This is a genomic window from Micromonospora sp. NPDC048898 (assembly GCF_043198035.1).
In the GTDB taxonomy this organism is placed as follows: domain Bacteria; phylum Actinomycetota; class Actinomycetes; order Mycobacteriales; family Micromonosporaceae; genus Micromonospora.
Map to the genome: position 1 here is coordinate 1,279,579 of NZ_JBICUF010000001.1, position 114,481 is coordinate 1,394,059.

The 114,481-nt window shown below is 71.2% G+C and carries 97 protein-coding genes, 1 tRNA gene and 2 pseudogenes (1 of these 100 cut by a window edge); 40 read left to right on the plus strand and 60 right to left on the minus strand.

Going from position 1 to position 114,481, the window contains the following annotated elements; all coding sequences use genetic code 11:
* Positions 1–12: 12 nt before the first annotated feature.
* Both ACGFIQ_RS06055 and ACGFIQ_RS06060 read right to left on the minus strand, forming a co-directional pair.
* Positions 13–1,485 (minus strand): leucyl aminopeptidase family protein, encoded by a 1,473-nt coding sequence (locus tag ACGFIQ_RS06055; RefSeq protein WP_393239778.1) that lies wholly within the window; start codon positions 1,483–1,485, stop codon positions 13–15.
* A 147-nt stretch (positions 1,486–1,632) separates the two neighbouring features.
* Positions 1,633–1,800: a DUF3117 domain-containing protein gene (locus tag ACGFIQ_RS06060; protein ID WP_007455245.1), complete on the minus strand. Its 168-nt coding sequence runs from the start codon at positions 1,798–1,800 to the stop codon at positions 1,633–1,635.
* Between the two features lie 190 nt (positions 1,801–1,990).
* On the opposite strand from ACGFIQ_RS06060, the gene ACGFIQ_RS06065 reads away from it, so the two are divergent.
* The 4 genes from ACGFIQ_RS06065 to ACGFIQ_RS06080 are packed head-to-tail and all read left to right on the plus strand — an operon-like array spanning position 1,991 to position 6,219.
* Positions 1,991–2,809: a PaaX family transcriptional regulator C-terminal domain-containing protein gene (locus ACGFIQ_RS06065; protein ID WP_357075855.1), complete on the plus strand. Its 819-nt coding sequence runs from the start codon at positions 1,991–1,993 to the stop codon at positions 2,807–2,809.
* Positions 2,810–2,813: 4 nt separating this feature from the next.
* Complete coding sequence (locus ACGFIQ_RS06070; protein WP_393239782.1) at positions 2,814–3,605, plus strand: enoyl-CoA hydratase-related protein; 792 nt, start codon at positions 2,814–2,816, stop codon at positions 3,603–3,605.
* 59 nt (positions 3,606–3,664) lie between these two features.
* Positions 3,665–4,963: a DUF1800 family protein gene (locus ACGFIQ_RS06075; protein ID WP_393239785.1), complete on the plus strand. Its 1,299-nt coding sequence runs from the start codon at positions 3,665–3,667 to the stop codon at positions 4,961–4,963.
* A 14-nt stretch (positions 4,964–4,977) separates the two neighbouring features.
* Positions 4,978–6,219, plus strand: a complete 1,242-nt coding sequence (locus tag ACGFIQ_RS06080) for a DUF1501 domain-containing protein (RefSeq protein WP_393239788.1) — start codon at positions 4,978–4,980, stop codon at positions 6,217–6,219.
* On the opposite strand, the gene ACGFIQ_RS06085 is transcribed toward ACGFIQ_RS06080, so the two are convergent.
* Genes ACGFIQ_RS06085 through ACGFIQ_RS06100 form a run of 4 tightly spaced genes read right to left on the minus strand, consistent with a single transcriptional unit; the run spans position 6,216 to position 8,598 of the window.
* A complete protein-coding gene (locus tag ACGFIQ_RS06085; protein WP_393239791.1) occupies positions 6,216–6,839 on the minus strand; it encodes a hypothetical protein in 624 nt (207 codons plus the stop codon). The two genes, ACGFIQ_RS06080 and ACGFIQ_RS06085, sit on opposite strands and share 4 nt — an antisense overlap.
* Before the next feature lie 25 nt (positions 6,840–6,864).
* Complete coding sequence (locus tag ACGFIQ_RS06090) at positions 6,865–7,434, minus strand: DNA-3-methyladenine glycosylase I (protein WP_357075870.1); 570 nt, start codon at positions 7,432–7,434, stop codon at positions 6,865–6,867.
* Between the two features lie 40 nt (positions 7,435–7,474).
* The gene (locus ACGFIQ_RS06095; protein WP_393239795.1) at positions 7,475–7,972 is read right to left on the minus strand and encodes an SRPBCC family protein; all 498 of its coding nucleotides are present in this window, start codon (positions 7,970–7,972) and stop codon (positions 7,475–7,477) included.
* Complete coding sequence (locus ACGFIQ_RS06100; protein WP_393239798.1) at positions 7,969–8,598, minus strand: DivIVA domain-containing protein; 630 nt, start codon at positions 8,596–8,598, stop codon at positions 7,969–7,971. The genes ACGFIQ_RS06095 and ACGFIQ_RS06100 overlap by 4 nt, the downstream gene beginning before the upstream one ends.
* 153 nt (positions 8,599–8,751) lie before the next feature.
* Here ACGFIQ_RS06100 and folP point away from each other — a divergent pair, with 153 nt between their 5' ends.
* Positions 8,752–9,621, plus strand: a complete 870-nt coding sequence (gene folP, locus ACGFIQ_RS06105; protein ID WP_393239801.1) for a dihydropteroate synthase — start codon at positions 8,752–8,754, stop codon at positions 9,619–9,621.
* A gap of 66 nt (positions 9,622–9,687) precedes the next feature.
* On the opposite strand, the gene ndhC is transcribed toward folP, so the two are convergent.
* Positions 9,688–10,065 carry an NADH-quinone oxidoreductase subunit A gene (gene ndhC / locus ACGFIQ_RS06110; RefSeq protein ID WP_088986508.1) on the minus strand — a complete coding sequence of 126 codons (378 nt, stop codon included), beginning with the start codon at positions 10,063–10,065 and terminating at the stop codon, positions 9,688–9,690.
* A 128-nt stretch (positions 10,066–10,193) separates the two neighbouring features.
* On the opposite strand from ndhC, the gene ACGFIQ_RS06115 reads away from it, so the two are divergent.
* The 3 genes from ACGFIQ_RS06115 (at position 10,194) to ACGFIQ_RS06125 (ending at position 14,876) form a co-directional block, all read left to right on the plus strand.
* Positions 10,194–11,639, plus strand: a complete 1,446-nt coding sequence (locus ACGFIQ_RS06115) for a hypothetical protein (protein ID WP_393239804.1) — start codon at positions 10,194–10,196, stop codon at positions 11,637–11,639.
* Between the two features lie 362 nt (positions 11,640–12,001).
* Positions 12,002–13,849 (plus strand): 2-oxoacid:acceptor oxidoreductase subunit alpha, encoded by a 1,848-nt coding sequence (locus ACGFIQ_RS06120; protein WP_393239807.1) that lies wholly within the window; start codon positions 12,002–12,004, stop codon positions 13,847–13,849.
* Positions 13,842–14,876 (plus strand): 2-oxoacid:ferredoxin oxidoreductase subunit beta, encoded by a 1,035-nt coding sequence (locus ACGFIQ_RS06125; RefSeq protein ID WP_393239810.1) that lies wholly within the window; start codon positions 13,842–13,844, stop codon positions 14,874–14,876. The genes ACGFIQ_RS06120 and ACGFIQ_RS06125 overlap by 8 nt, the downstream gene beginning before the upstream one ends.
* A gap of 69 nt (positions 14,877–14,945) precedes the next feature.
* Here ACGFIQ_RS06125 and ACGFIQ_RS06130 read toward each other — a convergent pair whose 3' ends face one another.
* Positions 14,946–15,590: an FMN-dependent NADH-azoreductase gene (locus ACGFIQ_RS06130; protein WP_393239813.1), complete on the minus strand. Its 645-nt coding sequence runs from the start codon at positions 15,588–15,590 to the stop codon at positions 14,946–14,948.
* An 82-nt stretch (positions 15,591–15,672) separates the two neighbouring features.
* On the opposite strand from ACGFIQ_RS06130, the gene ACGFIQ_RS06135 reads away from it, so the two are divergent.
* Positions 15,673–16,152, plus strand: a complete 480-nt coding sequence (locus ACGFIQ_RS06135) for a MarR family winged helix-turn-helix transcriptional regulator (RefSeq protein WP_393239816.1) — start codon at positions 15,673–15,675, stop codon at positions 16,150–16,152.
* Positions 16,153–16,179: 27 nt separating this feature from the next.
* Here ACGFIQ_RS06135 and ACGFIQ_RS06140 read toward each other — a convergent pair whose 3' ends face one another.
* On the minus strand, positions 16,180–17,193 hold the full coding sequence (locus ACGFIQ_RS06140) for a potassium channel family protein (RefSeq protein WP_357075897.1): 1,014 nt from the start codon (positions 17,191–17,193) through the stop codon (positions 16,180–16,182).
* Positions 17,194–17,380: 187 nt separating this feature from the next.
* On the opposite strand from ACGFIQ_RS06140, the gene ACGFIQ_RS06145 reads away from it, so the two are divergent.
* From ACGFIQ_RS06145 to ACGFIQ_RS06155, 3 genes are all read left to right on the plus strand, one after another.
* Positions 17,381–17,866 (plus strand): helix-turn-helix domain-containing protein, encoded by a 486-nt coding sequence (locus ACGFIQ_RS06145; protein WP_393239821.1) that lies wholly within the window; start codon positions 17,381–17,383, stop codon positions 17,864–17,866.
* Positions 17,867–18,001: 135 nt separating this feature from the next.
* The gene (locus ACGFIQ_RS06150) at positions 18,002–18,601 is read left to right on the plus strand and encodes a ClpP family protease (RefSeq protein ID WP_393239824.1); all 600 of its coding nucleotides are present in this window, start codon (positions 18,002–18,004) and stop codon (positions 18,599–18,601) included.
* A gap of 83 nt (positions 18,602–18,684) precedes the next feature.
* Positions 18,685–19,452 carry a hypothetical protein gene (locus ACGFIQ_RS06155; protein ID WP_393239827.1) on the plus strand — a complete coding sequence of 256 codons (768 nt, stop codon included), beginning with the start codon at positions 18,685–18,687 and terminating at the stop codon, positions 19,450–19,452.
* A 396-nt stretch (positions 19,453–19,848) separates the two neighbouring features.
* Here the strand turns inward: ACGFIQ_RS06155 and ACGFIQ_RS06160 are convergent, their stop codons facing one another.
* A complete protein-coding gene (locus tag ACGFIQ_RS06160; protein ID WP_393239830.1) occupies positions 19,849–20,220 on the minus strand; it encodes a winged helix-turn-helix transcriptional regulator in 372 nt (123 codons plus the stop codon).
* A gap of 35 nt (positions 20,221–20,255) precedes the next feature.
* On the opposite strand from ACGFIQ_RS06160, the gene ACGFIQ_RS06165 reads away from it, so the two are divergent.
* Positions 20,256–21,140 carry an NAD(P)-dependent oxidoreductase gene (locus tag ACGFIQ_RS06165; protein ID WP_393239833.1) on the plus strand — a complete coding sequence of 295 codons (885 nt, stop codon included), beginning with the start codon at positions 20,256–20,258 and terminating at the stop codon, positions 21,138–21,140.
* 300 nt (positions 21,141–21,440) lie between these two features.
* Here the strand turns inward: ACGFIQ_RS06165 and ACGFIQ_RS06170 are convergent, their stop codons facing one another.
* The 9 genes and pseudogenes from ACGFIQ_RS06170 to ACGFIQ_RS06210 all read right to left on the minus strand — a co-directional run bounded on the left by ACGFIQ_RS06170 (position 21,441) and on the right by ACGFIQ_RS06210 (position 27,943).
* A complete protein-coding gene (locus ACGFIQ_RS06170; RefSeq protein ID WP_393239836.1) occupies positions 21,441–22,043 on the minus strand; it encodes a TetR family transcriptional regulator in 603 nt (200 codons plus the stop codon).
* Positions 22,027–23,592, minus strand: a complete 1,566-nt coding sequence (locus ACGFIQ_RS06175) for a DHA2 family efflux MFS transporter permease subunit (protein ID WP_393239839.1) — start codon at positions 23,590–23,592, stop codon at positions 22,027–22,029. The genes ACGFIQ_RS06170 and ACGFIQ_RS06175 overlap by 17 nt, the downstream gene beginning before the upstream one ends.
* Before the next feature lie 158 nt (positions 23,593–23,750).
* Positions 23,751–24,164: a hypothetical protein gene (locus ACGFIQ_RS06180; protein WP_393239842.1), complete on the minus strand. Its 414-nt coding sequence runs from the start codon at positions 24,162–24,164 to the stop codon at positions 23,751–23,753.
* A 202-nt stretch (positions 24,165–24,366) separates the two neighbouring features.
* Positions 24,367–24,442: transfer RNA gene (locus ACGFIQ_RS06185), tRNA-Arg, on the minus strand.
* A gap of 249 nt (positions 24,443–24,691) precedes the next feature.
* Positions 24,692–25,147, minus strand: coding sequence for a SitI3 family protein (locus ACGFIQ_RS06190; protein WP_393239845.1), 456 nt, complete (start codon positions 25,145–25,147; stop codon positions 24,692–24,694).
* A 14-nt stretch (positions 25,148–25,161) separates the two neighbouring features.
* Positions 25,162–25,571, minus strand: a pseudogene (locus ACGFIQ_RS06195) (hypothetical protein).
* A 191-nt stretch (positions 25,572–25,762) separates the two neighbouring features.
* Complete coding sequence (locus tag ACGFIQ_RS06200) at positions 25,763–26,290, minus strand: DUF6244 family protein (protein ID WP_393239848.1); 528 nt, start codon at positions 26,288–26,290, stop codon at positions 25,763–25,765.
* Positions 26,291–26,474: 184 nt separating this feature from the next.
* Positions 26,475–27,626, minus strand: a complete 1,152-nt coding sequence (locus tag ACGFIQ_RS06205; RefSeq protein ID WP_393239851.1) for a hypothetical protein — start codon at positions 27,624–27,626, stop codon at positions 26,475–26,477.
* A gap of 6 nt (positions 27,627–27,632) precedes the next feature.
* Positions 27,633–27,943 (minus strand): annotated as a pseudogene (locus ACGFIQ_RS06210) (hypothetical protein).
* A gap of 61 nt (positions 27,944–28,004) precedes the next feature.
* Here ACGFIQ_RS06210 and ACGFIQ_RS06215 point away from each other — a divergent pair.
* From ACGFIQ_RS06215 to ACGFIQ_RS06235, 5 genes are all read left to right on the plus strand, one after another.
* Positions 28,005–28,514 (plus strand): hypothetical protein, encoded by a 510-nt coding sequence (locus tag ACGFIQ_RS06215; RefSeq protein WP_393239854.1) that lies wholly within the window; start codon positions 28,005–28,007, stop codon positions 28,512–28,514.
* A gap of 387 nt (positions 28,515–28,901) precedes the next feature.
* Entirely contained in the window at positions 28,902–31,787 is a 2,886-nt protein-coding gene (locus ACGFIQ_RS06220; RefSeq protein WP_393239857.1) for an RICIN domain-containing protein, read from the plus strand.
* A 474-nt stretch (positions 31,788–32,261) separates the two neighbouring features.
* Complete coding sequence (locus ACGFIQ_RS06225) at positions 32,262–35,120, plus strand: glycoside hydrolase N-terminal domain-containing protein (RefSeq protein WP_393239860.1); 2,859 nt, start codon at positions 32,262–32,264, stop codon at positions 35,118–35,120.
* 110 nt (positions 35,121–35,230) lie between these two features.
* The gene (locus ACGFIQ_RS06230; protein WP_393239863.1) at positions 35,231–36,256 is read left to right on the plus strand and encodes a helix-turn-helix domain-containing protein; all 1,026 of its coding nucleotides are present in this window, start codon (positions 35,231–35,233) and stop codon (positions 36,254–36,256) included.
* Between the two features lie 83 nt (positions 36,257–36,339).
* Positions 36,340–36,879: a hypothetical protein gene (locus tag ACGFIQ_RS06235; protein ID WP_393239866.1), complete on the plus strand. Its 540-nt coding sequence runs from the start codon at positions 36,340–36,342 to the stop codon at positions 36,877–36,879.
* 44 nt (positions 36,880–36,923) lie between these two features.
* On the opposite strand, the gene ACGFIQ_RS06240 is transcribed toward ACGFIQ_RS06235, so the two are convergent.
* The 6 genes from ACGFIQ_RS06240 to ACGFIQ_RS06265 form a co-directional block, all read right to left on the minus strand.
* Positions 36,924–41,279 (minus strand): hypothetical protein, encoded by a 4,356-nt coding sequence (locus ACGFIQ_RS06240; RefSeq protein WP_393239869.1) that lies wholly within the window; start codon positions 41,277–41,279, stop codon positions 36,924–36,926.
* 29 nt (positions 41,280–41,308) lie between these two features.
* A complete protein-coding gene (locus tag ACGFIQ_RS06245) occupies positions 41,309–42,241 on the minus strand; it encodes a hypothetical protein (RefSeq protein ID WP_393239872.1) in 933 nt (310 codons plus the stop codon).
* A 311-nt stretch (positions 42,242–42,552) separates the two neighbouring features.
* Positions 42,553–45,387 (minus strand): tetratricopeptide repeat protein, encoded by a 2,835-nt coding sequence (locus ACGFIQ_RS06250; protein WP_393239875.1) that lies wholly within the window; start codon positions 45,385–45,387, stop codon positions 42,553–42,555.
* A gap of 257 nt (positions 45,388–45,644) precedes the next feature.
* Positions 45,645–46,142, minus strand: coding sequence for a hypothetical protein (locus ACGFIQ_RS06255; RefSeq protein WP_393239878.1), 498 nt, complete (start codon positions 46,140–46,142; stop codon positions 45,645–45,647).
* Positions 46,142–46,660, minus strand: a complete 519-nt coding sequence (locus ACGFIQ_RS06260) for a SigE family RNA polymerase sigma factor (protein ID WP_393239881.1) — start codon at positions 46,658–46,660, stop codon at positions 46,142–46,144. The genes ACGFIQ_RS06255 and ACGFIQ_RS06260 overlap by 1 nt, the downstream gene beginning before the upstream one ends.
* Before the next feature lie 52 nt (positions 46,661–46,712).
* Positions 46,713–47,408 carry a hypothetical protein gene (locus ACGFIQ_RS06265; RefSeq protein ID WP_393239884.1) on the minus strand — a complete coding sequence of 232 codons (696 nt, stop codon included), beginning with the start codon at positions 47,406–47,408 and terminating at the stop codon, positions 46,713–46,715.
* Between the two features lie 671 nt (positions 47,409–48,079).
* Here ACGFIQ_RS06265 and ACGFIQ_RS06270 point away from each other — a divergent pair.
* Positions 48,080–49,516 (plus strand): hypothetical protein, encoded by a 1,437-nt coding sequence (locus tag ACGFIQ_RS06270; protein ID WP_393239887.1) that lies wholly within the window; start codon positions 48,080–48,082, stop codon positions 49,514–49,516.
* 247 nt (positions 49,517–49,763) lie between these two features.
* Here the strand turns inward: ACGFIQ_RS06270 and ACGFIQ_RS06275 are convergent, their stop codons facing one another.
* Positions 49,764–50,720, minus strand: a complete 957-nt coding sequence (locus tag ACGFIQ_RS06275) for an aldo/keto reductase family oxidoreductase (RefSeq protein ID WP_393239890.1) — start codon at positions 50,718–50,720, stop codon at positions 49,764–49,766.
* Between the two features lie 155 nt (positions 50,721–50,875).
* Between ACGFIQ_RS06275 and ACGFIQ_RS06280 the strand changes: the two genes are divergently transcribed.
* The gene (locus ACGFIQ_RS06280; RefSeq protein WP_393239893.1) at positions 50,876–51,580 is read left to right on the plus strand and encodes an HAD family hydrolase; all 705 of its coding nucleotides are present in this window, start codon (positions 50,876–50,878) and stop codon (positions 51,578–51,580) included.
* A gap of 52 nt (positions 51,581–51,632) precedes the next feature.
* Here ACGFIQ_RS06280 and ACGFIQ_RS06285 read toward each other — a convergent pair whose 3' ends face one another.
* The 8 genes from ACGFIQ_RS06285 to ACGFIQ_RS06320 all read right to left on the minus strand — a co-directional run bounded on the left by ACGFIQ_RS06285 (position 51,633) and on the right by ACGFIQ_RS06320 (position 61,506).
* Positions 51,633–53,078: a trehalose-6-phosphate synthase gene (locus ACGFIQ_RS06285; RefSeq protein ID WP_393239896.1), complete on the minus strand. Its 1,446-nt coding sequence runs from the start codon at positions 53,076–53,078 to the stop codon at positions 51,633–51,635.
* Positions 53,079–53,138: 60 nt separating this feature from the next.
* The gene (locus ACGFIQ_RS06290; RefSeq protein WP_393239899.1) at positions 53,139–54,344 is read right to left on the minus strand and encodes an MFS transporter; all 1,206 of its coding nucleotides are present in this window, start codon (positions 54,342–54,344) and stop codon (positions 53,139–53,141) included.
* Between the two features lie 108 nt (positions 54,345–54,452).
* Positions 54,453–55,919, minus strand: a complete 1,467-nt coding sequence (locus ACGFIQ_RS06295) for a GMC family oxidoreductase (protein WP_393239902.1) — start codon at positions 55,917–55,919, stop codon at positions 54,453–54,455.
* A gap of 73 nt (positions 55,920–55,992) precedes the next feature.
* Positions 55,993–57,102, minus strand: a complete 1,110-nt coding sequence (locus ACGFIQ_RS06300) for a VOC family protein (RefSeq protein WP_393239905.1) — start codon at positions 57,100–57,102, stop codon at positions 55,993–55,995.
* Positions 57,099–58,013, minus strand: coding sequence for an SDR family oxidoreductase (locus tag ACGFIQ_RS06305; protein ID WP_393239908.1), 915 nt, complete (start codon positions 58,011–58,013; stop codon positions 57,099–57,101). The genes ACGFIQ_RS06300 and ACGFIQ_RS06305 overlap by 4 nt, the downstream gene beginning before the upstream one ends.
* Before the next feature lie 8 nt (positions 58,014–58,021).
* Positions 58,022–59,074 (minus strand): ROK family protein, encoded by a 1,053-nt coding sequence (locus ACGFIQ_RS06310; RefSeq protein WP_393239910.1) that lies wholly within the window; start codon positions 59,072–59,074, stop codon positions 58,022–58,024.
* Entirely contained in the window at positions 59,074–60,213 is a 1,140-nt protein-coding gene (locus ACGFIQ_RS06315; protein WP_393239913.1) for a sugar phosphate nucleotidyltransferase, read from the minus strand. The genes ACGFIQ_RS06310 and ACGFIQ_RS06315 overlap by 1 nt, the downstream gene beginning before the upstream one ends.
* Before the next feature lie 9 nt (positions 60,214–60,222).
* Positions 60,223–61,506, minus strand: a complete 1,284-nt coding sequence (locus ACGFIQ_RS06320; protein ID WP_393239916.1) for a sedoheptulose 7-phosphate cyclase — start codon at positions 61,504–61,506, stop codon at positions 60,223–60,225.
* Positions 61,507–61,913: 407 nt separating this feature from the next.
* On the opposite strand from ACGFIQ_RS06320, the gene ACGFIQ_RS06325 reads away from it, so the two are divergent.
* The 3 genes from ACGFIQ_RS06325 (at position 61,914) to ACGFIQ_RS06335 (ending at position 64,266) form a co-directional block, all read left to right on the plus strand.
* Complete coding sequence (locus ACGFIQ_RS06325) at positions 61,914–62,900, plus strand: sensor histidine kinase (RefSeq protein WP_393239919.1); 987 nt, start codon at positions 61,914–61,916, stop codon at positions 62,898–62,900.
* Between the two features lie 89 nt (positions 62,901–62,989).
* A complete protein-coding gene (locus tag ACGFIQ_RS06330) occupies positions 62,990–63,694 on the plus strand; it encodes a response regulator (RefSeq protein ID WP_393239922.1) in 705 nt (234 codons plus the stop codon).
* 35 nt (positions 63,695–63,729) lie between these two features.
* Positions 63,730–64,266, plus strand: a complete 537-nt coding sequence (locus tag ACGFIQ_RS06335) for an NUDIX domain-containing protein (RefSeq protein WP_393239925.1) — start codon at positions 63,730–63,732, stop codon at positions 64,264–64,266.
* Between the two features lie 181 nt (positions 64,267–64,447).
* Here the strand turns inward: ACGFIQ_RS06335 and ACGFIQ_RS06340 are convergent, their stop codons facing one another.
* Positions 64,448–65,806 (minus strand): glycoside hydrolase family 6 protein, encoded by a 1,359-nt coding sequence (locus tag ACGFIQ_RS06340; RefSeq protein ID WP_393239928.1) that lies wholly within the window; start codon positions 65,804–65,806, stop codon positions 64,448–64,450.
* Between the two features lie 303 nt (positions 65,807–66,109).
* On the opposite strand from ACGFIQ_RS06340, the gene ACGFIQ_RS06345 reads away from it, so the two are divergent.
* The 4 genes from ACGFIQ_RS06345 (at position 66,110) to ACGFIQ_RS06360 (ending at position 70,666) form a co-directional block, all read left to right on the plus strand.
* The gene (locus ACGFIQ_RS06345) at positions 66,110–67,696 is read left to right on the plus strand and encodes a hypothetical protein (RefSeq protein ID WP_393239931.1); all 1,587 of its coding nucleotides are present in this window, start codon (positions 66,110–66,112) and stop codon (positions 67,694–67,696) included.
* A 151-nt stretch (positions 67,697–67,847) separates the two neighbouring features.
* The gene (locus ACGFIQ_RS06350) at positions 67,848–68,405 is read left to right on the plus strand and encodes a hypothetical protein (protein ID WP_393239933.1); all 558 of its coding nucleotides are present in this window, start codon (positions 67,848–67,850) and stop codon (positions 68,403–68,405) included.
* 313 nt (positions 68,406–68,718) lie between these two features.
* Complete coding sequence (locus ACGFIQ_RS06355; protein ID WP_393239936.1) at positions 68,719–70,101, plus strand: lectin; 1,383 nt, start codon at positions 68,719–68,721, stop codon at positions 70,099–70,101.
* Positions 70,102–70,255: 154 nt separating this feature from the next.
* Positions 70,256–70,666 (plus strand): hypothetical protein, encoded by a 411-nt coding sequence (locus ACGFIQ_RS06360; protein ID WP_393239939.1) that lies wholly within the window; start codon positions 70,256–70,258, stop codon positions 70,664–70,666.
* Here ACGFIQ_RS06360 and ACGFIQ_RS06365 read toward each other — a convergent pair.
* From ACGFIQ_RS06365 to ACGFIQ_RS06400, 8 genes are all read right to left on the minus strand, one after another.
* Positions 70,584–71,240, minus strand: a complete 657-nt coding sequence (locus ACGFIQ_RS06365) for a hypothetical protein (RefSeq protein ID WP_393239942.1) — start codon at positions 71,238–71,240, stop codon at positions 70,584–70,586. The two genes, ACGFIQ_RS06360 and ACGFIQ_RS06365, sit on opposite strands and share 83 nt — an antisense overlap.
* Positions 71,237–72,496, minus strand: coding sequence for an alanine racemase (locus ACGFIQ_RS06370; protein ID WP_393239945.1), 1,260 nt, complete (start codon positions 72,494–72,496; stop codon positions 71,237–71,239). The genes ACGFIQ_RS06365 and ACGFIQ_RS06370 overlap by 4 nt, the downstream gene beginning before the upstream one ends.
* On the minus strand, positions 72,493–74,091 hold the full coding sequence (locus tag ACGFIQ_RS06375) for an IucA/IucC family protein (protein ID WP_393239948.1): 1,599 nt from the start codon (positions 74,089–74,091) through the stop codon (positions 72,493–72,495). The genes ACGFIQ_RS06370 and ACGFIQ_RS06375 overlap by 4 nt, the downstream gene beginning before the upstream one ends.
* A complete protein-coding gene (locus tag ACGFIQ_RS06380; protein WP_393239951.1) occupies positions 74,088–75,713 on the minus strand; it encodes an IucA/IucC family protein in 1,626 nt (541 codons plus the stop codon). The genes ACGFIQ_RS06375 and ACGFIQ_RS06380 overlap by 4 nt, the downstream gene beginning before the upstream one ends.
* Entirely contained in the window at positions 75,710–76,882 is a 1,173-nt protein-coding gene (locus ACGFIQ_RS06385; protein ID WP_393239954.1) for an acetyl-CoA carboxylase biotin carboxylase subunit family protein, read from the minus strand. The genes ACGFIQ_RS06380 and ACGFIQ_RS06385 overlap by 4 nt, the downstream gene beginning before the upstream one ends.
* Before the next feature lie 85 nt (positions 76,883–76,967).
* Entirely contained in the window at positions 76,968–77,666 is a 699-nt protein-coding gene (locus ACGFIQ_RS06390; protein WP_393239957.1) for a hypothetical protein, read from the minus strand.
* 24 nt (positions 77,667–77,690) lie between these two features.
* Positions 77,691–78,365 (minus strand): DUF305 domain-containing protein, encoded by a 675-nt coding sequence (locus ACGFIQ_RS06395; protein WP_393239960.1) that lies wholly within the window; start codon positions 78,363–78,365, stop codon positions 77,691–77,693.
* Positions 78,362–80,245: a sigma-70 family RNA polymerase sigma factor gene (locus ACGFIQ_RS06400; RefSeq protein WP_393239963.1), complete on the minus strand. Its 1,884-nt coding sequence runs from the start codon at positions 80,243–80,245 to the stop codon at positions 78,362–78,364. The genes ACGFIQ_RS06395 and ACGFIQ_RS06400 overlap by 4 nt, the downstream gene beginning before the upstream one ends.
* 316 nt (positions 80,246–80,561) lie before the next feature.
* Between ACGFIQ_RS06400 and ACGFIQ_RS06405 the strand changes: the two genes are divergently transcribed.
* Together ACGFIQ_RS06405 and ACGFIQ_RS06410 are read left to right on the plus strand one after the other, a co-directional pair.
* Positions 80,562–80,747, plus strand: a complete 186-nt coding sequence (locus ACGFIQ_RS06405; RefSeq protein WP_393239966.1) for a hypothetical protein — start codon at positions 80,562–80,564, stop codon at positions 80,745–80,747.
* A 218-nt stretch (positions 80,748–80,965) separates the two neighbouring features.
* Positions 80,966–81,778, plus strand: coding sequence for an RNA polymerase sigma factor SigF (locus ACGFIQ_RS06410; RefSeq protein ID WP_393239969.1), 813 nt, complete (start codon positions 80,966–80,968; stop codon positions 81,776–81,778).
* Positions 81,779–81,801: 23 nt separating this feature from the next.
* Here the strand turns inward: ACGFIQ_RS06410 and ACGFIQ_RS06415 are convergent, their stop codons facing one another.
* Both ACGFIQ_RS06415 and ACGFIQ_RS06420 read right to left on the minus strand, forming a co-directional pair.
* On the minus strand, positions 81,802–82,869 hold the full coding sequence (locus tag ACGFIQ_RS06415) for a DUF2855 family protein (protein ID WP_393239971.1): 1,068 nt from the start codon (positions 82,867–82,869) through the stop codon (positions 81,802–81,804).
* A 69-nt stretch (positions 82,870–82,938) separates the two neighbouring features.
* On the minus strand, positions 82,939–84,150 hold the full coding sequence (locus tag ACGFIQ_RS06420; RefSeq protein WP_393239974.1) for a PP2C family protein-serine/threonine phosphatase: 1,212 nt from the start codon (positions 84,148–84,150) through the stop codon (positions 82,939–82,941).
* A 271-nt stretch (positions 84,151–84,421) separates the two neighbouring features.
* Between ACGFIQ_RS06420 and ACGFIQ_RS06425 the strand changes: the two genes are divergently transcribed.
* A complete protein-coding gene (locus ACGFIQ_RS06425) occupies positions 84,422–85,486 on the plus strand; it encodes an ice-binding family protein (RefSeq protein WP_393239977.1) in 1,065 nt (354 codons plus the stop codon).
* A 55-nt stretch (positions 85,487–85,541) separates the two neighbouring features.
* Here the strand turns inward: ACGFIQ_RS06425 and ACGFIQ_RS06430 are convergent, their stop codons facing one another.
* From ACGFIQ_RS06430 to ACGFIQ_RS06465, 8 genes are all read right to left on the minus strand, one after another.
* Positions 85,542–87,032 carry a glycoside hydrolase family 130 protein gene (locus tag ACGFIQ_RS06430; protein ID WP_393239979.1) on the minus strand — a complete coding sequence of 497 codons (1,491 nt, stop codon included), beginning with the start codon at positions 87,030–87,032 and terminating at the stop codon, positions 85,542–85,544.
* Positions 87,029–88,081 (minus strand): glycosyltransferase, encoded by a 1,053-nt coding sequence (locus ACGFIQ_RS06435; RefSeq protein ID WP_393239981.1) that lies wholly within the window; start codon positions 88,079–88,081, stop codon positions 87,029–87,031. Before ACGFIQ_RS06435 ends, ACGFIQ_RS06430 begins: the two co-directional genes overlap by 4 nt.
* Complete coding sequence (locus tag ACGFIQ_RS06440) at positions 88,078–89,214, minus strand: glycosyltransferase (RefSeq protein ID WP_393239983.1); 1,137 nt, start codon at positions 89,212–89,214, stop codon at positions 88,078–88,080. The genes ACGFIQ_RS06435 and ACGFIQ_RS06440 overlap by 4 nt, the downstream gene beginning before the upstream one ends.
* A gap of 106 nt (positions 89,215–89,320) precedes the next feature.
* Complete coding sequence (locus tag ACGFIQ_RS06445; RefSeq protein ID WP_393239986.1) at positions 89,321–90,325, minus strand: glycosyltransferase family 4 protein; 1,005 nt, start codon at positions 90,323–90,325, stop codon at positions 89,321–89,323.
* Positions 90,322–90,495, minus strand: coding sequence for a hypothetical protein (locus ACGFIQ_RS06450; protein ID WP_393239989.1), 174 nt, complete (start codon positions 90,493–90,495; stop codon positions 90,322–90,324). The genes ACGFIQ_RS06445 and ACGFIQ_RS06450 overlap by 4 nt, the downstream gene beginning before the upstream one ends.
* Before the next feature lie 317 nt (positions 90,496–90,812).
* On the minus strand, positions 90,813–91,844 hold the full coding sequence (locus tag ACGFIQ_RS06455) for a medium chain dehydrogenase/reductase family protein (protein WP_393239992.1): 1,032 nt from the start codon (positions 91,842–91,844) through the stop codon (positions 90,813–90,815).
* Positions 91,845–91,934: 90 nt separating this feature from the next.
* Complete coding sequence (locus ACGFIQ_RS06460) at positions 91,935–92,477, minus strand: TetR family transcriptional regulator (protein WP_357072352.1); 543 nt, start codon at positions 92,475–92,477, stop codon at positions 91,935–91,937.
* Between the two features lie 96 nt (positions 92,478–92,573).
* Positions 92,574–93,458 carry a helix-turn-helix domain-containing protein gene (locus ACGFIQ_RS06465; RefSeq protein ID WP_393239994.1) on the minus strand — a complete coding sequence of 295 codons (885 nt, stop codon included), beginning with the start codon at positions 93,456–93,458 and terminating at the stop codon, positions 92,574–92,576.
* A 132-nt stretch (positions 93,459–93,590) separates the two neighbouring features.
* Here ACGFIQ_RS06465 and ACGFIQ_RS06470 point away from each other — a divergent pair, with 132 nt between their 5' ends.
* Positions 93,591–94,457, plus strand: a complete 867-nt coding sequence (locus tag ACGFIQ_RS06470) for an oxidoreductase (RefSeq protein WP_393239996.1) — start codon at positions 93,591–93,593, stop codon at positions 94,455–94,457.
* Between the two features lie 34 nt (positions 94,458–94,491).
* Here ACGFIQ_RS06470 and ACGFIQ_RS06475 read toward each other — a convergent pair whose 3' ends face one another.
* Entirely contained in the window at positions 94,492–95,397 is a 906-nt protein-coding gene (locus tag ACGFIQ_RS06475) for a LysR family transcriptional regulator (RefSeq protein WP_393239998.1), read from the minus strand.
* Between the two features lie 28 nt (positions 95,398–95,425).
* Between ACGFIQ_RS06475 and ACGFIQ_RS06480 the strand changes: the two genes are divergently transcribed.
* On the plus strand, positions 95,426–96,328 hold the full coding sequence (locus tag ACGFIQ_RS06480; RefSeq protein ID WP_393240001.1) for an NAD(P)-dependent oxidoreductase: 903 nt from the start codon (positions 95,426–95,428) through the stop codon (positions 96,326–96,328).
* On the plus strand, positions 96,328–96,735 hold the full coding sequence (locus ACGFIQ_RS06485; protein WP_393240003.1) for a RidA family protein: 408 nt from the start codon (positions 96,328–96,330) through the stop codon (positions 96,733–96,735). Before ACGFIQ_RS06480 ends, ACGFIQ_RS06485 begins: the two co-directional genes overlap by 1 nt.
* Before the next feature lie 118 nt (positions 96,736–96,853).
* On the opposite strand, the gene ACGFIQ_RS06490 is transcribed toward ACGFIQ_RS06485, so the two are convergent.
* The gene (locus ACGFIQ_RS06490) at positions 96,854–98,395 is read right to left on the minus strand and encodes an MFS transporter (RefSeq protein ID WP_393240006.1); all 1,542 of its coding nucleotides are present in this window, start codon (positions 98,393–98,395) and stop codon (positions 96,854–96,856) included.
* Between the two features lie 105 nt (positions 98,396–98,500).
* Here ACGFIQ_RS06490 and ACGFIQ_RS06495 point away from each other — a divergent pair, with 105 nt between their 5' ends.
* Positions 98,501–98,980, plus strand: a complete 480-nt coding sequence (locus ACGFIQ_RS06495; protein ID WP_393240008.1) for a winged helix-turn-helix transcriptional regulator — start codon at positions 98,501–98,503, stop codon at positions 98,978–98,980.
* A 463-nt stretch (positions 98,981–99,443) separates the two neighbouring features.
* Positions 99,444–100,694 (plus strand): DUF222 domain-containing protein, encoded by a 1,251-nt coding sequence (locus ACGFIQ_RS06500; protein WP_393240011.1) that lies wholly within the window; start codon positions 99,444–99,446, stop codon positions 100,692–100,694.
* Between the two features lie 17 nt (positions 100,695–100,711).
* On the opposite strand, the gene ACGFIQ_RS06505 is transcribed toward ACGFIQ_RS06500, so the two are convergent.
* The gene (locus ACGFIQ_RS06505; RefSeq protein ID WP_393240014.1) at positions 100,712–101,716 is read right to left on the minus strand and encodes a hypothetical protein; all 1,005 of its coding nucleotides are present in this window, start codon (positions 101,714–101,716) and stop codon (positions 100,712–100,714) included.
* 255 nt (positions 101,717–101,971) lie between these two features.
* On the opposite strand from ACGFIQ_RS06505, the gene ACGFIQ_RS06510 reads away from it, so the two are divergent.
* Both ACGFIQ_RS06510 and ACGFIQ_RS06515 read left to right on the plus strand, forming a co-directional pair.
* Entirely contained in the window at positions 101,972–104,989 is a 3,018-nt protein-coding gene (locus ACGFIQ_RS06510; protein ID WP_393240016.1) for a S8 family serine peptidase, read from the plus strand.
* A gap of 185 nt (positions 104,990–105,174) precedes the next feature.
* Positions 105,175–107,520, plus strand: a complete 2,346-nt coding sequence (locus tag ACGFIQ_RS06515; protein WP_393240019.1) for an ATP-binding protein — start codon at positions 105,175–105,177, stop codon at positions 107,518–107,520.
* A gap of 88 nt (positions 107,521–107,608) precedes the next feature.
* On the opposite strand, the gene ACGFIQ_RS06520 is transcribed toward ACGFIQ_RS06515, so the two are convergent.
* Genes ACGFIQ_RS06520 through ACGFIQ_RS06535 form a run of 4 tightly spaced genes read right to left on the minus strand, consistent with a single transcriptional unit; the run spans position 107,609 to position 112,728 of the window.
* Positions 107,609–109,696: an alpha-galactosidase gene (locus ACGFIQ_RS06520; protein WP_393240022.1), complete on the minus strand. Its 2,088-nt coding sequence runs from the start codon at positions 109,694–109,696 to the stop codon at positions 107,609–107,611.
* Positions 109,693–110,514 (minus strand): carbohydrate ABC transporter permease, encoded by an 822-nt coding sequence (locus ACGFIQ_RS06525; protein ID WP_357072391.1) that lies wholly within the window; start codon positions 110,512–110,514, stop codon positions 109,693–109,695. The genes ACGFIQ_RS06520 and ACGFIQ_RS06525 overlap by 4 nt, the downstream gene beginning before the upstream one ends.
* On the minus strand, positions 110,514–111,431 hold the full coding sequence (locus ACGFIQ_RS06530; RefSeq protein ID WP_393240025.1) for a carbohydrate ABC transporter permease: 918 nt from the start codon (positions 111,429–111,431) through the stop codon (positions 110,514–110,516). The genes ACGFIQ_RS06525 and ACGFIQ_RS06530 overlap by 1 nt, the downstream gene beginning before the upstream one ends.
* A 1-nt stretch (position 111,432) precedes the next feature.
* Positions 111,433–112,728, minus strand: a complete 1,296-nt coding sequence (locus ACGFIQ_RS06535; RefSeq protein WP_393240028.1) for an ABC transporter substrate-binding protein — start codon at positions 112,726–112,728, stop codon at positions 111,433–111,435.
* A gap of 159 nt (positions 112,729–112,887) precedes the next feature.
* Between ACGFIQ_RS06535 and ACGFIQ_RS06540 the strand changes: the two genes are divergently transcribed.
* The 3 genes in view from ACGFIQ_RS06540 to dgoD are tightly spaced (at most 35 nt apart) and all read left to right on the plus strand, a layout consistent with a single transcriptional unit that may run on beyond the window.
* Complete coding sequence (locus tag ACGFIQ_RS06540) at positions 112,888–113,634, plus strand: SDR family NAD(P)-dependent oxidoreductase (protein WP_393240031.1); 747 nt, start codon at positions 112,888–112,890, stop codon at positions 113,632–113,634.
* A 35-nt stretch (positions 113,635–113,669) separates the two neighbouring features.
* Positions 113,670–114,380 carry a FadR/GntR family transcriptional regulator gene (locus tag ACGFIQ_RS06545; protein ID WP_393240034.1) on the plus strand — a complete coding sequence of 237 codons (711 nt, stop codon included), beginning with the start codon at positions 113,670–113,672 and terminating at the stop codon, positions 114,378–114,380.
* Positions 114,377–114,481: the 5' portion of a galactonate dehydratase gene (gene dgoD / locus ACGFIQ_RS06550; protein ID WP_393240037.1), read on the plus strand. Its footprint extends 1,041 nt past the window's final position; 105 of the gene's 1,146 nt are visible here — the first part of the coding sequence; the start codon lies at positions 114,377–114,379; its stop codon lies off the right edge, out of view. The genes ACGFIQ_RS06545 and dgoD overlap by 4 nt, the downstream gene beginning before the upstream one ends.

Here is a 114,481-nt window from a genome sequence, read left to right on the forward strand (position 1 = left end):
CGCGGGAGGGGGCTAGACGGTGGTTAGCCAGCGCAGCAGCCACCGCACGCCCCAGCCGGTGGCGCCGCGGCTGACCTCGGCGTCGTCGCCGTCCGCCCAGGACGGGGCCGACATGTCCAGGTGCAGCCAGCGGTCCCGTAGTTCGCCGGTGAACTCGCGCAGGTAGAGGGCGGCCAGCACCGAGCCGGCGCCCTGTGCCGGCGCGCTGTAGAGATCGGCGATGTCGCTGCCCAGGTATTCGGCGTAGTCGTTGTGCAGCGGCATCCGCCAGGCGGACTCGCCGGCCGCCTCGGTCGCGGCCAGCACGTCGGCGGCCAGTTGGTCGTTCTCGCTGTAGAGGGCGGCGGTGCGTTTGCCCAGGGCGACGGCATTGGCACCGGTGAGGGTGGCCAGGTCGATCAGCAGGTCCGGTTTGAGCTGCTGCACCGCGTACGCCAGGGCGTCGGCGAGGACCAGACGGCCCTCGGCGTCGGAGTTCGTCGTCTCGCTTGTCGTGCCGCCGTAGTGCCGGATGACGTCGCCGGGGCGGAACGCCGAGCCGCTGACCATGTTCTCGGCGAGCGGGGCCAGCGTGGTGATCCGGACCGGCAGCCGCAGCGCGGCGGCGCCGAGGGTGGCGGCGACGACCGCGGCCGCGCCGGCCATGTCCTTGCGCATCAGCTTCATCGCCGGTACCGGTTTGATCGAGATGCCGCCGGTGTCGAAGGTGATGCCCTTGCCGACAAGCACCACGTGCGTACGCGCACCGTCGGGGTGCCAGTCCAGCTCGACCAGTCGGGGGCCGCTGGCCGAGCCACCGCCCACCGCGAGGATCCCGCCGAAGCCCTCGGCGGCCAGCTCGGCCGGGCCGCGGACCCGCAGTCGCAGGTCCGGCAGGTCAGCGGCGGCGGACGTCACCTGGTCGGCGAACCACTGCGGGGTCTTCACCGACGAGGGGGTGTTGGTCAGGTCACGGGCGAGATGGGTCATCGCCGCGGTGGTCCGGGCGGTGGCGACGGTGGCCTCGAAGGTGGCCGGATCGGCGAGCAGCAGGTCGACGCCGCTGAGCGTCGGTGGGTCGCCCGCCTCGGTCAGCCGGTACCGGTACGGGGCGAGCAGCAGCCCCTCGGTCAGCCCGCGCACCGCGGCCGGAGTGACCTCGGTCGGCAGCGCGATAGTGATATGCGTCTCATCTGTGGCGGAGCGGGCCAGGGCCGCGCCTGCCGTCCGCCAGGCCGCCTCGCCACCGTCGCCGATGCCGAGCAGCAGGAGCCGGCCCGGGGTACGGCCGGGGCGAAGCTGGGTGTGGATCTCGCCGGCTCGGCCGGTCAGTCGGGCCGCCGGCACCAGCGCGGCTGCCTCGCCGGCCGTGCCGTCCGGGGGCGTCGTGGCGGTCGACACGGGCTCGACCGAGACGCCACCGTCCGCTGCCGGATCGACGGGACGGACAGGCAGGACGAGGACGTCGAGCCGGTCGGGCTCGGCGGTCAGACGGATGGCGAGCACGCGGAACCGTACCTCCAGGGAAGTGTCGCGGAGCGGGACCGAGCCCGCCTGCCCGCGCAGATGAAGACCCTGAGCCACCGGCGATACCGGTGGCTCAGGGTCCGAAGAACGCTCCGGGCGGCGGAAGCCGCCCGGACCACTCCTTACTCAGCCGGCCGCCGCCTTCAACGCGTCACCGAGCGCGTTGGCCTCGTCGGGAGTCATCTCGACGACGAGCCGGCCACCACCCTCCAGCGGGACCCGCATGACGATGCCCCGCCCCTCCTTGGTGACTTCCAGCGGACCGTCGCCCGTCCGCGGCTTCATCGCCGCCATGTTGTCTCCCCTCAGACCTACACCAGGGTCGGTGGGTTGCCCCACAGCCACTTCGTCACGACCACCCGCAACGGTCGCGGGGGTGTCGACAGACGATTTTCCCTGATGAACACCGCCGGACCCAAACCGGAGCAGCATTGATGTAACAGCATCTAGCTTATCTTGAGAAGGCCTGTCACAATGTGCGGTCATGCAGGCACGGTCGGCACTCTTCGACCTGTACGGCGACCACCTCCGACCCAGGGGTGGCCGCGCACCGGTTGCTGCCCTGGTCAAGCTGCTGGCGCCGCTGGGAATCGCACCGCCAGCCGTTCGCACCGCCGTGTCCCGGATGGTGCGCCAGGGCTGGCTCGAACCGCTGCGGTTGATCTCCGGGCCGGGTTATTCGATCACACCGAAAGCCGCCCGGCGACTCGACGAGGCAGCGTCGCGGATCTACCGGACCGGCCGGGTCACCTGGGACGGCCGGTTCGATCTGCTGGTGTTGGAGGCCCCCGGCTCCCGACGGGACCGGCAGCGGCTCGCCGCCAACCTGAGTTTCCTCGGCTACGGCACGCTCGACGAGCAGACCTGGGTCGCGACCCGCCCCGCGGACGACGTCGACCTGATCCTCGCCGAGGCCGGCATCCGGTTCGAGCGGTTCACCGCCTCGCACTTCTCGGGCACCCCCGGCGCCATGGGTGTGGTCCGGCGCGCATGGAACCTGACCGAGATCGGCCGCGCCTACGAGCGGTTCGTCGCGGACCAGCGCCCACTCCTCTCGGCCGTCACCGTGCGCAGCAGCGACGAGGAGGCGTACGCGACCCGGTTCCGGCTCGTGCACGCGTGGCGTACGTTCCTCTTCCGGGACCCGCAGCTGCCCCCGGCGCTGCTGCCCGAACGCTGGCCCGGCACCGCAGCGGCCAGTTTCTTCGACCGGCACGCGGCCCGCCTGCGTCCGGCCGCCGACCGGTACGTCGAACAGTGCCTCGACGCCGGCAACCGCCTCGTCCGACAGAAGGGTCGTTAGACACGTGACCGAGCCGCTGCTGGTCGACCGGACCGACGCCGTCGTCACCCTCACGCTGAACCGGCCGAACGCGATGAACGCGCTCGACGTGGCGCTGAAGGAGGCGCTGCGGGACGCCCTGGCGGAGTTGGAGACCGACCGGTCCTGCCGGGCGGTCGTGCTGGCCGGGGCCGGCAGCTCGTTCAGTGCCGGTCAGGATCTGCGGGAGCACGTGTCGACCCTGGAAAACTCCGCGAGTGATCCGCTGGGCACCGTGCGGGCGCACTACAACCCGATCGCCGCCCGGCTCGCCAACCTGCCCAAGCCGGTGATCGCCGCGGTTCGTGGCATGGCCGCCGGAGCGGGCGCGTCGCTGGCGTTTCTCGCCGACATCCGCATCGGTGGCCCGACCACCAGCTTCCTGATGGCCTTCGCCAAGGTGGGCCTCGCCGCCGACACCGGCGCCTCCTGGACCCTGCCCCGGCTGGTCGGCCACGCCAAGGCGGTGGAGCTGCTGCTGCTGGCCGAGCCCGTCCGCGCCGAGGAGGCGTGCCGGCTGGGCCTGCTCAACCGCCTGGTGGATGACGACGAGAAGGTGTTGCCGACCGCCCAGGAGTTGGCCGCTCGCCTCGCCGCCGGCCCGACCATCGCCTACGGGGCGATCAAGCGGCAGCTCTCCATCGCCGACGCCGGCACCCTCGCCGACGCCCTCGCGGCCGAGGCGCAGGCCCAGTCGATCTGCGGTGCCACCGCGGACCACCGGGCGGCCACGTTCGCCTTCGTCGGCAAGCAGAAACCGGTCTTCGAGGGACGCTGAACGCAACTCGCACGCCGCCCTTACCGTCCTCGAACACCGGCCGCCTAGCGTCGGCGTCCATGAGCGATCGTGAAGCGGTGGCGCACCTGCTGCGCCGGGCCACCTTCGGGCCGACCGCAGACGAGGTGGACGCCGCCGAGCGGGCCGGTCCGGCGGCCACCCTGGACAGCCTGCTCACCCCGACCCGCGCCGATCGTGGCGCGGCGGCCACTCCGCCGCCGGTGCTGGCCACCGACCCGTACGCCCAGCTGAGCGCCAATTCCACACGCGAGCAGCGGCAGCAGGCCAACGCGGAACGTCGCAAGCAGCTCCAGCAGGTCACCGGATGGTGGCTGGACCGGATGGTGGCCGCCGAGGACGGGCTGACCGAGAAGCTGCTCTTCTTCTGGCACGGGCACTGGGCGACGAGCGCGCAGAAGGTCAAGTCGGCCCGGGTGATGCAGGGCCAACTGGACACGCTGCGCCGGCACGGACGGGGGCCGCTGGCCCCACTCGTCGCCGCGATGGTGCGCGACCCCGCCCTGATCATCTGGCTGGACGGACAGAAGAACACCCGCAAGGCACCGAACGAGAACCTGGCCCGCGAGCTGATGGAGTTGTTCACCCTCGGCATCGGCACCTACTCCGAGGCGGACGTGAAGGCCGGCGCGCGTGCCCTGACGGGCTGGGTGGTCGACAGGCGTACCGGGGTGGCCCGCTTCGAGGCCAAACGACACGACCCCGGCGAGAAGAGCATCCTCGGGCAGAGCGGCAGGTTCGACGCCGAGTCGTACGCCGGGCTGCTGGCCGCCCAACCCGCGGCGGCGACCTTCGTGGCCGGACGGCTGTGGTTCCGCTACGCCGGCAGCGACGTCCCGGCACCGGAGGGCCTGGCCGGCACGGACACCATCGCGACCCTGCGGGCGATCCTCTCGTCGCCGGCCTTCGCACAGACCCGCGGCACGCTCGTCAAGCAGCCGGTGGAGTGGCTGGTCGGAGCGCTGCGGCAGTTGGGCATCCGACCCTCCGCCCTACCCGAACAGCAACACAAACAACTACTGGCCGGCCTGAGCGCGCTGGACCAGGTGCCGCTGCGACCGCCGAGCGTGGGCGGCTGGCCGGCCGGGGCCGCCTGGCTGACCACCTCGTCGTTGCAGGCCCGGCTGCGCACGGCCGGGATGCTCGCCACCGCGGTGGCACCTGCGGTGCTGGCCCGGCTGACCGCCGCGCCCACCGCCGGTCGGCCGGACGCGCTGGCCCGGCTGTTGGTGGTCGACGGCTGGAGCGCGCGCACCCGCGCCGCCCTCACCCCGCTGGCCGGCGAGCCCCGCAAGCTGTTGGCCGCCGGCCTGGTCAGCCCCGAATACACAGTCAGCTGAGCGGAGGAGTCGACATGGACACCCAGACCCGACGCAGGTTCCTGCTGACCAGCGGGGTGGTCGGCGCGAGCGCGCTGGCCGCCGGCGCCGGCGCGTACCGCCTGCGGGACCTGCTGGACACCAGCGGGGACCGTGATCCGCAGGCCCGCACGCTGGTGCTGGTGACCCTCTACGGCGGCAACGACGGGCTCAACACGGTCATCCCGTACGCCGATCCGGCCTACCGGGCGGCCCGCCCCGAGCTGGCGTACCCGGATGCGGAGGTGCTGCGGTTGGACGACGGTTTCGGCCTCAACCCGGCACTGGCCGGCCTGCACCGGCGCTGGTCCGGCGGCGGGCTGGCGATCGTGCGCGGAGTCGGCTACCCGAAGCCGGACCGCAGCCACTTCCGGTCGATGGACATCTGGCACACCGCGCAGCCGGACCGGCCGGGCAACACCGGTTGGCTGGGCCGTTGGCTGGACTCCGCCGGTGGCGACCCCCGGCTGGCGGTCTCCTTCGAGCCGGCGCTGCCGCCACTGTTGGCCGGGGAGCGGAGCGCGGGCGCGGCCGTGCCGGTGGCCGACCGGAAGGCCGCCAAGGGGCTGCCCGCCGAGACGCTGGCCGCGCTCGCCGCCGCCGAGGCGGGTGAGTCGGCGGCCCGGGGGCGGGCCGCAGCCTGCTTCGCCGACCTGCGGTCGGTGGACGAGATGATCCGCCAGGTACGCGACTCCGCCGACCCGGACGCGGCGGACCCGGACGGCGAGCAGGCGCCCGCGACGGCGACCGGCGGGGCACGCACCCCACTGGACGCGCAGCTCGACCTGGTCGCGCAGTGCATCGAGGCGGGAGTGTCCACCCGGGCCTTCTCGGTGTCGCTCGGCGGCTTCGACACGCACGCCGACGAGAAGCAGTTGCAGGCCGTCCTCCTGGGTCAGGTGGACCGGGCGTTGACCGGGTTCGCCGACCGGATGAGTCGCACCGAGGCGGGTCGGAAGGTGGTGGTGGCGGTCTACTCCGAGTTCGGCCGTCGCGTCCGGGCCAACGCCTCGGACGGCACCGACCACGGCACCGCCTCCGACGTGCTGCTGCTCGGCGCGGGTGTCCGGGGTGGCTGGCACGGTGCGCCGCCGAGCCTCACCGATCTCGATGACGGCGACCTGAAATACACCACCGACTTCCGGGATGTCTACGCCACGCTGCTGGAACGGGTGCTGGACACCGACCCGGGCCCGATCCTCGCCGACTGGCGGGGACGAGTGGACAAACTCTTCTAGTCGTCCTCTTCCGGGTCCTGGTTGGCCTGCTCGCCCAGCACGAACGCCTGCATGGCCAGCTCGTCACCGGACGGCGAGACGAAGGTGGGCAGCTCACGCGGGCCCAGCTCCTGCACGTACGACCAGAACAGCCGGACCGCCTCGGCCCGCGTGGCGGCCTCGATCGGCAGGTCGAGGCTGACCAGCCAGGTGCGCCGGGCCGGGGGCGGCCCGAGCTGGTCGGCCAGCGCCCGGAAGGCCGCCGGGTCCAGGGCGGTGACCGGCCCGTCGAGCGTCAGCAGGTCGGCCGGCACCGGCTCGTCGAAGGCCCGCCGGGTGTACGCCACGACGACGGTCTCCGGCTCGACCGGCGACTGTGGGTCGTCCGGGTCGTCCCGGTGGCGCTGACCCGGCGTGCTGACCCGACCGAGCGCGACCAGCCGTGGCGGCGCGTCGACGAGCACCGCCACCTGGTCTCCCGGCCCCGGCCGGGCGAGGCCGGCCAGGCCGGTCAGCTCCAACGTGTCGTGGTGCACGAGCCGCTCGGCCTCGTACCGCTCGGCGGGCAGCAGCACCGCCCAGGTGCCCACGCCGTCGGCACGGCCGGATCCACCGGCCCGGTACGCGGTCTCGGTCGTCATGCCTGCCATCCCATCATGTCTCCGGTCAGCGGGTGACGTGACAGCCGACGATGTGATCGTCGACCATGCCGGTGGCCTGCATCAGCGCGTACGCGGTGGTCGGGCCGACGAACCGGAAGCCGCGCTTCTTGAGTGCCTTGGCCATCGCCGTCGACTCCGCGGTGATCGGCGCCAGCTCGGCGAACGAGGTGAGGCGGGCGGGCCGGGGCGCCGGGGCGAAGGACCAGAGCAGCGCGGACAGCCCTTCCGGGACCTCCAGGGCGGCGCGGGCGTTGGCGATCGCCGCCTCGATCTTGGCCCGGTTACGGACGATGCCGGCGTCGGCGAGCAGCCGGGTCACGTCGGCGTCGGAGTAGCCGGCGACCGTCGGGATGTGGAACTCGTCGAAGGCCAGCCGGAACGCCGGGCGCTTGCGCAGGATCGTCAGCCAGGACAACCCGGACTGGAACGCCTCAAGCGTCATCCGCTCGTACAGTGCGTCGTCGCCGTGCAGCGGCCGCCCCCACTCGGTGTCGTGGTAGACGGCGTAGTCGGGGGTGCTCGACCCCCAGGCGCAACGGGGCAGCCCGTCGGCACCGATCACCAGGTCAGTCACGTCGTACACGCTAGGGCATCGCTCCGACACCCCATCGCGGTCAGGGCAGCCGGCCCTGCTCGACCAGACGGGCGAACCTCTTCAGCGCCTGGGTGAGGCCGAGCTTGGAGCCCGGCCAGAGCACCGGCCACGCCAGTCGGCCGGCCCGGCCGCCCGGCAGGTGGAACCACTCGTGCCAGACGACCTGGGTGCGGTTCCGGTCCAACTGCGTGCAGCGCAGCACACCTGGGCCGCGCAGCAACTGGCCGTAGTGCACCACGCCGATCTCGTACGGCTCGTCGACGCGGACCACCCGCATCTCGTCGCGCAGCACGGCCCGGCCGAGCGCGGTGACGGCCTCGATCCGGCTGCCCTCGCGCCCGTCGCCCTCGACCACGCGGACGCGGGTGAACGGGATCCAGTCGGACTGACGCTCCCAGGCGAGCAGGGCGGCGAAGACCCGCTCGGCGGGAGCGTCGACGATCACGGTGGCGGTTACCTCACCAGCGCCGGGGTGGGCGGCCTCACGAAGATCGTCCGCCCCGCCCGGCCCGGTCACGCCGACTCCGACCGAACCGTCGCGCCGTGTTGCCCGGTGCCGGCGGCGGGCGCGCCGTCGGTCTGCTCACGATCGGCCGGCTCGTCGCCCGGGGGAACGACGGCCACGCCGTCGGAATCCGCGGGGGACGAGGTGGCGGTGGGCAGCGGACCCGTGCCGGTCGCGCCGACCGGCGCAGCCCCGGAGCCCGCCTCGGCGGTCGACGAGGCCGCCGCGACGTCGGACTCCGCGACATCGGGCTGGGCCGCGTCCGCGGACGCCGCCTTGCTGGCGGACTGCTCGCGGGCGTCACGCAGCACGTCCGCGTCGTCGGTGCGGCCCTCACGCAACGCGGCGACCTCCGCCTCCAGTACGCCGATCAGCTCCGACTTGTAGCCGATGTCGTAGGCGGCACGGCGCATCGCCTGATCGACCTGGGACATCCGGTACCCGCGCAGAGCGGTGTCGAAACGGACCGCGCCCACGTCGGACTCACGCAGTGGTCGGGTGCCGGGCAACGCCACGGCCTGCGAATCCGGCTCGGCGGGCGCCAGACCGGGATCACGGCCACTGACCAGCACCGTCACGCCGAATATCACCGCCGCGACCGTCAACGCCACGACCAGGAGGAGCAGAAGCTGACCCATGTACTGATCGTGGCACGGCAGCCGTCCGGTAGCGACCCCGCCACCCGTCCCGATCACGATCCGTACCGACGCCGCCCACGGTCGCGGCCCGGCTACCAGCTAGCGTCGGGGTCGGCCGACGCGGCGGCGACGGCAGACTCTCGGGAGGCGGGCATGGCCGGGGCGCTTCGGCTGGGCGGGCGCACGTTCGCCCCCGACGAGTTGGTGGTGATGGCGATCATCAACCGCACACCGGACTCGTTCTTCGACCGGGGCGCGACCTTCGCCGCCGACAGCGCTCTGCGCGCGGTGGAGCGGGCCGTGGCCGAGGGCGCGGCGATCATCGACATCGGCGGGGTCAAGGCGGGCCCCGGCGTGGAGGTGGACGTCGTCGAGGAGATCCGTCGCACGGTGGACACCATCGCCGCCGTCCGGGCCGCGTTCCCCGAGGTGGTGATCTCGATCGACACCTGGCGCGCCGAGGTGGCGACGGAGGCCGTGGCGGCCGGCGCCGACCTGCTCAACGACACCTGGTCGGGTGCCGATCCAGCCCTGGCCCGGGTGGCCGCGCGGACCGGCGCGGGCCTGGTCTGCGCGCACGCCGGCGGCCTGGTCCCCCGGACCAGGCCGCACCGCGCCGCCTTCACCGACGTGGTCGCCGACGTCGCCGCGACGGTGACCGGGCTCGCCGAGCGCGCGGTGGCGGCCGGGGTACGCCCCGACGGCATCCTCATCGACCCGGCGCACGACTTCGGCAAGAACACCCGGCACTCCCTGGAGATCACTCGCCGACTGGGCGAGCTGACCGGCACCGGCTGGCCGGTGCTGGTGGCGCTCTCCAACAAGGACTTCATCGGTGAGTCGCTGGACCTGCCGGTGCCCGAACGGCTGGAGGGGACGCTCGCCGCGACGGCGGTCTCGGCCTGGTTGGGCGCCCGGGTGTTCCGAGCCCACCAGGTCGGCCCGACCCGCCGGGTGCTGGACATGGTGGCCTCGATCCGGGGCGACCGTCCGCCGGCGGCGACCCGCCGCGGCCTGGCCTGACCTGTCGTCGCCACAACCGACCGCCAACGGTCGGGCGACCGGCACGATCGCCGGAGGTCGGGACGCTCAGGTCCAGCGGAGGATGTTCCTGCGCCAGGCGTAGAGGATGCCGAGCGCGAGCACCGCCACGAACACCGCCATCTCCACCACCGTCACCAGACCGAAGCCCGGCCGGTCGAAGACCACCGCCCACGGGAAGAGGAACACCGCCTCGACCGCGAACAACACGTACAGGTACGCGTACACGTAGTAGCGGATCTGCATCTGTGCCCAGTCCGCGCCGACCGGGTCGAGCCCGCACTCGTAGCTGGCCCGCTTGCCGGGCGGGTCGGCCGGACGCGCGGGGCGTAACACCCGGTTGGCCGAGAACGCCGTAACAAAGAACAGAACGCTGGCGAGCAGCAAGAGACCGAGCGTCGCGTACGAGCCCAGGTATCCGGTCACAGTCGGGAGCCTACCGCCCGCCCGGAGTGGCCGTCCCAAACACGTTACGGATTTGTTTCCACACGGGACTAGTGCACCGGGGCAACTGTTACGGATATTGGACCCCCACCCATGTCACCGGAGGACAGATGGCCCGCCTGAAGGCATCGCCCGGTACGCGGGCGGAGGGGCCGCGCCCCGCGTCCCTGCTGGCGGTCTCGCTCGCGCTCGGTCTACTCGCGGCGCTCGCCGTCGGGCCGGCCTGGGCCAGCGCGGCGGCGCCGGACGCGGTCCCGGTCGTGATGTCGACCGACCCGGTCAACGAACCAGGGGGCGACCCCGGGGCCACCCCGACACAGGACCCGCCCCCGACCGAGGAGCCGAGCGGGGACCCGGTGCCGACCAACCCGGCCCCGGAGACCACCGCGCCGCCACCGGAGACGACGCCGCCGGCACCGGAGACCACCGCGCCGGAGGTGCCGCCGGCACCGAGCAACGCCGCGCCCGGGCCGGGCGGAGCACCCACACCGGCGCCCCCGGTGCCGCCGGCTCCCCCGGTCCCGCCGGTCCGCCCGCCGGCCCCGGGTCCGGAGGCACCGCCGCCGAACCCGCTCGGCGTGCAGGTCACCACCCAGGACGTCACACTCACCGAGGCGTACTGGAACGCGGCCAGCTCGGCCGCCACCCTCCAGGTGACTGTCAACAACACCGGCACGACCGCGCAACGCATCCGCCTCTCGTACACGCTGCCGGCCGGGCTGACCGACGCCGGGACGAAGGGCTGTACCGCCGCCGGTGGCGGCGCGTACTCCTGCGGGGCCTGGACGACCGGAGCCGGCGTCCGGTTCAGCGCTCTGCTCCGCCTGCGGGTCGACGGCACCGCGTGGCAGAGGATGCCTCTCGCCGGCTCCGTCCGGGTCGTCGCGGACGCGCCGGGCGTGCCCGGGGAAGCGGTCGACGACCAGGGTTTCGCGGTGCTCTTCCCGCCCGGTCCGCCGGTGCCCGGGATCGCGCTGGCCGCCGACGAGGTCGCCTTCGACATCAGCGGCACCGCCAGCGCCCTCGCACTCCGGCTGGGCAACACCGGCACGGTGGACGCCGCCGGTCGGGTCGAGGTCGTCCTGCCGGCCGGGGTGACCGTCCCGACCCCGCCGCCCGGCTGCGTGGCGGTCGACGAGACCCGGACCCGCTGCGACGCGGGCCCGGTGCCGGCGGGCGAGACCGTCGAGTTGCGGCTGCCGGTGGAGGCGACGCCGCAGGCCCAGCGGGAAGCGCCGTCGTCCGGTGCCGTGATCGGTCGACTCGACCCGCGCAGCGGCCCGACCCGACAGGTGCAGATGAGTTTCCGGATCACCGCGGCGGCCGCGCTGGCCACGCCGGTGGTCTCACCACCCGCGCCGACCGGCTCCCAGGGCGTACTCCCCGGGGGTGCCGCCGTCGGCGACGACGGGATGACCTCGGTGCAGCGCACCGCGGTCCTCCTGATCGTGGTGTCCGGGCTGCTGGTGGTGCTGGCTCTCACGCTGGCCACCACGGCGCTGCGCCGCCGGTTCTCCGGCCCCAGGCCCGAGCCCGCGCCCCACACCGCCGACTGATCGACGGGCGACCCCGACCGCGCGTGCTCGGGGTCGGCGGTGCCGCCGGGTGGTGATCTGGATTACGGCGGCCGGTGCGTAAGACCGCAAACCAGGGCATTCCCTAGCCCACGGCGGTCCCAGTCGGCGGACCTCCGGCAGTGGTTAGGGCCCCCTTAGACGTAGGCTCTCGGGTGAGGGTACGACAGCGACCGGACTAGCCTGAGGCGGTGCGGTGAAACGTCGCGTCAAGGAGGTTCCGTGGCCGGGCAAGGCGAGGTCACCATCATGTTCAGCCGCCCGCGCGCCCACGCGCAGCGAGGCGTGAGCGCGAGGAGTGAGCCGGTCTTGCCAGCCCCGCAGTCGCGAACGAAGGTGGCACAGTGACCAAGCAGATCCGTCAGCTCGACCGGGTCGTCATCCGGTTCGCCGGTGACTCCGGCGACGGCATGCAGTTGACCGGCGACCGGTTCACCTCGGAGACGGCGCAGCTCGGCAACGACATCTCCACCCTGCCCAACTTCCCCGCCGAGATCCGGGCTCCCGCCGGCACCCTGCCCGGTGTGTCGAGCTTCCAGGTGCACTTCGCCGACTACGACATCCTCACCCCGGGCGACGCGCCGAACGTGCTGGTGGCGATGAACCCGGCGGCCCTCAAGGCCAACCTGGCCGACCTGCCGCGCGGCGCGGACATCATCGTCAACACCGACGAGTTCACCAGGCGCAACCTCGCCAAGGTCGGCTACCAGACCAGCCCGTTGGACGACGACTCGCTGGCCGGTTACGTCGTGCACCCGGTGGCGCTCACCTCGATGACGGTCGGCGCGCTCGCCGACCACCAGGTGTCCAAGAAGGACGCCGAACGGTCGAAGAACATGTTCGCCCTCGGCCTGCTCTCCTGGATGTACTCGCGACCGTACGAGTCGACGCTGCGCTTCCTGGAGCGCAAGTTCGCGTCCCGCCCGGAGCTGGTCGCGGCGAACGTCGCCGCCTTCAAGGCCGGCTGGAACTTCGGCGAGACCACCGAGGACTTCGCGGTCCGCTACGAGGTCAAGCCGGCCAAGATGAAGCCGGGCACCTACCGCAACATCACCGGCAACGCGGCACTCTCGCTGGGGCTGGTCGCCGCCGGGGTCCGCTCCGGGCTGCCGGTCTTCCTCGGTGCGTACCCGATCACTCCGGCGTCGGACATCCTGCACGAGCTGAGCAAGCACAAGCGCTTCGGCGTGCTCACCATGCAGGCCGAAGACGAGATCGCCGCGGTCGGCGCGGCGCTTGGCGCGTCGTACGGCGGGTCGCTCGGCGTGACCACCACCAGCGGCCCGGGTGTGGCGCTCAAGAGCGAGACGATCTCGCTGGCGGTGGCGCTGGAGCTGCCGCTGGTGATCGTGGACGTGCAGCGCGCCGGCCCGTCGACAGGCATGCCGACCAAGACCGAGCAGGCCGACCTCAACATGGCGCTCTACGGTCGGCACGGAGAGGCACCGGTCGCGGTGATCGCGCCCCGGTCGCCATCGGACTGCTTCTTCGCGGCGTTGGAGGCGGCCCGGATCGCGCTGACCTACCGCACGCCGGTGATCCTGCTGTCCGACAACTACGTGGCCAACGGCTCCGAGCCGTGGCTGCTGCCCGACGTGGAGTCGCTGCCCGACCTGCGGGTCGAGTTCGCCACCAAGCCCAACGGCGACGACGGCACCACCTTCCTGCCCTACCTGCGCGACCCGGAGACCCTGGCCCGGCCGTGGGCGATCCCCGGCACCGCCGGGCTGGAGCACCGCATCGGCGGCCTGGAAAAGGCCGACAAGACCGGTGACATCTCCTACGACCCGGCCAACCACGACTTCATGGTGCGCACCCGTGCCGCCCGGATCGAGGCGATCCCGGTGCCCGACATCGAGGTGGAGGACCCGGACGGCGACGCCCGGGTGCTGGTCCTCGGCTGGGGCTCGACGTACGGGCCGATCGGCGCGGCCTGCCGTGGGGTGCGCCAGCGCGGCCTGTCCATCGCCCAGGCACACCTGCGGCACCTCGCCCCGATGCCGGCCAACCTCGGTGCGGTGCTGCGCTCGTACGACAGGGTGGTCATCCCGGAGATGAACCTGGGCCAGCTCGCCCACGTCATCCGAGCCCGCTACCTGGTCGACGCGATCAGCTACAACCAGGTCCGTGGCCTGCCGTTCACGGCCGCCGAGCTGGAGACGACGCTGGAAGAGGTCCTGAAGAATGTCTGAGCCCGTCGCCCTCAAGCTCACCGCGAAGGACTTCAAGTCCGACCAGGAGGTGCGCTGGTGCCCCGGCTGCGGTGACTACGCCATCCTGGCGGCCATCCAGCAGTTCATGCCGGAGCTGAACATCCCGCGGGAGCGCACCGTCTTCGTCTCCGGGATCGGCTGCTCGTCCCGCTTCCCGTACTACATGAACACGTACGGGATGCACTCGATCCACGGCCGTGCCCCGGCGATCGCGACCGGTCTGTCGGTGTCCCGACCGGACCTGTCGGTCTGGGTGGTCACCGGCGACGGTGACGCGCTGTCCATCGGTGGCAACCACCTGATCCACGCGTTGCGGCGCAACGTCAACCTCAAGATCCTGCTGTTCAACAACCGGATCTACGGTCTGACCAAGGGCCAGTACTCGCCGACGTCCGAGGTCGGCAAGGTCACCAAGTCGACCCCGGCCGGCTCGGCGGACGCCCCGTTCAACCCGCTCTCGCTCGCCCTCGGCGCGGAGGCCAGCTTCGTCGGCCGGACCATCGACTCGGACCGCAAGCACCTCCAGTCGGTGCTGCGGGCCGCCGCCGAGCACGAGGGTTCGGCGTTCGTGGAGATCTACCAGAACTGCAACATCTTCAACGACGGGGCGTTCGAGCAGCTCAAGGACCCGTCCACCCGGGACGACTACCTGATCCGCCTGGAGCACGGGCAGCCGATCACCTTCGGTGCCGACGGGCAGTTCTGCGTGGTGCACCCGCCGGGCGGCTTCGGCCTGGAGGTCCGGGAGACCAGCTCGGTCCGCCCGGAGGAGATCGTCGTGCACGACGCGACGGTGACCGACCCGGCGTACGCCTTCGCGCTGTCCCGGTTGCCCGGCCTGGACCTGCGCAACACCCCGATCGGGGTGTTCCGCTCGGTGGACCGACCGTCCTACGACAGCGTGGTGCAGGGTCAGCTCGCGGCCGCCAAGGCGACTGTCACCGAGACCCCCGAGCAGCAGCTCGCCGGCCTGCTGGGCAGTGGCGACACCTGGACGATCCTCTGATCCGACCGTGTTGACGAGAGCGGCCGTCCCCGATCCGGGGGCGGCCGCTCTCGTCGTACCGGCGCTGCCTCAGCGCTGGGCGGAGGCCGGCGTCCAGAGGTTGTCGATCTCCTTCTCGGTGGCCGCGAGGCTCGCCTCGTGCAGCGGGATCAGCTCGGCCATCGCCGGCACCGAGGGTGCCAGGGTCAACTCGGTGCTGATGAAGCGCGGCTCCAGGCCGGTCATCGACAGGCCGTGCGGGAGCCACTGCTCCGCGTGGTCCCAGCCGTGCCGCGGGGTGCCCTCACCGTAGCCGCCGCCCCGGGTGGCCAGCACCACGAACTCGCGGCCGCCGAGCAGGCCCTCCTGCGTCGTCGGGTCGTAGGTGAGGCCGGCGACGATCAGGTGGTCGACCCAGGACTTGACGCTGCTGGGCGCGCCGTAGTTGTAGAGCGGCAGGCCGAGCAGCACCACGTCGGCCTGCTTCACCTCGTCGACCAGCCGCTCGCTGAGCTCCCAGGACTCGCGCTGCGCCGGGGTGTGCTGGTCCGGAGGCGTCATCCGGGCCAGGCCGCCTGCCGCGTCCAGGTGGGGCAGCGGATCCGCGCCCAGGTCCCGGTAGGTCACCGTGCCGTCCGGATGGGCCGCACGCCACGTGGCGACCGCGCGGGCGGTGAGCCGGCGGCTGACCGACCAGTCACCTCGAATGCTTGAGTCGATATGCAGCAGATGCATTATTCCTCCTCCAAGGATCGTCTGTGCAGCACCAACTATTTATAGCAGGCCGATGTTCCGTTGAGTCGGTAGACTGGGTCACATGTCCGCGCAGCCGCTCGATTCCGCAGAGCACCGCTCGGGCGCACTCCTGGACCATCTGGCCCGACGGATGCGACTGCGGTCGGAGTCGGTGCTGGCGCCGCTGGGGCTACGCCCCCGACACCTGGTCGCGCTCACCGTGCTGCGCGCCGGCGGCGGCACCGGCCAACAGGCGCTCGCCGCCATCCTGGAAATGGACAGCACCAACATCGTCGGGCTGCTCAACGACCTGGAGGCTGGGCAGCTGGTAGAGCGTCGACGCTCCCCCGAGGATCGCCGCCGACACGTCGTCGAGCTGACCGAAAATGGGGCAAAACGCCTCAGTGAGGCCGAGTGCGCCCTGGCCAGTGCCGAGGACGAGGTGCTGGGCGCTCTGGATCCCAGTGAGCGGGAGACGCTCTACAAGCTGCTGAGCCGGGCCTCCGCCGGCACGTCGATCACCTGCACCGAGGCGATCCACGGCACCGACGACACCTGCTGACCAGGCGCCACCACAGCCGCGGGGCGGTCAGGCGGTCGTCGCCGACTGCGGGCGGTCGTCGCGTACGTGCACCAGCATGTCGCCGGTCTCGATCACCGCGCCGGCCCGGTCGGCCAGGGTGACCACCTTGCCGCGGCGCACCAGAGCGATCACCAACGACTCCAGTTCGCGTGGTGAACGACCCACCTCGTCCCGCTCCGCCGAGCGCATCGCCAACGCCATGCCCTGACCCGGAGTGAGCAGATCCTCCACCACGTCGATCAGCGGCGGGGCCGAGGTGGACAGGCCGAGCAGCCGGCCCGCGGTGGCCGACGAGACGATCACGTGATGCGCGCCACTCTGCTTGAGCAGCGGCGCGTTCTCCGCCTCGCGGGCCGCCGCGATGATCCGCACCTGCCCGGCGGTGAGCTGCCGTACGGTGAGCGCGACAAGCACCGACGCGTCGTCACTGTCGGTCGCGATGATCACGGCCTTGGCGTTCTTGACGTGGGCCTCGTTCAGCACCGACGAGCGGGTCGCCGAGCCCTCGATCGCCACCAGACCGGCGGAGGTGGCCTGCCGCAGGGCGGCCGCGCTGCGCTCCACCACCACGATCCGCGACCGGTCCAGACCGTTCTCCAGCAGGGCGGAGACCGCGCTCCGCCCCTTCGTACCGTAGCCGCAGATGATGACGTGGTCCTTCACGCTTCTCCTCCACCGCGACAGGCGCCGGCCGGTCCGGTACTGCTCGGTCAGAACTTCCAGGGTGGTGCCGACCAGGATGATCAGGAAGATCACTCGGGCCGGAGTGATGAAGAGGACGTTGACCAGCCGGGCCGACGGCGCGGCCGGCGTGATGTCGCCGTAGCCGGTCGTGGAGAGCGACACGACCGCGTAGTAGAAGCAGTCGAGCAGGGTGAGGCCGTCCTCGTTGACATCGCGGTAGCCGTCCCGGCCCAGATAGACCGCGGCGACCACGGCGAAGACCAGGCCCAGGGCGGCGGCGAGCCGCAGGCTCAGCGCGCTCAGCGGGCCGCGGCGCTGCGCGGGGAAATGGATCACCGTCGAACCTGCCCCGCCACCGTCGCCTGCACGAGCACAACATAGCGGGTACGCCGTGCCCGGCACGTCCGGGTTGCGCAGCGGACCAGCGTCGTCGAGCGGCGCGGGCCCGGACGGGTCGGCCCGGACCGCTGGGGACGGGCATGATGAGGGTGTTCCCGACGACGACCGCGAAAGTGAGGCCGGCATGTCGTTGCTGCGACGGGTCATCGGCGGAGTGCTCCGCCGACTGCGTCAGAGCCAGGGCCGAACGCTGCGAGAGGTGGCCGCGTCCGCCGGTGTCTCCGTGCCCTACCTGTCCGAGGTCGAGCGCGGTCGTAAGGAGGCCTCCTCGGAGGTGCTCGCGGCGATCTGCCGGGCGCTCGGCATCCGCCTCTCCGACCTGCTGGAGGCGGCCCGCGACGACCTGCGCCGGGTGGAGCCTCGCGTCCCGGCCGGGCCACGAGCGCAACTCCCCCGACTCGAACGGGCCGAGGCGGCTCGACACGACACGAGCCAGCACGCCCTGCGGACGAGCCGGCCGGTCCTGCACCGCACGCCCGGGGCGAGCGGCCCGACCCTCTGCGTCGGGGCGATGGCCTCCGCTGGTGGCTCGCGCTCCGGTCCGCGTACCGCCGCTCTGCGTGGTTGTGCGGGGGCCCGGGCGGGCGCGCGGCGGGTGATCGCCGCGTAGGCCGCGCGGTTCTGCCGTCGGCGGATCTGCCGGCGGCAGAATCACTGGGCCAGCCAGCATCGTCGCCCGCACGCTGGAGGGGCCGGTCCACCGGGCGGTCCCACCGCCCGCCGGCACGGTGGAAGGCGGCGACCCATGATCTCCCACGGCGTGCGGATGTTGGACGGCGCGCAGCCGTCCTTCGGCGACCAGGTGTTCGAGCGGCTACTGCGGGAACGGATCGTCTTCCTCGGCACCGAGGTGACCGAGGAGTCGGCCAACCAGATCTGCGCGCAGATCCTGCTGCTTGCCGCGGAGGACGCCGACCGCGACATCTTCCTCTACATCAATTCGCCGGGCGGGTCGGTGAGCGCGGGGATGGCGGTCTACGACACGATGCGCTACGTCCGCAACGACGTGGCCACCCTTGCGCTCGGGTTCGCCGGCTCGATGGGGCAGTTCCTGCTCTGCGCGGGCGCGGCCGGCAAACGCTACGCGCTGCCGCACTCGCGGATCATGATGCACCAGCCGTCCGGTGGAATGGGCGGCACCGCCTCGGACATCACCATCCAGGCGGAGAACATGTTGCACGTGAAGCGGACGATGCAGGAGTTGATCGCCCAACACAGTGGACGGACGCTGGAAGAAATCCAGCAGGACTGGGACCGGGACCGCTGGTTCACCGCCGAACAGGCCCGGGACTACGGCCTCATCGACCAGGTGCTCAGCCGAGCCGAGCAACTGCCGACCGTCTGATCCCCGCGACTGAACCCACCCTGGCCTGCCGCGCCGCCACCACGGGCAAAACCGGGTAGCGGCCGCCCATTAGGGTCACGTCTATGCGCCGATTGATACCCACCCTCTCGATAGCCCTCGCCGTCGCCCTCGTTGGCGGCTGCGGCACCACCTCCGACAAGCCGGCGACGCCCGGCGGGTCGGCCGCCCCGGCGACGTCCAAAGCCGACCCCGTTGCCGCCGTCAAGCAGGGCATGGACCGCAGCCTCGCTGGCGCGCTCAGCATGCAGGCCTCGGTCAAGGCCGGCGCCCAGTCGATCACCCTCAGCGGAAAGATGGACCCGGCCGCCCGCGCGGTCCAGATCAGCGGTAAGGCTCCGGAGCCGATCGAGGTGCGGATGATCGGCGACGCCGCCTACCTCAAGTCGGACTCGCTCGAAGGCAAGAAGCCCTGGATGAAGATCGACCTCAGCAAGCTCAAGCCGAGCAGCACGCTGCGCCAGTCGTTCGACTTCAAGTCGCAGACCGGCCTCATCGGCGGCACCGTGTCCGCCCAGGAGACCGGCGGAGGCCGCTACACCGGCGTCGCCGATCTCAACAAGGCCGCCGCGGCGGCCAGCACCGAGGCCGGAATGAAGGACGGCATCGAGGCGTCCGCCAAGTTGGCGAAGGACCCGACGGCGATCCCGTTCGAGGCGACCCTCGACGCCGACGGGCGCATGACCATGCTCTCCTACACGATTGCCACGAAGTCGCTGGGCGACCTCGTCACCGAGATGCGGATGAGCGACTTCGGCAAGCCGGTCACGGTGCAAGCTCCGCCCGCCGGCGAGACCGAGGCGGCCTCCGCCGAGATGTACGCGTTCCTCTGACCGCAGCCGACACGTCGTCGGCGGCACAGGCGTGGGCTGCGGGTCTCCCGCAGCCCACGCTGCGTCCGACGCCCGACCCGAGCCGGCGTGGCACACGCTGTGGCCGCAGGTCACAGCGCTGCCGGTAACAGACCGCGGCACCGATCCGTCCCTGAGGGGCCTCGTGGGCGCTCATCGCCCACCGCCGGGTGGGTTCCCGCCACCTCGTGGGGTGGGCGGTCTTCTTCGCCACCACTATGGCCGCGCTGACGGTGAACCTGGCCGTGCCGCCCCGGGCCACGCCACCTGAACGGTACGGACACCCACGACGACCCCCGCGGTAGCCACCAATTTGTGGGTACTTGTCGCCGCGTCGGGTGCGGGTGAGTCTGGTTGTGGGTGGTCGCGGGGCCGGGTCTACGGGGAGGTGGGCGATAGTGCGGGAGGTCCCTCGGCCGCGGTGAGCCTCTCCAGGCGACGGTGGCCCCAGTCGGAAACGGGAGCCAACGCCTCGGCGAGGTCCCGGCCGAACGCGGTCAGGGAGTAGACGGTCTTCAGCGGCAGCACCTCGTGCACCTCCCGGTGCACAAGTCCGTCGGCCTCCATCTCGCGGAGCGCCTGAGTCAACACCTTCTCGGTGAGGCCCGGCAGTTGCCGGCGCAGCTCGCCGGGACGGTGGGGACCGGACTCCAGCAGCCAGAGCAGAGACGTCTTCCACTTGCCGTCGATCACGACGATCGCGGCGGTCACTCCGCAAACGTTGAGGTCCTGCGCACGACTGCGCGTCATCTTCGTTGTCTTCCTACACCTCTGGGAGTTGAAGCATGCCCTCGTACTCCGAAAAGTCTGTCACGGTGCTCGGCCTGGGGCCGATGGGGCGGGCCCTGGCCGGCGCGTTCCTGGACGCCGGCCTGCCGACCACGGTCTGGAACCGGACCCCGGGCCGAGGTCGGGACCTGGTCGAGCGGGGCGCCACCGCCGCCGGATCGGCCGAGGAGGCGGTCGCCGCGAGTGGGCTGACCGTGGTCTGCGTGGTCAACTACGACGCGTCGGACGCCATCCTGAGACGCGACGCGGTCACCGCCGCGCTCCGGGGACGCACGGTGGCGAACCTGACCGCGGACACTCCGACCCGGGCCCGGGACACGGCGCAATGGGCGGCCGGGCACGACATCGGATACCTGGACGGCGCCATCATGACGCCGATCACCACCATCGGAATGCCGGACGGGGTGTTCATCCACAGTGGCCCAACGGCGCTCTACCAGGAGCACCGTCCGGCGCTGGACGCGCTGGGCGGCACCCACACCCACCTCGGCGAGGAGATCGGCCGGGCCGCGGCGTACGACATCGCGTTGCTCGACATCTTCTGGACCGCGATGGCGGGCTACGCGCACGCCCTGGCGGTGGCCCGGGCGGAGGGTGTGACCGCGCGGGAGCTGGCACCGTTCGCCATGGGCATCGGCGCGATCCTGCCGCCGATCTTCGAGCAGACCGCCGAGGAGGTGGACAACTGCAGCTTCTCCGGCGAGGACAACCCGATGACCTCCGCGGTCTCGTCCATGGCCCACATCGTCCACACGTCCGAGGCGCACGGCATCGACGCGGGCGTGATGCGTGCAGCCGAGGGCATGGCCCGCCGCGCGATCGGGCTGGGCCACGGCACCGACGGTTTCATCCGGGTCGCCGAGGTGCTGGGGCGGCGCTGATGGTCGGCGTTGACGTCGACGGGCAGCTGTTCCGCAGCGACCGGGCAACGTCGTGGTGGTGTCGCCGACGTACCCCCCGGGGCCTGGGAGGAGGTGCGGACGCTGAGCCTGCCCCCGGACCGGGAGGCGTCTGCCCTGGCTGGGCGGCCTTACGGTCTGCGGACACTCGCGTCGGTGGCGATGCCGCAGTTCCTCAGTGAGCTGAGTGTCCTTGTCGAACAGGCGGAGCGTGCGGGAGAAGGGTTGCGCCGTCGGTGCGGGATGGAGCGCCAGATATTCAGCGATCGTGAGATGGCTTGTTCACAGCGAGAGTCCAGCCTCCAGGTGTTCGAAAGCCTGGTCCATGGTCGTGGGCAGGTCGGCGGTCGGGTTGTCGGCAAGGGTGGCGAGGGTGGCCATCATGGCGCCGATGGCGGCGCCGGCGATGGTGCGGACGGCGAGGTCGTCGCGCGCGCGCCCGGTGCGTTCGGCGACGGCGTCAGCGAGGAGTTGCAGCGCCTGGGAGTACTGGTCGAGCATGGCGGCTCGCAGCGCGGGTTCGACGGTGATGAGGGAGACCCGATCGCGCATCTGCTGGTGTTGCTCAGGTGGGAGCTGAGTGAAGTGCTGGCGGAATGTGGCGCGGATGGCCTGGATCGGTGAGAGTTCGCGCGGTTGGTCGAGGAGGATCTGGGCGATCAGGGGGTCGAAATCGTCTTGGAGTACGACGTCTTCCTTGGTGGGGAAGTATCGGAAGAAGGTTGTCTCGGAGACCTCGGCGGCGTTGATGATCTGTTCGATCGTGGTGTCCTGGTAGCCGTGTTGGCGAAACAGCCGTAGGGCGTGGGACTGGATGGCGGCGCGGGTCCTGGCTTTCTTGCGTTCGCGCAGGCCCGGCGTTGGGTAGTTAGCCCGCGATGGCATGTGCGGAAGCCTCCTTCGACGTCCGGCCAGCGCCGGTGCTCTGATCGGAATCCCGGTGGGGAAGAAATGCTGCGGCGGCGACCGCGCCGACGACTGCGATACCCGCGCAGACCAGCAGCGAGACGCTCAGCCCGTCCACAAAGGCCACGCGGGACGCATGTTCGAGGGCGGGTGAGCCGATCTCGCGAGCGACCGCGATGCCTTCGGACAGGCTCCGGCGGGCTGCCTGCGCGGCGGGTGCGGGGACGCCGTCGAGGTCGGCGCTGTCGAGGCGTGCGTGGTAGACGGCGACGAGCACGCTGCCCATGATGGCAGTGCCGAGCGGACCGCTGGTCTTGTTGAACGCCTGGACCACCGCGGACTCGGTTCCGCTGCGTTCCACCGACAAGCCGGACAGCGCGGCGGCCGTCGCGGCGACCAGCGCCAGGCCGGTGCCCAGGCCGACGACGGCCGTCCAGCCCGCGACGAACCCGATGCCCGCGGTAAGGCTGGTCCCGGCGCCCACCCCCAGACCGGCGGCGAGGAGTACGAAGCCCGCGGTGGCACTGATCCGTGCGCCGAGGGCGAGTGTGAGCCGGCTCGCCAGCCCCGCGCCGAGAACCATTCCCCCGATGAGGGGCAGCAGGCGCAGTCCGGAGCCGAGGGTGTCGACGCCTCGGATGTCCTGGAAGTACTGGGGCATGGTGAACAGCACCCCGATCATGGCCAGACCCGCGACCGCGGTGAGGACGGCGCCCCACACGAACGAAGCGGACCGGAACAGCGCCGAGTCGATCAACGGCTGACCACCGGGCTGATGTCCGAGTCGGCGTTCCCACGCGGCGAACCCGGCGAGGACAGCGGCGCCGGCGACGATCGACACCAGCACGACAGGGTTGCGCCAGCTCTTCTCGGCAGCTTCGACGAGGCCGTAGATCACCAGCGTCAGTCCCAGCGTCGAGCCGACCGTACCGAGCGGGTCCAGTCCGGGCCGCTGTGCCGCTCGTGACTCTGGGATGAGTGCGGCGCCCACCGCCACCGCGAGCAGGACGACCGGCACGTTGATCAGGAAGACCCACCCCCACCAGAAACTTGACAGCATCCAGCCACCCAGGATCGGGCCGAGTGGCAGGGCGATGAAGTTGGCTGCCTGGTAGATGCCGACGGCTTTGGGGCGCTCCTGCTCGTCGAACAGGACGATCAGGGCGGACAGCGCCATGACCGTGATCCCGGCACCGGCCAGGCCCTGCAGGAGCCGGCCGGCCAGGAAGACGCCCACCGACGTGGCGTACGCGCAGATCGCCGAGCCCAGCCCGAAGGCGAGCAGCGACGAGAGCATGACCTTCTTGCGGCCGAAGCGGTCACCAACCAGACCCGCCGGCAACACGGCCGCGGCCAGGACGAGCAGGTAGCCCGCCGAGAACCAGACCAGATCGGCCTGCGAGGCGTCGAGTTCCTCCGCCAGTGTCGGCAGCGCCACCGACAGGACCGTGCCGTCCAGACTCACCGTGAGCACGCTCAAGCTGACGGCTCCCAGCGCCAACCATCGGCTCGACCCGGCCATCTTCATGGGCGCCCACCCTCCTATAAGTGCTACCTCTAAATAAAGGTAACCCCCACATTGAGGAAGTCAAGCCAGGGAACGCACTGCAAACGGCGGATGGGTTCCGACTGAGGGCGACCGAAGCGGGCCCGCGTGTGCATCCTCGACCTGGACGTCCGCGTCGGTCACGTACCGGACGAGTCAAGGTCATCGCACGTACGGTGCGCATCTCCCAGACCGGCGCCTTCGACTGCCGCGTCCGCCCGACCTGGCTCATCCGAGCCCGTAAGCCAGCGGTGGTCGTAGCCGACATGGTCCCAACGAGAACGCATCCAGCGCCGCTTCCGGGCAGAGGAGGTGTGCCACAGGTACCGCAAGTTGTCGTTCAGCAGATGCCGTCGCTCCGGAGCGATACAACCGGGTAACCCGTGGCACAGGTCGGCGAGTTCGTGGATCTGCCTATGCCGCTCCAGCAAGGTCTCCAGCGGCCGGTCGTCGTCCATCGGAGACGTGTAGAACCGCATCTCCAGGAAGGCCAGGTGCAGGAGCTGCAAGACAGCCTGCTCCGTAACTACCTGCGGCGGCTCGACGATCGTCACCGGACGATTCTCTCCCGGACCGGAAGATGTCTGCCCTGGCTGGGCGGCCTTACGACCTGCGGCGCGAGGGGTTACGCCTGAGCTGGCGACCGGGCGTTCTGCTGCCCTCGCCAACACGCCCGGGAGGATCTCCAAGGGTAGTTCGTGCACCCACCGTGCACCCAAAGCCGCCGAGTTCCATGATCAAGGATCTCTGTTTGCCTGGTGCCCCCGGCAGGATTCGAACCTGCGACACACGGTTTAGGAAACCGATGCTCTATCCCCTGAGCTACGGGGGCGCGAGCGCACAGTCTAGCGACCTGGGCGTTCACCTGGGGTGGCAGGGAGTGCCCCACGTTCACCCACGTTCCCCGGACCTGTGTTGTAGCAGCCCAGGAGCACACCCCGAGCACACGGACCCCGGGTTGCGACCGGCGGCCGGCCACGGTGACCCGCGTTGGCACCGGTTCACCCGGGTTGGCACCCGCTGGAGAGCACACACCGCGCACATCATCGAAGATCCAGCGAGTCACCCGCGCCCGGCTGGCTCATGGGGTGATGAGATCGGCTACGCCGTAGTGGCTCCACCAGGTAGACCGATGTCTGCGGAGTGTGCCCTCGACCCGGGTCAGCAGGAGCCAGTTGCCGTTCTGGACCAACGCCGCATCTTCCTGCCGGGCGGCCAACACCCGGGCTACGGCCTGCATCATGTTCGGGATGCCCTTGTCGACCACGTCGTCTGCCCGCATGGAGAAGTCGATGTCGACGTACGTCTCCGGCTCCCACTCCCAGCGGGCGCCGTCGTCGGCCTCGGCATCGAAATAGCCCTGGCTACCTGAGGAGACGGTCAGCGCGTACCCGCGGGTGTCGTAGAGGCGAGCACTGAACAGCCGCGGGTTGGTGCCGCTCGGCGTCGGCCTCTCGGCGGCATCCGGCGCCACGAGATCAGCCACGTGGTCCAGGGGCAGGTCACCCGCCAGGGTCAACCTGAACTCGACTGCCATCTCCGTGCCTCTCCTCAGTCTCGACGGACGATCTGCACGATCGCGCCACTCGGCGTTACCGCGACGAGTTCTTTCAGCCTTTCGACGGGCCAGGTGTCGAACTGTGTCCGCAGGGCCGCGAGGTCTCCGTGCCAGTCGTGCAGGTTCAGCACCACGCGTTGGGTCTGCTCCTTGTCGACCTTGGCGCGGACCTCGCTCCAGACGCCTCGTACCGGCTTGCCGAGAGTGGGCGAATAGCAGTCGAACACGTGACCTTCGATCAGGTAATCCGGGTCTTTGTTCGGGTTGCCCGAGTCGCCGGTACGGAGCCGGGCGTCGGCGATCTCCTGCCTGGTGGGGTCTGATGGACCCGGTAGCTCTTGCTGGCGACTATATCGGCGCATTCGTTCTCGAGCTCCAACGGACGCCGCCCGTCGTCGTCCAACCGGGCCGGAATTCTGGTTCTCGGACCGGTCGGCGTCCCGCCCGGGACACCGGTTGGCTGCCTGGTCCAGCGCGCGCCGTGGCCGTGGTCTTGGTCAGCGGACGTGGCGTCGCCGGCGGCATGGGGTGCCGAAGGTGGATCGCCGTGCGCGAGAGGGGTGGGGCTGGCCGGTGAGTGACCGCCAGCCCCCGTCAGTTTCCCGACGACCCCAACTGCCGGGCCTGCGCGATCGCCGCCTCAACGGCCTGCCGGGCCCCGCCGGTGCGCTGAACGACCAGTACCAGGACCTGCTTGATGGCCTCCAACGCCTGCAACAGCGGCCCGGGCTGCCCACCCTGCAGGACCACGGCGACGAGCTGCTGCGCCTCCCCGACTCCGGTGATGGCCGCGGCCGCCGCGTCACGGGCGCCGTCCACGGCGCTCTGCACAGGCGCCAGCCCGGCGATCGTCTCCTGCGGGGTGGCCTCGTTCGGCACCGCCGCGGTCGCCTTCGTCGCCTCACCGATCGAACCGGCAAGACTTCCCAGGCCGCCCTGGATGCCCGTGATCCCGTTGCGTACCCGGGCCACGCCCGCCGCCACGGCGACGAAGCCCGCGCCCGCGGCACGCAACGCGACCTCCTGCGCCTGACTGTCAGCAGCGGCTGCCAACCCCTGTGCACGTTCGACCCCGGCCATCAACGCGCGAAGTTCACCGGCGATCTTCTCGATCTGCGACACGAGGCCGGCATCCCCAATCGATGACAGTAGAAGTGCTTGACAGCTGAACCTACCGGGCTACTCGCGAGGCCACCAGGCACCGGCGAGGCGGGCAGCGCCGCAGACAGACTCGCTACCTCCCGGTCATCTCTGCACCTGCGAACACATGCCGCGTGTCGTTGTGGCTGGTCAGGGTCCATCGCTGTCAGGTGTCGAGGCCTGCGAGGTTTAGGCGTTCGAGCAGGCTGGGCTTGCGGGCGTGCACCGCCCGTAGCTCGGCCAGCCGGCGTCGGAACGATGAGATGTCCCCGTCGCGTTCGCTGAGATCGCGCAGGTCAACGAGGAGTTGAACGGCGCTGTCGTACTCGCGGGGTTTCTTCGTGGCGATGAGTTCGTCGACCCGCTGCCAGGCGGCGGGGTGGTCGACTGCGAGAGTGTCGAGGTGCCGTTGCCGGGCGGCTGCGGCAGACCGTTCCCGGCGAACCCGCTCGCGGTCGCGCTGCTCGGCCTCTCGTCGTTCCCGTTCGGCGCGCAGGTCCGCGGCGGTGGCGAACAGTTCCCCGGCGGTGCGGGCGACTGCCGGGGTGGGCATATCAGTGGGGTGTGCTTCGCGGTAGCGGCGCAGCAGCCGGCTACGCAGGTGGCTGTCGCTGCCGGTGATCAGGTCGGTCAGGATGGCGTCCTTGTCCCGAGCGGGCAGCCCGACGATCCAGGTGCGTAGGTGCGCGGAGGTCGGTTCGCCGACGGCGGCTGGCGCCGACCCGGCCGCCGCAGCCGCGATCAGATCAGAGTCGATGCGGAGGAACTCGGCGACGGCGGTGAGGGGCGCGTCGAGGGTGCCGAGTCCGGCGGGGACGGGCGGTTCGGGCTCGTCGTCGGCGATCTCCTCGGACTGTACGCAGCGCAGCCAGGCCAGGTAGAGCAGGCGCAGATCGCCGGCGGCGAGGCCGGCCCGGACCGGGATCATCGAGGCGAGCAGACCGTGGCCGTCGAGGTCCCACTCGTCGGTGCCGTCCTCATCCTCGTCGTGGAGGTCGATGATGACGTGCTTGCCGGCGGTCCAGGCGGACGCGCTGTAACCCTGGCAGTACTGAGCCACCGTGGCGGGGTCGAGCACGTGGTTCGGTAGCCGCAGCATGAGCCGACGGGTGCCCCAGTTCGCCAGGTACAGGTGCGCGTCGAAGTATCGTTCCATCAGCGTGCGCGGGTCGCCCTTGAAGTTGCCCCACTCGTAGGTGTTCACGAAGCTCGTGGCGGTGATGTCGGCCCGGGTCGACAACGACCGCAGCTCGGCCCGCTCCCGGCCGGTGAGGGGCCGGTCGACGGCGACGAATTCGTAGTACTGGTACTCGCTCACCGTGGCCTACCTTCCGGCCCAGTGCCGGTAGGCGTCGATCCACGCGGCGCCGTCCGGCGCGGGGTCGGGTAGCGGCAGGTCGAGGAGGTCGATCCTCTGCCGGGTCGGCCTCGGGCGCAGACCGCGACGATGGTGTCGGCGGTCGAGTCGATCTTGCGCACGGTGACCTCGATGCCGAGGACGGTGGTGGTGAACGGCACCGCCAGATGCTCCTCGATCACGGTGAACAGGCCGGTGAGCTGCTCGTCGTCGCCGTACGCGTCGACGGTGGCTTCCTCGATCATCGCCTCCAGCGCGGCGGTCCTCTTCGATGCCATCGGCGGAGGATAGCGGACCGATGTCAGGGTGTTCGGAGCCCGATGCGCGAGGATGGTCGGCATGGGTTCGGTGGCCGAGTTCGTCGATCTTCGGCGGGAGGTGGAGCGGTTACGGGCGGAGAACGCCCGGCTGGCGCGTCTGCTGGAGCTGCGCGGTCAGGACACGACTGCGGCGCCGGAGCAGTTGTCCGCGCCGGTTGAGCCGCCGGGGCTGGTCACCATGGCTTCGCCGGCACAGGACAAGCTGACGTTGTTCGCCGACCGGTTCCGGGCCCGGGCCGACGTGTACGCCGTGCGGTGGGACAACGCCCGTACCGGCGCTGCCGGGTGGATGCCCGCGGTCGCCGGAGGTTGGCGTAAGGGTATGGACTGGCGCGGTGCCACCTACCTGCCCTGCACGACGGAGGTCGTCGCGGCGCATCTCGTCGGCGACGTGTTCATGGGGCTGTACCCGCTGATGCCTGGCAACACCTGCCACTTCGTCGTGGCCGACTTCGACGGGCCGACGGCGATGCTCGACGCCCTCGCCTACGTGAAGGCGGCACGGGCCAGCGCGGTGCCCGCCGCGTAAGCATTGAGGGGATTCCAGGCCCTGCCAGAAGATAGATGAGTGGAAATGCTTGACTCAGCGCCCCGTGTTGCCGGTTAATCACATCTACATGTCGGCCGTGTTCACCCGCCCGGGTGGTCGACGACGTAGGCGGTTCGTCGAATCGATTCGACTACAGCTGGTACATACGCCTTGACTCGACGTCACGAGGCTGTCGGGTGAGTCACAGGAGGTTTCCGTACGTCAGCGACGCGTTCGTCCGTACCTCGGTGGCCAGTGCCAGAGGTGGTCGACAAGTCCGACCGCCGGTGGTCGCCTGGCGATCGTTGTGAGGCCTACTCGGGCGCGGGAGTTCCCGCGCCCGAGTAGACCACGATCCTTCAGCCTCGGTGTCGAGAGGAACTTCTGATGACAGACCTGCCCGTGAGCCGTCGGCGCCTGCTCGCCACCGCCGCGCTGACCGCCGGCTCGACGGCCCTGATCCCGGCCGTGGGCGCCGGACGGGCCGCCGCCGCGCCTCAGGCCGCGCTGCCCGAGCGCGGGATCTACGACGCGACGGCGGCGACAACCTGGACGGACGGGTTCCTCACCGGCAACGGCGAGTACGGCGCCGTCCTGTACGGAACGCCGACCCTCGAGAAGGTGATCTTCAATCACCACCGCCTCGTGATGCCCAACGGCAGCCGGGGCGTGACCCCGCCAGTAATCTCCGGACGGCTGGCCGGCGTACGGGACAAGGCGCTGGCCGGGAACTACGCCGGAGCCAACACGGACTTCGCGGCCGGTTGGAGTCTGCGCTGGACCCAGACCTACCACCCCGGCTTCGAGTTGCAGATCAGCACGCCAGGCATGACCACCGCCAACGGGTACGCCCGCAGCACCGACTTCCGGACCGGGGAGGTCACCTCCACCTGGACCGACAGCAACGGCACCTGGACTCGCCGCGCCTTCGCCTCCCGAGCCGACAACGTCGTCGTACACGAACTGACCCCGGCATCCGGCCGATCGATCGACGCGACGTTGAGCGTCAACACTTCCCTCGCGGGGGTCCCCGGCTCGGTCCGTTTCACCACCCTGGCCAGCGTCGTTGACGGCTCCGGCTACCTGAACCTGCGCGGCACCTACCCGTCCGGGCAGGGCGCGTTCGGCTTCGAGGGCGTCACCCGGGTCGTCGCCACCGGTGGCACGGTAGCCGCGAACGGGTCGAGCATCGTCGTCACCGCGGCGACCAGGCTGCTCCTGCTGACCAAACTCGACAGGTACGAGTCGTCGACGGCCTGGGACAGCAAGCCGTTGCACGCGGCGCTGGCCGCGGTTCGCGCCGACTATGCCGAGCTGCGGACCCGGCACGTCGCCCTGCACTCGGCGATGTACGAGCGCTCCCGCCTGGACCTGAACGTCTCCGCCGCCGACCGGCAGCTGTCGACCACCCAGCTGATCGCCCGGCAGAACGCCAACCGCAACACCATCGATCTGGCCCTGCTGGAACGGCTCTACGACAGCGGCCGTTACCTGTTCATCAGCTCCAGCGGCGTACTGCCGCCACGGTTGACCGGAATCTGGGCCGGCACCTGGAACGGCGCCTGGGCCGACGACTTCACCACCGATGCCAACATCAACCTGCAGGTCGCCGGCGGCAACATTCTCGACCTCACCGATGCCATGCAGGGCTACTTCAACCTGATCCTCGGCCAGCTCGCGCACTGGCGCACCAACGCTCGCAACCTGTACGGCGCCCGCGGCTTCCTGGCCCCGTCACGTACCGACGGCGAGTACGGGTACATGCTGCACTTCGACCCCGGCTTCCCCGGCCAGTGCTGGACCGGTGGCGCGGACTGGTTGCTCTATCCGCTGCTGGAGTATTACCAGGTCACCGGGGACCGGGCGTTCCTGACTGAGAAGCTGGGGCCGGCGCTGATGGAGCTGGCGCTGTTCTACGAGGACTTCCTGACCCGCACCGATTCCGCCGGCCGTGTGGTGTTCGTGCCGTCGTTCTCGATGGAGAACTCGCCGGCCAGCACGAACGTCCTGCTGGCGATCAACGCCACCGGCGACATCCAGGCCGGCAGACACGCCCTGCGGGCGGCCGTCGAGGCGGCCAACGCGCTCGGTGTCGAACAGGGCGCCGGTCAGGGTGTCGCCCGCTGGACGGCCCTGCTGGCGAAGCTCCCGCCCTACACGGTCAACGGCAGCGGCGCCCTCGCCGAATGGTCCTGGCCGGGCCTCACGGATCGCTACAACCATCGGCACGTCCATCACCTGTACGGCGCGTGGCCCCTGCACGAGATCAATCCGGAGGAGGCGCCCGGTCTGGTCACCGCCGCGCTCAGGGCCCTGGCGCTGCGCGGTGACGAGAACACCTCCGCGCACGGCAGTCTGCATCGAGCCCTCGCCTCCGCTCGCCTCAAGGACGGTGCCGGCGTCTACAGCAACCTCCGGAAGATCCTCGGCAACAACATGCTCTTCCGGTCGCTGATGACAGCACACAATCCGAATCTGGAGACCTACAACGCCGATGCGGCCAACACGCTGCCGGCCGTGCTCAGCGAAGCGCTCGTCTACACCAGGCCCGGCATCATCGAGCTGCTGCCCGCAGTGCCCGGCCAGCTCACCAGGGGCACCATCACCGGGGTCCGCGGGCGCAACCAGGTCCGCATCCACAGCCTCTCCTGGGATCTTTCTGGTCGCTCGGTGACCGTGGCACTCACCTCGACGATCACCCAGGCGATCACCCTCATCAACCGGCGCGGAATGGCATCCATCACCACGTCCGCGACGGTCGCCCCCTCGCCGCTCGGCCCGAATGCCCGGGTGATCTCGTTGACGGCCGGGCAACAGGTACAGGTCGTCGTAGGCCTGCCGGCCGCCGCCGGCGGCGTCGTTCGACTTGTCAACCGGCGCAGCGCAAAGGTGTTGGACGTCAACGGCGGCTCCACCACGGACGGGGCAACTGTCATCCAGTGGCCGTGGACTGGTGCGACCAACCAGCAGTGGCGCCTGCTGCCCAACAGCGATGGCTCATTCCGGCTGTCCGGTGTCAAGAGCGGGAAGGTCCTGGACAGTCCAGGTGGCTCGGGCCAGGGCGCGGCACTCGTTCAATGGACCGACAACGGCGGACGTAACCAGTGGTGGAATCTCGTCCCCGCGACGACCAGCGGATACCACCGGCTCGTCAACGTGAGCAATGGCTGGTGTGTCGGGGTCGAAGGCGGCTCCACCGCAGACGGCGCCAGGGTGGTCCAGCAACCGGTCAGCGGCGAGATCAGCCAGGAATGGCAGATCCTTGATGCCTGAGGCGGAAGGTCAGAGGCACTGGTCGCAGCGGCTCCGGCGATGGGCCGCCAGGACCTGTGCCACGCCAAGCGCCGCCACGCCGGGCGGGCCTCGGCCACCGGCGTGCGTGGTGCCGGGTACGGCGGCGGGTCGGCTGTGAGGACCGGCCCGGCCCGGAGGGTACGTCTGACCTTTAGGGAAGCACCCGTCAGTCGATCGCCTCGGGCGCGCCGACTCCGCAGGGCGATGGCGCGAACGGTGTGGGCTGGGTGGACGGTCGGGACGACAGCATCGCGTGTGGTCCCGTGGTCACACATTGACCGTCTCCGATTTGTTTAGTTAACATGTGACGTCTGACGAATGTTGGACGCCGCGACACCCTCGAAGAACTCAGGCGACGTCCTCATCGACGTTCCGCTTCTCCTGCCCTGCGATCGGCACAACCGGGGCGGCTGGGGCCGCCGCTGCGCCGCTCGACTGGATGAAGGAGACAACATGTCTGAAGTGACACGACGGAAACTTCTCGGCGCCGGGGCGGCTGGGGCTGGTGCCATGCTGCTGCCGGGGGGTTGGACCGCAGCCGCTCGGGCCGGGTCGACCGCACCCCCAAACGTGCTGGCAGCCAACGACATGGCGTTGTGGTACGACGAGGCGGCGGGTACGGATTGGTTACGGGCTCTGCCGATTGGTAACGGCCGGCTGGGCGCGATGGTGTTCGGGAACGTCGACACCGAGCGGCTGCAGCTCAACGAGGACACCGTGTGGGCCGGTGGCCCGTACGACTCGGCCAACACCCGTGGTGCGGCCAACCTGGCGGAGATTCGGCGGCGGGTCTTCGCCGATCAGTGGACGCAGGCGCAGGATCTGATCAACCAGACCATGCTGGGCAGTCCGGTCGGGCAGTTGGCCTACCAGCCGGTCGGCGACCTGCGGCTGGCTTTGGGCAGTGCCAGCGGGGCGGCGCAGTACCAGCGGGTCCTCGATCTGACCACGGCCACCGTTACCACCAGCTATGTACTCAACGGGGTGCGGTTTCAGCGTGAGGTGTTCGCCAGCGCGCCGGACCAGGTGATCGTGATGCGGTTGACCGCTGACCGGGCAAACGCGATCACGTTCACCGCCACGTTCGGCAGCCCGCAACGGACGACCGTGTCCAGCCCGGACGCCGCCACGATCGGCCTCGACGGTGTTTCCGGCAACATGGAGGGCATCACCGGGCAGGTCCGGTTCCTTGCTCTGGCCAATGCCTCCGTGAGCGGCGGTACGGTCAGCAGTTCCAGTGGCACGCTGCGGGTCTCCGGCGCGACAAGCGTCACCCTGTTGGTGTCGATCGGTTCCAGTTACGTCAACTACCGGACCGTCAACGGCGACTACCAGGGCATCGCGCGGCGGCACCTCGACGCGGCCCGCACCATCGGCTTCGACCAGTTGCGCAGTCGCCATGTGGCCGACTATCAGGCGCTGTTCAACCGGGTGTCGATCGATCTGGGACGCACGACGGCGGCCGACCAGACCACCGACGTGCGGATCGCGCAGCACGCGAGCGTCAACGATCCGCAGTTCTCCGCGCTGCTGTTCCAGTACGGTCGCTACCTGCTGATCTCCTCCTCGCGGCCGGGCAGCCAGCCGGCGAACCTGCAGGGGATCTGGAATGACCAGATGGCCCCGTCCTGGGACTCGAAGTACACCATCAACGCGAACCTGCCGATGAACTACTGGCCGGCCGACACCACCAACCTGGCCGAGTGTTACCTGCCGGTCTTCGACATGATCAAAGATCTGACGGTGACCGGCGCCCGCACCGCTCAGGTGCAGTACGGCGCGGGGGGTTGGGTCACCCACCACAACACCGACGCGTGGCGCGGCTCGTCGGTGGTCGACGAAGCCCTGTGGGGAATGTGGCAGACCGGCGGCGCCTGGCTGGCCACCATGATCTGGGACCACTACCAGTTCACCGGAGACGTCGAGTTCCTGCGCGCCAACTACCCGGCCATGAAGGGCGCTGCCCAGTTCTTCCTCGACACGCTGGTCAGCCACCCGACGCTCGGCTACCTCGTCACCAACCCGTCGAACTCGCCCGAGCTGCGTCATCACACGAACGCCAGCGTGTGCGCGGGGCCGACGATGGACAACCAGATCCTGCGTGACCTGTTCAACGGCGTCGCACGGGCCGCCGAAGTCCTCAACGTGGATGCCAGCTACCGCGCCCAGATACTGACCGCCCGGGACCGGCTGCCGCCGACGCGGGTCGGGTCCCGCGGCAACGTCCAGGAGTGGCTCGCCGACTGGGTGGAGACCGAGCGGACCCACCGGCACGTCTCCCACCTGTACGGACTGCACCCCAGCAACCAGATCACCAAACGTGGCACTCCACAACTGCACCAGGCCGCACGACAGACCCTGGAACTGCGCGGCGACGACGGCACCGGCTGGTCACTCGCCTGGAAAATCAACTACTGGGCTCGGCTGGAAGACGCCACCCGCGCCCACAAGCTCCTCCGCGACCTGGTACGCACCGACCGGCTCGCACCGAACATGTTCGACCTGCACCCGCCCTTCCAGATCGACGGCAACTTCGGCGCCACCTCCGGCATCGCCGAAATGCTGCTCCACAGCCACACCGGCGAACTGCACCTGCTGCCGGCACTACCATCCGCCTGGCCAACCGGGCAGGTCACCGGGCTCCGGGGCCGCGGCGGATACACCGTCAGCGCCACCTGGAGCAGCAGCCGAATCGAGCTCGTCGTCACTCCCGACCGCGCCGGACCCATCCGCGTTCGCAACCGGATCTTCGCCGGCACCTTCGAACTACGCGACGAGACGAGTGGCAGCGTCGTCCAGCCGACACGGATCGAGGCCGATCTCGTGGAGTTCACCGGCCAGGCCGGCCACACCTACCGCGCGTCCGGGGTCAACTCGGGGCCGGTCGAGGCCGGTGCGTACTACCGACTCGTGGCCCAGCACAGCGGCAAGGCCGCCGACATCAACGGTGCGTCCACCGCCGCCGGCGGCTTGCTGATCCAGTGGCAGAGCAGCAGCGGACAGAACCAGCAGTTCGAGTTTCTGCCGGCGGATGCGGGCCACTTCCGGATCAGGGCGCGGCACAGCGGCCTGTTCCTGCAGGCGGCCAGCAACAGCACTGGCGCCGACATCACCCAGCAACCCGACACACCCAGCGCCGCCAGCCAACAATGGCGGGTCGACGACCAGGGCGCCGGGGTGGTCAGGCTCATCAACCGGCAGAGTGGTCTGGCAATGGACGTCTGGCAGGCCTCGACCGCCGACGGTGCCCGCATCTCCCAGTGGACACCCGGCACCGGTGCCAACCAGCGATTCAAACTCCAACGAATCTAGGGCCTTCGGGGCTAGGTCGGGAAGCCTTGTCCCTTCTGCTGGCCTGATGCGCGCAGTAACGTAAGCCGCATAGGTGCGCCTCCTCATGAGGACAACAGGTTGGCGGTGCCATGGATGTGATCAGCACCGATCATCTGCCGCCGGGAGAGAGGTTCGACTTCTGGCGCGACGTGAACGCGAAGGTCTTCGTCCCCTACGACCTGCGCTGCGATCCCCAATTGGAGCGCGGCTTTCGAGGTCGCGTCGATGTCACTGGGTTCGGCGGCGTGCAGGCCATCCTGATCACCAGCATGCCGCACTCGGTGCATCGCACGCCGAAGCTCATTCGCCAGGCGGATCCGGAAGTGTTCAAGCTGGGCTGCATGGTGCGAGGTGCCGGCATGATCGTGCAGGATCGCCGGCACGCGCATTTCGGCGTCGGGGAACTGATGCTGTTCGACACCTCGCGGCCCTATGTGGCTGAGTTGCACCCGCACGTCCCGGTGAGCCAGCTGCTGCTGTTGCGTTTCCCGCGTACTCTGCTGCCGCTGCCAGCCCGGGACGTGCGAAAACTGGGTGCGCTGCGCCTGCCGGCCGCCGGCGGCGTCGCCGCGTTGTCCTCGCAGTTCCTCCTTCAGCTCGCCCGGAGGATGGGCGAACTGAGCCCGGTCGACACGACCCGACTGTCCACCTTGGCGCTCGACGTGTTGACCGTGGCGCTCGCCGACGCGCTGGAGACACAGGCCGTGGTGCCGCGGCAAAGCAGACGGCGGGCACTGGTGGCCCAGATCCACGCGTACGTCCGGGAGCATTTGGGCGACGCGAACCTCACCCCGGAGTCGATCGCGGCGACGCACCACATCTCCGTGCGCTACCTGCACAAGCTCTTTGAGGAGGAGGAGCACACCGTCGCCGGCTGGGTCCGCCAGCGCCGTCTGGAGCAGTGCCGACGCGACCTCGCCGAGCCCGAATTGTCCGGTCGCTCGATCCAGGCGATCGCGGGCCAATGGGGTTTTCGCAACCCGACGCACTTCAGCCAGGCGTTCCGCAGCGCCTACGGGCTCTCCCCGCTCCAGTTCCGTCGGCAGACTGCGGCAGTGCACGCAGACCGAACAGGTGTGCACGGAATCGCATGGACGAGTCCGGATACGCCCTGAATTCTCTTAGGTGGGAGCACCAACCACGCCGTGCGGCGGCGTCGCCGACACCCGCACAGGCGCTAAGAGGAATGGGGAAACGCATGCATGCACCACGAGGAGAGCTGCCCGGCGAGCGTCCTCGCGAATTCGGCCGACCGCGCAGTCGGGCGTTAACCGTCGTCGCGGCATTCATCGTTCTGCTCACGGCCTCCTCGGTGGCCGCTCCGGCAGCGCAGGCAGCGGGAAAACCGGGCCAGGAGCGGGTGAGCACGCCCGTCGCCGCGCCAATGGCCTGGGTGCCATGGGTGGAGCCATGGTTTCCCGACAACAGGGAACTCCGGTACGGGAATCAGCGCCTGGCCGACCGGAACCGCCTCATCAACGACTGTCCGAGCAAATTCCTCTGCCTCGCCGCGGGTGAGGGCAACGGCCTGCACACTGTCTACTATCTCTACGCCTGCTCGGAACGTTCGTTGTCCAACTTCATCGGCGACGGTGCCGTCGCCAACAGCCAGACCGGCAATCCGGCTCCACGCGCAATCTTGAAACGACAGGACAAGTCGACCGAGAGGACCATCGCGCCGAGCGCCGATCCCGTTCGCGTTGACTGGGACCCCGTCTACTACATCGATCCGTGTTGACGGGTTGACGTCGCAACGGCCGGGTGGGAGGGCCCACCCGGCCGTCAACCGCCGTAACTGCTGTGCCCGGGGTCACTGGGCAGCGTCGTGTTGAGGCAGAAGTGCGCCCGGTCCGGGTTCGCGGCAGGAGGCGCCGGGATCGGCTGCTCCACCGACGGGAACGGGGACATGTCCCAGGGGTTCCCGGACTGGCCGGTCAATTCGTTGCACTGGCCGAACGGGCTGGGTGACCAGGGGTTGCCCGGCAGGTCGGGAAGCTTGCTGAACATCTGGAAGTCACCCCGGATGAGCGGGAGGCTGCTGGCGGTGGCCTGGCCGTCGTGGTTGATGGCGGAGCCGTTGCGGTACAGGTACTGGTCCGGCATCCAACTCGACCGCAGCAGGGGCAGGTCGCCGACCCGCTGCATCGTCCCGTTCGCGCACGCCTTGAAGTGCAGCTCCTGCCAGATCGGGGGCGCGTGGACGAAGCTGCTCGCGTCGGCGCCCGGTGCGAGACCCGCATCGAAGAAGAGCCGCCGGATGTCGTCGGCGAGGTCCCGGACCGACTGCGCGGCGACCGGGTGGGCGTTGATCTGGCCCACCCAGTCGGCCATCGCCGTCGGAGGCCCGGACGTGCCGAGCATCGGCCGGTAGCCGATCGACCCGCCGCCGGTGGTGAGTGCGACGACGCAGGTTGCCTGCGCGTCCGAGCGCGCGCCGGTGGCGTCGACCAGAGCGGGCGCTCGGCCGGCGAAGGCGTAGGCCCGGCCGGGCAACTCCCCGTCGACGGCCGGATTCGCCGTCGTCAGCCCTCCGTCGTGGGCGTTGAGGTCCGGCAACGTGTACTCAAGATTCGGTGGCTGGATCCCGAAGCTGTGCCGCATCGACTCGAACAGGTCGCGGACGAACCGCGGCAGGTGGGTGTTGCCGGTGCGATGCTCGTACGTCGCGGACTCGCTGCCCGGGATCACGAAGCCGTCGGGACCGACGACGAACGAGACAGTCGCCTTCACCCGGTTCTTGATCCGGTCGTCGTCGTCGAAGTGGGCAGGTCGTTGGCTGCTCGTCGGCCGGTCGGTGTAGGGCTGGGCGATTCCGAGCCAGAGGCCGACGCTGTTGCCGGGCGGGTGGTTCACCGGGTCGGTCCCGGCCGCCAGCGCCTCGTCCCGCCACCTCTGGGCGAACTGGCGCAGTTGCGTGGTCACGCACTGTCCGGTCGGCGGCGCCGAGCAGATCGGCAGGGCCAGGAGGTCGCCGCTGCGATGCAGCGCCCAGTCGTAGAGCGCCTGTTGGCCCGCCATCGGACCGGAGATCCAGGAGGCCGGGGCGGACACGTCGACGTTCTGGTTCTCGTCGAAGACGGCGACCGCCTCGACGGACTCCTCGCGGTAGGTGCCGCTGACCGGCACGAAGGCCACCGCGTCGAAGGCGATGTTGTCGCTGCCGTCACCGTCCGGGGTGACCGAGCTCAGGGTCACCTCGGGTACGCCGTTGAACAGATAGGTGCCGAGCGGAACCCAACGGTTGGCGCTGCCCTGCTGCTTGAGCGTGCGGGTGCGGTTCCCCTGCGCGGTCCGGACGGTGTACCGCGCCTGGGCGGTGTGCGCGCCGTGGTCCGGCAACGCGACCATGATCCGCATCGGCCCGTTGTGCGAGGTGCTGAGCCGCCACTTCGCCGTGACCGCGAGCTTGCCGTCCTCGTCGTCGGCGGTCCTGGTGTGGGTGAACCAGAAGTGCCCGCCGAATCCGCCGCCGAGCTGATGGGTGTCTATCTTGCCGGGATACTGGCCGGTGGCGTCCGCCGGAAAGGTGAGGCTGAACGTGCCCGCGTTGTTCCACGGACGCCCGCAGTTGGGCCGGACCGCGGGTGTCCCGTCCGGCACGTCGTCGACGATCCGCGCATTCGCCGGCAGTCCGTCCAGGGTGCACCTCGGCGGGTAGGCCGTGCCATCCTCCTGATACGCGTACCCGGGGTCGAAGCGCAGCAGTTCGTTGCCGCAACTGTACGAGCAGTCCCACTTCCAGGTGCTGGACTGGTGGTACCAGCAGCGCAGGTCGATCCGGCCGGCGCTGTCCCGGTGGGCGCACGGTCCCGCTGGCTCACCGATGACGTCCGGGGCGTCGGGCGGGTACGCCTGCCCGGGTTCGCACTGGTTGGAGGCGTTACAGAACTGGTTCACCGGCGGCTTCACCGCGCTGCGGTTCTGCGGGGCGGTCGTCGCGGTGCCGTTCCACCAGGCGGGGCGGAATCCGGAGACCAGGGTGTTCGGCGCGTCCAGGACCTCTACCGGGTGGCCGGCCCAGCCCATGATCTTCTCCGGGTACGGCCAGTGCTGAGGATGCGCGGCGTCGGCGTAGGACACGTCCAGGAACGCGGTGCGGTTCGCGGGGTAGCGCGGGTTGGCCGGGTTGTTCGCCCAGCCGAGCCCCCAGGGCGACCCGTCGCCCTTGTCCGGGTAGAAGCCTGAGTTGTACGCCCACACGGCGTAGAACCAGTTTTCGAGCTTGGCCGGGTCGCCGTTGTTGAGTGTCATTCCCGCGGACCTGACCTGGTTCCACTTCTGCTGGAGGATTTGCAGCCCGGCCGCGATGTTGGCGGCGAAGTCGAGCGCCACAGCCCGCTGCTTCTGATACGGCAGCGCGGTCTCCCCCGGTCGTTCCCGCCCGGCCAGGCGCATGCCGTCGGTCACCTGCGTCACGCCGTAGCCGCAGTCGGCCTCGGACCAGTTGATCGTCCAGTCGTCGGACTCGTCGCTGTTGTAGATGTCGACGCCGAAGTAGTTCCCGATGAGCGGATTCGCCGTCACGCCCGGTACGACGAAGCGCGGCGCCTGCCACAGGTTGGACTCCTGCGCCGCCACCCCGAGCATCACCTGGGCGGGTACGTAACCACCCCCGACCAGTGGCACCGGCGGAAAGAGCCCCTGCGGGGTGTACGCCGGCATGCCGAGGTTCTTCCAGTTGGCTGGTCGCTGCACCGTCAACGCGTGCCGGACGGCCTGGTCGACGGCCCACTCCACCTGCCGGGGCCTCGGTTGCACGGCCTGGTTCGCGGGGTCGTTGCGGGGAACCGCGCACACCCGTTCGGCGAGAGCGCCCGGATCGTTCGGGTCGCCCGACAACCGCCGGGTCGCCGGTGACGCCGAGGTCCGTACCGCTGGGCTGAGCTGCCGGCCGCCGTCGGCTGTCCGTCCGGCTGCCGGCTCCTGGGCCGAGACGAGGAAGCTCGCGGCGCGGCCGGTGGTCAGCGACGTGGCCGCGATCGTCAACGGTTGCCGCCCCGGTGCGTGGCCCGGTCGGGTCGAATCCATCTCGGGGGTCAGCTTGACCTGCCCGGCCGACCCGGCCTCGGCGCTCGCGGTGCCGGCCGGCAGCACCGAGGTGATCGCGAGTTCGCCGGAGAGTGAGAGCTGGGCGCCGGCCGGCACGTCCACCAGGGACACGCCGGGTACACCGGTGTCGGCCCGCAGCCCCCGGTCGAGCTTGCCGACGCCGGCGACGAACACCCGCCCGCCGCGGCCACTTGTCACGTTCAGGTCGGTGAGCCGGCCGGTCGCCAGCGTCGCGGCGACCGCCCGCCCGGTGGTCACCCCACGGGTCGGAGCCCGCCGCACCAGGACCCGGTCCGTACCGGCGCGCTCCATGAACACCACACCGCCGTCCGCGTCTGCGGCGAGGCGGAACGGAACACCGGTGGCGGCGGTCAGCACCCGGCGACGTCCCGCGCCGTCCACCCGGACCACCGCCCCCGCGTCGGCGGCGACGATCCCGCCCGCTGTCGGTACCGGCGACGTCAGCTCGCCGGGGACCTCGACGGGGGTGCCGAGCGCGGAGGTGACAGTGTCGACCTCGATCAGCCGGGTCCGGTCCAGTTCGTCGCCGCCGGCCTGGGTGAGGACGGCCTTCTCCCCTGCGCCGCAGCCAGGATTGAAGTAGGCGAGGCTGGAGGTGACAGGGAGTTTTCGCACCGCCCCGGTGTGAAGGTCGACCACGGCGGTGAACCCGCCCCGGCCGAACAGGTCCGCCCGGTTGGTGAAGGTTCGCGGCGCGTAGACCACCACCGCGCTCCGGCCGGAGCCGGTCACACAGACGTTGCCGATCCACCGGTCCGTGTCCAGTCCCGGTTCGGAGAGGGTGGCCAGCGTCGACCAGCCGTACCCTTGGGCGGCGTCGGCGACGAGGAGGTGGAACCCGTCCGCGTCGCCGGAGCCGACCAGGGCGCGGTCGGTGGAGCCGCGCCATCCGGCGCCCAGCACCGCGGCCCGGTCCCGCTCGGGGACGTGCGGCGTGGAGGCCGGCCGCCCGGCTGGCGCGGGTACGGCACCGGGCCGCGCCTGGGCCGGGGTGGCCGACGGGCCGAGCAGTGCGGCGACGGCCAGGGCTGTGAGCGCCCGCGCCTGGCGACTACGACGGATGTGCACGCCAACCCCTCCCTACACGCGATCCGGAATCAGCAGCAGATCCAGTTGCTCTTGGCCAGCCTGTCGTCCGGGGTGATGACGAACATGTCCAACCGGTTCCCGTCGCTGCGCCAGGACGCGGCGGGCGCCTTGCCCCACTCCATCTGACCGCCCAGGTTGAACCAGCCACTCCAGCCGCCGCCCGCCGTCCAGAACTTCTGGTACAGGTAACCGTCGGTGCCGCGGGCGAAGACGTCGAGCCGGCTGCCGTTCGGCACCCAGGTGGCGGTCGGCGGAGAGGTGATGTTTCCGCCGAGGGAGACCCGCGGCTGCCAACCGCCGTTCTCGAGGTGGTACACCTGCCACACCGCGTTGTCGCCACCCTGGTAGAACACGTCGATCCGGTTGCCGTTGGCGTGCGCGGCGACGCTCGGTTCACTGTTGAGGTTGGCGTCGACCTTGACCCAGTTCTCCCAGCCGGCGGCGGTGTACTTCGTGTAGTGCAGCTTGTAGTCGGGGCCCCGTCCGAAGACGTGCAACTGGCTGCCGTTGCGAGTCCAGGTGGCGGCCGGGCCGCTGGTGAGAACCTCGTGGTAACCGGATGGCTTGGGGGCACCGTGGTCGTAGAAGCCGAACCAGTCGGGGTTCTGCCAACCCCACTGGAGCAGCCGGGAGTCGGTGCTCTGGCCGAAGATGTCGAGCCGGTCCTGGTTCGCGAAGGTGGCGCTCGGCCCACTCGTGCCGAGGTAGCCGTACGACGGAGTCATGATCCCGTACCACCCGTGCCAGGTGTCTCCGATGAGGACAGCCTGGAAGGTGTAGGCCTGAGCGGTGTTCGGGATGTCGCAGAAGAGGTGCACGAACACGTCCAGCCGGTTGTTCTCCGGCATGCGGGCCACCGACACGCTCTGGTACTTGCATCGACTGTCATTGAACGGCTTGTTGAAGTAGCTCCAGTTCGAGAAACCACCGGCCGCCGTCATGCGCCCCGTCCCGGCCGCCGCGCCGGAAACCACAAGCGGGGTCGACGGAGTGCCAGTCATCGGCAACGTGGCGTCCGGCCCGCTCACCGTCACGGGACCTGCCGCATTGGCAGCCGGAACAACGCCCATCCCGGCCAGCAGACCGCACAACGCGATCGTGCCGACAGCCCTACCGACCCAACTCACTGGTAACCGAAACACCGCATCCCCCACCCTGCGCCGCGTCGATGCCGGCGGAAGCGACCGGCCCGAGGTGATGATTGACCGCCGCTGTGGAAAGTGGGTGGAAGCCCTTCGGCGAGGGCCGAGGTTCAGCTCACCGGCGGTACGTCCAGCCGGGCCCGCAGCTCGTCGGCCTCGGGATGACCGAGTTCGTCGAGGATTCGCCACGCCTGCGACCAGGACCGGATGGCCGCCGCCCGGTCCCCGACACCGGCCTGGACGTCGCCCAGATCGCGACAGGTCTCGGCCATGCCGTAGCGGTCACCGAGGTCCTCGTAGAGCGCCAGGGCCCGCTGGTAGCAGGTGATCGCCCGCCGACGCTGACCCAGCCGGTGCTGGATGTAGCCGAGGCTGTCCCAGGTTGCGGCCTCGGCGTGGCGCTCACCGACCTCCCGCAGCGCGGCGAGAGCCCGTCGGCAGTACGTCAGGGCCGACGGGAACTCACCCCGCTGGGCGAGCAGCCACCCGATGTTGTTCAACGCCATCCCCTGCCCGGCCTGGTGACCCACGTCGCGGTACAGGTCGAGTGCCCGGCGGACGTGGCCCAGCGCCTCCTCCGCGCGGCCTTCCCGCTGGAACAGCCCGCCCAGGCCCCGGTGCGTGTGCGCCTCGTGCACACGGTTCCCGACCGCGGCGAATCCGGTGAGCGCGGACCGGTAGTGGTCGTGGGCGTCGTCATGGCGGCCGAGTCGCTGGCAGGCGCGGGCGAGGTGGTAGTGAACTCCGGCCTCAGCCGCCGGATCGGCCGCGCGCCGCGCCGCCGTCAACGCGAGCTGTTGGGTGGTGGCCCAGTCGGACCAGTGGCCCTGATCCTCCAGATAGGTCGACAGGGCCAGGGCGAGCTGCCACGCATGGGTGTCGAGACCGGCCCGGACCGGCCAGTCGCACGCGTGGACGAGCGTCGCGTGCTCGGCCGTGAGCCAGGCCAGGGCCTGCTGGTTGTCGCCGAGCGGCTCCGCGGTCACCCCGGCGGCCGGCGGGCCCGGGGGCGGCGCGATCGGATCCTGGGCCGGCACCAGGAGCCGGTCGGCGGCGACGGCGCTGTGCAGGTAGTGGTCGAGCACCCGGCGCAGCGCCGCGTGCCGGTGTGCGGCGAGGTCGGCCGCGACCAGCTCGGCGGCGTAACCGCGCAGCAGGTCATGCACCAGGTACCGGCCTTCCCCGGACACGGTGACCAGGTGCGCCTGAACCAGGACGGCCAGGTGTTCCGTGGCCACCTCCGGCGGCAGGCCTGCCAGGCTCGCCGCGGCGCAGGCGGTCACACCCGCGCTGGGATGCAGCCCGAGCAACCGGAACAACCGCGCGGGTCCGGCATCCAACGTGCGGTAGGACCAGGAGAACACCGACCGTGCGTCGGCAGCGGCGTCGGTGCTGGCAAATTCGGTGAGGCCACCCCGTGCCGCCCGCAACCGGCGGGCGAGCGTACCCAGCGCGACGTCGGGGTCGGCGGCGACGCGGCCGGCCACGATGGCCAGCGCCAACGGTAGCCCGCCGCACGAGGCGACGATCTCGTCGGTAGCCTCCGGTTCGGCGTCGAGTGCCGCCGCGCCGAGGCGGCGGCGGATCAGCTCCCGGGAGCCGGCGGCCGACAGCACGCCCAGGGCGATCGGCCGGGCGCAGTCGACGGTGACCAGGCTGGCCAACTGGTCGCGGCTGGTCACCACCACCGCGCAGCCGGCCGCGCCGGGCAGCAACGGCCGGACGTGATCCGCGTTCCGGGCGTTGTCCAGCACGACCACCATGCGCCGGTCGGCCAACAGCCGGCGGTACAGTCCGGCTCGCGCCTCGGTGGTCGCGGGCAGCCGGTGTACGGGCACACCCAGCGCGTCCAGGAAGCAACGCAACGCCTCGGCGGTGGTCGTGACGGGCCCGTTCGGGTCGAAGCCACGCAGGTCGACGTAGAGGTTTCCGTCTGGGAACCGGTCCGCGAGGGCGTGTCCCAACCGGACGGCGAAGGTCGTCTTGCCCACCCCGGCCGGCCCGGTCACCACGACCGTGGCGGGGTTCTCGCCCGCACGGATCGCCTGCTCCGCGTGCGCCAACTCGGCGGCCCGGGCGGCAAACCGCGGCGGATCGGGTGGCAGCAGGCAGACGACCCGCGCGGCGCGGGCCGGACCGGCGTCGGTGCCAGGTCGCCCGTTGGCTGTCAGCGGTGCCTCGCCGTCAAGAATCGAGCGCAGCAGCTGCTGTATCGCCGGCGCGTCCAGGCCACGGCCCCGCAGCAGCGTCAACCCGGTGCGGCAGACCCGCACGGCCTCATCCGTACGCCTCAGGCCGTGCAGCACCGAGGCGAGCAGCCGCCGGGCGCCCTCGTCGTACGGCTCCTCCTCAACCAGCCGGGTCAGGTCTCCGACGGCCTCGGTGTACCGGCCCAGCGCGACCAGGGCCTCGGCATGGCCATTGCGGGCCGAGCGGCGCAGTGCCTCCAGCCGGGCCACCTCGGGCAACGCGAACGGCCGGTCCGCCACCTCCGGATACGCCGGTCCGCGCCACAGTGCCAGGGCCGCGCCGATCAGCCCGGCCGCCCGTTCGGCCTGCTCCAGGCCACCGTCCACGAGCAGTCGACGGCCCTGCGCACAGGCCTCCTCGAAGCGGTGCACGTCGACCTGTTCGGCCGCCAGGTCGAGTCGGTAGGCCAGACCTCGACCGCTGCCGACCGTGACGAGGACACCTCCCCCGCTCGGCGGCCGCTGTGGCGTCAGCGCCCGCCGCAGGTGCGACACGTGGCTGCGGAGCGTAACTGGCGCACTGTCCGATGGCGACGAGTCCCACAGCAGGTCGATGAGGCGCTGCGCCGGGACGGGCTTGCCCGCCTCGAGCAACAGCACCGACAGCAGCGCCGCCAGCCGGGGCCCGATCCGCACCGTCGCCTGGCCGACCTGGATCCGTAGTGGCCCCAGCACCGCGATGTACAACTCGCTCAACTGCGCCTCCCCTGTGCGTACGCGGCGTCGACGGCAGGTGCGGTTCCTGGCTCTCTTTCGGCCGGGCGCTGGACTCCTTCCGTCCGGTTGGCGGGCGGGCGGCCGTCGGTTCCGCGGATAGGGTGCGTCAAGCGGCCTGCGTCGGCAAGGCATTCGAGTTGTGCCGAACAGTCCCGAACACTGCGACGGCGTTGAGCATGGGCGACTGATGCTCAGACCCATCAGGTGACGTCCGCCGGGGACTCCCAGGCAGGCGGTCAGGACGTGCAGAACGACGCCGGCTGGGTCAGGCCGAGGTCCGCGCAGCTCCACTCGACGCCCTGATCGTGGTATCGCCAGCCCACACCGGCCGTGTAGTGGAACAGGTAGCTGACGCCTGTGGTGTCCGGGCGCCGCACGTCGGCAGCGGCCCACGCCTCGACGCACTCCACCCCGGTGGGGGCGAAGGACCAGCCCGCCGGCAGCTCGACCAGGGTCCCGAGGGTCTGCGCCGACGGACAACCAGGATCCTGGGATCGGTCACCGGTGGGAGTGGCTGCCGGCGGCGTCGACGGGTCGGGTCGGTGGCTGGTGGCGACGGCGACCGTGGCGCCGATGGCGAACACCACCACCGCGGCCGCGGCGCCGGTGCCGACCGCCATCCGCCGTTGCGACTGCCGCGACTTACGCAGGGCACGCTCGTACATGTCGGCGGTGCCGCCGTACTCGCTCAGCTCGGACATGGCCTGACGCAGTGGCCCAAGGTCGTCGGTCATCAGGCCTCCTCCAGCACGGCCGAGAGCAACTCCGGCGCGATCTGCCGCATACGGGCCAGCGCCTTGCTGGTCTGACTCTTGATCGTGCCGACCGAGCACTGCAGCAGCTCCGCGGCCTCAGCCTCACTACGGTCCTCGAAGAACCGCACCACCAGCACCGCCCGTTGCCGCCTGGTGAGCTGGGCGAGGGCCTGGTACAGGACAACCTTGAGATCCGTACGCCGAGCATGATCACCACCCGGCTGCACCACGTCAGCCAACTCCCCGGGCAGGGACTCGACTATCCGGCGGCGCCGCCACCAGCTCACGTGCAGGTGATACATCGCGGTACGGGTGTACGCCTCGAAGTGCCCCGGATCATCCAGCCGACGCCGACCCCGATGGGTACGCGCCAACGCATCCTGGACCAGATCCTCAGCGAGATGCCGATCACCGGTCAGCAGGAACGCCGTCCGCAACAACGCCGACGAACGGGCCCGAACGAACTCACAGAAAAGATCGTCTATGGCCTCCGCCATACCCCCACCGTACGGGGTGTGCAGCACAGTCAGTCGACCGAGGTCACCCCGGTCAGGAGATGCAGAACGGCGCCGGCTCGGCGAGACCAAGATCCTTACAGTCGTACCCGCTGCCGTCGCCGTAGTACTTCCAACCCGTACCCACCACGAAGCGGAACAGGTACACGCCGTCCCCGGGGTTGGGGCCCTGCGGATCGGCACCCGCCCAGTCCTGCACACACTCGACAGTGCCGAAGGTCCAACCCTTCGGGAGCTCGACCAACTTCTCCAGCGTCTTCGCCGAAGGGCACCTGGCAACCGTGGCCGTACCGTTCGCCGGCTTGGTCGCCGTCACCGGATCCGAGATGCAGAACGGCGCCGGCGCGGTGAGGCCGAGATCCTCGCAGTCCCATCCGCTGCCCTGGTCGTAGTACCGCCAGCCCGTGCCGGCCACGTGGTGGAACAGGTACACGCCGTCCCCGGCCTTCGGGCCCTGCGGATCGGCACCCGCCCAGTCCTGCACACACTGGACACCGCCGAAGGTCCAACCCTTCGGCAACTCGACCAACTTCTGGAGGGTCGTCGCCGACGGACAGTCGGCGCCCCCGACTGCTGGGGCAGCCACCGTGGGCGAGGCGCCGATGGTGCCGGCGGCCGACGTCGGAGCAGGTGCGGTTGGGCTCGGCCCGGGCGACGCCGTGGAGCTGCAACCAGCGAGCCCGACCAGGGCGGCGACAACGGAAGGCAGCAGGAGGTGACGTGAAGACATTTCCGGGCCCCTATGGATCGTGGCGATCGTCGCTTACACCCGGGTACATGCGATCCGTCGCCCACAGGTTGCCGTCGACCAGAAAGATTTTCCGACCTTGTCCGGCGACCCTGCACGGTCCACCATCGCCTCGCCCAGGCGGCTCCCGTGCCGGCGATCATCACCGCCGTCGTCGCCACCGCGACTCCGTTCAGGGTCAGCAGGGCCGTCAGCGCCACCGAGCCGAGGACGACCATCTCGGTGAGGGCGTTCAGGTCCGACGCCAGCAGGGCCAACCAGCCGATGAACACCGTCGTGAGTCCGCCGGTGAGCCCCCGCAAATCGAACACCGACGACCCGCATTCCGAACACCGCTGGTGCCGCGGATCAAACACCGGTTCGCCCGCAAATCGAAAGCACGGCCTACCCGAGGCGACCACCCGCGAGCGCACCGTGCGCGGAGCCACGAGCATCGGCTCCGGGGTGGTGGCGCTCCTCGTCCTGGGATCCCCGTTCTTCGCGGCGGGGGCACACCGAGGTCCTATTTGACCACGAGATGCCGCCGTCGGTCGTAACGAAGAGTGTTGGCTTGAACACATAGCGATCAATATGGTTGATCGGGTCTGCTGCAACCGGCGGGTCGAAACCCCGACGACACGCCACGGTAACGACCTACGCAAGGGAGAATGTGCATGCTTGGCAACGGGCGCCGGATTCGACGCGGTCACCGTCTGGGGCTGGCCTCCCTGCTCGTGAGCGTTTTGGTGGTGGTGTCGTCCGGGCAACCGGTCTACGCCGCCAACCTCGGCAGCGAGCCGACCCTGCCCTACGCGCAGCCGAACAACACCAACCTGCCCAGGGCTGGCTGCGACACGACCGCCACCGACCCGAAGAATCCGCCGGTCAACAGTCCGGCGGCCCTGCAGGTGATCTACGCGTGGAACGACTCGACCGGCAACCAGTACTCGACGAACGTCGAGCACGCCGCCCGCGTCATGGACCGCGTCGACTGGCTGCTCGACCAGGCCAGCAACTACGACCAGCACTTCAAGTTCAGCTGCCGATCGACGACCACCAGCACGTACAACCAGTACGCGCAGGCGATCGTCACGCCGGAGAAGATCGACACTCCGAACACCGACTACTGGTCGATCGCGAACGAGCTCACGGCCAAGGGGTACGACGACAGCAACCGCTGGTACGTGCTCCTGACGGAGTTCGCGGCGCCATCCGCCTCGGCGTACTGGTGTCCGACCAGTGGCGGTGGAGGCTGCGTCTCCATCGTCGAGGTGTGGGACAGCGGCGTCGTCGGGCACGAGGTGACGCACCTGCTCGGCGCCGGCCACGGCTACATGTCCGAGCACGTCTGGCAGGACTCCAACGGTAACTGGCAGGCCGAGCAGTACTGCCCCGACATCACCATGTGCTGGGGCGACTGGTGGGCCTACGACATGGGCTACCGCCAGAACTACGACCCGAGCGAGACCAGCGCGTCCTTCTATGTGGACAACTACCCGTCGACGACGACGAGGAACACGGCGGTGCATCCGCTGCTCACCTCGCCGGTCTGCTGCGACGTCGGTGCCAACAACGACCTGCTGACCGCGCAGGAGCGGACCATCGAGGCACAGGCGCCGGGCACCTCGAACCCCACCGGGTTCACCACCTCCGGCTCCGGGGCCGCCATCTCGGTGACGCCGCAGGGCTCGTTCACCGGCATCTCCGCCCGCTACTTCGACAACCGCCGCTCGCTGCAGTTCGTCAGCTCACCGCAGTCGGCGGAGAAGTCGGTGCTGGTGAGCCGTAAGCCGTCGGTGACGGTCGGGCACAACTACAAGTTCTTCGTCCGGCTGCGCGCCGACTCCGGCACCGCCGCGCTGCGCCTGCGGTGGTACAACTCCGGCGGCACGCTGCTGTCCACGTCGACAAGCAGCTCGTTCGGCCTGACGTCGAACTGGCTTGAGTGGTCCCACCAAGCGGTCGCACCGTCGAACGCGGCGACCGTACAGATCTCCGTGGTGGCACCGTCCGGTGGTTCGCAACCGGCGACCCTGACCATGCACGTGGACACCCTGCAACTGACCGACTGCAGCGCCAACGAGAACTCATTGTGCCGCCCCACCACCTGATCCCACCCGGGTGATCCGTTCTTTCCCCACGTCGCGCGAGCGCGACGTGGGGAAAGACGTGGCAGACACCGACCCGGCGATCCATGCCTCCCGGCGTCTGCCCGTCGGCCGTCCTCCTCGGATATTCGTCCCGGCTGGACGCAGCGGAGTTCCATGCCCGGGTCCGGCACCTGCGGGGGAATCGTTCTCGACGGACTGCGCGGCCGCGCCGGCCCGAGCCGACACCCGACAGGCACCGCGCGTACCGCTACGGCAACGCCCCGTCCCGAGCGGTCAGCCACAGCTCGTACCACTCGTCGTGGGTCAGATCTGGCGCCCGGGTCGCCGCATCGCGGCAGGCACGGATGCGGTCGGGACGTGCGGTGCCGATCACGGGAGTGATCCGCGCCGGATGCCGCTGGATCCACCACAGCAGGATCGTCTCCGGCGTGGTGCCCTTCCGCTTGGCGAGGGCGGCGACGTGCTCGGCCGTGCCGTGCTCCGTCGGTGTCTCCTGGGCGCCGGTGAAGCGCCCCCGGCACAGGGACCCCCACGCCTGGAGGCCGATCCCGTTCGCCCGGCAGTGTTCCACGGTGCCGAGCGGGAAGCCGGTCGCCGCGGACTCCGGGGTGTTGACGAGGACGCCGGCCTCGACCCAGGCCCGTTGGGCGAGGCTCATCTCGAGCTGGTTGGCCACGAGTGGGCGATCGAGGCGCGCCTGCAACTGCGCGATCTGCGGGGCGGCCATGTTCGAGACGCCGAAGTCGCGCACCAGGCCCTGGCGGTGCAGGGAGGTCAGGGCCTCGGCGACGTCGTCCGGATCGGCCAGCGGGTCCGGGCGGTGCAACAGCAGGACGTCGATGACGTCGGTGCGCAGGCGGGTCAGGCTCTCCTCGACGCTGCGGACGATGTGTGTCCCGCGCAGGTCGTACCGGCCCGGCCCGGAGTCGTCGGCCAGCCGGATCCCACACTTGGTCTGGAGCAGGATGCGTGACCGCAGGTCCGGAGCACGGGCGAGGACCTCCCCGAAGACGGCCTCGGACTTGCCGTACCGGTAGATGTCCGCGTGGTCGAACCCGGTGATGCCGATGTCCAGTGCGGCGGTGATCGCCGCTTCGGCGGCATCGACGTCGCGGGCGGCGTAGGGCGACGTGTCCCAGTCGCCGCCGAGCCCCATGCAGCCGTAGAGCAGGCGGTGGTGGCGTACGTCGTGGGTGGCGCTCATCTGTCGACCCGCGTCCCGCGGGCGGGCGGCGCGACCCGGCGGCTTGTCACTCGTATCTGGGGCACGGTGGTGGCCCTCCGTTTCGGGTGTGGGGCCGGACGGTCGGGGAACCGTCGAGCAGGTTCTCCCCCGTCCGTTTCGGGCACAATAGGGTCGTGGTGCAGACGCGAGCTGTCGATGCCGTCCTGTTCGACTTCTCCGGAACGCTGTTCGACGACTCCGCCGTCCTGACCGTCGCCGCGGTGCGGGAGGCGGCAGGTGCGTGGGGCACGGTGTTGGACGACGGGCCGGCAGCCAGCCTCATCGAGGCCGCCCTCGCGGTCGCCGACTCTCCCGAAGGGCTCACCCGGCGCGAGGGCTGCGACAGGTCGGTGCGACGGCACCGCACCGTGTGGACGGAGCTGTTCACGGAGGCGGCCGTCCGTTCGCTGCCCGGGCGAGCACCCGAGGCGCTGGCCGACGCGCTGTACGCCTGCCTGACCGATCCGCTGTGCTGGGAGCCCTACCCGGACACCGCGCCGGTGCTCACCGCCCTGCACCGAGCCGGGGTGGCACTGGGTGTGGTGAGCAACATCGGGTGGGACATCCGCCCCACGTTCGAGGCGGTGGGCATCGCCGCCCTGCTGCGCGGCGTCGTGCTGTCCTGCGAGCACGGCGTGGTCAAACCGGAGCCGGAGCTGTTCGAGGTCGCGTGCGCGGAGCTGGGCGTACCCGCCGGCCGGACCCTGTTCGTCGGCGACGACCCGGTCCGGGACGGCGCGGCCAGCGTGGTGGGGATGCCTGTCTACCTGCTGCCGCGCGACCGCGCCGTGTCGCGGCCCCGGGGCCTGGGCAACGTGCTCGCCCTCGCCGGCTGCTGAGCGACACGACCGGGCCGGCGCGGCGTAGCCCCCCTCGGCCGCCCTCGACCTCTCAGCCATGGCGGTCGCGGTTGTCCTCGGCCAGACCGTCGAGTTGCTGGCGCACCCACCTCTCCACGGTCCAGGGGGCGGCCACCGCCCGTCGGCGCTCGGCGGCCTCGGCTCGTTCCGCGGCCGGCGCGGTGAGGCCGGCGCGGATCATGTCGGCCTGCTCCACCAGATCGAACGGGTTCACCGTACGGCTCACCGGCGCGAGGATTTCGGCGGCGCCGCACATCTCGGACAGCACCAGGTCGGCGTCGCGGGTGTTGACGAGCACCCCCTCGAACGCGCTCAGGTTCTGCCCGTCCACAGTCGAATTGATCACGAGCAGGTCGGCGCGCTGGAAGCAGCCGATGCTGTGGTCGATGTCGCCGTCGCAGTGCACCCGTACGCGATCGCCGCCGAGTTCGCGGTTGGCCTCGTCCACCGCCTCCTCGACCCGGCGGGTGTAGTCGCTGTTGGCGGTCACGTACAGGCGGTTGGGGTTCATCCGGACGAGCATCTTGGCCGTGTCGAGCCTGTCGTCGGAGCGCACCGCGCGGAGAAAGGCGCGTACGGCCCGCTCGGCGTTCTTCGCGGGGTCGGTCCGGCCGACGTGCACCACGAGCGGGTCGTCCCCGACCCACTCCGCGACGCCGTCCGGCAGCCGGGGCTGGCGCCCGCGCAGGGTGAGCGGACTGTAGCCCAGCGGCATGGCGCGCACCCGGCACCGGTTGCCGCGCCACCGCACCACCCCGCAGTCCCGGTCGACCTTGGCGTCTGGCAGCAGGTCGGCGACGCAGTCGAGGAAGTTGCGCACCCACCGGGTGGTGAAGAAACCGATCGTGGTGGCCGCCAGCATGCCCTCGATCAACCCGGTGCGCACGTGTGCGGGCAGCACCCGCCAGTAGTCCGGTGCGGGCCACGGGATGTGGACGAAGAGCAGCACCGGCGCATCCGGCCGGCGCTCCCGCAGCAGTGCCGGCACACCGAGGAGCTGGTAGTCGTGCACCAGGTACACCGGGTCGGCGACGTCGGCGGAGGCGTCCAGCAGCGCGGTCGCGAAGTCCCTGTTGAACGCGGCGAAGTGGTCCATCGCCGTGTAGGTCCGTTCGGTGAACGTGGGCGTGGTCCAGCGGTCCCAGCCGTAGTTGTTGGCCGCCCAGAGTAGCTCGGCGGTGACGAAGTCCTGTACGACGGAGAACGTCTCGCGGTCGTGGCGCAGCAGCCGGATGGTGACGCCGCCGCCGGACGGCAGCTGCACCTCCAGCCCGTCCGGGTGCTCGGCGGCCACCTGACGGTCGCCGTCGGTGTCGGCGCTGGCGATCCAGGAGACGCCGAGCACGCCGGCCTGGTCGGCCACCACCTTGCCGGTGCCGCCGGGGGCCAACGAGGGGCGCAACTCGCCGGTGTCGGGGTCGGGCGCGAAGCTCACGGCGGCCCGTTTGCTGGCCAGGAACAGGTGGCGCTGACTCATTGTCGATTCCTCCGATGCCGGTTGGACGGATGCTGGCGGAAAGGACGCGCGGTCGTGCTCCTATCCGCGACTTTCGGTGTGCGCGTAGTCCCGAGGGGGTCCGGTCTCCGTGCGCCGGCCGCGTTCCTCGCGGCGGCGGGCGGCGGCCGAGGCGAGCGCGACCGGCGCCATGATCATCGCGACGACCCCGATGAACCCGACGGCGACCGACAGGTTCGTCAGCTCCGCCACGCCGCCGATCATGGGTGGGCCGATGAGGAACCCCGAGTAGGCGATGGTCGTGACGAACCCGATCTCCCGCTCGCCGCCGGTGCCGTCGCTACGCCGGCCGGCGGCGCTGGCCAGGTCGATCGCCACCGGGAAGGCGAACGCGACGCCGCCGCCGGCCAGCACGTACCCGGCGTAGGTGAGCCAGGCCACCGGCACGATGGCCGCCATCAGCAGGCCGGCCCCGGCGAGCAGCGAGCCGACGACCAGGACCCGGATGGCGCCGAAGCGGCGCTGGATCCGTTCGCCGAAGAGCCGGACCACCCCCATCGCGAGACAGAAGACGGAGTACATGATGGCGCCGGCCGCCTCGGACATGCCCCGCTCGTGGACCGCGAACAACGCCGACCAGTCGCCGTTGGAGCCCTCGACGACGGCGGAGATGAACGCGACACCGCCCAGCAGCCACAGGACCGGGCGGCGCAGCATGCTCCGGTCGAGCCCGCCCTGCTCCCGGTGGGCGCCGGGGGTCGGCTCCGCGGTCGGCACGAACCGGATCACGGCGGCGGTGACGGCCAGCGACGCGAGCGTGACCAGGGTGAAGTACGGAAGCAGGTCCACGCGGTTCCCGGCGGCGATCGCTGCGGCGAGTGAGCCACCCAGCGCGCCGAAGCTGAAACCGGCGTGGAAGACCGGCATGAGCGGCCGGTCCGCGCGGCGGATGACGGTCACGGCGGCGACGTTCATCGACACGTCGAACACGCCGAAGGACGCGCCGAGCAGGACCAGGACGAGGGCGAGCTGCACCGGCGAGGTGACGAGCGCGAGGACGGGCAGCAGGCCCGCGGCGGCGACCGCCGACACCAGGATCATCACCCGGGCGCCGAAGCGGGCGCACAACCGGCCCGCGACCGAGGCCGCCGCCGCCAGCCCGACGCTCGCGCCGAGCAGGACGAGACCGAGCACCCCCGGGCTGGCGCCGATCTGTTCGGCGAGGCTCGGCATGCGCGGCGCCCACGAGCCGGCGATGATCCCGTTGAGCAGGAAAACGACGAACACCGGAACTGCCCTCGTACGCACCTGGTCATCCCCTCTCTGGCGATCGCCCGCCACGGCGCCGGCTTCCGCCGTCGCCCCTCGGCCCTCAGGTCGATCCCGTCCCGACCCTCACCGGATGGACTCCGCCAGGCGAGCGGCCAGCGCGACGGTGGTCAGGTGGGTGTTGGCCCGGGGAATCACCGGCATCAGTGAGGCGTCCCCGACGTACACGTTGGACAGCCCGTGCACGCGCCCGTCGGCACCCGCCACCGCCGCGGGATCGCTGTCCGGTCCCATCGCACAGGTACCGACGGGATGCCAGTACCCACCGGGCATGTCGGCAATCGCCTCACGTTGCGCCGGTGACCACGGGGTGAGCGTGGCCATCTCGCTCACCGGAAGGGTCTCGGCGAGCTTGTGGGCCAGGTCGACGCCGTCCAGGGCCACCTGGCGGTCGTAGCCCTCCGGGTCGGAGAAGTAGGCGTGGTCGATGAGTGGCTCGGCCAGCGGATCCAGCGACCGGGCCCGTACGTGGCCCCGGGACCGGGGCGAGAGCACGAACACGTACAGCGCGACCGCCAGCGGGCCGGTGTAGCGGCCCTGCTGCTCCTCACCCGCTCCGGCCGTCGGCACGATGTGCAGGTCCCAGTAGTCGTCGGCGGTCCGGCTCGACCGGGCCTTGAGCACCGTCTGCGCCATGTACACGGCCTGGTCGGCAAGCACCATCGCACCGGTCGGGACGAGCGGGATGTGGACCTTCGAGTGGTCGATGAGATTCGCGCCCACACCCGGCATCGGCGACACCACGGGTGCGCCCAGCTCCCGCAGCACGTCCTCGGGCCCGATCCCGCTGCGCATCAGCAGTGGTGGGTTGCCGTAGGCGCCGGAGGCCAGCACCACGGTGTCCGCCTCGACCGTCTCGGTCCGCCCGTCCCGGATGATCTCCACGCCGGTGGCGCGGTCACCGCTCATCAGCAGCCGCACGGCCAGCGAGTCGCCCACGATCCGCAGGTTGGACCGGCCCCGGGCGGGGTCGAGATAGGCGAACGCGGCGTTCCAGCGCAGATGGCCGACCGCGTTGAGCGGCACCCAGCCGACACCCTCCTTGGCGTCGACGCTGTTGACGTCGGCCAACCGGGGCAGCCCGAGCTGCGTGGCCCCGGCCTCCACCGCCCGGTGCCACAGACCCCGGTCGGGCTCCGCCACCCCGCGTACCCGCAGCTCGCGCAGGGCGTCGTCGAGATACGGGGCGAGCGTGGCGTAGTCCCACGCGTTGTCGGAGTAGACGCCCCAGGCGTCGTAGTCGGTGGGTGCGCCGATGGTGGTCCAGCAGGCGTTGCTCACCGACGACCCGCCGATGACCCGGGCCCGCGAGTGGTACGGCGGGGCGTCCGGCGCCCAGTCGTGGCTGCGCGCGGGAGACCGGCAGTCCAGCAGCTCGGCCGGCCACCGCCCCTCCTCGTACGGCCCGTAGTCCGGTCCCGCTTCGAGCAGCAGCACCGAGCGTCGTCCGTCCTCACTCAGCCGGGCGGCCAACACACACCCGGCGGCACCTCCACCGACGACGACAACATCGGCTCGCAGGTTCTCTGACATCGTCTCTTTCCTTCCCTTCGGATTCGACCGGCGCGCGTCCAACCGGTCCCTCCGGACCTAAAGAAAGCTCCAGTTACCGGGTCGTCCAACGCAGACCCGTGGACGGTCGCCGCCGCGCCGCCGTCTCGCGTTCGTACGGCAGGCGGCCGTCCGGCATGTTCACGACTTCGAGGTACGGCCCGGTGGGGGTTCGTACGTAGGCCCACCGGTCACCGGCGATCGGCCCGTCCGGAATGGTCTCGGGATCGCCAAGCACGGTGACGCCGCGCTGCCGGCGCAGGTACGCGACGGCGGCGTCGACATCGTCGACGTACAGGGCGAGGTGCCGGCCACCCACGTCGCTGTTGCGCGGCGGGCGACTCGCCGCCCCCGCGACGTCGTACTGGTACAGGTCGACGTTGTCGGTGGGCCCGAGGCGCAGGGCGGCGTGGGTCATGGTGCCCCGCGCCGGGACCCCGAGCGCCGCGGCGAGGTCGCCGTCCTCCAACCGGGTCGCGGGCGCGCGGTAGAGCAGCTCGGCACCGAGCACCTCGGTGAAGAAACGGATCGTCGCGGGCAGGTCCGCGACGGTGTAGGCCAGATGGTCGACGTTGCGCAGGCCGGGCACGACGGCGGTGGCGGGCGAGCCGTCGTCCCGGTTGGTCCAGGACGGGCAGGGGCCGAACCGTCCGTCGCCCGCCCGCGCCTCGGGGGGCACCGAGCGGACCTCGAACGACAGGCCCCAGGGGGTGATCATCCGGATCCAGCGAACACCGGCCCGTGGGGAGTCGGCCGGCTCGGTGTACGCCGGGCCGGCCGGGTGCACGTCCAGCCGCCGCAGCAGGTGGGCCGCGGCCTTGTCCACGTCGTCCACGTACAGCCCGAGGTGGTGGCTTCCCACCTCGTGCGGACGTGGCGGGACGCTCACCTGGTCGGGAGCCTGGTACTGGAACAGCTCCACGTTGGTGACCGGCCCGAGCCGGACCAGTGCGATCCGGGCGCTCGCCCGCGGGTGCACGTCGAGGTGGACCGCCATCCAGTCGTCGCTGTGCGACAGCGTCGGCAGCGAATACACCAGCTCACCGCCGAGCCCCGCCACCAGGAGGTCCACTGCCGCGTCGAGGTCGCTGACCGTCATGCCGACGTGGTCGACCCGACGGGCGGTGGGCACCCCCGGCGGGTTCTCGGAACGTGTCACGGTCATCTCGGCACTCCTTCCGCGATCGGGGCGGCCCCGAGCAGGTGGGCCGCGCCGGCGTCGACTCCGCGGATGCTGAGGTGCGCCGTCGCGGGGTGGTGCGGCAGCAGACGGCTGGTCAGGCAGCTGTTCTCCGGCCGCGAGGCGTACCTGCTGGTGGCCCGCGGCACCGGTGTCACCAGGTCGTCGGGCACTCCCAGCCGCCGGGCGATGGTGCCGGCCCACTCGGCGCGGCTGAGCCGGTCGGGCCCGCCGAGGTGCAGGAGTTCCGGCGCCGGAGCACACGCGACCGCCGCCGTCACCCGGGCGACGTCATCGACCAGGACGGGAGTGACCCACTGGTCGACAGGTGCGGCGACCGGTTCACCACGCCGGAGACGGTCCGCGCAGGCGGCGAAGAAGTTCAGCCACTTGGCGCCGGGAGGCTCCTGCCCGTACACCAGGCTGACCCGCAGGACCGTCGCGGACGGCAACTCGCGGACCACCCGCTCGGCGGCCAGCTTGGCCCGCCCGTACGCGTTGGCCGGGCGGGGCGGGCTGTCCTCGTCGTTGGACTGGGCGGTGCCGTCGAACACGTTGTCCGTGGAGATCATCACGAGGCGGCGTCCCGCCGCGGCGTCCGCCAGGTGCCGCGCTCCCGCGAGGTGGACCTCCTCCGCCCGTGCCGGATTGGCCTCGCACCAGGTGACGTCGGACGGGCCGTGGACCAGCACCACCGACTCGGCGCGCGATTGCCGGACGGCCGCCGCGCAGGCGGCCCGGTCGGTCACGTCCAGTTGCAGCCAGGGCAGTGGATCGCCGCCGACCACCGGGGACACCGGGTGTCGCGAGGCGACGACGGCACCGTGGCCCTCGGCGATCAGGTGCGCGGCCAGGGCGCGGCCGACGAAACCACTACCGACGATGAGTACGCGCATGGCCGCCCCTACCTCTCCCCGACGACGGACAACTGGACGCCGGCCGTGTCCCGCGAGGCCAGGTGCCCCATGCCGATCAGGCAGTGGTCGTCGTCGGTCGCGCCGAGACGCACCATCTGCCCGATCTCCTCGGCACCGAGCCCGAAGCAGCCGACCGCACGGAGCTGCCCGGTCAGGTGCTCGATGATCGGCTCACCGACGGCGACGGCGAACCCGCCGATCACGACGTACCGGCGAATTCCGATCGCGGTGTACACGCACGAGATCGCCAGCGCCAGGTACCGCAGGGACTCGCACAGCACGTCGGTGGCGAAGGTGTCCCCCGCCCGTACGGCCTCGGCCAGCGCCTCGCAGGTCATGGCCTCTGGATCCGCCGAGGGGCGGGCCAGCGCCGACCCGGCGAAGCGGTCCGGGTGCTCGACCGCCGCGCGCCGGGCGGCGGCCAGCAGACCCCGACCCGAGGCGACGGCGCCGAGATGGCCGCGACCCCCGCAGTCGCACGGCAGCGCGTCCGGCCGCGGATCGACGAGCCAGTGCCCGAGTTCACCGCCGTAACCCTGCGGGTGCACCAGGACCCTGCCGTCGCGGAAGACCTTGTTGCCGATGCCCGAGCTGATCGTGACGACGCAGAACCCCTCGGTCTCCTCCGCGGCGTAGCGCCACGCCGCCGCCGTCATGTCGTTGGCGACCACCACGCTGCGGCCGAGGCGCCGGGTGAGGATTTCCCCCAGGTCGAGCGGTTCCCCGCCGCCACCCCAGATGGTGGGTGCGGCGAGCACCGTGCCCCGGTCGTCCACCGGCCCGGCGAACGCGAGACCGACGGTGCGAGCCTCCGGGCAGGTGCTCAGGTAGTCGGCGAGCCGGTCGCCGAGCTGCGCCAGCACCCTGGACTGAAGCCGTTCCGGCGGCTCCTGCGGATACCTGGCCAGCCCGTCGACGGCGTGCCGCGTGACGTCGTGCAGACGACCGGTCGCGGCATCCCACCGGCCGATACGCAACGTGGTGCCGCCGATGTCGGCGACCACCACCGTCGCGCCGTCCGAATCGTTCCAGCCGGCCATCACGCACCCCCCGTCGACGCGGCCAGGCACGGGGCCAGGGTCATCGGCTCCGGCGCCGCGTCCACGACCGAACCGTCCCCGAGGACGACTGCCGAGTCCACGACGGCGCCCGCGGGCACGCGCGCTCCGGGCAGCAGCACGGAGTCCCGTACCCGCGCGTCCCGGCCGATCCGCACGTCGGGGAACGCCACGCTGTTCTCCAGCAGACCCTGGTTGTGCAGGTCGGCCCGGACGACGCTGCCGCGGACGCCACCCGCGTCGGCGACGATCCGACAGGCGAGTTCCGGCCGCAGGGTGCGGGGCAGCTCGGTCAGCCGCATGGTGGGCCTGGGCTCCAACAGCCGCAGGTGGGCCCGGTGGTAGCGGTCGACGGTGCCGATGTCCTCCCAGTACCCGTGGACCGGGTACCCGCGGATCCGCTCACCGCCGGCGAGCATGGCGGGGATGACGTCCCGGCTGATGTCGTGCCCCCAGTCGGTGCCGTCCAGCCGCTCCAGGTAGCGGTGCAGGATCTTCGCGTCGAAGAGGCAGAACGCCGCGAACACCAGGTCGCTCGTCGGGTCGGCCGGCTTCTCCTCGAACGACGTGAGGTTGCCCGCGTCGTCGAAGGACACCATGCCGAACAGGTGCACGTACCGGCGCTCGATGCGCTGGTACGCGAGCGTCAACGCGGCGCCGGAACCGCGGTGCGCGGCCACCATCGGCGCGTAGTCGAAACGGTAGACGTGGTCGGCGTGCAGGACCAGCACCTCCTCGGTAGCCCCGCCGAAGATGTGGCGCGCCTTGGACAGCAGCGCGTCGGCGGTGCCGCGTTCGGCCGGCCAGGTGCGCTCCGGAAGGTGCGGTGGCAGTTCACCGGGGCCCGCGTCGCGGTACGCCCCGTCGTATGGGCCGAAGTGCAACCGGAAAGCGTCGCCCCGGTTCCAGCTCAGATGCAGGGAGTCCATGAGCTGCCGCTCCTCGAACTGGGACAGGACGAGCACCTCCCGCAGGCCGGAGGAGCGGGCGTTGAGCAGACTGAAGTCGATGAGTCGGCTGGTGCCGCCGAAGGGGATCAGGGGCTTCGGCGTCTCGGAGCCCACCGGGCCCATCCGCCGCCCTTCGCCGCCGGCCAGCACGACCGCGCGCACCCTGTTCATGTCGTCACCTCACGTCCTCGTCGTCTCGTACCGCCGCGGTCCGTCGAACTCCCAGGTGAGCCGTTCCATGTCGGCACACGCGTGCGTCAGCTCGGCCGGCGTCACGTCGTCGACGAAGCGCGCCGAGCCCACGCCGACGGGCAGCGGGAGGAGTTGCCGGCCGTCGCGGTGCCGCACCGTGTCCTCCAGTGCGTGCAGCAGAAGCTCCGGCGTGCAGACCGGATGCCACCGGGGAAGGCCCAGGTCACCCATCACCTGCCAGATGTGGCGGGCCTCGGTGGGGCTCACCATGCCGCGGTACTGGGCCAGCACGGTGGTGAGGGCCATGTCGACGCAGACCGCCTCGCCGTGCAGCAGCTCGGGGAGCGCCTGCATCTCGATCGTCGGCGAGAAGGAGTGCCCGTAGTCGACGAGCCGCTTCAGCTCCTGCTCCCAGAGGTTGGGCTGCAACTCCTCAAGCATCCCGTGGATCGCCCGCCGCATGACCTCAGACGCGACCTCGCCGGACCGGTCTCCGCCGGAGGTGCCCAGGCGGTCCCGGATGAGTTGGCGGCCGTGCCGGGCCAGCAGGTCGAACAGTGCCGCGTCCTTGACCAGGCCGATCTTCAGGATCTCCGCCAGCCCGTTGCGGACGTGCTTCTCGGTGAGCGTGGCCAGGAAGGACGGGTCGACCAGGGTCACCGACGCGGGGTGGTAGGACCCCAGCCGGTTCTTGTGGTGGTCGAAGTTGACACCGGTCTTCACCCCGATGCCCGCGTCCACCATGCCGATGAGCGTGGTCGGCACCTTCACGTACGGGGTGGCCCGCCGGTACAGGCTGGTGGCGAGTCCGACGATGTCGGTCAGCACGCCGCCCCCGATGGCGATCACCGGCTCCCGCCGTCGGGCGATGCCGAACGCGTCCATCGCCCGGACGACCTGGAGCGCCGTGTCGAGGGACTTGTTCGCCTCGTGGGCGTCGATGACGCACAGGGCGTACTCGACCCGCCGCGCCGCGAAGTAGTTCTCCAGCGCGCCGGCGTGGAGGCGGAACACCTGACGGTCCACGACGACGAGCCGCCGCGTCGCCGCACTCGGCCCGGACACCCCGGCACCGATCAGTGCGTCATTTCCCGGGTCGAGCAGACGCTGCGTGACCCGCACCTCGTAGCTCACCGTCTGGCTGGTGCTGACCTGCCATCCCGGCCGCTGCGATTTCGTGGTGAACAGACCCTCCCGCGTCGCGGGTAATGGCTGCCCCGAGCAATTCTTCTCGGCGATGACTCCGCCCTCCGTTCCGAAACGGCCGCCCATCCAGGACGATCAGAACCGTTCCATCATGCGGATCGCACACCATTTCGTCGACGCTTCCGCATATTCGAACATCACTCCGACCTCTCGAAGCTAGCGAGGCCGTCGCGACGTGCACAAGTGCAGTCATCGCAATATCTGGCTGCTCACCAAATAAACATCGGGCCGAAGGATCGACCGGTTCGGGCCATACAACTTTCGATACCGGAGGCGCACCTTTGATCCACTGGGACCTCCTCCCGCCGACGCATTGATCGACGCCGTCCACGCCGGTGCGGATGCATCGGCGCTGGGCTAGACTCATCCACCGAGATCGTTCCATGGGGTTCCGGCGCCAGCGGGGAGTGCCAATGGCCGGTTGGGCAGAGAATGGATCACCCGCGAGCCGGCTCGAATCTCGAAGGCCGCAGGTGCTGGCGGAGTTCGAACGGCGGCTGGACCACCAACACCTGACGATCGCCCAGCGGCGCGACACGCGGCACGCCGTCCTCGCCTGCGCCACGGACGCGCTCGACAACATGATCGCGGCGGTACGCGACGACGGCGAGACCCGGCCCGCGGACGGGTCGTCGTACGACAGCCGGGTCGAGGGTCTCCGGAGCCATCCGGCGGACGTCGCGTACGCCCTGACCGACTTCCTCGGCATCGCGGCGACGACCGCCGCCGAGTGCGTGACCGACTCCCCGCACCGGCTCGTGTCCGGCATCCAGGCCCTGACCGGCACGGTGTCCCGCCACGTCGCCAGGACGACATCGTCGGCCCGGCACCATCCGGTCGACGAGCTGCGCGAGGCGCGACGCGAGGAGCGGCGGCGCCTCGCCCGGACCCTGCACGACCGGCTCGGCGCGGACATCAACGTGGCGCACCGCCACCTCGAGTTGTACGAGATCCTCCACGCCCGGGACCCGACCCGGGCGCACGGCCGGGTGGTCTCGGCGCGGCAGTCGCTCGCCGTGGTGATGACCCAGATCAGACAGCTCGCCTCCGGCCTGCGGGTCACCGAGACGTTCGACGGCCTGGAGCGGAGCCTGCGCGACTTCCTGGCCTCCGTCGACACCGACGCCATCACACCCGAGCTGGTGGTGACCGGCGACGAGGGGCACCTGCCGCTCCTGACCAGAGCCGAGGTCTACCTCGTCATCCGTGAGGCGGTCCGCAACGCGCTTGTGCACAGCGGGGGCAGCTCGGTCTCGATCGCGATCGACATTCGACCGGGGCGACTCCGCGCGGTCGTCCGCGATGACGGGGTCGGGCTGAGCGCGGACGTTTCGTCGCCCCGGGGCACGGGTATGGCGTCGATGCGGGAGCGAGTGACGCTCCTCGATGGCTCGATCCGCATCGACAGCTCCACCGGCCGCGGCACGACGATTGAGATCCTGGTCCCCCACCAACCTTGACCCCATTCGACACGAAGATCGCCGTGGCCCGGCGCGGCGACCACCGCTCCGTGACACGGTTCTTTTAGCAAGACGCAGGGAAGTGGTCTGTGGAACTGAGAACGCCGCCCGTTCCGAACGGAGAAGTAAACCGCATCCGGATAGCCTTGGTGGACGACCACGCATTATTCCGGGAGGGCGTGTCCGAGATCCTGCAATTCGAGGACGACATCGAGGTCGTCGCCGAGGCCGGTGACAGCACCGCCGCCGTCGCCGCGATCGGCGAGACCAAGCCCGATATCGTGCTGCTCGACGTGGAGATTCCCGGTGACGACGTGGCAGTGACGGTGCAGCGCATTCGTACGGCCTCACCGAAAACGAAGACGATAATCCTCAGCATGCACGACGGTGGGGCGCTCGTGCAGCGGCTGCTCGGCCTGGGCGTGCAGGGCTATCTGCACAAGAGCGTGAGCCGTCTGGGGCTTCTCGCCGCGATTCGCGGCAGCCAGGTGAATGATTCGCACATCGTGGTGTCGGTTTCTCCGGGCAGCCTCGTGCCGAGTCGGGAGGAAATCGTCGCCCTCTCCGAACGCGAGCGCGAGGTGCTGCACCTGGTGGCGCACGCGATGAGCAACGCGCAGATCGCCAACCGGCTCGGCCTGACCGAGGCGACCGTGAAGCGGCACCTGCGCAACGTGTTCGCGAAACTCTCCGCGGTCTCCCGGCTGGACGCGGTCAACAAGGCGGTCGCCGCGGCGCTGATCGACCCCGCCCTGCCCGTCAGGGGACCCTCGGCGGCCCGACGACCGGCATGAACGACACCTGTCCCGACTTCTGCGACCATCATCCGGTGGAACAGGTGAGCAGCCAGGTCGTCTACCGCAACCGATGGATGACTGTTCGCGAGGACGTGATCCGACTCCCGGACGGCAGCCCCGGCCTGTACGGGGTGGTCGAGAAACCGGACTTCGCCCTGGTGCTGCCGCGGTGGAGCCGCGGGTTCTGGCTGGTGGAGCAGTACCGCTACCCGATCGGGCGCCGCGCCTGGGAGTTTCCCCAGGGCAGTTGGGGTGTCGGCAACGACGGAGACCAGCTCGCACTGGCCCGTCAGGAACTTGCCGAGGAGACCGGTCTGCACGCGAGGGAGATGCGCCACCTCGGGCACCTGTTCGCGGCGTACGGCTTCTCGAACCAGGGCTTCGACATCTACCTGGCCACCGGGTTGACCGAGGGCGAGCCCGACCGCGAGGTCACCGAGCAGGGGATGCGCCACCAGGCGTTCACCGATGACGAGGTCGCGGAGTTGATACTCGCGAAACAGCTCGTCGACGCGCCGTCTCTGGCCGCGCTGACGCTCTACCACCTGCGCTCCAGCGTGGCCGGCTGAGCAGACCCTGCTGCGGGGTTTCCGGATGCGCTACCACACGTTCGCGGACGAGAGCGACTGAGCCGACGAGTCCACAGTCGTAGGGCGGTCATGTCGGCGGCCGGCTGGTTCGTACCGTAGGACGGGGTCGGGCCCGGCGCGGAGGTGGTCCTCCGCGCCAGGCCTCGGCATCGAGTGGGTGTCAGCTGGCCGCGCAGGTGGCCGTCGTGCTCGGGCCGGTGCCGGAACCCTGGAAACCGAAGTTGGTCGACTGCCCGGCGCCGACGTGTCCGTTGTAGCCCACGTTGGTGAACCGGACGGTGCCGCTGGTGCCGCTGGCCTGGGCACTCCAGGTGCCGGTGACCGAGGCGCCGCCGGGCAGCGTGACGGTCACGGTCCAGCCGTTGATGTCCGCGGAGCCGGCGGTGACCGTCACGCTCGCGGTGAAGCCGCCGGTCCACTGGTTGATCACCACGGACGCGAGGCAGCCGTTACCGGTCGGCGGCGGGGTCGTCGGCGGGGCGGTGGTCGGCGGCGCCGTCGTCGGCGGGGCGGTCGTCGGCGGGGCCGTGGTGGGCGGGTTGGGCGCGCCGTTGGCCAGGCTGAAGGCCAGGTCGGGCTGGAACGAACCGGCCGTGTAGCGGCAGCCGTCCGCCTCCCCCGGCGGCTTCACCCAGAGGTACGCGTCGATGTTGCTGTCGCCGGTGTTGGTCGTCGGGTACTGCCCGATGCGCCGGTCGGTGTTGTCGTCACCGCACCAGTCCCCGCTGGCGCCCCCGTTGCGGCTGGTGTCGATGACCTGGCGCTTGCCCGAGATGCCCATGCCGTTGAGTGCGGAGATGACCGCCCGGCCGAAGTTGGCCTCATTGGAGGTGGAGTTGTAGTTCGACACGTTGGTGAAGAAGCCGTCGGCGTACTGCACGCCGGCCGCCCGGAGCCGGTTGGCCGTCTCACCCGCGCTGTTCCAGGTGGAGTGGCCGCCGTCGAGGTACACCCTGGCGTTGGGGTTGCCCGACTTGATGGTCCGGGTGGCCGTCGAGATCGCCTGGTTGCGGGCGTTGATCTCGGCACTGCTCAGGCAGGTCAGCAGGGCGAGCGAGTCGGTTTCCAGGATGATGATGACGGTCTGGTTGCCCAGCCCCCTGGCGAAGTTGGACACCCACGTCTGGTACTGGTTGAGGTCCGGCGCCCCACCGGCGCTGGCCCCGCCGCAGTCCCGGTTGGTGATCTCGTACACCGCCAGCACCGGGATCTGCTGCGCCGCGTTGGCGGCGCCGACGAACCCGGAGACCTCGGACTGGACCGTCGACGGGTTGAAGTTGGCGAACCAGCGGGCCTGCGGCTGACTCGCGATCTTGTCGCGGATGACTGCGGTACGCGAGTCGCCGGGGTTGGCGGCCACCCAGCGGATGACTGCCGAACTCGGGTCGCGGTAGAGCGATCCGGACAGCGCGCCGGCGGAGGCACTGCCGACGGCGAGGCAGACGCCGACGGCGGTGGCACCCGCGACGGCCGCCACGCCGGCCGCCGATCTGCGGCGAAGCGAGGAGAGGATAGCCACGACGTGTTGCCTCCTGATCACATCGATGTTTCCAAGTTTATGGGAGCGTTCCCATGGACGGTAGCGGAGGCGCGCGCCGCTGCCAAGGTGTACGGACCCGCCATTGAGGCAACGACCTGAATCTATGCGCTACTGGTCGGACGTGGGACTGACGTACCGAATATGGGTGTTTTTCGCATAAGGCCGGTTGATACGAGGAAGGCGCAACTACCGTCACTCCTGGTGGCGACAACCGATTTGTTGCCTTCTGCACCACATGCTACGTGCAGAGACACGGTGTACGGAGAAGGGCGAGGTAGCTCGATGTCCAACCATCTACACCCGAAGATGAGCGAGGCGGCAGCAGCCCAGCCGCGTCGACCGAAGGGGCGGCGGTCGCGCTGGCTCGTCGCCGGGGTCGCCGGCCTGACCGGAATGGCTGGGCTGGCCGCCTTCACGCCGGGGGTGAGCGGGGCGTTCGGGAAGAGCGGAAGCAGCCTGTCGAACGCCGCGACCCAGATCCTCGCCGAGGGCAGCCGGACCAGCGGCGACGACCACGGTGGCCAGGACCCGGGCGGCCGCGACGGCAAGGACCGCCAGAGGGGTGACGACCACCAGAAGGACGACGACCACCGCGATGGCAGGGGCGACGACGTCCGGGCCGTACCCTGCGGCGCCGACGAGTTGATCGCGGCGATCGTCCGGGCGAACGCCGGTCAGGGGGCGAAACTCAGGCTCGCCGAGAGGTGCACCTACACGCTCACCCGGTCCGCACCTCTCCCGCCCGTGCCCTTCGGCGCCGTCGGCCTGCCGATCATCACCCAGACGGTGACCATCGACGGCAACGGGTCCACCATCGTCCGCGCGGCCAACGCCATCCCGTTCCGGATTCTCGAGGTGGGATCCGGCGGAGACTTGACGCTGCGCGACGTCACCATCAAGGGCGGTCAGGCCGACAGTGGGGTCGGCGGCGGGGGCGGCGGCATCCGGGTCGACGCCGGTGGCCGGGCCACCATCGAGAACACCGACGTGGTCTACAACCAGACGAACGGTCCGGGTGGCGGCATCGCCAACTTCGGCGTCACGAAGATCCTCGGCAGGAGCGACCACCGCGAGGGCTGGGACAGCAAGGGCAAAGACAAAGACAAAGACAAGCACGGGGACGGCCGCAGCGACATCAGCAACAACAGCGCCGTGTTCGACGGCGGGGGCGTCCACAACAACGGCACCCTCACCGTGGAGAACACCCGACTGAGTTACAACAACACGATCGGGGTCTTCACCATCCTGCCGCTCGGCGGCGCGGGTGGTGGGCTGTCGAACAGCCGGAGCGCCGTGCTCCACAACGTCCAGTTGGACAACAACACCGCTGGCTTCCGCGGCGGTGGTATTCGCGGCGGGATCAACTCCACCACCGAGGTCACGAACGCCGAGATCAACGACAACAGGGCCGGCAGCGAGGGCGGCGGAATCTTCACCGACGGCACCTTCCACCTCACGCACGGCAAGGTCCACCACAACGAGGCCGGCCAACGCGGCGGCGGCGTCTACAACCAGATCGGCCAGTTCACGGCCGACGAGAGCCGGATCAACGAGAACACCGCCAGCACGAACAGCAGCATCGAACACGGCGGCGGCATCTACAACGGCAGTGGCACAGTCGTCCTGCGCCGCACGCAGGTCGACCGGAACAGGGCCGTGGGTTCGAGTTCGCAGGCCGGCGGCATCTACAACAACGCCACACTCAACCTCACCGAAACCAGGGTCACGGAGAACATCTCCACCCTGGCTCCCGGCGGGATCTTCAACGACGGCGGCCAGGTCACCGTCGACCAGAAGTCGGCCATCACCGCCAACCGGCCCACCAACTGCACACCCAGCGCGCCCGCTGTCCCCAACTGCTTCGGCTGATCATCGATCATTCCCGCAGTCGGATCGCCAGAGGTAACACGACAGGGCGGAACATCCGGTCCCGTACAGGCTCGATCACCACGATCGGACCGGTGCGGGACCGGATACCCGTCTACGCGCCAACCGGCGCGGTATCGACTTGAATGGTGGGGTGCGGGTCAGCAGGGACGGGCGGAGTTGGCGCATCGGCGCCGACGCCGACGTGGGATGGATCGCCGGTCAGACCACTGCCGGCTTCTCGATCACCACCGCCATCCCACCGATCTTCGCCGCGTACGCCACGACGTACCAGGCCGACGACGTCACCGCCGCCGACTACGAGCAGGCCCTGGTCGAGGACCTCAGCACGCACACGCCCGACCAGACCTGGTGGCTGGCCTACCTCGACACCGGCGCCCACGACGTCGTCTTTCCCCACGCCCCCCGCGTGTCGCTCTACTGGAACTGGCCGTACGTGCTTGTCGAGGCCGGCCCCGAGCAGGCCCTCACCTGGCGGACCGGCCACCTGCGACACGGCTGCGGCTCGCTACCCGACCTGTTCTTCCCCGCCGACCGCTCATGGCTGGTCTCCGCGCTCTGGGACGACACCTGGACCTGCGTCGGCGGCCCGGAGCCACTGATCGACACCCTGCACGGCGACCCGCGGACCAACGGCCGCCGGGTTCGACCCGACGAGGACGCGCTGCCACCGGGGCTGACCCGAGAGTGACAGCAAACATCTGACCTAATCAGGTCGGGCTCTCGCCGGGCCGCAACCTCCCGGACACGGCATTGACATCATTCACTGCGCGTTCTAGCGTCGGGACGAATCGATTCGGCGTCGAGCTGGGTGCTCCGGCGCCGTCCGGCGGTCGGTCACGTGGTGTTCGGGCACGCACGGTGCGGGCCACCAATGATCCGACGACCGACTGGTCCCGCGTGGGCGGCGAGACCGGTGGCAGCAGCCTGTGGCGACGAGCCGGTCGGGGCGTCGCGGGCACATCGCACCTGAGTCAGATCGTGTCGAGTGGCGGGAGCCCATCATGACAAGACGTAGACCCATCCTTGGATTACTCGCGACGGCGGCGGCTGTCGTCGTGACCGTGAGTGCGGGAGCACTGGCCGGCGGCCTGGGCACCACCGCGTCGGCCGCCGACATCGCACCCGCCGCGGCGACCGCCGGGTGCGGCAAGGCGCCCACGTTGACAAGCGGCCAGCGGTCCATCCAGAGCAGCGGCCAGAACCGTAGCTTCATCCTGCGGATCCCGGACAACTACGACCGGAACCACCCGTACCGGTTGATCTTCGGATTCCACTGGAACGGCGGCACCATGAACGACGTCGACGGTGGCGGCTCGGACGGGGCGGCCTGGTCCTACTACGGGCTGCGGCAGCAGGCGAACAACAGCACCATTTTCGTCGCCCCCCAGGGCAACGGCAACGGCTGGGCCAACCCCAACGGCCAGGACGTCACCTTCGTCGACAACATGATCAGCCTGATCGAGGCGGACCTGTGCGTCGACACGACGCAGCTCTTCGCGCTCGGCTTCAGCTACGGCGGCGGCATGAGCTACTCGCTGGCCTGTTCCCGGGCGAACGTCTTCCGCGCTGTCGCGGTCTACTCCGGCGGGCAGCTCAGCGGGTGCAGCGGCGGCACCCAACCCATCGCGTACATGGGGATCCACGGCCTCGGGGACTCGGTGCTCAACATCTCCGCCGGGCGGTCCCTGCGGGACCGGTTCGTCCGTAACAACGGGTGCACCGCGCAGAACCCGCCCGAGCCGCGAGCGGGCAGCCTGACACACATCACCACCACCTACTCCGGCTGCCGGTCGGGCTACCCGGTGGTGTGGGCCGCCTTCGACGGCGGGCACGGCCCCGCCCCGGTGGACGGCGGCGGCGACAGCGGCGCCAGGACCTGGACCAAGGGCGAGGTGTGGAGGTTCTTCACCCAGTTCGGCAGCACCGACCCGACGCCGACCCCGACCACGTCACCCACGACGTCACCCACCTCCAGCCCGACCACCCCGCCACCGGGCGGCACGTCGCCCCTGCGGAACGCGTCCTCCGGACGGTGCCTGGACGTCAACGGCGCCTCGCAGACCAACGGCTCGACGGCGATCATCTGGGATTGCCACGGCCAGAGCAACCAGAGCTGGACCTCGACCGCCGCCGGGGAGCTGCGCGTCTTCGGGGGCAAGTGTCTCGACGTCAGCGGCGCCGGCACCGCGAACGGCAGCTCGGTGATCATTTGGGACTGCAACGGCCAGTCCAACCAGCGGTGGACGGTCAACGCCAACGGCTCGATCACCGGCGTTGGTTCGGGCCGGTGCCTGGACGTGGTCGGCAGCGGCACGGCCAACGGCACGCGCGTCCAGATCTGGGACTGCAACGGCGCGGCCAACCAACGATGGGCCCGCAGCTGACCCCGACGAACGTCGCGGGACGGCAACGGTAGGTCCGGTGGGGCGGGGGGACCCCCCCCCGCCCCCCCCCCCCCCCCCCACCACCCGACCGGCCTGTTCACCAGCTTCACTCCAGCACTGCTCGGCTTGTCGACCATGCCGGCGCATCCACCTGGTGCTCCCCGGCGACGGCCACTGGACGGTGCTCGCTCCCGTCACCGAACGCGGTGAGGCCATCGGCCTGTTGGAGATCGACCTGCCCGACGAGCCGGACACCGCCACGGTCGCGGAGATCGCCCGCACCGCGCACGCGCTGGCGTTCGTGGTCATCGCCAACCGCCGGCACACCGACCTGTTCGAATGGGGGCAACGCAGCACCCCGTTCACGCTCTCCGCCGAGATCCAACGCCGCCTGCTGCCCGCCTCGTTCACCTGCGAAGCCGGCGCGTTCGCCCTCTCCGGCTGGCTGGAGCCCGCCGCCAGCGTCGGCGGGGACACCCTGCTCATCGTCGACTGGTACGGCGGCCAGGAGCGACGGTCGAGCACCGCTGGGGCGGACACCGCCCGCGCCAGCAGCTTCCCGTAGCGAGGGTGGTCACGACACCCGGGACGCCTCCTCGGCGTCGTCCACCGAGTCGAAGACGTCGATGACCCGGTCCACCGAGGTGATCGACAACACCGTACGCACCGGAGGAGCGACGCCGGCCAGGGCGAGCGAGCCGCCCGCGGGTGACGCTCACCACCGGGCGCGCGAAGAAGCCGATCGACCAGAGCCAGGGTTGCTCGGCGCTGTTGCCCAAGCCGAGCATGCGGGTGCCGACCCGGTGCCGACGAGCGAACTCCACCGCCTCGCCGGGGGCGACCTCGACGGCCAACCCTTCGGCCAGCAGCCCGTGCAGCAACGACGCACCGTCGACGCCGGGCAGCTGGCTTGCCGCCGCTTCGCATGCCGCCGGCACCGTCCAGAGCTGCTCGGCCGGTCGGTCGCCGGTGCCGTGCGCCAGCGCCCACAGGGTGAAGCGCTCGTCGTCCAACTCCCACACCTCGTCGCCGAGGCGGACCCGGTGATAACGCTCGGTCGAACCGGCCACCGGATAGAGGGTGCCGAAGAACTGCCCGACCGGCAGCAGCACGGCCCCCGCGGTTTGCGTCGTGGTCATCGCGACTGGTCCTCGTGCGGGGAGTCGCCGGCCGCACCGGGCCGGCCGGCCGGTGGTGCCACCACCTCTCCCCGCTCTCTTTTCGGCACGGTCACCCGTCCAGCATGTCGTACGACGTCGCCTCGTCGGGCCGCCCACTCGGCGGCCACCTTCTGCGGGTCACCGGTGCGAAACAGGGGCGGTTCGTGCAGCAGGAAGTCGCGGTGGCTGATGTTCCAGGCGTACGCGCCGGCCATGGCGAAGGCCAGCACGTCACCCACGCCGATCGGCCCGGCGGTGGTCGAGAAGGACAGCACGTCCTTCGGGGTGCAGAGTTGCCCGACCACGGTGACCGGCCCGCCGTCGGTGCGTACCGCGTCGGGCCCGCGCCGCCGGTGCACGGTGAACGGCTGCGGGTGCCCCTTCGCCGCAGGTGTGCGCAGGTGGTGGGTGCCGCCGGCCACCACCACGAACCACTCGCCGTAGGAGCGCTTCACGTCGACGACCTCGGTGAGGTACGCCCCGCAGTAGGCGGTGACCGACCGACCCGGCTCGATGCGCAGTCGCACCGTCGGGTGCGCGTCGACGACGTCGGCCAGGGCCCGGCCGTAGCCGGCCCAGTCGAACCGTGCCGTCGGGTCGGCGTAGTCGACGGCCATGCCCCCGCCGACGTCGACCTCGACCGCACCGACCTCGTCCGCCGCCCAGCGGACCACGGCGGCGGCGAGGGTGGCGGCGAGCGGGGCGTCCAGCCCGCTGGCCAGGTGGGCGTGGACTCCGCGGACGTCGATGCCGGCGGGCGGGCGGCGGGCACACTCGATGACGTCGGCCGGGTCCATGCCGAACGGGCTGGGCCCGCCACCCATGAGCAGGCTCGCACCGGGCGCGTCGACAGGCAGGTTCACCCGCAGCAGCACCGGGACCGACCGACCCGAGGCGACGGCCAGCGCGCCGAGTCGCCGCAACTCGGCTGGCGATTCGACGTGGATGCGGTGTACCCCCGCGGCGAGGGCGGCGGCGAGGTCCGCGTCGGTCTTACCCGGTCCGGCGTACGCGGCCGGGGCACGCCCCGGCAACACCTCGGCCAGTCTGCGCAGCTCACCACGGCTCGCGGCCTCGAACCCGTCGACCACCGGGGCGAGGGTCCGCAGCACGCCGGGCTCCGGGTTGGCCTTGACCGCGTAGAGCAGCTCGACCGGGCTGGGCAGCGCCGCCCGGATGGCGTCGACGTGTGCGGCCAGCGCGTCGAGGTCGTGGACGTAGACCGGTCGCGTCACCGGGGCCCGCCCATCGGGTTGGGCACCGGCACGAACGGCGCGGCCCGGTCCGCGTCGCGGCGCCACCGGACCAGGAGGTTCGCCTTGGCCACCAGTGGCTCACCGTCGAGCAGCGCGCGCAGCTCGGGCGGATCGTCGAGGTCGGCGGCCACCGCCTCGACGACGGCCCGCAGCTCCTGCCACAGCCGCCGTTCGATCCCCGGGCGCGCGTCGGCGAGGGCCCCGCAGATGCCACCGAGGTGATTGACGAACAGGCAGTAGACGATCCGCCGGCGGGCGTCTGCGGGACCGTAGCGGACCTGCGCCGGAACGCCGTCCGGCCAGGTGGCCCAGCGCTCGGCGTCGAGTTTCACCCCCTCCAGGTCGCGCAGCAGCACGCGTACCGGACAGCGGTCGCCGTCGAGCACGACGACCACGTTCTGTAGGTGTGCCTCGTGTACGACACCGTGGCGGAGCCAGCAGCGCAGCACCGCCGGCACCAGCAGCCCGACGTACGCCCGCCACCAGGCCACCGGATCCGGTGTCACGAGCGGCGTGGCGGCCAGCGCCGCGGCCAGCACCGGAGTGTCACCGGGACGCAGGTGCGGGCGCAGACCGTCGCGCAGGATCGTGCCGTACGCCTCGTCCGGGCCGGGCACGTCGACGGTGCGGTAGGCGGGCTCGGCGAGCAGGCCGACCCCGGCCGGCAGTGGCACCCGGGCCAGCAGGTCGGTCAGGGCCACCGCGCCGGTGAGTTCGTACCGGGCGTTCTTGCGCAGGCAGTTGGTGATCCGGACGTGCAGGCTGGTCTTGACGAACAGGTCGGCCGCCGGGGCGTAGAGGGTGCGGACGCTCGCCGTCGGCCGCACCGGCACGCCGCCCTCCCCCAGGTCACGCAGCCGTGGGTGGGTCGGCGGGAGCAGCGACAGCTGCCAGGGGTGCACCGGCAGGACGCGGTGCCCGCGGGGAGGCCGCGGCGGGTCGAGGGCGGCCACGAGCGGATCGAACGGCCCGGCGCCGGCGACCAGCTCATCCGGTACGGCCAGCCAGCGCAGCCGGAACGAGGTGCGCAGTTCCGGTGCGTACGCCCGCCACCGGTCCGGTTCACCGCTGCGCCACTTCGGGGTGGGGTGGTGCGGGTGGCCGAAGACGAGCGACTGCTCGGAGTCGACGTACGCGTCGATGGCCGGTTCGCCGGTGGGGGTGGGATCCTCGGCCGGTCGCTCGGCCAACAACCGGGCCACGGTGTCCCGACTGGCCCGGACCTGCTCGGCGAACTCGTCGTTGGCCAGGTCAGTACGACCGGCGAGTTCCGCCGCGACCAGACCGGCCAGCCCGTCGGCGTCCAGGTCTGCCCAGCCTCCGGTGTCGGTCATCCGCTGCACCGGGCCGGTGTAGCGGTGCGCACCGAGCGGTGAGATCCGCGCGACGGCGCAGCGCAGCGTGACGTGCAGGTGCCGCAGCAGCACCCGGGCGGCACCGTCGACCACTGCCGGCGCGCCGTCGGGCGGGGCGAGTTCGCGCAGCACGCAGCCGAAGACGGCGTGGGCGGCGGCCAGGTCGGCGAGCTGGCCGGTGGCGGTGGCCGGCCGGGAGCGCAACCGCACGCTCGTCATCGTGTCTCCCGGAGGTAGTTCGGGCCGGTACGCAGGTAGTACTTGTTGATGTCGGTGCAGCCCAGCCGCTGCTTGGGCAGCAGGGTGCCGGCGGTGAGCATCGCCTTGACCGGCAGGTGGGCGGCGCGCAGGACCCGTTCGGTGAGGATCCGTGCCGCCGGCCCGTCGGCCCACCGGTCGCGGGCGGCGGCGATCCGGGGCGCCAGCGCCTCGGCGGGGGACGGCACGAGCAGCCCTCGCGCGGCCAGGGCGACAAGCGGGGCGGCGGCGGCCAGGTGCAGGGTGATGGTGGTGAACACGTCGGCCAGCTCCTGCGGATCGCGTGCCCACATCCGGTCGTCGTCCAGGGCGAGCCCGCCCGGGCCGTCGTGCCGCACGTCGAGTCGCGCGCCGTCGTTGTCCTTGTAGAGCAGGCCGATCGTGCCGTCCGGGTGGACCAGCAGGTGGATGTTCTGCGGGTGTGCCTCCAGGGCGATGCCGTGGCGGAGCCACAGGAAGACGTGCCAGTCGAGCAGCAGGTCCAGGTAGGACTCCAGCAGCGCCACGGGCCGCTCGGGGCTGATCCGTTCCAAAACGGTGCCCGCGACCGGGTCGGCAGCGGCGAGGGCCGCGACCGGCACCACGTGGGCCCCGGCCAGGTCGCGGGGGAACCGGCGCAGCAGGAAGCTGCGCCGCTCGTCGCCGTCGACGTGCGCCCAGGTGCTCTCGTCGGCGTGCCGGATCCGGCCGCTGAAGGCGGGTTCGGTGCCGGCGATCCGGTCGAGCAACCCGGCCACGGCGGCCCCGTCGGCGAGCGAACCCGGGCGCAGGGTGCGTCGGTTGCGGGCGCCCAGGCTCGCGGTCGGTAACGGCAACTTGAGGTGCAGGTACGGGTCGTGGTCCAGCGCCACCGTCCGCATGGAGAGGGTAGGCCGCACGGAGATCGCCGGCCGGTCCGTCACCGGTAGTGCGGCACGGGCGGCGGTGATCGGGTGTGCCGGCAGCAGCAGTTGGTCCGGTCGCGGTGCGCGCGGCCACCAGGCCGGCAGCTCACCCGCGAGCCGGACGTCCCGGGCGGGTGCGGCGTACCAGCGCAGCGTGAGACGCGGGGCGTGCTCCGGGGCGTACCGGAGCAGGTCGTCGTCGGTGAGGCCGTGCCGGCACCGGTCGGTGGGGTAGACCGGGTGGCCCTGGTGGGCGGCGAGCACGTCGTCCAGGAGCGCCGCCGGCAGACCGGTCGGGGTGCTCGCGCGTTCGGCGGCCACCTCGGCGAACACCCGTGGCCGGTGCCGGGCCGCGAGTCGCCGGGCCAGCAGGTCGGCGCGGCACTCGGCGCCGAAGTCCCGCCAACCGGCCGCCGCCTCGGCGTCGTCCCGCGGGGCGAGCAACGTCAACAGCCCGGCCAGGGTGTCCGTCCGGTGGGTGACGCCGTCGGCCAGCACCAGCACCGTCGGCGCGGCGCAGCGCAGGGCCTGCTGGAAGCCGTCCACCCGCACCGGGATGCGCAGGAGGCCGGCGGGGTGCGGCGCCTGCCACCAAGCCGGCCCGTCCGGGCGGCCGGTGCTGAGCAGACCGAGGTGATCCTCGCGCAGCAGGGCGTCGAGCACCCGGGTGAACACCTCCCGCTCGCAGTCGTCGCTCACTCGACGATGGTCCACTGGAGGTCGTCGCGGAAGGCGGCCAACGCCCGCCGGACGCTGTCCTGGTCCGGGCCGATCGCGTGCAGCGCGGCGAGGTAGTCACGGTTCGTGCCGGTGTGCTCGGCGAAGTGGCCCACCGCGCGCAGCGGCCGGCAGCCCAGCCGGACCTCGCCGTGGACGGTGTCCAGTGGGCCCGGCGCGGCGGTGAGCCGGCCCGACCGGTCCGCGCAGACGTACTCGACCTGGGCGTGGCTGTCGACGGTGCCGGGCAGGCCCAGGGCGGCCACCGGCTCACCCAGGTGCAGCCGGATGACGTGCTCGAACAGCGGCACGCCGAGCAGCTCGGCGAGGATCAGGTCCATCCGGTCGCCGATGAGGCGGTAGTTCACCTCGATGAGCCGGACCCGGCCGTCGGCGGAGACGACGTACTCGGTGTGGCAGGCGCCGAGGCCGACCCCGAGCGCGTCGAGGCACGCCCGCAGTTGGGTGCTCGCCGGCTCCGTCGGGGGTGACCAGGCAAGGCTCTCCTCGGTGAAGGTCGGTGGCGGGCCGAGGGCGGTGCGCCACCCGCCGAGGGAGGCGAGCGTCGTGCCGTCACCGAGGGTTTCGAACGTCCGCAGCTCCCCGGCCAGATACTCCTCCACCACCAGGGCGACGTCCGGGCGCCGGCCGCGGATCTCGGCGACCCGGGCGAGCAGTTCGGGCCGGTCCGCCACCAGGTAGGCGTCCTCGCTGGCCACCCCCTCGCGGGGCTTGACCACCGCCGGGAACATCCCGGCCGAAACCTCCGGCGTGGTGCCGGGGTCGACGGTGACGGTGCGGACCAGATCGAGGCCGGCAGTCGCGATGGTCCGCCGGGCCGCGGCCTTGTCCTTGCAGAGACGGGCGGCGTCCGGATCCTTGCCGGGCAGGCCGAGCTTTCGGGCGGCGATCGCGGTGGCCTCCTGGAGATGGTCGCTGTTGGACAGTAGCGCCGCCGGCCGGTTCGGCGCCGTCGCCGCGACCACCGCGGCCGCGTCCCGGACCGCGCAGCGCGTCACCGGCGCGTCCGCCGGCCATTCGGTGGGCCGGTCGGTCAGCACCGTGGCCGACAGCCCCAGCGACTCCGCCGCCGGGAGGAACCCTTCCAGGACAGCGTCGGTGGGGTTGAGTGCGGTCAGATAGATCCTCATACCGCCTCCGTCGACTACCCGATGTCGCGATTAGGGTAGCCTACCCTTATTGGGCGTTCTCGATCACCATGGCAGACGGTCGGCGTCAGCTGTTGGCGTTCCAGAAACCGACGAGGGTAGCGGTCCACCAGCCGAGCTGGGAGAGGGTCGCGGCGGCGACGCCGGGGAGCAGGGCAGACCAGGGTGGACGGCCCCGCACCGCGACGAGTCGTTCCCGGACCCGGCCGAGGAACAGCCCGTTGACCCCGACCAGCAGCACCGCGAGCAGCTTGACCCAGACCAGCCCGGACGACGTGTCCGGGCCCAGGGCGGCGCCGCTGGCGAGCAGACCCACCAGGCCCAGCCAGATGAGCAGGTGCGCGGCCCGTGCGGCGGTCAGCACGGTGCCGAGCGGTTCCCGGCGTAGCAGCCAACGGAGGCTGAACCAGTCCACCGTCAGCACCGCGCCGAAGCCCACCACCAGGCAGGTCAGGTGGCAGAAGAGGGCAACCATCCGCCAACCCGGCGAGAGGGTGACGTGTGGCGCGGCGAGGATCGCGAGCAGCCATCCGACGCTGACCGTCAGGATCGAGGTGGTCACGGCGGCGCGCCCGGCCGCGCGACGGTGGCCACCGCGCCAACCCGCCGTCGGTGTCGAGACGAACGCGTCGGGCGGCGACGTTCTCCGCGTACGGTGCGTCGCACGCCGAGCGGGGCGGGCGACGTCCGACGTGCCGGCGCGGTGCGTCGCACGACGTGACGCCCGCGACGAGGAGATGTCGGCCTGCAGGTCAGCTGCCCGCATCGGCCGGTCCGGTGGGCGGCATGCTCAGTTGACCCGCGCTGCCTCGGGCGCGCCGGGCCGAGCGTCCAGGGTGCTCAGCTCGGTGGTGCGCGCCTGCCGGATGCGGCCGGCAAGCGCCTTCAGCTCCGGACTCCCACCGGCGGTCTGCTCACCCCGGCACAGCACCACGGTCTGCGCGAGGTGCGCTCGGAGCAGAGCAGCCGCCCGGGCCGGCACCTCGGCGTCCGGCGCGCCGCGCAACTCGGCGAGACTGGCCTCGGTGACCATGCCGGGCATCTGGTGCCCCTCGTGGATGTTCAGCTCCGGAACGTTGCCCGCGGCCAGCAGCCCACGGAGGTCCCGCAACTCCGCCTGATGAGCCTCCCGGACCTCGCCGAGAAGGGCCCGCAGCGACGGATCCGCTTCTGCCGGCCGGGTGTCGAGGTGCTCGATCAACGCGAGCACACCCTCGTTCATCGGGATCAGCAGTTGGATGAAGGCGTCATCGGTGCCGTTGAGCAGCACGGGCGCGGCCGTCACCGGAGCGGCCGACCCGGCGGTGGGCGGCTGGTCGGGGCTGCCCCAACCCTGGGTGAGACCGACGGCCAGCGCCGTCGCGACCAGGGTCACGGCGACGCCGACGATCCGCCAGGCGCGGGCGGTGAACCCGTGGCGTTCGCCGCCGGTCTGGTGCGCGTCCATCCGTCCGCCCCCGCTCATCGGGCGGCTTGGAACGCGCGGCCGACAAGTGTCGCCTCGGTCCCGGTGCTGAACAACCCCGAGCGGTCCTTGTCCGTGGCGGGCAGGCCGAACCACGCGTACCGCTGCACGTAGGGCAGTTGACCGAGCATGGCGGTGGCCGCGGTGAGGAAGGCCGCCTGCTGCTCCTGGCTCGGGAACTGTTGGCCGCCACCGTCGAAACGCATCAGGGCGAACTCGGTAAGCCAGATCGGTTTCCGGTACCGCTGGTGGACCGCCTGCAGATACTGCCGGAGCTGGTCGACGGCGGTGGTGCTCGTGAAGTCGGCGCCGAACCAGTGCAGCGTGACGAAGTCCACCCGGTGGCCCCGGGCCTGGGCGCCGGTCATGAACCGGTCCAGCCAACCCTGCGGATCCGGTGCGCCCCACGCCACCGCCGGACTGCCCAGCCTGCTGCCCGTCGCCATCAGCTGCGGCCACAGGTCCAGCGCCTGCTCGACTGTCATGTTCGCCTGCTCGGGCAGGTCCGGTTCGTTGAAGGTGAGCAGATCCGGCCCCGCCGCCTTCGCCCGGGCCAACTCGGCGGCGGTGACGTTCTCCGCGCCACGGATCATGGGCACGAACGTCACGCCTCGCGGCGTGCTGATGCCCGGGTGCTGGGTGCCCCACGTGTAGTACCAGCCGGCCTTCGAGTTCGCCAGCGCCTGACTGGCCCCGGCGAAGTTCCACACCCCGACACCCTTGCGGGCGGAGCTGACCGCCGGGGCGACCGGAGCCTTCGACGACGGTCGGGCGCTCGGCGACGGCGGGACGCTCGGCGAGGCGACCGCGGTGGGCGCCGCGGACGGCGGCGCGGCCCACGAGGGTGCTGGTGGATCCTCCGGCAGGATCACCACCGCCGTGCTGATGGCGAGGACGGCCGCGGCCACCCCGACGGCGAGAGAGGGGAGCAGGCCACGAGGCCGGTTCACCGCGAGGTCGAGAGCGCTCGGACCGCCGCCCCCGTCGGTGGGCACACCACCGGCTGGGCTCTGCCCGGCGGCGTGCCCGGCCGTCGCAGGCTGGTGCCCGACGGCCTGCACGCCGGCCGGAGACGCCGCCGCACTCGGGAAGTGGGCGCTGAGATCCGCCGGCAACGGCAGCATCGGCAGTCCGGCGAGCAGCCGGTCGATCGGCAGCAGGGTGGTGCCCAGCCGGCCACAGAACGCGCAGTCGCGGACGTGTCGGGCCAGTCGCTTGCGCCACAGCGGGCTGGGAGTGCCATCCCAGTCGGCGGTCACGGTCCCCAGGTCCGGACAACCAGGGCGGGCGCGCAGCGCGCGGACCACGCCGCGGGCGCTCTGGATCTGCTCCTTCATCCGGTGGATCCGCACCGCGACGTGTCCGGGCGACAGGCTGAGCGCGTCGGCGACCTCGTCGCGGGTGATCTCGCCGGTCTCCTCCAGCCACCACAGCGAGAGCAACTCCTGGTCATCCGGGTCGAGCCAGCGGGTCGCCTCGGCCACCTCGCGTCGCTGGTCGGTGAGACCGAGCCGGAGGATGGTCATGCCGGCGAAGTCGGAGGCGGGGTCGGGCACGTTGTGGATGACGTCGAGCCCGGCGTCGCGGTTGAACGCGACACGTCGGCGCTGTTCCCAGTCACGCACCTGGCGAATGGTGATCGCCACCAGCCACGACCGGTACGCGGCCGGGTCGTTGAGCGCGGGCAGGTGCCGGATCACCCGTACCAACGTCTCCTGGACGACGTCGTCGACGTCGGCGTGGCCCCGCAGCGCACGCCCGACGATGTTGTAGACCAACGGGAGCGAAGCCGCGACGACGTCATCGAGGGCGCGCTGGTCGCCCTGTCGGGCCGCGACGACCACCCCGACATCGGGTAGGGCTCGACCGGCTGACGGCATGGCTGTCACTCCTCAGGTGCTGATCCGCGCGGACCCGCGCAGTGTGCGCTCACCGCCCTCACGTTCGGAGACTGGCACCGACGGGCCGGATTACCGAAATTCTCGGTAACCGGCGGGTCCGCCGCGACCCGGGGGCGTCGGCGGCGCGTGCGGGTGGACGACGCCGGGTATGGTGCGGGGTGTCGGTGTCGCCGGGCGTTAGCCCGTGCACGAGACACCCTGATCGGGCGCCCCTGTGCGCGCCGCACCGTCCCGAGGTCGCACGGCGCGAGTGCCGTGGCTCGGACGCTCCCCTTCACCGAAGACAGGATCCTGCATGACATCGAACGACAACGCTCGACCTGCCCTGTTCCTCGCGACGTCGACGGCCGACGGGTCCGACGGGTCGGTGGCGACCTTCGACGGCAGCGAGGAGGCCATGCACCGACTGCGCCACCCGTTCGCGGTGCAGCCGGCCCCGCAGAGCCCGACCGCCGGCGACGACGGCAACCGGCGCGACTGAACCGGCGAGCCCCAGCCACTCATACTTTTGGCTAGTAATTAATAATCCTTTCGGGTAGGGTCCGGGTCATCAAGTGAACGACATGACGCGGTGGCGAGGCCCGTGATCGTGGCCTTGCGACAGCGCACCTTCGCCCGTATGTGCGCTCCGGCGACAGGCCGGTTCGGAGATCTTCCGGTCGATCCGATCGACGGGCAGGTTTGGGAAGGACCATCCCCATGGCCAGCATCGTCGGCACCGCCACCAGCACCCGCGTCGAGCAGCAGCGCACCGACCAGAGCCCCGACGACCTCCTGGCCGCCCTGGCGGCGACCGATGCGAACGACCCGCACCGCCCGGCCCTGCGGGACCGCGCCATCGAGGCGTGGCTGCCGCTCGCCCGGCACCTGGCCCGCCGCTACTCCGGGCGCGGCGCACCCGACGAGGATCTGGCCCAGACCGCCTCGGTCGGGCTCATCAAGGCCGTGGACAACTTCGACCACGGCCGGGGCGTCGACTTCAGCGGGTACGCCATTCCCACGATCATCGGCGAGATCAAGCGATACTTCCGGGATCGCACCTGGGCGGTGCGCGTGCCCCGCCGCCTCCAGGAGCTGCGCCTGTCCATCAGCGCGGCGAACAACGCGCTGACCCAGAGCCTCGGTCGCTCGCCGACCGTGGCCGACATCGCGTCGCACCTCGACCTGTCCGAGGAGACCGTCCTGGAAGGGCTGGAGGGCGCCCGCGCCTACCGGGCCACGTCGCTGTCCACCCCGGTCGGGGCCGACGGCAGTCGGGAGCTCGGCGACACCCTCGGCGGCGACGACCACGAGTTCGACCTCGTCGAGATCCGCGTCGCCCTCGGCCCGGCCCTCGCCACGCTGCCGGAGCGCGAACGCCAGATCCTGACCCTGCGCTTCTACGGCAACCTGACCCAGGCCCAGATCGCCGACCGGGTCGGCGTCTCGCAGATGCACGTCTCCCGACTCATCACCCGGTCGTTGGCGGCGCTGCGGCACCACCTCGCCGACCTCGACCACAGCGCGTTCTGAGGCTGGCACCACCGCTCGACGGCTCAGAGTTGGACGACGTGACCCACCCGTGGCGGCGTACGACCGCCGAGGACGTCGAGCCACGCGCGCTGGAGGGCCTCCGGCCCGGCACCGACCTGGACGTCGAGCCACCCGCTCACGATCGCGGTGAAGCGCTGCCAGGCGGCGGTGAACCGCTGGTCGAGGCCGGCCCGGCCCCAGTCCTGGGCGCGCTTGCGCATCTGCACCGGCGCGAAGAACACCTCTTCGGCGGCGTCGGCGTTCGGCGTCTGGTTGGTGAGCCCGACCGCGATGTCCCGGACGAGGCGGTCGCCGAGGTGCCGACGCAGGGCGGCGCGGGTCGCGGGTGCGCCGGACAGGTCGAGATAGACGGTCGGCACCGCGTCCAGAGCACCGATGTCGTCGTACGAGACGACCTCGTCGTAGCAGCCGAGCGAACGGGTGAAGGCCACGTTGCCGGGTGCGGTGAGCCCGACCAGGCGCGGCCCGCGACCGCGCAGCTCGAACGCGGCGGCGTACGCGGTCTTGCTCGACGCCGACGACAGCAGCAGCGCCTCGGCGCCGTAGAAGTCGTTGTCGACGACCTGGTCGGCCAGCATGAACGAGGTGAAGAACAGCGGCCGGAACAGGATCAGCAGATCCTCCTGGTCGGGCTGGTACGCCGGGTCGCCGGTGGTCGACCGGTACGCGTTGTACGGTGACGGCAACTCGGCCCGGTGTGGGCTCGCGTCGCGGAAACCGGACGCGTCCACCCGGCTCGGCCGCACCAGCAGGTGGCCGGAGGGCGGGAGGTAGCCGTAGACCCGCTGCCCCGCCTCGACGCCCTCGACCGTCGACGTGACCACCTCGGCGAAGCCCCAGAGCGGCGGCAGGCCCCACTGTGGCCCGAGCCCGACCGACGCCGGCGGAAAGAACTCCCAGTAGCGCATCGCGTCACCGAGCACCGCGTAGGTCACGTTGTTGGCGGTGAGGCCGACCCGGTCCACCCGCAGCAGCGCCTCGCCGTCGGCCACCGCGGGCGGGGTGCCATCGACGAGAGTGGTCTGCCCGAGGTCGTCACGCGCCACGGCGAAGGTCCATGAGTCGGCCATGAGGTGACGCTAGACAGCCCTTCCGACCGAGACAAGTGCACTGGGAGTGCAAAATCCCACTGTGCCCGGTCAGGACCGGGCGGCGAGGTCGCGGAGGTGCGCGAGCGGCAGGTGCGGCGGTCGCCACTCCACGAAGAGGGCGGTCGCGTCGTCTTCGAGCCTGTCGTCCTGATAGCCGACGACGGCGCGGACCAGGCGACGCATCGTCTCCGGGCTGGGCAACCCGTCGTTGAGGGTGCGGTTGACGAAGTCGACGAGCCGGTCCAGCCCGAACTGCTCCCCGTCCGCGTTGCGCGCGTCGGTGATGCCGTCGGTGTAGGCGAGGATGCGGTCGCCCGGGTGCAGGTCCTCCACGTGCACCCGCGGGCGGCGGGCCGACAGGTGGCCCAGGCCGAGCGGCAACGCGGTCGGCCCCGGCAGCTCCCGAATGGCCTTGCCGTCGCGCAGCAGCATCGCACCGGGGTGACCCGCGTTGATCATGCTCAGTCGGCCGGTCCGATGGTCCAACTCCATGAGCAGCCCGGTCGCGAAGAAGTTCGGGTGCTCGGAGCGCACCCACCTGTCGATGCTGATCGCCGTGTCGACCAGGTCGAGGCCACACCGGCGTGCGTTGCGGTACGCGCTGACCACCAGCGAGGCCAGGGTGCTCGCCTTGATGCCATGGCCACAGGTGTCGAAGAGCCCGACACTGAGCACGTCGTCGTTCAGCGCGTAGTCGAAGATGTCGCCGCCGACGTCGTAACACGGTTCGAGGATGGCGGTGACCACCAGGTCGTCGGTGGCGAAGGTCAGCGGTGGGAGCAGGCCCCACACGATCTCGGCCGCGACCTGCATCGGGAGACGCCGCCGCATCCGCTCGACCACGTCACCGTAGAGCCGGCGGTTGACCAGGATCTGGGCGATGTTGACCGCCACCTCCCAGGCCGGCCCGTCCATGGCCGCGTCGGCGGCAAGCGGCGAGACGATCTCCAGCACGCCCATCCGTTCGCACCCGAGCAGCAGTGGCGCCCAGACCCGATCCGGGTTGTCGGGCGCGCGCTGGATCTCCAGACTGGTGAAGGCCCGGCCGGCCAGGGTCGTCTCGATCGACAACTCGCCCCGGTCGAGACCGGCGCCGAGCAGCGGCACCAGCAGGGACTGCGTGTAGTCGGCCAGGTAGATCACGATCTCGGTGGCGTCGATGAAGGGAGCCGCCCGGGCGACGAGCTGGGACAGCTCGTCCGGGCCACCCCGGGGCGCGTTGAGCTGTAGCCACCGCACCATCTCGCCGACGTCGCCCACGCTCCACCTCCCCCGGTCCGCTCCGAACCGTACGGCCACGGCAGGACGTGCGGTGACGCTACCTTGCGCCGCCGCGTTCCTCGCCCGCCGATCACCCACTCCCGGCCGGCCGGGTGCCGTTTCGTCCCAGGCGCCACAGCCATCTCAGTCGTTTCGCAACTATTGCGTAGTAGGTGTGCAAAAGTCCGATTGAGCAATCCCATCGTGCGGCGTGGTTTCCAACCGCTGCACAACCGGCGTCTGGTGAGATGCCTTCGCGAAAGGGCACGTCGTGACAACCAAACTACTCAGCCATCGACGACGCGCGGCGATGTCCGCACTGGCGGCCGTCGCCGCCAGCGGCACAGCCGTCGCCGTCCTGATCTTCAGTGGCACCGGCGCGAGCGCCGCCGAGGCACCAGTCGACCTCGGTACGGCGGCGAACTTCTCCGTGCTGGCCGGCTCCATGGTCACCAACACCGGGCCGACCTTCCTCGCCCAGAACCTCGGCGTCAGCCCCGGCAGCGCCGCGACCGGCTTCCCGCCCGGCCTCGTGGGCGGCGAGACGCACCTCGCCGACGCCGTCGCGCTACAGGCACAGACCGACCTGACCACCGCCTACAACGACGCGGCCGGCCGGACCCCGTTCACCAGCCTTCCGGCCGAGCTGGGCGGCACCACGCTGCTGCCCGGGGTCTACCGGCTCGGGGCCGCGCAGCTGACCGGCACCCTGACGCTCGACACCCAGGGTGACCCGGCGGCGGTGTTCATCTTCCAGATCGACTCGACACTTGTCACCGCGTCCGGCAGCAGTGTCGTCTTCATCAACGGCTCCTCGCCCTGCAACGTCTACTGGCAGGTCGGCAGCTCGGCCACCATCGGCACGGGCACCCGGTTCGTGGGCAACATCCTGGCCCAGGAATCGATCACCATGAACACCGGCGCCACCCTCCAGGGCCGCGCCCTGGCCCGGACCAGCGCCGTCACCCTCGACACCAACACCATCAACGCCCCCGTCTGCCTCCAGCCGACGGGCACGCCCACCCAACCGACCGGAACACCGACCGGCACGCCCACTGGCACACCGACGAGCACCCCGACCGGCACACCCACCGGGACGCCGACCGGCACCCCGACCGGGACTCCCACCGGTCAGCCCACGGGCACACCGACCGGCCAGCCCACGGGTAACCCCACGGGCCAGCCCACGGCCACGCCCACCCGCACGAGGCTGCCCGTCACCGGCGGTAGCGGAGGAAGTGCTCTGGTGCCCGTCCTGACCGGGATCGGCGGTGTCGCCGTCGCCAGCGGCGCGGCCCTGTTGCTCCTCTACCGGCGTCGGACGACCGACTCCTGAGCGAGGCGCCCCGGCGGCCGGTAACAACCGGCCGCCGGGGCGGCACCACCGACTGTCACCCGTCCCGCCCAGCCGCTGGCGGAGACTCCACCATCTCGGCGCGAAGGGCGGCCAACGACACCGTGGCGAAACCCACCCGGGAGTCACTAGCCCCGTACGGCAGCCACACCTCACCGTCGTGGATGAGCGCCCCGCAGGAGTAGACGACGTTGGGTACGTACCCGTCCCGGTCGTCCCCGTCCGGCGACAGGAGCGCACCGGGAAGGTGCGCCACTACCCGCTCCGGTCGGTCCAGGTCCAGCAGGAGCGCGCCGATCGCGTACCGGCGCATCGGCCCGACGCCGTGGGTGAGCACCAGCCAGCCGGCGTCGGTCTCGATCGGGGATCCGCAGTTGCCGACCTGGATCAACTCCCAGCTGTCCCGCGGGCCGTGCAGCGGGATCGCTGCCTGCCAACGGTTCTCGCCGTCCAGGACGGTCAGGCCGATGGTCTCGCCGTCGGCGCGACACAGCGCCAGGTGCCGGCCACCGACCGTACGCGGAAACAGCGCGAGCCCCTTGTTACGGGCGCCCGGCCCGCGCATCGGGGTCGTCTCGAAGCGCCGCAGGTCGCTGCTGACCAGGGCGCGGGTGGCGATGCTCCGGCCGTCGTAGGCGGTGTAGGTGGCCCGGTACACCGGCCCGGACTCGTCGACGAACCGGACGAACCGCGCGTCCTCCATGCCGTTGCTCTCGGCCGGGGTGGCCGGCCAGAGCACCCGTTGGTGCAGCGCCGTGTCGGCGGGGAAGGCCGTGGCGTAGCTGCCGGCGTTGGTGCGACGCAGTTGTTCGAGGGTGCCCAACCCGGTGCTGCGGGAGAGCAGATCGGGTGGCAGGGCGCCGAGCACCCGCTCGAAGGTGGCCTCGTCGTACCGCTCGGGCAGGGCGTCCAGCACGGTGGCGGTCACCTCGTTGTCGTAGTCCTCCTCGGCGAGGCCGGCGACGAGCAGGTCCCGGCGGTGCCGTACGCCCGTCCGCTGCCCGACGGCCAGCGGACCGGCCCGATCGGCGACGGTGAGCTGATGCCCGGGTCCGAGGACCGCGGTGGCGAACCCGATGGACGACACGTGACCCTCGCCGATCTGGCGCAGGCTGACCGCGACGCGCAACTGCCCGGTGCCCAGACCGCTCTGGTCCGGGTGGGCCACCATCGACGGGTTGCAGAGGGCGGCGGCCTCGACGGCGTACTCGTGGCTGAAGTAGGCGCCGACCAGCAGCCGGCTGGTCGGCGAGAGGTCCCCGGCCCGGGCGGCACGATGCCGGACCAGGTCGTAGTGGTGGTGGAACGTGTCGGCCAGGTCGCGGTGCCGGGCGCCGAAGCGGTCGAAGGTGTCCCGCAACAGCCGGCCGGCCTCCTCGTCGTCGAGGCGCGCGACCCGGTCGATGAGTGCCCGCGCCCGGGTGCGGACGACCGCGGCGTCCTCCCCCGGAACGAAGAGCTTGACGATGACCCGCCGAGGATCCGGGGCGAGAGTGACGTCCTGCCGGAGCGCCAGACTCCGGGTCACGACCACCGCCGGGCGTGCTGCAGGGTGGAGATGAGCGCCAGGGTGGATTCGGCGCCCTGGTTGAGGTTGGGTCCGTGCGCGGTCAGCCCGTCATAGCCTCCGCCGGTCGCCGGGTCCCACATCGGCGTGCCGAGGTCGTTGTCGCCGAGGAACCACCCGACCGCCTGCCGTACCCCGTCGTCCCACTCGGGGTCGCCGGTGACAGTGGCCGCCGTGGCACAGGCGTCGGCGAGCGCGGCGACCTCGATCGGCTGCTGGTCGTGGTGCAGCCGCACGGCCCCGTGCCGCCAACCGCCGACCGGCACCACCGACAGCCGCCCGTCGCGCAGTTGGACGTCGCGCAGCCAGGCCAACATCCGCAGGCCGTCGTCCAGGGGTGGGCCACCCTCGCGCAGTTGACTGGCGACGATGACCACCTCGGCGAGGGCGGCGTTCGCGTAGGTCAGCTGCTCCCGTGGCCACGGCCAGCGCGGGTCGGTGCCCGCCGGGCCGACCGTGCTGGCCGCGTCCGCCAGCAGGGACGCGGCGGCGACGTGACCCGGGTGACGACGGAGCACCTCGGCCGCGCCCAGCCCGGCGAACGCCATCGCGTGAGGGAACTTGGTACGCCGGCCCGCACCCCGGCTGAAGGCAACGAGCGCCTCCTCCCGTACCCAGGACGCGGGGCTGCGGGCGACGGCCGTGCCCAGGCCCCACAGCGCCCGACCCCACCAGTCGCCGAGCCCCGGTTCGTCGACCCAGCGCCGGTCGTGCCCGAGCCGGTTGTGGAAGGCCCCGTCGGCGTGCTGCGCGTGGGTCAGGAACGCGAGGTAACGCTCCGCGAGCCGGATCAGCTCCTCGCTCGGCTCCGGCTCGCGGCTGACGACGACCAGGGCGCGGGCCACGTCGTCGGTGCAGTAGCCGTGCTCGCGGCGGACGATGGCGTGCCGGGCGTGCTCGAAGAGACCGGTGTCGTCGCTGAGCCGGGTCAGGTGCGCGAAGCTCGGCGCGGGCGCCGACGCCCAGCGTCCCCGCGTGGCTGTTCGGGGCCGGCCGGTGGTCGCGGTCATGCCGGCACCACGCTGACCGCCGGCGGGCGGGCCTCGCTGAGCTGCTCCGCGAGCGTCTCGTACCGGGCCGCCACCGCCGGCCAGCGCAGGTGCGCGGCCAGCGGCCGGACCCGGCCGGCGAGCCGCGCCGGCAGGCCCGGCTCGGTCAGGACCCGCCGGATCGCCGCGGCCAGCGCCGCCGGGTTCTGATGGGGTACGACCAGACCCGGCCCGCCGGTCAGCAGCTCCACGGCGTGCGGGAACGCGGTGGCCACGACGGGCACCCCGGCGGCGACCGCCTCGATGAGTACGCCGGAGGTGACCTGTTCACGGGAGTCGTAGGGCAGGACCACCACGTCGGCGGAGCGGATCAACCGGCCCAGTGCCTCCTGGTCGTGGTAGACGTCCTGGTAGTCGACGGCGTGCGCGACGCCCAACTGGGCGCCGAGCTGGTGCAGCCCCGCCCGGTACGCCTCGCCGTGGTGCTCGACCACCTTCGGGTGGGTCCGGCCGGCCACCGTGTAGGTGGGTGTCGGTTCCAGATCCTGCAACCGCGCGAGGGCCCGCAACGACCACTCGATGCCCTTGCCGGGGCCGAGCAGCCCCCAGGTCAGCAGGTGCGGGCGGGTACGCCGCTCGACGGGTACGCCGGCCAGCTCGGCGGCGCCGTGCGGGATGACAGTCACCTTGCCCGGTGGTACGGCGTACCCGATCAGCAGCCGGTCCCGCGCGGTGTCGGTCATCGTGACGACCGCCCCGGCGGTGGCGACGATCCGCTCCAACAGGGACTTCTGCCGGGCGGTGGGTTGGCGGAGCACGGTGTGCAGGACCACGATGCTCGGCACGGTGAGTCGCCGCAGCAGCGGCAGGACGTCCTCGCCGTCGGTGCCGGGGTAGATGCCGTACTCGTGCTGGACGATCGCCACGTCGAAGGTGTTCAGGGCGGCCGCCGCGTCCCGCCAACCGGCCGGGGTGAGCGCCGACCAGGTGTGCACGACACCGGGCACCGGCCGCTGGTCGTCGCCGTGGTCGGTGACGCGGACGATGCCACCGCGCGTGCCGTCGGCGGTCAACTGGGCGGCGAGGGCGGAGTTGAACGTGGCCAGCCCACACCGGGTCGGGGGGTGGGTGCTGAGGAATCCGTAGCTGGGCATGAACGTCGGGCCTTTCCGGTTGTCGGCCCTCGCCGGAGTACGGGGCGAGCCTCACGCGGGAACGGCGCACGCCGGTCAGCGTGTTTGACCGGCGGGGCGGGTTGGTTCAGCCGTGGACGAGCTGGTCGTAGACGGCGAGATAGTCGGTGACCATCCGGTCCGCGCTGAAGCGCTGGAGGGCCTGCGCCCGGCACCGCGCCCGGTCCAGGTCGGCGACCCGGGTGACCGCGTCGACGGCCTCATCGACGGTGTGCACGAGGAAGCCGGTCACCCCGTCGTCGACGACCTCGGGCATGGACCCCCGCCGGTACGCGACGACCGGGGTGCCGCAGACCATCGACTCCACCACCGACAGTCCGAATGGCTCGTCGAAGGCGATCGGGTGCAGCAGTGCGGTGCTGTCACCCAGCACCTCCGCCCGTCGTCGCGGGCCCACCGACCCGAGGAACACGACCTGGTCGCCGTCGATGTGCGGGGCCACCTGTTCGGCGAAGTACCGCTCGTCCTGCACGATGCCGCAGATGGTCAGGGGTCGGCCCGCCCGCCGGGCGATCTCGATCGCGGTGTGGGTGCCCTTGTCGGGGTGGATCCGGCCGAAGGCGGCCAGCCCGGGGCCGGGGTCCCCGGTGAACGGCAGCCCGCCGACGTCGACGCCGTGGTGGACCGTGGCGACGTAGTCGAGCGTCGGTGCCCGGTCGGCGTCGGAGATCGACACGTACGACGAGCGGGCTCGGGTGTAGGCGGGCAGGATCTCCGCGCCGGAGAAGCCGTGCACCGTGGTCAGCAGCGGGGCACGGCAGTGCTCGGCGAACGCCAACGGGAGCCAGTCGAGGTGACTGTGCACCAGATCGAACTCGGCCGAGCGGGCCAGCGCGTGGGAGACGTGCATCGCCTCCCACACCCGGCCGTCCAGGTCCGGGTCGTCCGCGTACCCCCGTGGGCAGACACCGTCGAGTTTCGCGGAGGTGACGGAGTCCAGTGTCGCGAAGAGCGTCACGTCGACGCCGTGGCTGGCCAGCCCCTCCGCGAGCAGGCCGGTCACCTGCTCCCACGGGCCGTAGTGGTGCGGCGGCGTACGCCAGGCGACCGGTCCGAGCAGGGCAACCCTCAAGGGGAGGACGCGTCGACGAGGTCGGCCGCATTGAGGTGCAGGGTGGCGAGCAGGCCGGTGTGCTTCGCCGGGTCCACGCGCTCCGGCAGCTCACGCTCGACCCAGTCGGCCCGGGCCTGCTGGCCCCTGTCGCGAAGTGCGGTGACGATCCTGTCCCTGGCGATCCTCATCTGGTGCTCCCCTGGTTAAGGTGTTCAAAACGATCATTCGCACGAACGGCGGTGGGGTCGGCCCACCGGCCGTCCGGATTGCGATGACCAGCGAACCCGACAGCCGGGACGGGGCCGGCGATCAACAACACGACCAGCCGTCGCGGCGATGGGGATGACGATCGGTTACGCCCCTGACTGGGCTGGTGGCGACGGCGTCTGGCGGCCACCGGGATCCCGGGCGACAGGTCCACCGTACGCCCTCGCGGTGTGCGGGCGCACACGCACCGGCCGCCGGGCCGGCCGCAACATGCCGCCCGGCGGACTGGATCCGCAGGTCAGGGCTCCAGCACCACCTTGCCGGCCCGGCTGCGCGCCTCGGCGAACACCAGGGCGGCGGAGACCTCGCCGAGCGGGTAGCGGGCGGCGATCTGCGGCACGATCACCCCCTGCCGCAGGAGGTCGAGCACGATGCCCAGGTCGGTACGCAGGCGACGCCGGAAGGCGGCACGGCGGGTGAGCTGACCGGCCCAGAAGTTGTAGAAGCCGGCCCGGCGGCCGTTCGGCAGCGCGTTCCAGGTGTAGAGGCGGGTCAGCAGTTTCACGAAGACCCACGCGACCGACTGGCCGGTGCCCACGGCGGCGGCGTTGCCGTAGACGACGAGCGTGCCGCCACGGGCGAGCAGGCCGTACGAGGTGCGGACACCCGGGCCGCCGACCGGGTCGAAGACGGCGTCGACACCGCCCGGCGCCAGCGCACGGACGCGCGCGGCCAGGTCCGGGGCACGGTAGTCCAGCGGTTCGACGCCGAGGTCGCGCAACCCGGCGTGGTGCCGATCCGTCGCGGTGCCGATGACCCGCAGGCCGAGGTGGCGTCCGAGTTGGACGAGTACGCTCCCGACGCCGCTGTTCGCGCCGTGCACGAGAATGGTCTGCCCGGCCCGCGGCCTGGCACTCTGCAACATCTGCCACGCCGTCACGCCGTTGACGACGACTGTCTCGGCGGCGACGGGGTCCAGACCAACTGGTACGGGGGTCAGGGCGTCGATGTCGACGAGCACGTACGTGGCCCAGGCGCCGGTCTTGGTGACCGCCGCCACCCGGGTGCCGACAAGCGAGTCGTCGCCACCGGGGCCGACCGCCCGGACCGTGCCGACGAGGTCGTAGCCGGGCACGAACGGGAACTTCGGCTGGCCGGGGTAGAGGGCGTGGCGCATCTGCTGCTCGGCGAACGAGATGCCGGTGGCCTCGACCTGGACGAGCGCCTGCCCCTGGGCCGGCGTGGGCATGGCGCGTCGGTGCAGTTGGAGTCCGTCGGGCTCCACCACGCCGGGCAGCACCACTTCGGTGATCATCGCATCGGTGGTCATGGGAACCTCCTAGTTTGTAAGTGTGCACTCACACACTTCGCGGGGCAAAAAGGTGGCCACCGTCGCGGCCCGAGGGTCGGTGGTCGGGTGTCAGGGGTGGCGGATGCCCGCCGTCAGCGCGCGGGCCCACGGCTCGGGGACCTGGTCCAGGCCGGCGGTGACGATCAGGTGGCAGAGCTGGCCATACGCGAAGAACTGCTGCACCTGCGCGTCGCTCGCGCCGGAGCGGTCCTGCACGAAGGTGGCGACCCGTCGATAGCCGGCCCGCACCACCTGGGCGATCTCGGGAATGTCGGTCACGGCCTGCGCCTGCACCTGGAAGAGCAGCAGATCGCGGTCGGCGATCAGCTCCGCGTAGGCGCCCCCCATCGCGTCGAGGATCTCCTCCGCACTGCCACCGGCGGCACGCTCGGCCCCGGCCTCGATCGCCGCCGCGATCCGCTCGAAGCACGTGTCGGCGGCCGCCACGAACAGCCCGAGCTTGCCGGCGAAGAGCCGGAAGACATACGCCTCGGAGATGCCGGCGGCAGCGGCCACGGCGGTGACCGGGGTGGCGTGGAAGCCGGTGCGCGCGAACGCCGACACGGCGGCGTTCAGAACGGTGATCCGGCGGGCCTCGGCAGTCGATCGCATGTTTGTAAGTGTGCACTCACAAACAAGTGCCGTCAAGGCGAGCGCCTCTCGAATCCGCAGGGTCGCCAGGGGCGTCGCTCACTCCAGGGGCGTCGCTCACTCCAGGGGGTAGAGCCGGGCCGGGTCACCGGGCCGCAGGCTGTCCGGGATGTCGTCGTCCCGGGTGCTGGCGGCGATCGAGCCGAGCAGCGCCAGTGAGCGCGCCGACTCCGTACCGGGCTCGGCGTGGTAGATCACCAGAAGCTGCCCGTCGGCGCCGGCCACGGCGAGCTTGTCGCAGTACAGGTCGAGGTCACCCACCTCCGGATGGCGCAGCCGGCTGACCACACCCTCCCGTCGACGCACCTCGTGGCGCGCCCACAGCTGGCGGAAGCAGTCGCTCTTGAGGGACAGCTCCCCCACCAGCGCCGTCAACCGGGGGTCGTCGGTGGCACCGCCCGAGTCGGCGCGCATCTGCCCCACCACGCTCTGCATCGCCTGCCGCCAGTCGCGAAACAGCTCCCGCTCGGCCGGGTCCAGAAACACCGCGCGGAGCCGGTTGGCACCCGGGGCGAGGTTCGGCGACAGCGCCCTCGCCATCGGGTTCGAGGCCAGGATGTCGAGGTAGCGGTTCTGCACGAAGGCCGGCATGTCGAGCTCCCGCAGCAGGTGCAGGATGCTTGCCGGCACCCGCTCCGCGGCCGGTCGGACCGCCCGCCGCGACCGCGTGCGGCTCAGCCCGATCAGGTACGCGGTCGCCTCCGGGTCCAACCGGAGCACCCCGGCGAGGGCGTCGAGAACCTGCACCGAGGGATGCCGTTCGCGACCCTGCTCCAACCGCAGGTAGTAGTCGGCGCTGATGCCGGCAAGCATCGCCACCTCCTCACGCCGCAGCCCCGGCACCCGGCGCAGGCCCACGCCGGGGCCGAGCCCGACGTCCTCGGGCCGGGTCTGCTCCCGACGGGCACGCAGGAAGTCGCCGAGCGGGTTCGTCGCGTCCATGCCCCGACGGTAGATCGCCGGGCGGCCCGGTGACTGGCCGTGTCACTACCAGGAACAGCTCGCCCTGCCGGCCGCCCCGGCTGCCGACGCACTGTCGACGCATATCCACTCCGATTACGGATAGAGGACGACATGCGCGAGAACCTTCCCGGCGGAACCGTGACCCCCGCCGACGACCTCACCCTGAGCCGGATGGGCTACGGGGCGATGCAGTTGGCCGGCCCGGGGGTCTTCGGCCCACCCCGCGACCGCGAGCAGGCGCTCGCCGTGCTCCGCGAGGCCGTCGACCTCGGTGTCCGGCACATCGACACCAGCGACTTCTACGGCCCGGTGGTGGTCAACGAGCTGATCCGCGAGGCGCTGCACCCGTACCCCGAGGATCTGCACCTGGTCACCAAGGTCGGCGCGCGCCGCGGCGCCGACCGCTCCTGGATCCCGGCGCTGGAGCCGGACGACCTGAAGGCCCAGGTCCGGGACAACCTCAAGCACCTCGGCCTGGACGTCCTCGACGTGGTCAACCTGCGGGTCGGTGTGGCGGAGGGCACCGGCGACGATCCCCTCTCCGAGCAGTTCGGCGCCCTCGCCGAGCTGCGGCAGGAAGGGCTGATCCGGCACCTCGGGCTCAGCAACGTCACGCTCGACCAGCTCACCGAGGCCCAGGCCATCGCCCCGGTGGTCACCGTCCAGAACCTCTACAACCTCGCCAACCGGCAGGACGACGCCCTGGTGGACAGGTGCGCGGCGGAGAACATCGCGTTCGCCGCGTTCTTCCCGCTCGGCGGGTTCACGCCGTTGCAGTCCGACACACTCAACGACGTGGCCACCCGGGTGGGTGCCTCGCCGCAGCAGGTCGCCCTCGCCTGGTTGCTGCAACGCTCCCCCACCACGGTGCTGATCCCGGGCACCTCGACGCTGGCGCACCTGCGGGAGAACCTCGCCGCCGCCGACCTGGAGCTGCCGGCCGACGCGATCGAGGAACTCGACACCATCGGCGGGTGACGCCGGGACGCGGACCGCCGCACGGCGGTCCGCGTCACCCGCCCAACTCGCTCAGGCCGGCCGCCCGGTCCAGATGGGTGAGGAACCGCCGCACCGCCGGTGGTCGGCTCCGCCCAGCGACGGTCGCGGCGAAGATCCGCCGGACGGAGACGTCGTCCGGGTGCAGGCGGAGCAGGGTCAGGTCGGCGGGAGCGGCACGTACGGCCAGGGCCGGCACCAGCGCGACGCCCAGACCGGCCGCGACACAGCCCAGCTTGCCGGTCCACTCGGCCGCGACGATGTCGATGCGCGGGCGAAAACCCGCCGCCAGGGTCGCTCGCAGCAGCGTCTCCTCGGCGGTCGCCGAACCGGCGATGAACGACTCGTCGGCCAGGTCGCGCAGGCGGATGGTCCGCCGGTGGGCGAGCCGATGCGCCCGGGGTACGGCCACCAGAAGCGTCTCGTCGACGAGGTGGTGCAGGTCGAATTGGTCGCCGTCGAGCGGCTGGTCCGCCGCGGCGCTGACCACGGCGACGTCGGCGTCGCCGTCGACCAGGCGCTCCAGCAGCCCCGGCGTGAGTCCTTCGACAAGCGACAGGGCCACCTCGGGATGCTCGGCCTTGAAGCTGGCCAGAGCACGTGGCACGAGCGCGGCGACCGCCGTGGGGAACGCGCCGACCCGCAGCCGGCCGGCGGACAGGTCGCGCAGGGCCGCCAGGTCCCGCCGGGCGGTGTCCAGCCGGTCGAGCACCGCCTCGGCGTGGCCGAGCAGGCACCGGCCCTGCTCGGTCAGGGCGACGCCGCGCGGCAGCCGGTCCAGCAACGGCGACCCGGTCTCGGCTTCCAGCGCGGCGATCTGTCGGGACACCGCCGACTGGGTGTAGCGCAGGCTGCGGGCAGCACCCGAGATGGAGCCGTGCTCGGCGACGGCACGGAAGACCTGGAGCGCGTTCAACTGCATCGTGACATGCTCCCCCAGCATGGCAGCGATGCGTAACAGTCGCTGGTGGCATGACTCAGCGCCCCCTAGCGTTGGCGACATGAACGAGATCGCCCTCTTGGGTACGGGCACGATGGGCACCGCGATCGGCCGCCGACTGCTGGCCACCGGGCAGCGGCTCACCGTCTGGAATCGCACGTCCGCCCGCACCGGGCCGCTCGTCGACGCCGGGGCACGCGCAGCCGGCAGCCCAGCCGAGGCGGTCCGCGACGCCGACGTGGTGATCACCATGCTCACCGATGCGGTAGCCGTCCGGCACACGCTTGTCGACTCCGGTGCGGTACTGGCGCTGCGGCCGGGCACCCCCGTGATCGAGATGTCCACGATCGGTCCCCGGGCCGTGGCCGAACTGGCCACGCTGCTGCCGGCGGGAGTACCGCTTGTCGACGCTCCGGTCGCCGGCAGCGCCGGAACTGCCGAGGCGGGCCGGCTCGTGGTGTTGGCCGGCGGGGAAGAGTCGGTCGTCGAGCGGGTCGCCTCGCTGCTGGGGACGTTGGGCACCGTCCGTCGCTGCGGCGGCTCCGGCCGGGGCGCCGCGTTGAAGCTGGTACTCAACACCGCGCTGGTCACCGCGGTCACCGCGGTCGCGGACGCGCTCACCGTCGCGGACGCCGTCGGCGTCGACAGGCGTACCGCGATCGATGCACTTGGCACCGGGCCACTCGGCGGTGCGGTCGCCCGGGCGACCGCCACGGACGCCGCGTTCGCCGCCGCCCTGGCCGCCAAGGACGCCCGGCTCGCCCTCGACGTGCTCGGCGACGCGCCGGCGCCCCTGCTGCGCGCCGCCGCGTCGGCGCTGGCGGCCGCGCGCCATCCGCAGGATGACATCGCCCGTCTCACCGACACCGCCGCAGCCGCAGCCGCAGCCGCAGCCGCAGCCGAGGAGATGTAGTGAACCTGATCCTGGACAATCCGACGACTGTCACCGCGCCGTTCGGCGACCGGTTCGCGCACGTCGCCCGCCTCGACCTGCCGGGGGGCGCGCTGCTGATGCTCTCCGGTCAGGTCGGGGTGGACGACGCCGGCGCGGTGGTCGCACCCGGCGACGTGCGGACTCAGTCCGAACGGATCTTCGAGTTGATCAGCGCACTGCTCGCGGCGCACGACGCCACCTTCGCCAACGTGCTGCACGTCCGGACGTTCATGACCGACCTCGGCGACCTGGCCGACTACGCGGACGTCCGCAACCGCTACTTCGGGCAGACCAGGCCCGCCAGCACCACCGTCGAGGTGAGCCGGCTCTTTCTCGACGGCGCGGTGCTGGAGGTCGAGGTCACCGCGGCCGTGGCCACGGGTTGACCACCATCGGCTGATCTTCGCGGTCGGTGCGGTCGACGCGGTCGGTGCGGTCGGCGCGGTCAGCGCGGTCAGCGCGGTCAGCGCGGTCAGCGCGGTCAGCGCGGTCGGCGCGCTGGTCTCAGTGCTGGTGCGGCCGGTTGCGGACCAAGGCGAGGGTGAGCACGGCGGTGACGAGGAAGACGATGCCGTTGACGCGCAACCCGGCCTGGACGCCTGCGGTCAGTGCCTCGGCCAGCGCCGCGCGTACCGGATCGGGCAGTGGTTGGTCGCCGGTGGCACCGGCGGCCACCGCGGCCCGCACGGCGGCCCGGGTGGGCTCGCCGACCTGGTGCGCGGCCAGCCGGTCGGGCAGGTCGGCAAGCATCGTGGTGGTCAGGAGCGTGCCCAGCAGGGACGAGCCGAGCACCGAGCCGACCTGGCGGGCGGCGTTCACCGCTCCGGCGGCCATGCCGGCCTGCGCGGGCGCGACGCTGGCCAACGCCGCCGCCGTCGCCGGGGCCACCACCAGACCGCTAGCGGCACCGAACAATGCGAACAACGCCCAGCGGTGACCGAACGACGCGGTCGGCCCCTGGGTCGCCAGGCCGAAACTGGCCACCGCACCGAGGACCAGGCCGAGGGCGATGGGCGCCTTGAAGCCGGTACGACGAATCACTCGCCCGGCACCGAAGGCGACGAGCACGTAGGCGCCGAAGAGCACGAGCATCCGCCAGCCGGTGTCCAGCGGGCTGAGTGCCTGGGCACGTTCGTGGAAGAGGACCAGCAGGATCGCCACGCCGGTGAAGCCGAACAGCGACACCGCGGCGACGACCGTGACGGCGCTGAACGACGCGGACCGGAACAGCCGTACGTCGAGCATGGGCGCGCTGGCCCGCCGCTCGACAAGCACGAACCCGACAAGTGCGACAAGCGCGACGATCCAGGCCGCCAGCACCACCGGGCTGGCGTAGCCGTCCCTGCCGCCCTGGATCATCGCGTAGACGGCGGCGGCGATGGCGACGGTGCCCAGCACCAGGCCGGGTACGTCGAGTCGGGTGGCGCTCGGCCTGGACTCGGCCACCCCGATGGCGGCCACGACGAGGGTGATCACGCCGAGCACGATCGTGGACAGGTAGACGCTGTGCCACGGGTGGTGCCGCAGCAGCGCGCCGGCGATGAGTGGGCCGATCGCGAGGCCGATGCCGGAGGCCGCCGACCATGCGGTGATGACCTCGGTACGTCGGTGCGGGTCGGTGAATGTCGCTCCGAGGATCGCCAGGCTGTTCGGCAGGATCAGGGCCCCGCCGAGGCCGGCGACCAACTGCCCGGCGATCACCCAGGCCACGGTCGGGGCGCCGGCCACCATGGCGGCACCAACGATCATCGCGACGACTCCGGCACCGAACATGCGCTTGCGTCCGTAGCGGTTGCCCAGCGTGGCGGCGGACAGCACCACGCTCGCCACCATCAGGGTGTAGGCGCTGGGCACCCAGATCAGGGTGGTCGGGTCGACCCGCAGGTCCTGTTGGATCGTGGTCAGGGCGGAGATCGTCGCGGTGATCTGGAGAAACGTGATCATCGCGCCCAGACACATGGCGACCAGGGTCACCGCGCGGGAGCCGCGGACGGCGGAACGGACGGCGCCGGCCGGTCCGGGTGGAGCTGCGGTGCTGCTGGTCACTGGGTTTCCTCAGGGTCTCGTCGGGCTGACTTGCTCATGCCAAAGTCAGCACCCCTCAGTGAAGCACCTGACTAACCGTGATGCAAGTCAGGTAGGCTTGACGGCATGGAGGATCTCCGAGACGACCGCGACTCCTGGTCGAGTGAGAACTGCTCGGTGGCCCGAGCCATGGACATCGTGGGCAGCAGGTCGACGGTCCTGATCATGCGCGAGGCCCTGCTCGGCACGCGCCGCTTCGACGACTTCGTCCGCCGGGTCGGCGTCGGCGAGCCCGCCATGGCCGCCCGCCTCAAGGAAATGGTCGCCGCCGACCTGCTCGAACGAATCCCCTACCGCGAGCCGGGCCAACGCACCCGCCACGAATACCAGCTCACCCGCAAGGGCCGCGAACTCCTGCCCGTCATCACCGCCCTGCGCAACTGGGGCGACACCTGGGCCGCCGACGACGCCGGCCCGTCCGTCGTCGCCACCCACCGCGACTGCGGCCAACCGGTCCGTGCGGTCCTCCGCTGCGCCGCCGGCCACGAAGTAGAGGACGGCGACATGGACATCGCCGCCGGCCCAGGCCTCATCCGGCGCGGCTGACGAACTAGGCACATCCGGCCGACGAGGCCCCACCCCAAGGCGGGTTCCGGCCTGATCTGACATGGAACCAGCGAGCTGCGGGCCGAGGCCAGGAGTCACCAGGGCCGGCGCGCCAAGACCGGCGGGCAGGCCACGACCGGCGGGCCACGACCGAGATCAGCTTCGGTTCGGGTTCGGCCCTACCCGCTTGGCGACTGGAGGGCACCGGGCGGGCTTGATCTGACGCGGTCGGGGATGCGGGGCGCAGAGCCGCCCTAAGTTACGGGGGCAATTTGCCGAGTTCCTTAACCACAGCTCACCCTCGATCCGTGACTCGACGTGCGGGCCGCCGAGCCACGCTCGACACCTCGCAAAATGGCATACAGGCCGGCCCGCATGCGGCCCTGACTGTGCCAGCGGAGCGCCGCGACTCAATCGATCATGGTCACTGAAAACTGTCGTACACCTGTTCTAGTATCTGATCATGGTCGAGGAGTTGGCGCAGGCAGACGACGCGGTCGCCGCCTGCGTTGACGACGCCGCCTGGGCCCTCGCCGAAGCTGAGCTGATCGCGGCACTCGACGCCGCGCACCGCCTGGAGCAACGCCTCTCCGCCGTCAAACTCGCCCTGGTCCGCGAGATCGACGGTCGCGGCACCGCCCGCGCTCAAGGCGCGTCCAGCACGGCAGTCTGGCTGCGCGAGCGACTCCACCTCACCGTTCCCGCCGCCCGCCGGCTGGTCGACCTCGCCGCCGCTCTGGACACCGGCAACCCCGGGATCCGCGCCGCTCTGGCAAACGGGGACATCACAATCGACCAGGCCCGAGTCATCGGCGACACCGTCGCCACCGTGCACACCACCGCCGGCACGGAAGCAGCAGACAAGGCCGTCGGGGTTCTGGTTGAGTGGGCCGGCCAGTTCGACCCCACCCTCCTACGCAAGCTCGGCACCCGCATCCTCGACCACGTCGCCCCCGACATCGCCGACGCCGCCGCCAAAGCCGCCCTGGAGGCCGAGGCCGCCCGGGCAACCCGCGACCGGCATCTCACCCTCTCCACCCTCACCGACGGCCGCCTACGACTCACCGGCATCCTCGACACCGAAACCGCAGGCCTGCTCCGCGCCGCCATCGACCCACTGACCGCACCCAGCGGCCCCGACGACCAACGCACTGCCGCACAACGCCGCCACGACGCCCTCGCCGACCTCTGCCGCCTCACCCTGCGCACCACCGACCTACCCGAACACGGCGGCGACCCCGCACAAATCGTCATCACCACCAGCTACGACGAGCTGACCCGCCACCTGGGTGCCGGCACTCTCGACACCGACCTGCACCTCACCCCCGACACGGTCCGCCGACTCGCCTGCGACGCCGCCATCCTCCCCGCCGTCCTCGGCAGCACCAGCCAACCACTCGACCTCGGCCGACAACGACGCCTCATCACCGGCCCCCTCCGCCGCGCCCTCGTCCTACGCGACCGGGGCTGCGCCTTCCCCGGCTGCGACCGCCCACCCCGCTGGTGCGACGCCCACCACATCCACCACTGGGCCGACGGCGGCACCACCAGCCTCGCCAACGCCGTCCTACTCTGCGGCCACCACCACCGACACCTGCACCACAACGACTGGACCGTGCAACTCAGCGGCGACGGCCACCCCGAATTCATCCCACCCGCCTGGCTCGACCCCGACCAACTCCCCCGCCGCAACCACTACCACCGACGAACATAGAAACGACCAGCCGGCGCTTAACGCTCTGTTGCCGTGCAGCCGGATCCAGGCAGTCCCACGCGGCGGCTCGGCTCTCCCACGACCGAGACCCTGGATGCCCCCGCATGCTCGCCGCGCCGGTGCTTTGGTGCGCTGCCGCGTTGGTACGCCGCCGCGCCGCAGGCCGCAGGCCGGCGCTGGGCGTGAGCCGGAGTACTGCGGGCGGTATTCTCGCCCGCGAACAACCAGGCCACCAGCGGCAGCGGCAGCGGCAGCGCGTCGCGGACCGGCGACAAGGGCATCCCGGGAGGCAACCGGCCTGCCGCCAAGCGCGGACCAGCGCTGGCACGTCCGCGTAACGGGTGGCAGGGGCGGCCCTGGTGGCTCGGTCCACGACGCGACGTTGATCGTCGTTGCCCCGCCAGCCCTCTTTCGAGCCGAGCAGGTGGTGCAGGGGTGCGGCCGAGCAGGTGCACGGTGGTCCGCTCGTCGATCACCGCGCCACGGACGAACTCCTCCGGTGCCATGTAGCGCCGCGAGCCGGGCAACCGTTCGGCGTCGAGCAGGAAGGGTCCGGGTCGGTACTCGTCCAGGTCGATCAGGCGCATCCGGCCGGTGGAGAAGTCGTACAGGAAGCAGCCGTCGTAGAGGTCGACCGCGACCAGGCCGGCGGCGCTGACGGCGAGATGGGCGTCGAGGATCGCGTCGAGGGCCGCCTCGACCTGCGGCAGCGGAAGCTGCTGGAATCGGGTCAGCCCGCCGCGGTCTGCGCCGTGCACCGTGGCGTGGTTCAACACGTCGCCGTCGTACCAGGGGTAGACGAGCGTGGGCCCGGCCGGTCCGCGCACTGTCCGCTCTGGACGGACGATCACCGGGTGGCGGACTGCGGCATGCACCGCGCAGGCTCGGTCGAGGGAGGCTCTGCCCTCGGCCGTGCTGGCCGTCTTGACGAGCCAACGCCGGTCCGCCTCCTCGACCCCGCAGGACAGGCAACCGGAGTCCTGCTCGTCGAAGACCGCGAAGGCCGAATCGATCGACGGCACGGAAACCCGCCGAAATGGCATGGACAACCCCGAGTCGGCAGCGTAAATGACGCGCAAAGTACCCGTTGCGTTACGAGCTTGTTTCCAAGGTGACGGCCAGGTTACGAGTGCTTCTCGATGATCTATACCGATCCTAGGTTTCGGCCACCGTCATCAGTCGTGGCGGCCGGCACCGAACGTGGAGGCAACGACGTGCCACAACCGAACACACATCGGACCGGACGGGCCAGGCGCGGGGTCAGCATGCTGGCCGCCGTGGCACTGACCGCGGCCGGCCTGACCAGCCTGCCCGACAGCGCCATCGCCGCGCCGACCAGCAGCAGCGGCCCGACCGCCCGCTACCTCGTCCAACTCGACGAGGAGCCGCTGGCCACGTACACCGGCGGTGTTCCCGGGATCGCGGCGACGAAGCCGACCGACGGTGCCAAGCTGAACCGCACCTCGGGCAGCGCCAGGGCGTACCGGGATCACCTGCGCCAGCAGCGCACGTCCGTGCTGGACCACGTCGGCGTGCCGGCCGAGCGCACCCGCGTGACGATGGAGACCGCGTTCAACGGCTTCGCCGCCGACCTGACCGGGCCGCAGGCCGCCCGGCTGCGTGCCACCCGAGGTGTACGGGCGGTCTACGAGAGCCGGAAGGTGCACGCGACCACCTCGCACACCCCGGACTACCTGGGCCTGACCGGCAAGGGCGGGGTGTGGAAGAAGGAGTTCGGTGGCGACTCGCACGCTGGCGAGGGCGTCATCGTCGGGGTCATCGACAGCGGGTACTGGCCGGAGAGCGCGAGCTTCGCGCCGTTGCCCAGCCCTCGCCCGGACCAGGCCATCATCGACGCCAAGTGGAAGGGCACCTGCGACGTCGGCATCGAGGCACCTGTCACCTGCAACAACAAGGTGATCGGGGCGCGCTGGTACAACGACAGCGGCATCGCCGACGCCTTCCCGGACGACTACTCCTCGCCTCGTGACCGCAACGGCCACGGCACCCACACGGCCAGCACCGCGGCCGGCAACCACGGCGTGCGGGCGACGTCGGGCAACCAGGACCTGGGCATGATCTCCGGGATGGCGCCGGCCGCGCGCCTGGCGATCTACAAGGCGCTGTACGACAACGGCGCGGGCGGTGCGACAGGTACCGACATCGACATCGTGCACGCCATCGACGACGCGGTCGCCGACGGTGTCGACGTGATCAACTACTCGATCGGTGACGACACCGAGCAGTTCGGGGCGGTCGACGCGACGTTCTTCAACGCCGCCGCGGCGGGCGTGTTCGTCGCCGCCGCCGCCGGCAACTCCGGCCCGTTCGCCAACACCGTCGACAACTCGACGCCGTGGCTGACCACGGTGGCAGCGAGCACCACCGACCGGCAGAACACCCGCAAGCTCACCCTCGGCAACGGCACCACCATCGCCGGTGTGGGCATGGGCGAGACAGGTGTCGGGCCGGCCCGACTGGTCTTCGCGAAGGACAGCGCGCTCGACCCGGACGGGGCCTACGGCGCCGGCCTCTGCGCCGACGACACCCTGGATCCGGCAAAGGTCAAGGGCGCGATCGTGGCCTGCCTGCGCGGCGAGATCCCGCGTACCGACAAGAGCATCGAGGTGGCACGGGCCGGCGGCGTCGGCATGGTGTTGTACAACGACGAGCTGAACTCGCTGAACGCGGACGTGCAGGCCGTGCCCACCGTGCACATCAACGAGGTCGACCTGGCCACGGTCAGCGCGTACGTCGCCAAGGGCAACGCCACGGCGACCATCTCGCCGAGCAGGCTGGAGACCGTCGAGGCCCCCGCGGTCGCCGCGTTCTCCTCGGCCGGGCCGTCCAACCTGAACGCCGGTGAGCTGCTCAAGCCGGACATCAGCGCACCCGGTCAGGACATCGTCGCGGCGTTCTCCCCGTCCATCGGCGGAAACGACTTCGCCCTGGAGTCGGGCACCTCGATGGCGGCGCCGCACATCGCCGGCATCGCGGCCCTGCTGCTGGCCAAGCACCCCGGCTGGTCGCCGGCGGCGGTCCGCTCGGCGCTGATGACAAGCGCGGTCGACAAGACCGACAGGGGCAACCCAATAAAGATCGGCACGTACGACGCCACCCCGCTCAACTACGGCGCCGGCCAGGTGAAGCCGGGTAGCGCGTTCGATCCGGGCCTGGTCTACGACTCCAACCAGCAGGACTGGATCCGGTACCTGTGTGGGGTGTCCGCCGACCGGGGCGGCGACTACGGGCTCGGCGACCTGGACGGCTGCGACACCATCGGTGCCATCGACACCGCCCAGCTCAACTACCCGTCGATCTCGCTGGGCCGGATGGTCGGCAAGCAGACGGTGACCCGCACGGTCACCAACGTCAGCGACAGGGCCAGCACCTACACATCGTCGGTGCAGGCCCCGCCGGGCTACCAGGTCAAGGTCACCCCGAAGAAGCTGCAGATCCCCGCGGGCAGGTCCGCCCGCTTCACCGTCGAGGTCACCAACACCGGTGGCGCGTTCGACACCTGGGCCGACGGCTCGCTGACCTGGCGCGACCAGTTCAAGCACGAGGTACGCAGCCCGGTGGTCGTGCACAACTCCGGACTTGTCGCCCCCGACACCATCACCGGCAAGGGCACCTTCGGCAGTGTCCGGATCGCCGCCGAGGTCGGCTACCAGGGTCAGCTGATCTCCCAACTCTCCGGCCTGACCTCGGGAACCAGCAACGCGGTCACCCTGACCGGCGACGGGCCGAGCTGGGACTGGAGTACGTCGAACAACCTGCCGGTGCCGCTGCCCGCGTCGATCAGCCGGACCACCCTGCACGTGCCGGCCGGGACCCGCAGCCCACTCGTCCAGGTGACGTCGAAGCGGCCCACCTGCTCCCACATCGACTGGGACGACGAGGAGGGGGTGCTGGAGTGCACCGAGTTCAGCCTCAACGTCTACGACAAGTCCGGGAAGTTCGTCACCGCCACGGCCAGTGGTCGGGACGGCGCCAAGGTGACCCTGCCGGACGGTGCCGGGGACTACATCGTGGTCGTCGAGCAGGAGTTCACCGAGAACATCAAGGACGGCGCGAACGCGTACACCATCACCAGCTACCTGCCGGGCGCGCCGGGCACCTCGACCGGCCGGTTCACCATCGACCCGAAGCAGCGCAGCGTGCGGCCGGGCGCGACGGCGAACCTGACATTGCGCTGGTTCGGCCTCGCGCCGGGTCAGCGTTACCTGGGGGTGCTGGAGTTCCGCAATGGTGACGGCTCGCTGAAGACCGTGCCGGTCACCGTCACGTCCTGACGGTGGCAACCGGCCGGCGGGCCGCCGCGTGACCCAGGTCACCGGCGGTACGCCGGCCGGCCGTCCGTACCACCGGGGGTGATCTGCTCGGCCCCACGGTGATCGACGGCGACGAGGACAGGACGCGGGGCGGCGGGGGCCCATCTCCCGTTCGCCCCAAACGTCTGCGCGGACCCGTCGAGTTCGTGGGACGAGCGGCGGAGGTGGCCCGGCTACGCCGGCTCGTCGAAGTCCCGCCGTGCCTGATCCTGTTGGAGGGCGAGCCCGGGATCGGCAAGAGCAGGCTGGTCACCGAGTTGCTCGCCGAACTGCCCGGGAGTCACCTGGTCGGCGAGTGCGACGACGTGCCGGAGCCTTTTCCGCTCGGCGTGCTGCTGGACGCGATCCGGGGCAGCGCCGACCGAGTCGACGCCGGTGCCGTCAGCCCGGTCGCCGGTGCCCTCGCGCCGCTGCTGCCCGAACTGGCCGACGTACTGCCCGCCGCGCCACCCCCGTTGACCGATCCGGCGGCCGAGCGGCATCGACTGTTCCGCGCCGTCGCGGCGGTGCTGAGCGCGCTGAGTCCGGCCACGCTGCTGCTCGAGGATCTGCACTGGGCCGACCCGGCGACCTGCGAGTTCCTCGGCTACCTGAGCACCCACCCGGTCGACGGGCTGGCGGTGGTGCTGACCACCCGCACGGTGCCGCCGGGAGGCAGCACGCCGATCCACGACGCACTGGCGCGTACTCCACCGTGGAGCGTCACGCGCATGGCGCTCGGCCCACTGGGCGCCGACGACGTACGCCGGCTCGCCGCCCGGACCCTGCGGCTCGACGACCCCCCGCAGCGGTTGGTCGCCACCCTGCTCGACCGCACCGCCGGCATCCCGTTCGTCGTCGAGGAGGTGCTGCGGACGCTCGCCGAGCGGGGCGGCGACCCGTTGGCGGACGACAGTGTCCCGTTCGTCCTGCGGGACGTGCTGCTGTGGCGGCTGCGTCCGCTCGACGATGCCACCCGGGAGGTACTCGGCGCCGCCGCGGTGCTGGGGTTGGCACCGGACCAGCACATCCTCGCCGCGGTACTCGGCCTGGACCGGTCGGCGGTCGGCGCGGCACTGACCGCGGCCCACCGGGCCGGCCTGCTGCACGACGCCGGAGACGGTCTACGTTTCCGGCACGACCTGGCCCGCCAGGTGGTGTACGACCTGGTGCCCTGGGAGAACCGGGAGTGGCTGCACCTACGCGTCGCACGGGTGCTGGAGCAGAGGTTGCCTCGGCCGGTCGCCCAACTGGCCCACCACTACCGCCGGGCCGGCAGCGGCGCGGACTTCGTCCGCAACGCCGAAGCCGCCGCCGACCTGGCCACCGAACGCGGCGACGACGCGACGGCCGCCAGCTTCCTGCTCCAGACCATGGACGTCGCCGAGTTACCCCGACCGGTACGGGTGCGGCTGGCCGCCAAGTTGGGTCGGTCGGCCATCGACGGGCTCAGCCAGGCCGAGGCGATTCCGGTGTTGGAACGGCTGCTCGCCGACCGGAGACTGCCGCCCGGAGCCCGCGGTGAATTGGGCCTGGTGCTCGGGCGGATGCTGCGCCAGCAGGGCGAGGCCCTGCGCGGGTACACCGAGATCGAGCGTGCCCTGCCGTACCTGCGCGCACCGCGACGCAAGGCCCCGGCGCTCGCGGTGCTGGCGGCCCCGGACACCGTGGTCGGCCGGCACGTCGACGACCACCTGGCCCGCTGCGCGGCGGCGGAGAGCGCCGCGGCGGCCAGCGGGGACCCGGGGGCGCACCTCGCGGTCCGGATCGCCCGCGCCTCGCTGCTCCTGGAGTTGGGCGACCCGGCCGCCTGGGCGATCATCACCGAGCTGCGGGCATCCGCGGAGTTGGCCGACCGGCCCCGGGAGCATGCCCGGGCCTGCCTGAACTGGGCGCAGGGCGCGTTGCACGCCGGGCACCCGGAGCAGGCCGAAGCGCTCCTGGCGGCCGGTCGGGCGCTTGTCGACGAGACCGGGTACGAGCGGCTGAGGGCCCTGGTGGAGGCGACCGAGCTGTCCCTGGACCGTGCCGCCGGCCGGCTGGACGGGCTTGCCCAGCGACTCACCCGACTGGTCGCCGACGCTCGGCGGATGCCTGTCACCCTGCTCGACGCACGTGCCGAACTGGCCACCGTGCTGGCCCGTACCGCAGTCGACGACGACGAGCGGGAGGTGGCGCGGCGGGCGCTGCGGGAGGTGGTGGCCGATGCCCGGCGCGTCGGCGCGATCTGGCCGCTGGTGCAGGCACTCTCGGCGCTGGCCCGGCTGACCCTGGCCGGGCGGCCGGACGAGGCGGTCCGGCACGCGACGGAGGCACTGACCCTGGTACGCGGGAAGGGCATCCTGGCGTGGGCTGCCGAGGCGGTGCTGGTGCTGGCCGAGGCCGCCGCCGCGGCGGGTGACCCGGAACGGGCCGCGGCAGCGGTGACCGAGCTGGAAGTCGGGATCGCGGGTCGGGACGCGCCGCTCGCCCTGGCCGCCCTGCGCCGGTGCCGGGAACTCGTCCCCGCCTGAGCCGTCCCGGCTGGTGCGGGTGGCGGCATCGACCCGACTTCGGCCCCGGTGGGATCGCCACCGAGGCCGAAGCCCTGGTGCTCCGGCCTCAGTCGCGGGTCAGCACGATGAGGTCGGCGTCGTGGGTAGCGCTCCAGTGCACGGGCAGGCCGACCGCGGCGAGGTGGCTGCCGGAGTAGTGCCGGTCGCCGTGCGAGTAGCGGGCCGCCGGGTCGAGGCCACGCAGGGGCAGCCGGACCGGGCGGGACGGAAGCAGGCCGGCGCCGTCGAGTCGGCCGGTGTGCCAGGCCAGGACGACCACCCGGCTCTGGTCCGGCGCGGTGTACTGCACCGCGCAGCGGGCCTGGTCGGGCCCGCCGATCAGGTGCACCTCGCCGCGCGTGACGACGTCCCGGATCTCCTTGTAGCGGGCGATCCAGCCGGCCGCCTCCGCCCGTTGCGCCGGGGTCCACGCCCGGATGTCCGCGCCGACGCCGAGCACGCCGGCCATCGCCAGCACGAACCGGAACGCGAGCGAGCGCGGTCGCGGGTCGAACAGGCCGGGCGCGTCGGTGACCCAGGAGCTGAGCAGGTGCGGGGCGTTGGCGTGCAGGAAGCCGTACTGGATGGCCAGCCGGTCCAGCGGGCCGGTGTTGTCGCTGGGCCAGAAGACGTCGGCGCGGGCGGCCATCGCCAGGTCGGTCCGCCCGCCTCCGCCGGCACACGCCTCGATCAGCACGCCGGGGTGGTCCCGGCGCAGCCGCTCGTAGATCCGGTGCAGGTTGGCGACGTGTGCGCCGTCCAGGTCGACCGGGCCGACCCCGCCGGGCCGACCCGGTTCGGTGCGTGGCCGGTTGAAGTCCCACTTCAGGTAGTCGATGTCGTACCGGCGGAGCAGACCGTCCACGGTGGAGTGAACGAACTCGGCGACCTCCGGCCGGCCCAGGTCGAGCAGGTACTGGTTGCGCACCGGGGTGAGCGGCCGGCCGTCGACGGAATAGACCCAGTCGGGGTGCTCGGCGTAGAGGGTCGACGTCGGGTTGACGCACTCCGGCTCCACCCAGAGCCCGAAGTTCAGCCCGAGTGCCCGGACGTCGGCGATGAACGCGTCGAACCCGCCCGGGAACTTCGCCGGGTCGGGTGTCCAGTCGCCCAGCCCGGCGGTGTCGTCGTTACGGCCGACGAACCAGCCGTCGTCCACGACGAACGTCTCCACGCCCAGCTCGGCGGCGATCCGGGCGAGCGCGAGCTGACTCTCCGCCTCGACGGCGAAGTAGGTGGCCTCCCACGAGTTGTAGAGCACCGGGCGTGGGGTGAGCCGGTCCCCGGCCAGCAGCCGCTGGTGGGTGTGCCAGACCCGGGCCAGGCCGTCCAGGCCGTCCGGGCTGTACGCGCCGGTGGCCACCGGCAGGCTCAGCCGCTCGCCCGGGCCCAGCTCCAGCGGGCCGTCGACAAGCTGACGGCCGACCCGGACCCGGGTCAGGCCGCCGGTGTCCCGCTCGGCGCTGATCTCCCACGAGCCGGTCCAGGCCAACCCCATCCCCCACGCCGGTCCGGCCGGGTCGGCGGTGTCCCGCACGGCCAACCAGGGCACGTGCAGATGCCCGGGTACGCCCTGGGAACTGCCGATGCGGAACGTGCCGTGGCCCAACTCGACGTGGGAGAGCTGGAACTCCTGCGACCACTGCCCCCACTGGTGGCTGAGCAGCGCGCCGTGCGGTGTGGGTACGCAGAACCCGCCCGATCCGGCCCGGACCACCCGCAGCGGGCCGGTGCCGTCGTTGCTCAGCTCGACCCAGCGTTGCACCACGTCGGTGCCTTCGGGCACCCGGTAGTGCACGGTGGCGCGCAGCCCGGTCACCGCGTCGGCGAACCCGACCGCCAACTCCCGCTGGTCGGCGTCCATCCGCGCCTCGGTGTGCACGAAGCCCACCCGGCGTTGCCCGTTCACACTCTCGATCACCAGGTCGGCGCCGGTGAACGGGCGGTCGGCGTCGGTGGCGTACTCGATGGGGGCGGCGTCCCCGGCGGTGAGGAACGGCACCGGGCCGTCGTAGGCGACAGGCGACGGCCCGTCGGTGACGCCGTGCGGCCCCCACGCGACGAGTTCCAGCCAGCGGCCGTGCGCGGGCACCGTCACGGTGTACTCGGTCCGCGTGCCGCGCAGCGTCCAGCGCTGCCCGGGCGCGGCGGTCACTTGACCGCTCCGAGCGCCAGGCCGGAGACGAAGTGTCGTTGGAAGCGCAGGAAGACCGCGACGGTGGGCACGGCCGCGATGACCGTGCCGGCGGCGATGACGTTCCAGGACGAGACGAACTGCCCCTGGAGGCCGAGCAGCGCCGGGGTGACAGGCATGTTGTCGTCGGTACGCAGCACGGTGATCGCCCAGAGCAGGTCGTTGAAGATCCAGGTGAAGGACAACGCGCCGAGGGCGGCCAGCGCGGGCCGGGTCAGCGGCAGCATCACCTTCGTGAAGATCTGCGCCGTGCCGGCGCCGTCGATGGTGGCCGCCTCCTGGATCTCGCCCGGCAGGTCCCGCATGAAGCCGTGCAGGACGAAGGTGTAGAAGCCGAGCCCGAAGCCGACCTGCACCGCGATCAGCGCCCAGAGCGTGTCGTACAGGCCGGTCAGCTCACTGAACTTGGCCACCGGGATGAGCAGGATCTGCGGTGGGAGCAGGTTGCCGGCGAGCATCAGCAGCAGGATCGTGCGCCGGCCCGGGATCCGGAAGCGGCTCAGCGCGAACGCGGCCATCGCGGCCAGCGCCAGGCTCAACGCCACCGACGGGACGGTGACGAGCATGCTGTTGATCAACGCGCGCAGCTCGCCGCCGTCGGTCCACGCCTGTCGGTAGGTGTCCAGGGTGAACGACCGGGGCAGGCTGCCCACGCCGTGCGCGGCGATGTCGTCGAACGATCGGGTGGACATCACCACGACCCAGAGCACCGGCCCGAGCCACAGCAGCGAGAGCAGGATCATGGCGGTGTGGAAGGCGCCGGTGCGGAGCTTGTTCATCAGGCTTCCTCCCGGAACGCGCGGACCAGGTAGCCGAGGATGACGGCCAGCGCGAGCACGAAGATCACGACGGCGATGGCGGAGGCGTAGCCCAGCCGCAGGCTCTGGAACGCGGTCGAGTACATGTAGGTGCTGAGCAGCTCCGACGAGTGGTACGGCCCGCCCTTGGTCAGCGACCAGACGATGTCGAACGAGCGCAGCGAGTCGATCACGATGACCGACAGCACCACGGCGTTGACCCCCTTGAGCTGGGGGATGGTGACGTGCCGCAGCCGCTGCCAGGCGTTGGCGCCGTCCATCCGGGCCGCCTCGTGCAGGGCCGGGTCGATCGCCTTGAGCCCGGCCAGGAACAGCACCATCACGTAGCCGATCTGCCGCCACAGGGCGGGCAGGATCACCGCGTACAGCGCGGTCTGCGGGTCGGCGAGCCAGGGCCGGATCAGGCTCTCCAGGCCGACGGCCCGCAGGATCGTGTCGGCGATGCCGTCGGGTTGGTAGAACACCCGCCAGACCAGCGCGGTCACCACCAGCGAGAACACGACCGGGGTGAACAGCGCGGCCCGGTAGAAGCCGACGCCGCGTCGCTCCTTCTGCAACACCAGCGCCATGCCGAAGCCGCCCAGCACGGAGAGGCCGCCGAAGAGCACCAGCCAGATCACCGTGTTGACGAGCGCACCCCGGAAGGTGGCATCACCGGCCAACTCGACGTAGTTGTCCGTGCCGACGAAGGTCGGCGACGACATCCCGTCCCAGCGGGTGAGCGAGAACCAGAAGCCCTGTAACGCCGGCCAGAACACCCAGATGCTCTCGACCGCGAACGGCACCAGGACGAACGCCACCAGCAGCGGCGACAGTCGAGCCGACCGTCGCCGCCGCCGGGTGGGTGTGACCGAGGTCGTGGAGATCGTTGCTGTCACGTCAGCCCTTGAAGACCTTCTCGGCGCCGGCCTGCCACTCCCGCAGGATCGCGTCGATCTGGTCCGGCTTGTCGATGAACTTGGTCAGTGCGGTGTCCGCGGTCGGCTGGAGTGCGTCGCTGGAGTCGCGGTTGAAGAACTGGGTCAACTCCTTGGCCTCGTCGAGCATCGCCTTGCCCTTGGCCACCAGCGGCGAGTCGGACGCCCTGGCCTTCGGGTTGGCCGGCAGCACGATGCCGGAGCTGGCCTTGACGTACGCCTCCTGGGCCTCGACCCCGGAGAGGTACGTGAGCAGCGCCTTGGTGCCGGTCGGGTTGGCGGTCTTCGCGCTGGCGAAGAAGCCGTCCGTCGGGGCCTCCTCGGCCAGCGGCACCGCCGGGTCGATGATCGGGAACCGGAAGAAGTCCAGGTCGCCGAGGGCGTCCTTGGGGGCGGCGTCGGCGAAGAACGTGCCGATCAGGAACATGCCGGTCTTGCCGGCCAGCAGGGCGGTGGTCGCCTCCTGGAACGGGTACGCCTTGCCCTTGGGGTCGAAGTAGGGCAGGGCCTCGCGCCAGCGGGTGAGGACCGCCTTGACCTTGGGGTCGTCGAAGCGCTGCTTGCCGGCGAGCAGCTCGCGGTGGAACGGCGCGCCGTTGATCCGGATGTTGAGGTAGTCGAACCAGGCCGAGGCCACCCACGGGGTGTCGCCGAGGCCGATGCCGATCGGCGGAACGCCCTTGCTCTTCAGCGTCTCGCAGACCGCCAGGAACTCGGTCCAGGTCTTCGGCTCCTGCACGCCCCACTTGGCGAAGTTGGACTTGCGGTAGAAGAAGCCCCACCAGTAGTTGTTCATCGGCACGAAGACCTGCTTGCCGCTGGCGTCGGTGGAGAGGGTGCGCAGCGACTGCGGGTAGTCACCGAGGGACTTCCAGACGTCGGAGACGTCCAGCAGCAGGTTCTTGCTGGCGTAGTCGTTGGCGACCGAGCCCGCGTACCAGGTGTAGAGGTCCGGGGGGTTGGCCGAGGTCAGGTAGGTCGGCAGCTGGGTCCGGAAGGTCTCCGAGGCGATCGTGTTGAGGCTCGCCGTGCCCTTGCCCTGCGCGTTGAAGGTCTCGATCAGCTTCTCCATCGCGGCCTTGGCCTGCGGCGAGGAGAGGTTGGACTGGATGGTGACCGCGCCCGAGCCGCCGCTCGTCGTCGGCCCGCTGGCGGAACTGGCGCACGCGCTGAGGAACGAGCTGGCGCCGAGGGCACCCAGGCCAGCGAGCCCGAGGTGGCCAAGGAATCGCCGGCGACCGGGGTCGAAGTCGCTCACGGAGGTATCCCTTCCTCTACGACACGTAGCGTCACCGCGCGATGTGTCGTCCATGTGAATGCTGTGACGAGAAGGTTGCATCGGCCGTCGCCGGCTGTCAAGATATCTTCGTAATTAATGATTAGACGAGACCAAGGCGAGGGTCAGGTGGATCAGCCTATGCGCCGGCTTGAAGGCAAGAACGCGCTGGTCACTGGTGCGATGGGCGGGATCGGCGCGGCCACGGCCCGGCGACTCGCCGCCGAGGGCGCTGCGGTCGCGCTGCTCGACGTGCACGACCCGGCCCCGCTGGCCGACGAACTGACCGCGCGTGACTACCGAGCACTTTCCGTAGTGGGCGATGTCAGCGACGAGAATGACTGGGCAGCGGCGGTCTCGGCCGCACGCACCCACCTCGGCCCGATCGACATCCTGGTCAGCACCGCGTACGCCGTTCGGGTCGCTCCGGCCCACGAGACCAGCCGACAGTCCTGGGACCACCAACTCGGCGTCAGCCTCACCGGCTCGTTCCTCGGCGTCCGCGCCTGCCTGGACGACCTGCGGGCGCGCAACGGCGCGGTGGTGCTGATCTCCTCGGTACACGCGCTCGTCGGGTTGCCCGGCCGGCCCGCGTACGCCGCGGCCAAGGGCGGCCTGGTCGCGCTCGGCCGCCAACTGGCCGTGGAGTACGGCCCCGAGGTGCGGGTCAACACCGTGCTGCCCGGTCCCATCCTCACCGCGGCCTGGACGGAGGTGTCCGAAGAGGACCGTCAACGCAGCGTCGCGGAGACCGTGGCGAAACGCTTCGGCACGCCGGACGAGGTGGCCTCAACAGTCGCCTTCCTCGCCTCACCGGACGCCGCGTACGTCACCGGTGCGAGCCTCGTGGTGGACGGTGGCTGGACAGCGGTGAAAGCCTCGGCCTGAGAGATCGATACCGACAAGCGAAAAGGCCAGGAGCATTGGCACAGTACGCACGCCGCGGCGTCCACGGGCAGACCGTCGAAGCGATCGCGCGTCGCATCCTCACCGGCGAGATCCCCGCCGGCGCGACCCTGAACATCGTCGCCCTGCAGGAGGAGTTCGACGTCAGCCTGACGGCGCTCCGCGAGGCGCTGAAGGTCCTCTCGGCCAAGGGCATCGTCGACGCCCGGCAGAAACGCGGCACCTTCGTCCGGCCCCGCGCCGACTGGAACCTGCTCGACGGTGACGTGATCCGTTGGCAGTTCGCCGAGGGTCCCGACGAGCGTCTGCTGGAGAAACTGCACGAGGTCCGCGCGATCATCGAGCCGGCCGCCGCGCGGCTGGCCGCCATCCGGGCCACCGAGGACGACCTGGCCGCCCTCGACCGGGCACTTGCCGAGATGGCCCAGGCCGACGGTGATCCCGCCGCCGCCGTCGCCGCCGACCTCGCCTTCCACCGCGCGTTGCTCACCGCCACGCACAACGAGCTGCTGGAGCGGATGGAGGTGGTGATGGAGACCGGGCTCGCCGAACGGGACCGCCTGGTGCACGGCGGCGCCGCGCACGACGACCCGGTGCCCAGCCACCGCGCCGTGGTCGACGCGCTGCGCGAGCGGAACGAGACGGCGGCGGAGACCGCCATGCGTGAGTTGCTGGACAAGGCCGTCCGCGACGTCGAGAAGGCACGGGGACGAAGGGGCAGTCAGTGAAGATCGAGCGCATCGAGACCTTCCTGGTCGCGCCACGGTGGCTGTTCTGCCGCGTGGAGACCGACGACGGGCTGGTCGGCTGGGGTGAGCCGGTGGTGGAG

What these genes read in the sequence shown, in the direction of transcription:
- ACGFIQ_RS06500 (WP_393240011.1), top strand. Translation starts at nt 99,444, where the DNA reads ATGGTCGAGGAGTTGGCGCAGGCAGACGACGCGGTCGCCGCCTGCGTT.
- ACGFIQ_RS06285 (WP_393239896.1), bottom strand. Translation starts at nt 53,078, where the DNA reads ATGAGTCAGCGCCACCTGTTCCTGGCCAGCAAACGGGCCGCCGTGAGC.
- ACGFIQ_RS06215 (WP_393239854.1), top strand. Translation starts at nt 28,005, where the DNA reads ATGGGTTCGGTGGCCGAGTTCGTCGATCTTCGGCGGGAGGTGGAGCGG.
- ACGFIQ_RS06260 (WP_393239881.1), bottom strand. Translation starts at nt 46,660, where the DNA reads ATGGCGGAGGCCATAGACGATCTTTTCTGTGAGTTCGTTCGGGCCCGT.
- ACGFIQ_RS06230 (WP_393239863.1), top strand. Translation starts at nt 35,231, where the DNA reads ATGGATGTGATCAGCACCGATCATCTGCCGCCGGGAGAGAGGTTCGAC.
- ACGFIQ_RS06470 (WP_393239996.1), top strand. Translation starts at nt 93,591, where the DNA reads ATGCGCGAGAACCTTCCCGGCGGAACCGTGACCCCCGCCGACGACCTC.
- ACGFIQ_RS06175 (WP_393239839.1), bottom strand. Translation starts at nt 23,592, where the DNA reads ATGAAGATGGCCGGGTCGAGCCGATGGTTGGCGCTGGGAGCCGTCAGC.
- ACGFIQ_RS06400 (WP_393239963.1), bottom strand. Translation starts at nt 80,245, where the DNA reads ATGCCGTCAGCCGGTCGAGCCCTACCCGATGTCGGGGTGGTCGTCGCG.
- ACGFIQ_RS06225 (WP_393239860.1), top strand. Translation starts at nt 32,262, where the DNA reads ATGTCTGAAGTGACACGACGGAAACTTCTCGGCGCCGGGGCGGCTGGG.
- ACGFIQ_RS06135 (WP_393239816.1), top strand. Translation starts at nt 15,673, where the DNA reads ATGTCCGCGCAGCCGCTCGATTCCGCAGAGCACCGCTCGGGCGCACTC.
- ACGFIQ_RS06255 (WP_393239878.1), bottom strand. Translation starts at nt 46,142, where the DNA reads ATGACCGACGACCTTGGGCCACTGCGTCAGGCCATGTCCGAGCTGAGC.
- ACGFIQ_RS06060 (WP_007455245.1), bottom strand. Translation starts at nt 1,800, where the DNA reads ATGGCGGCGATGAAGCCGCGGACGGGCGACGGTCCGCTGGAAGTCACC.
- ACGFIQ_RS06170 (WP_393239836.1), bottom strand. Translation starts at nt 22,043, where the DNA reads ATGCCATCGCGGGCTAACTACCCAACGCCGGGCCTGCGCGAACGCAAG.
- ACGFIQ_RS06190 (WP_393239845.1), bottom strand. Translation starts at nt 25,147, where the DNA reads ATGGCAGTCGAGTTCAGGTTGACCCTGGCGGGTGACCTGCCCCTGGAC.
- ACGFIQ_RS06525 (WP_357072391.1), bottom strand. Translation starts at nt 110,514, where the DNA reads ATGAACAAGCTCCGCACCGGCGCCTTCCACACCGCCATGATCCTGCTC.
- ACGFIQ_RS06075 (WP_393239785.1), top strand. Translation starts at nt 3,665, where the DNA reads ATGAGCGATCGTGAAGCGGTGGCGCACCTGCTGCGCCGGGCCACCTTC.
- ACGFIQ_RS06395 (WP_393239960.1), bottom strand. Translation starts at nt 78,365, where the DNA reads ATGAGCGGGGGCGGACGGATGGACGCGCACCAGACCGGCGGCGAACGC.
- ACGFIQ_RS06495 (WP_393240008.1), top strand. Translation starts at nt 98,501, where the DNA reads ATGGAGGATCTCCGAGACGACCGCGACTCCTGGTCGAGTGAGAACTGC.
- ACGFIQ_RS06310 (WP_393239910.1), bottom strand. Translation starts at nt 59,074, where the DNA reads ATGGCCGGCTGGAACGATTCGGACGGCGCGACGGTGGTGGTCGCCGAC.
- ACGFIQ_RS06235 (WP_393239866.1), top strand. Translation starts at nt 36,340, where the DNA reads ATGCATGCACCACGAGGAGAGCTGCCCGGCGAGCGTCCTCGCGAATTC.
- ACGFIQ_RS06155 (WP_393239827.1), top strand. Translation starts at nt 18,685, where the DNA reads ATGCGCCGATTGATACCCACCCTCTCGATAGCCCTCGCCGTCGCCCTC.
- ACGFIQ_RS06355 (WP_393239936.1), top strand. Translation starts at nt 68,719, where the DNA reads ATGACAAGACGTAGACCCATCCTTGGATTACTCGCGACGGCGGCGGCT.
- ACGFIQ_RS06385 (WP_393239954.1), bottom strand. Translation starts at nt 76,882, where the DNA reads ATGAGGATCTATCTGACCGCACTCAACCCCACCGACGCTGTCCTGGAA.
- ACGFIQ_RS06320 (WP_393239916.1), bottom strand. Translation starts at nt 61,506, where the DNA reads ATGGGCGGCCGTTTCGGAACGGAGGGCGGAGTCATCGCCGAGAAGAAT.
- ACGFIQ_RS06150 (WP_393239824.1), top strand. Translation starts at nt 18,002, where the DNA reads ATGATCTCCCACGGCGTGCGGATGTTGGACGGCGCGCAGCCGTCCTTC.
- ACGFIQ_RS06130 (WP_393239813.1), bottom strand. Translation starts at nt 15,590, where the DNA reads ATGCATCTGCTGCATATCGACTCAAGCATTCGAGGTGACTGGTCGGTC.
- ACGFIQ_RS06080 (WP_393239788.1), top strand. Translation starts at nt 4,978, where the DNA reads ATGGACACCCAGACCCGACGCAGGTTCCTGCTGACCAGCGGGGTGGTC.
- ACGFIQ_RS06415 (WP_393239971.1), bottom strand. Translation starts at nt 82,869, where the DNA reads ATGGCCGACTCATGGACCTTCGCCGTGGCGCGTGACGACCTCGGGCAG.
- ACGFIQ_RS06450 (WP_393239989.1), bottom strand. Translation starts at nt 90,495, where the DNA reads ATGAGGATCGCCAGGGACAGGATCGTCACCGCACTTCGCGACAGGGGC.
- ACGFIQ_RS06160 (WP_393239830.1), bottom strand. Translation starts at nt 20,220, where the DNA reads ATGACGCGCAGTCGTGCGCAGGACCTCAACGTTTGCGGAGTGACCGCC.
- ACGFIQ_RS06100 (WP_393239798.1), bottom strand. Translation starts at nt 8,598, where the DNA reads ATGGGTCAGCTTCTGCTCCTCCTGGTCGTGGCGTTGACGGTCGCGGCG.
- ACGFIQ_RS06295 (WP_393239902.1), bottom strand. Translation starts at nt 55,919, where the DNA reads ATGTCAGAGAACCTGCGAGCCGATGTTGTCGTCGTCGGTGGAGGTGCC.
- ACGFIQ_RS06460 (WP_357072352.1), bottom strand. Translation starts at nt 92,477, where the DNA reads ATGCGATCGACTGCCGAGGCCCGCCGGATCACCGTTCTGAACGCCGCC.
- ACGFIQ_RS06410 (WP_393239969.1), top strand. Translation starts at nt 80,966, where the DNA reads ATGGCCAGCATCGTCGGCACCGCCACCAGCACCCGCGTCGAGCAGCAG.
- ACGFIQ_RS06245 (WP_393239872.1), bottom strand. Translation starts at nt 42,241, where the DNA reads ATGACGGCGGCCGGTGGTTTCTCGAACTGGAGCTACTTCAACAAGCCG.
- folP (WP_393239801.1), top strand. Translation starts at nt 8,752, where the DNA reads ATGGCCGGGGCGCTTCGGCTGGGCGGGCGCACGTTCGCCCCCGACGAG.
- ACGFIQ_RS06435 (WP_393239981.1), bottom strand. Translation starts at nt 88,081, where the DNA reads ATGACCGCGACCACCGGCCGGCCCCGAACAGCCACGCGGGGACGCTGG.
- ACGFIQ_RS06300 (WP_393239905.1), bottom strand. Translation starts at nt 57,102, where the DNA reads ATGACCGTGACACGTTCCGAGAACCCGCCGGGGGTGCCCACCGCCCGT.
- ACGFIQ_RS06440 (WP_393239983.1), bottom strand. Translation starts at nt 89,214, where the DNA reads ATGCCCAGCTACGGATTCCTCAGCACCCACCCCCCGACCCGGTGTGGG.
- ACGFIQ_RS06345 (WP_393239931.1), top strand. Translation starts at nt 66,110, where the DNA reads ATGTCCAACCATCTACACCCGAAGATGAGCGAGGCGGCAGCAGCCCAG.
- ACGFIQ_RS06465 (WP_393239994.1), bottom strand. Translation starts at nt 93,458, where the DNA reads ATGGACGCGACGAACCCGCTCGGCGACTTCCTGCGTGCCCGTCGGGAG.
- ACGFIQ_RS06480 (WP_393240001.1), top strand. Translation starts at nt 95,426, where the DNA reads ATGCGTAACAGTCGCTGGTGGCATGACTCAGCGCCCCCTAGCGTTGGC.
- ACGFIQ_RS06375 (WP_393239948.1), bottom strand. Translation starts at nt 74,091, where the DNA reads ATGACGAGCGTGCGGTTGCGCTCCCGGCCGGCCACCGCCACCGGCCAG.
- ACGFIQ_RS06220 (WP_393239857.1), top strand. Translation starts at nt 28,902, where the DNA reads ATGACAGACCTGCCCGTGAGCCGTCGGCGCCTGCTCGCCACCGCCGCG.
- ACGFIQ_RS06085 (WP_393239791.1), bottom strand. Translation starts at nt 6,839, where the DNA reads ATGACGACCGAGACCGCGTACCGGGCCGGTGGATCCGGCCGTGCCGAC.
- ACGFIQ_RS06065 (WP_357075855.1), top strand. Translation starts at nt 1,991, where the DNA reads ATGCAGGCACGGTCGGCACTCTTCGACCTGTACGGCGACCACCTCCGA.
- ACGFIQ_RS06455 (WP_393239992.1), bottom strand. Translation starts at nt 91,844, where the DNA reads ATGACCACCGATGCGATGATCACCGAAGTGGTGCTGCCCGGCGTGGTG.
- ACGFIQ_RS06265 (WP_393239884.1), bottom strand. Translation starts at nt 47,408, where the DNA reads ATGTCTTCACGTCACCTCCTGCTGCCTTCCGTTGTCGCCGCCCTGGTC.
- ACGFIQ_RS06270 (WP_393239887.1), top strand. Translation starts at nt 48,080, where the DNA reads ATGCTTGGCAACGGGCGCCGGATTCGACGCGGTCACCGTCTGGGGCTG.
- ACGFIQ_RS06115 (WP_393239804.1), top strand. Translation starts at nt 10,194, where the DNA reads ATGGCCCGCCTGAAGGCATCGCCCGGTACGCGGGCGGAGGGGCCGCGC.
- ACGFIQ_RS06405 (WP_393239966.1), top strand. Translation starts at nt 80,562, where the DNA reads ATGACATCGAACGACAACGCTCGACCTGCCCTGTTCCTCGCGACGTCG.
- ACGFIQ_RS06315 (WP_393239913.1), bottom strand. Translation starts at nt 60,213, where the DNA reads ATGAACAGGGTGCGCGCGGTCGTGCTGGCCGGCGGCGAAGGGCGGCGG.
- ACGFIQ_RS06125 (WP_393239810.1), top strand. Translation starts at nt 13,842, where the DNA reads ATGTCTGAGCCCGTCGCCCTCAAGCTCACCGCGAAGGACTTCAAGTCC.
- ACGFIQ_RS06475 (WP_393239998.1), bottom strand. Translation starts at nt 95,397, where the DNA reads ATGCAGTTGAACGCGCTCCAGGTCTTCCGTGCCGTCGCCGAGCACGGC.
- ACGFIQ_RS06275 (WP_393239890.1), bottom strand. Translation starts at nt 50,720, where the DNA reads ATGAGCGCCACCCACGACGTACGCCACCACCGCCTGCTCTACGGCTGC.
- ACGFIQ_RS06390 (WP_393239957.1), bottom strand. Translation starts at nt 77,666, where the DNA reads ATGCGGGCAGCTGACCTGCAGGCCGACATCTCCTCGTCGCGGGCGTCA.
- ACGFIQ_RS06365 (WP_393239942.1), bottom strand. Translation starts at nt 71,240, where the DNA reads ATGACCACGACGCAAACCGCGGGGGCCGTGCTGCTGCCGGTCGGGCAG.
- ACGFIQ_RS06305 (WP_393239908.1), bottom strand. Translation starts at nt 58,013, where the DNA reads ATGCGCGTACTCATCGTCGGTAGTGGTTTCGTCGGCCGCGCCCTGGCC.
- ACGFIQ_RS06145 (WP_393239821.1), top strand. Translation starts at nt 17,381, where the DNA reads ATGTCGTTGCTGCGACGGGTCATCGGCGGAGTGCTCCGCCGACTGCGT.
- ACGFIQ_RS06540 (WP_393240031.1), top strand. Translation starts at nt 112,888, where the DNA reads ATGCGCCGGCTTGAAGGCAAGAACGCGCTGGTCACTGGTGCGATGGGC.
- ACGFIQ_RS06165 (WP_393239833.1), top strand. Translation starts at nt 20,256, where the DNA reads ATGCCCTCGTACTCCGAAAAGTCTGTCACGGTGCTCGGCCTGGGGCCG.